General features: G+C 67.4%; 106 protein-coding genes and 1 pseudogene (1 of these 107 running past the window's edge). 53 read left to right on the top strand and 54 right to left on the bottom strand.

The window, feature by feature from the left end; all coding sequences use genetic code 11:
• The 3 genes in view from FY251_RS06840 to FY251_RS06830 are tightly spaced (at most 56 nt apart) and all read left to right on the top strand, a layout consistent with a single transcriptional unit that may run on beyond the window.
• A protein-coding gene (locus FY251_RS06840) for an MBL fold metallo-hydrolase (RefSeq protein WP_148414042.1) crosses the window boundary here: on the top strand, positions 1-437 show its 3' portion. 550 nt of this gene lie to the left of the window's left edge; only the last 437 of its 987 coding nucleotides appear in the window; its start codon lies beyond the left edge, outside the window; it ends in the stop codon at positions 435-437.
• Between the two features lie 56 nt (positions 438-493).
• Positions 494-1,648, top strand: coding sequence for an acyl-CoA dehydrogenase family protein (locus FY251_RS06835; RefSeq protein WP_148414041.1), 1,155 nt, complete (start codon positions 494-496; stop codon positions 1,646-1,648).
• A 9-nt stretch (positions 1,649-1,657) separates the two neighbouring features.
• A complete protein-coding gene (locus FY251_RS06830; protein ID WP_148414040.1) occupies positions 1,658-2,089 on the top strand; it encodes a pyridoxamine 5'-phosphate oxidase family protein in 432 nt (143 codons plus the stop codon).
• Between the two features lie 27 nt (positions 2,090-2,116).
• On the opposite strand, the gene FY251_RS06825 is transcribed toward FY251_RS06830, so the two are convergent.
• The 5 genes from FY251_RS06825 to FY251_RS06805 are packed head-to-tail and all read right to left on the bottom strand — an operon-like array spanning position 2,117 to position 4,604.
• The gene (locus FY251_RS06825) at positions 2,117-2,380 is read right to left on the bottom strand and encodes a hypothetical protein (RefSeq protein WP_187367362.1); all 264 of its coding nucleotides are present in this window, start codon (positions 2,378-2,380) and stop codon (positions 2,117-2,119) included.
• The gene (locus FY251_RS06820; protein WP_148414039.1) at positions 2,377-3,156 is read right to left on the bottom strand and encodes a Phenylacetic acid catabolic protein; all 780 of its coding nucleotides are present in this window, start codon (positions 3,154-3,156) and stop codon (positions 2,377-2,379) included. Before FY251_RS06820 ends, FY251_RS06825 begins: the two co-directional genes overlap by 4 nt.
• On the bottom strand, positions 3,153-3,314 hold the full coding sequence (locus FY251_RS06815) for a phenylacetic acid degradation PaaB family protein (RefSeq protein WP_255516603.1): 162 nt from the start codon (positions 3,312-3,314) through the stop codon (positions 3,153-3,155). The genes FY251_RS06820 and FY251_RS06815 overlap by 4 nt, the downstream gene beginning before the upstream one ends.
• 38 nt (positions 3,315-3,352) lie before the next feature.
• Entirely contained in the window at positions 3,353-3,727 is a 375-nt protein-coding gene (locus FY251_RS06810; protein ID WP_148414037.1) for a metal-sulfur cluster assembly factor, read from the bottom strand.
• 1 nt (position 3,728) lies between these two features.
• On the bottom strand, positions 3,729-4,604 hold the full coding sequence (locus FY251_RS06805) for a Phenylacetic acid catabolic protein (protein WP_187367361.1): 876 nt from the start codon (positions 4,602-4,604) through the stop codon (positions 3,729-3,731).
• A 198-nt stretch (positions 4,605-4,802) separates the two neighbouring features.
• On the opposite strand from FY251_RS06805, the gene FY251_RS06800 reads away from it, so the two are divergent.
• The 4 genes from FY251_RS06800 to FY251_RS06785 all read left to right on the top strand — a co-directional run bounded on the left by FY251_RS06800 (position 4,803) and on the right by FY251_RS06785 (position 7,619).
• Complete coding sequence (locus FY251_RS06800) at positions 4,803-5,288, top strand: GNAT family N-acetyltransferase (protein WP_148414035.1); 486 nt, start codon at positions 4,803-4,805, stop codon at positions 5,286-5,288.
• Position 5,289: 1 nt separating this feature from the next.
• Positions 5,290-5,574, top strand: a complete 285-nt coding sequence (locus FY251_RS06795) for a 2Fe-2S iron-sulfur cluster-binding protein (protein WP_148414034.1) — start codon at positions 5,290-5,292, stop codon at positions 5,572-5,574.
• 439 nt (positions 5,575-6,013) lie between these two features.
• Positions 6,014-6,835, top strand: a complete 822-nt coding sequence (locus FY251_RS06790; RefSeq protein WP_148414033.1) for an enoyl-CoA hydratase/isomerase family protein — start codon at positions 6,014-6,016, stop codon at positions 6,833-6,835.
• A 4-nt stretch (positions 6,836-6,839) separates the two neighbouring features.
• Complete coding sequence (locus tag FY251_RS06785; RefSeq protein WP_148414032.1) at positions 6,840-7,619, top strand: SDR family NAD(P)-dependent oxidoreductase; 780 nt, start codon at positions 6,840-6,842, stop codon at positions 7,617-7,619.
• Positions 7,620-7,689: 70 nt separating this feature from the next.
• On the opposite strand, the gene FY251_RS06780 is transcribed toward FY251_RS06785, so the two are convergent.
• The 3 genes from FY251_RS06780 to FY251_RS06770 all read right to left on the bottom strand — a co-directional run bounded on the left by FY251_RS06780 (position 7,690) and on the right by FY251_RS06770 (position 10,836).
• Complete coding sequence (locus tag FY251_RS06780) at positions 7,690-9,330, bottom strand: acyl-CoA synthetase (RefSeq protein WP_187367360.1); 1,641 nt, start codon at positions 9,328-9,330, stop codon at positions 7,690-7,692.
• A 139-nt stretch (positions 9,331-9,469) separates the two neighbouring features.
• Positions 9,470-10,315, bottom strand: coding sequence for a thioesterase family protein (locus FY251_RS06775; protein WP_148414031.1), 846 nt, complete (start codon positions 10,313-10,315; stop codon positions 9,470-9,472).
• A gap of 59 nt (positions 10,316-10,374) precedes the next feature.
• Positions 10,375-10,836, bottom strand: a complete 462-nt coding sequence (locus FY251_RS06770) for a MaoC family dehydratase (RefSeq protein ID WP_148414030.1) — start codon at positions 10,834-10,836, stop codon at positions 10,375-10,377.
• A gap of 193 nt (positions 10,837-11,029) precedes the next feature.
• On the opposite strand from FY251_RS06770, the gene FY251_RS06765 reads away from it, so the two are divergent.
• The 3 genes from FY251_RS06765 to FY251_RS06755 all read left to right on the top strand — a co-directional run bounded on the left by FY251_RS06765 (position 11,030) and on the right by FY251_RS06755 (position 14,284).
• Positions 11,030-12,313, top strand: a complete 1,284-nt coding sequence (locus tag FY251_RS06765) for an ABC transporter substrate-binding protein (protein WP_148414029.1) — start codon at positions 11,030-11,032, stop codon at positions 12,311-12,313.
• An 88-nt stretch (positions 12,314-12,401) separates the two neighbouring features.
• Positions 12,402-13,262 (top strand): branched-chain amino acid ABC transporter permease, encoded by an 861-nt coding sequence (locus FY251_RS06760; RefSeq protein ID WP_148414028.1) that lies wholly within the window; start codon positions 12,402-12,404, stop codon positions 13,260-13,262.
• Positions 13,259-14,284, top strand: a complete 1,026-nt coding sequence (locus tag FY251_RS06755) for a branched-chain amino acid ABC transporter permease (protein WP_148414027.1) — start codon at positions 13,259-13,261, stop codon at positions 14,282-14,284. Before FY251_RS06760 ends, FY251_RS06755 begins: the two co-directional genes overlap by 4 nt.
• Positions 14,285-14,494: 210 nt before the next feature.
• On the opposite strand, the gene FY251_RS06750 is transcribed toward FY251_RS06755, so the two are convergent.
• Both FY251_RS06750 and FY251_RS06745 read right to left on the bottom strand, forming a co-directional pair.
• Positions 14,495-15,187 (bottom strand): ABC transporter ATP-binding protein, encoded by a 693-nt coding sequence (locus FY251_RS06750; protein WP_148414026.1) that lies wholly within the window; start codon positions 15,185-15,187, stop codon positions 14,495-14,497.
• A complete protein-coding gene (locus FY251_RS06745; protein ID WP_148414025.1) occupies positions 15,184-15,909 on the bottom strand; it encodes an ABC transporter ATP-binding protein in 726 nt (241 codons plus the stop codon). The genes FY251_RS06750 and FY251_RS06745 overlap by 4 nt, the downstream gene beginning before the upstream one ends.
• Positions 15,910-16,120: 211 nt before the next feature.
• On the opposite strand from FY251_RS06745, the gene FY251_RS06740 reads away from it, so the two are divergent.
• Positions 16,121-17,350: an FAD-dependent monooxygenase gene (locus tag FY251_RS06740; protein WP_148414024.1), complete on the top strand. Its 1,230-nt coding sequence runs from the start codon at positions 16,121-16,123 to the stop codon at positions 17,348-17,350.
• On the opposite strand, the gene FY251_RS06735 is transcribed toward FY251_RS06740, so the two are convergent.
• A complete protein-coding gene (locus tag FY251_RS06735) occupies positions 17,344-17,685 on the bottom strand; it encodes a hypothetical protein (RefSeq protein ID WP_148414023.1) in 342 nt (113 codons plus the stop codon). The genes FY251_RS06740 and FY251_RS06735 overlap by 7 nt on opposite strands.
• 430 nt (positions 17,686-18,115) lie before the next feature.
• Here FY251_RS06735 and FY251_RS06730 point away from each other — a divergent pair, with 430 nt between their 5' ends.
• From FY251_RS06730 to FY251_RS06720, 4 genes are all read left to right on the top strand, one after another.
• Positions 18,116-19,099 (top strand): alpha/beta hydrolase, encoded by a 984-nt coding sequence (locus tag FY251_RS06730; RefSeq protein WP_148414022.1) that lies wholly within the window; start codon positions 18,116-18,118, stop codon positions 19,097-19,099.
• Positions 19,100-19,935: 836 nt separating this feature from the next.
• Positions 19,936-20,109, top strand: a complete 174-nt coding sequence (locus FY251_RS22505; protein WP_187367359.1) for a hypothetical protein — start codon at positions 19,936-19,938, stop codon at positions 20,107-20,109.
• Positions 20,110-20,346: 237 nt separating this feature from the next.
• A complete protein-coding gene (locus FY251_RS06725) occupies positions 20,347-21,111 on the top strand; it encodes an SDR family oxidoreductase (protein WP_148414021.1) in 765 nt (254 codons plus the stop codon).
• An 809-nt stretch (positions 21,112-21,920) separates the two neighbouring features.
• Entirely contained in the window at positions 21,921-22,610 is a 690-nt protein-coding gene (locus FY251_RS06720) for a hypothetical protein (protein WP_255516602.1), read from the top strand.
• Between the two features lie 37 nt (positions 22,611-22,647).
• Here FY251_RS06720 and FY251_RS06715 read toward each other — a convergent pair whose 3' ends face one another.
• Positions 22,648-22,869: a hypothetical protein gene (locus FY251_RS06715; protein WP_148414020.1), complete on the bottom strand. Its 222-nt coding sequence runs from the start codon at positions 22,867-22,869 to the stop codon at positions 22,648-22,650.
• 205 nt (positions 22,870-23,074) lie between these two features.
• Here FY251_RS06715 and FY251_RS06710 point away from each other — a divergent pair, with 205 nt between their 5' ends.
• Together FY251_RS06710 and FY251_RS23050 are read left to right on the top strand one after the other, a co-directional pair.
• Entirely contained in the window at positions 23,075-23,827 is a 753-nt protein-coding gene (locus FY251_RS06710; RefSeq protein ID WP_148414019.1) for a pirin family protein, read from the top strand.
• Positions 23,823-23,930 (top strand): annotated as a pseudogene (locus tag FY251_RS23050) (phospholipase); the annotation flags it as partial. The gene FY251_RS06710 and the pseudogene FY251_RS23050, both read left to right, overlap by 5 nt.
• Positions 23,931-24,016: 86 nt before the next feature.
• Here the strand turns inward: FY251_RS23050 and FY251_RS06700 are convergent.
• The 4 genes from FY251_RS06700 to FY251_RS06685 form a co-directional block, all read right to left on the bottom strand.
• A complete protein-coding gene (locus tag FY251_RS06700) occupies positions 24,017-24,601 on the bottom strand; it encodes an NAD(P)/FAD-dependent oxidoreductase (protein ID WP_148414018.1) in 585 nt (194 codons plus the stop codon).
• Between the two features lie 187 nt (positions 24,602-24,788).
• Entirely contained in the window at positions 24,789-24,971 is a 183-nt protein-coding gene (locus tag FY251_RS06695) for a hypothetical protein (RefSeq protein WP_042665527.1), read from the bottom strand.
• A 222-nt stretch (positions 24,972-25,193) separates the two neighbouring features.
• Positions 25,194-25,796 (bottom strand): superoxide dismutase, encoded by a 603-nt coding sequence (gene sod / locus FY251_RS06690; protein WP_148414017.1) that lies wholly within the window; start codon positions 25,794-25,796, stop codon positions 25,194-25,196.
• A gap of 116 nt (positions 25,797-25,912) precedes the next feature.
• Entirely contained in the window at positions 25,913-26,908 is a 996-nt protein-coding gene (locus FY251_RS06685; RefSeq protein WP_148414016.1) for a halo transducer protein, read from the bottom strand.
• Between the two features lie 185 nt (positions 26,909-27,093).
• Here FY251_RS06685 and FY251_RS06680 point away from each other — a divergent pair, with 185 nt between their 5' ends.
• From FY251_RS06680 to FY251_RS06660, 5 genes are all read left to right on the top strand, one after another.
• Positions 27,094-28,287 carry a substrate-binding domain-containing protein gene (locus FY251_RS06680; protein ID WP_148414015.1) on the top strand — a complete coding sequence of 398 codons (1,194 nt, stop codon included), beginning with the start codon at positions 27,094-27,096 and terminating at the stop codon, positions 28,285-28,287.
• Positions 28,288-28,349: 62 nt separating this feature from the next.
• Positions 28,350-29,483: a phosphate ABC transporter permease subunit PstC gene (gene pstC / locus FY251_RS06675; protein ID WP_148414014.1), complete on the top strand. Its 1,134-nt coding sequence runs from the start codon at positions 28,350-28,352 to the stop codon at positions 29,481-29,483.
• Entirely contained in the window at positions 29,483-31,105 is a 1,623-nt protein-coding gene (pstA, locus tag FY251_RS06670) for a phosphate ABC transporter permease PstA (RefSeq protein ID WP_148414013.1), read from the top strand. The genes pstC and pstA overlap by 1 nt, the downstream gene beginning before the upstream one ends.
• A 2-nt stretch (positions 31,106-31,107) precedes the next feature.
• Positions 31,108-32,076, top strand: coding sequence for a phosphate ABC transporter ATP-binding protein PstB (gene pstB, locus FY251_RS06665; protein WP_148414012.1), 969 nt, complete (start codon positions 31,108-31,110; stop codon positions 32,074-32,076).
• Between the two features lie 238 nt (positions 32,077-32,314).
• Positions 32,315-33,418, top strand: a complete 1,104-nt coding sequence (locus tag FY251_RS06660) for a phosphate uptake regulator PhoU (RefSeq protein WP_148414011.1) — start codon at positions 32,315-32,317, stop codon at positions 33,416-33,418.
• 130 nt (positions 33,419-33,548) lie between these two features.
• Here FY251_RS06660 and FY251_RS06655 read toward each other — a convergent pair whose 3' ends face one another.
• Positions 33,549-34,604, bottom strand: a complete 1,056-nt coding sequence (locus FY251_RS06655) for a TrmB family transcriptional regulator sugar-binding domain-containing protein (protein WP_187367358.1) — start codon at positions 34,602-34,604, stop codon at positions 33,549-33,551.
• A gap of 267 nt (positions 34,605-34,871) precedes the next feature.
• Between FY251_RS06655 and FY251_RS06650 the strand changes: the two genes are divergently transcribed.
• Positions 34,872-37,565: a glycoside hydrolase family 3 C-terminal domain-containing protein gene (locus tag FY251_RS06650; protein ID WP_187367357.1), complete on the top strand. Its 2,694-nt coding sequence runs from the start codon at positions 34,872-34,874 to the stop codon at positions 37,563-37,565.
• Between the two features lie 107 nt (positions 37,566-37,672).
• Here the strand turns inward: FY251_RS06650 and FY251_RS06645 are convergent, their stop codons facing one another.
• Entirely contained in the window at positions 37,673-38,272 is a 600-nt protein-coding gene (locus FY251_RS06645) for a hypothetical protein (RefSeq protein WP_148414008.1), read from the bottom strand.
• A 59-nt stretch (positions 38,273-38,331) separates the two neighbouring features.
• A complete protein-coding gene (locus FY251_RS06640) occupies positions 38,332-39,378 on the bottom strand; it encodes an alanine--glyoxylate aminotransferase family protein (RefSeq protein ID WP_148414007.1) in 1,047 nt (348 codons plus the stop codon).
• Positions 39,379-39,556: 178 nt separating this feature from the next.
• Between FY251_RS06640 and FY251_RS06635 the strand changes: the two genes are divergently transcribed.
• The 3 genes from FY251_RS06635 to FY251_RS06625 all read left to right on the top strand — a co-directional run bounded on the left by FY251_RS06635 (position 39,557) and on the right by FY251_RS06625 (position 42,874).
• Positions 39,557-40,570, top strand: a complete 1,014-nt coding sequence (locus FY251_RS06635) for an AIR synthase family protein (RefSeq protein ID WP_148414235.1) — start codon at positions 39,557-39,559, stop codon at positions 40,568-40,570.
• Between the two features lie 159 nt (positions 40,571-40,729).
• A complete protein-coding gene (locus FY251_RS06630) occupies positions 40,730-42,073 on the top strand; it encodes a cobyrinic acid a,c-diamide synthase (protein ID WP_148414006.1) in 1,344 nt (447 codons plus the stop codon).
• 72 nt (positions 42,074-42,145) lie between these two features.
• Complete coding sequence (locus FY251_RS06625) at positions 42,146-42,874, top strand: cob(I)yrinic acid a,c-diamide adenosyltransferase (protein WP_148414005.1); 729 nt, start codon at positions 42,146-42,148, stop codon at positions 42,872-42,874.
• Between the two features lie 71 nt (positions 42,875-42,945).
• Here the strand turns inward: FY251_RS06625 and FY251_RS06620 are convergent, their stop codons facing one another.
• Positions 42,946-43,818, bottom strand: coding sequence for a universal stress protein (locus tag FY251_RS06620; protein ID WP_148414004.1), 873 nt, complete (start codon positions 43,816-43,818; stop codon positions 42,946-42,948).
• A gap of 126 nt (positions 43,819-43,944) precedes the next feature.
• Here FY251_RS06620 and FY251_RS06615 point away from each other — a divergent pair, with 126 nt between their 5' ends.
• The 3 genes from FY251_RS06615 to FY251_RS06605 all read left to right on the top strand — a co-directional run bounded on the left by FY251_RS06615 (position 43,945) and on the right by FY251_RS06605 (position 46,753).
• The gene (locus FY251_RS06615; protein WP_148414003.1) at positions 43,945-44,628 is read left to right on the top strand and encodes a hypothetical protein; all 684 of its coding nucleotides are present in this window, start codon (positions 43,945-43,947) and stop codon (positions 44,626-44,628) included.
• 125 nt (positions 44,629-44,753) lie between these two features.
• A complete protein-coding gene (locus FY251_RS06610; RefSeq protein ID WP_148414002.1) occupies positions 44,754-45,893 on the top strand; it encodes a hypothetical protein in 1,140 nt (379 codons plus the stop codon).
• A gap of 83 nt (positions 45,894-45,976) precedes the next feature.
• Entirely contained in the window at positions 45,977-46,753 is a 777-nt protein-coding gene (locus FY251_RS06605) for a hypothetical protein (RefSeq protein WP_148414001.1), read from the top strand.
• 54 nt (positions 46,754-46,807) lie between these two features.
• Here FY251_RS06605 and FY251_RS06600 read toward each other — a convergent pair whose 3' ends face one another.
• Positions 46,808-47,275 carry a peptidylprolyl isomerase gene (locus FY251_RS06600; RefSeq protein ID WP_089780878.1) on the bottom strand — a complete coding sequence of 156 codons (468 nt, stop codon included), beginning with the start codon at positions 47,273-47,275 and terminating at the stop codon, positions 46,808-46,810.
• A 110-nt stretch (positions 47,276-47,385) separates the two neighbouring features.
• Between FY251_RS06600 and FY251_RS06595 the strand changes: the two genes are divergently transcribed.
• Positions 47,386-48,216, top strand: coding sequence for an alpha/beta fold hydrolase (locus FY251_RS06595; protein ID WP_148414000.1), 831 nt, complete (start codon positions 47,386-47,388; stop codon positions 48,214-48,216).
• Here FY251_RS06595 and FY251_RS06590 read toward each other — a convergent pair.
• Positions 48,197-48,565 carry a rhodanese-like domain-containing protein gene (locus FY251_RS06590; RefSeq protein ID WP_148413999.1) on the bottom strand — a complete coding sequence of 123 codons (369 nt, stop codon included), beginning with the start codon at positions 48,563-48,565 and terminating at the stop codon, positions 48,197-48,199. The genes FY251_RS06595 and FY251_RS06590 overlap by 20 nt on opposite strands.
• Positions 48,566-48,667: 102 nt before the next feature.
• On the opposite strand from FY251_RS06590, the gene FY251_RS06585 reads away from it, so the two are divergent.
• Positions 48,668-49,282, top strand: coding sequence for a bifunctional 2-polyprenyl-6-hydroxyphenol methylase/3-demethylubiquinol 3-O-methyltransferase UbiG (locus FY251_RS06585; RefSeq protein ID WP_148413998.1), 615 nt, complete (start codon positions 48,668-48,670; stop codon positions 49,280-49,282).
• A gap of 110 nt (positions 49,283-49,392) precedes the next feature.
• On the top strand, positions 49,393-50,322 hold the full coding sequence (locus FY251_RS06580; RefSeq protein WP_255516601.1) for a hypothetical protein: 930 nt from the start codon (positions 49,393-49,395) through the stop codon (positions 50,320-50,322).
• A gap of 102 nt (positions 50,323-50,424) precedes the next feature.
• Here the strand turns inward: FY251_RS06580 and FY251_RS06575 are convergent, their stop codons facing one another.
• The 5 genes from FY251_RS06575 to FY251_RS06555 form a co-directional block, all read right to left on the bottom strand.
• Entirely contained in the window at positions 50,425-52,032 is a 1,608-nt protein-coding gene (locus tag FY251_RS06575; protein WP_148413997.1) for a hydantoinase B/oxoprolinase family protein, read from the bottom strand.
• Positions 52,029-54,044 carry a hydantoinase/oxoprolinase family protein gene (locus FY251_RS06570; protein ID WP_148413996.1) on the bottom strand — a complete coding sequence of 672 codons (2,016 nt, stop codon included), beginning with the start codon at positions 54,042-54,044 and terminating at the stop codon, positions 52,029-52,031. Before FY251_RS06570 ends, FY251_RS06575 begins: the two co-directional genes overlap by 4 nt.
• Entirely contained in the window at positions 54,044-55,261 is a 1,218-nt protein-coding gene (locus FY251_RS06565) for an Nramp family divalent metal transporter (protein WP_148413995.1), read from the bottom strand. Before FY251_RS06565 ends, FY251_RS06570 begins: the two co-directional genes overlap by 1 nt.
• A gap of 184 nt (positions 55,262-55,445) precedes the next feature.
• Positions 55,446-55,991, bottom strand: coding sequence for a ribbon-helix-helix protein, CopG family (locus FY251_RS06560; protein WP_089780811.1), 546 nt, complete (start codon positions 55,989-55,991; stop codon positions 55,446-55,448).
• Between the two features lie 187 nt (positions 55,992-56,178).
• Positions 56,179-57,468, bottom strand: a complete 1,290-nt coding sequence (locus FY251_RS06555; protein WP_148413994.1) for an ABC transporter substrate-binding protein — start codon at positions 57,466-57,468, stop codon at positions 56,179-56,181.
• A gap of 110 nt (positions 57,469-57,578) precedes the next feature.
• Between FY251_RS06555 and FY251_RS06550 the strand changes: the two genes are divergently transcribed.
• On the top strand, positions 57,579-58,178 hold the full coding sequence (locus FY251_RS06550; protein ID WP_148413993.1) for a TetR/AcrR family transcriptional regulator: 600 nt from the start codon (positions 57,579-57,581) through the stop codon (positions 58,176-58,178).
• A gap of 63 nt (positions 58,179-58,241) precedes the next feature.
• The gene (locus FY251_RS06545) at positions 58,242-59,186 is read left to right on the top strand and encodes a DUF1028 domain-containing protein (protein ID WP_148413992.1); all 945 of its coding nucleotides are present in this window, start codon (positions 58,242-58,244) and stop codon (positions 59,184-59,186) included.
• A 118-nt stretch (positions 59,187-59,304) separates the two neighbouring features.
• Here the strand turns inward: FY251_RS06545 and FY251_RS06540 are convergent, their stop codons facing one another.
• The 4 genes from FY251_RS06540 to FY251_RS06525 form a co-directional block, all read right to left on the bottom strand.
• Entirely contained in the window at positions 59,305-59,793 is a 489-nt protein-coding gene (locus FY251_RS06540) for a DoxX family protein (RefSeq protein ID WP_148414233.1), read from the bottom strand.
• A 145-nt stretch (positions 59,794-59,938) separates the two neighbouring features.
• Positions 59,939-60,526: a nitrous oxide reductase accessory protein NosL gene (locus FY251_RS06535; protein ID WP_148413991.1), complete on the bottom strand. Its 588-nt coding sequence runs from the start codon at positions 60,524-60,526 to the stop codon at positions 59,939-59,941.
• 162 nt (positions 60,527-60,688) lie between these two features.
• Positions 60,689-63,385: a PAS domain-containing sensor histidine kinase gene (locus FY251_RS06530; protein WP_148413990.1), complete on the bottom strand. Its 2,697-nt coding sequence runs from the start codon at positions 63,383-63,385 to the stop codon at positions 60,689-60,691.
• Positions 63,386-63,500: 115 nt separating this feature from the next.
• Positions 63,501-65,117 carry a long-chain-fatty-acid--CoA ligase gene (locus tag FY251_RS06525; RefSeq protein ID WP_148413989.1) on the bottom strand — a complete coding sequence of 539 codons (1,617 nt, stop codon included), beginning with the start codon at positions 65,115-65,117 and terminating at the stop codon, positions 63,501-63,503.
• Positions 65,118-65,309: 192 nt separating this feature from the next.
• Here FY251_RS06525 and FY251_RS06520 point away from each other — a divergent pair, with 192 nt between their 5' ends.
• The gene (locus FY251_RS06520) at positions 65,310-66,836 is read left to right on the top strand and encodes a cobyric acid synthase (protein WP_148413988.1); all 1,527 of its coding nucleotides are present in this window, start codon (positions 65,310-65,312) and stop codon (positions 66,834-66,836) included.
• A 45-nt stretch (positions 66,837-66,881) separates the two neighbouring features.
• Here FY251_RS06520 and FY251_RS06515 read toward each other — a convergent pair whose 3' ends face one another.
• A complete protein-coding gene (locus FY251_RS06515) occupies positions 66,882-68,045 on the bottom strand; it encodes an MFS transporter (protein WP_148413987.1) in 1,164 nt (387 codons plus the stop codon).
• A 399-nt stretch (positions 68,046-68,444) separates the two neighbouring features.
• Between FY251_RS06515 and FY251_RS06510 the strand changes: the two genes are divergently transcribed.
• A complete protein-coding gene (locus FY251_RS06510; protein ID WP_148413986.1) occupies positions 68,445-69,101 on the top strand; it encodes a lactate utilization protein in 657 nt (218 codons plus the stop codon).
• A gap of 325 nt (positions 69,102-69,426) precedes the next feature.
• Here FY251_RS06510 and FY251_RS06505 read toward each other — a convergent pair whose 3' ends face one another.
• Positions 69,427-70,098, bottom strand: a complete 672-nt coding sequence (locus FY251_RS06505; protein WP_148413985.1) for a hypothetical protein — start codon at positions 70,096-70,098, stop codon at positions 69,427-69,429.
• Between the two features lie 580 nt (positions 70,099-70,678).
• Between FY251_RS06505 and FY251_RS22500 the strand changes: the two genes are divergently transcribed.
• Positions 70,679-70,822 carry an HVO_A0556 family zinc finger protein gene (locus tag FY251_RS22500; RefSeq protein WP_007276288.1) on the top strand — a complete coding sequence of 48 codons (144 nt, stop codon included), beginning with the start codon at positions 70,679-70,681 and terminating at the stop codon, positions 70,820-70,822.
• Between the two features lie 24 nt (positions 70,823-70,846).
• On the opposite strand, the gene FY251_RS06500 is transcribed toward FY251_RS22500, so the two are convergent.
• Positions 70,847-72,106, bottom strand: a complete 1,260-nt coding sequence (locus FY251_RS06500; protein ID WP_148413984.1) for an ABC transporter substrate-binding protein — start codon at positions 72,104-72,106, stop codon at positions 70,847-70,849.
• A 94-nt stretch (positions 72,107-72,200) separates the two neighbouring features.
• On the opposite strand from FY251_RS06500, the gene FY251_RS06495 reads away from it, so the two are divergent.
• Positions 72,201-73,436 carry an ABC transporter substrate-binding protein gene (locus tag FY251_RS06495; RefSeq protein ID WP_148413983.1) on the top strand — a complete coding sequence of 412 codons (1,236 nt, stop codon included), beginning with the start codon at positions 72,201-72,203 and terminating at the stop codon, positions 73,434-73,436.
• A gap of 45 nt (positions 73,437-73,481) precedes the next feature.
• On the opposite strand, the gene hutH is transcribed toward FY251_RS06495, so the two are convergent.
• From hutH to hutU, 4 genes are read right to left on the bottom strand one after another with little or no spacing between them, the layout of a single operon-like run.
• Positions 73,482-75,068 carry a histidine ammonia-lyase gene (hutH, locus tag FY251_RS06490; RefSeq protein WP_148413982.1) on the bottom strand — a complete coding sequence of 529 codons (1,587 nt, stop codon included), beginning with the start codon at positions 75,066-75,068 and terminating at the stop codon, positions 73,482-73,484.
• A complete protein-coding gene (hutI, locus tag FY251_RS06485; RefSeq protein WP_148413981.1) occupies positions 75,061-76,299 on the bottom strand; it encodes an imidazolonepropionase in 1,239 nt (412 codons plus the stop codon). The genes hutH and hutI overlap by 8 nt, the downstream gene beginning before the upstream one ends.
• On the bottom strand, positions 76,292-77,242 hold the full coding sequence (hutG, locus tag FY251_RS06480; protein WP_148413980.1) for a formimidoylglutamase: 951 nt from the start codon (positions 77,240-77,242) through the stop codon (positions 76,292-76,294). Before hutG ends, hutI begins: the two co-directional genes overlap by 8 nt.
• On the bottom strand, positions 77,239-79,008 hold the full coding sequence (gene hutU, locus FY251_RS06475) for a urocanate hydratase (RefSeq protein ID WP_148413979.1): 1,770 nt from the start codon (positions 79,006-79,008) through the stop codon (positions 77,239-77,241). Before hutU ends, hutG begins: the two co-directional genes overlap by 4 nt.
• 87 nt (positions 79,009-79,095) lie before the next feature.
• Here hutU and FY251_RS06470 point away from each other — a divergent pair, with 87 nt between their 5' ends.
• Positions 79,096-79,746, top strand: a complete 651-nt coding sequence (locus FY251_RS06470; protein ID WP_148413978.1) for a helix-turn-helix domain-containing protein — start codon at positions 79,096-79,098, stop codon at positions 79,744-79,746.
• Between the two features lie 3 nt (positions 79,747-79,749).
• On the opposite strand, the gene FY251_RS06465 is transcribed toward FY251_RS06470, so the two are convergent.
• Complete coding sequence (locus FY251_RS06465) at positions 79,750-80,151, bottom strand: VOC family protein (RefSeq protein ID WP_148413977.1); 402 nt, start codon at positions 80,149-80,151, stop codon at positions 79,750-79,752.
• Between the two features lie 371 nt (positions 80,152-80,522).
• On the opposite strand from FY251_RS06465, the gene FY251_RS06460 reads away from it, so the two are divergent.
• Positions 80,523-81,656 carry an MFS transporter gene (locus tag FY251_RS06460; protein ID WP_148414232.1) on the top strand — a complete coding sequence of 378 codons (1,134 nt, stop codon included), beginning with the start codon at positions 80,523-80,525 and terminating at the stop codon, positions 81,654-81,656.
• A gap of 98 nt (positions 81,657-81,754) precedes the next feature.
• On the opposite strand, the gene FY251_RS06455 is transcribed toward FY251_RS06460, so the two are convergent.
• From FY251_RS06455 to FY251_RS06420, 8 genes are all read right to left on the bottom strand, one after another.
• Positions 81,755-82,288, bottom strand: a complete 534-nt coding sequence (locus tag FY251_RS06455; protein WP_148413976.1) for a 3-isopropylmalate dehydratase small subunit — start codon at positions 82,286-82,288, stop codon at positions 81,755-81,757.
• Positions 82,285-83,598, bottom strand: a complete 1,314-nt coding sequence (locus tag FY251_RS06450) for a 3-isopropylmalate dehydratase large subunit (protein ID WP_148413975.1) — start codon at positions 83,596-83,598, stop codon at positions 82,285-82,287. Before FY251_RS06450 ends, FY251_RS06455 begins: the two co-directional genes overlap by 4 nt.
• A gap of 1 nt (position 83,599) precedes the next feature.
• Positions 83,600-84,559 carry a hydroxymethylglutaryl-CoA lyase gene (locus tag FY251_RS06445; RefSeq protein WP_148413974.1) on the bottom strand — a complete coding sequence of 320 codons (960 nt, stop codon included), beginning with the start codon at positions 84,557-84,559 and terminating at the stop codon, positions 83,600-83,602.
• Positions 84,556-85,761 carry a CaiB/BaiF CoA-transferase family protein gene (locus FY251_RS06440; RefSeq protein ID WP_148413973.1) on the bottom strand — a complete coding sequence of 402 codons (1,206 nt, stop codon included), beginning with the start codon at positions 85,759-85,761 and terminating at the stop codon, positions 84,556-84,558. The genes FY251_RS06445 and FY251_RS06440 overlap by 4 nt, the downstream gene beginning before the upstream one ends.
• A gap of 227 nt (positions 85,762-85,988) precedes the next feature.
• On the bottom strand, positions 85,989-87,389 hold the full coding sequence (locus FY251_RS06435; RefSeq protein ID WP_148413972.1) for a dihydroorotase family protein: 1,401 nt from the start codon (positions 87,387-87,389) through the stop codon (positions 85,989-85,991).
• Positions 87,386-88,045 carry an isochorismatase family protein gene (locus FY251_RS06430; RefSeq protein WP_148413971.1) on the bottom strand — a complete coding sequence of 220 codons (660 nt, stop codon included), beginning with the start codon at positions 88,043-88,045 and terminating at the stop codon, positions 87,386-87,388. The genes FY251_RS06435 and FY251_RS06430 overlap by 4 nt, the downstream gene beginning before the upstream one ends.
• A 66-nt stretch (positions 88,046-88,111) precedes the next feature.
• Complete coding sequence (locus FY251_RS06425; protein ID WP_148413970.1) at positions 88,112-89,089, bottom strand: LLM class flavin-dependent oxidoreductase; 978 nt, start codon at positions 89,087-89,089, stop codon at positions 88,112-88,114.
• Complete coding sequence (locus tag FY251_RS06420; RefSeq protein ID WP_148413969.1) at positions 89,086-89,487, bottom strand: nuclear transport factor 2 family protein; 402 nt, start codon at positions 89,485-89,487, stop codon at positions 89,086-89,088. The genes FY251_RS06425 and FY251_RS06420 overlap by 4 nt, the downstream gene beginning before the upstream one ends.
• A 279-nt stretch (positions 89,488-89,766) precedes the next feature.
• Here FY251_RS06420 and FY251_RS06415 point away from each other — a divergent pair, with 279 nt between their 5' ends.
• The 9 genes from FY251_RS06415 (at position 89,767) to FY251_RS06375 (ending at position 99,897) form a co-directional block, all read left to right on the top strand.
• Complete coding sequence (locus FY251_RS06415) at positions 89,767-91,200, top strand: FAD-dependent oxidoreductase (protein ID WP_148413968.1); 1,434 nt, start codon at positions 89,767-89,769, stop codon at positions 91,198-91,200.
• Positions 91,201-91,382: 182 nt separating this feature from the next.
• Complete coding sequence (locus FY251_RS06410) at positions 91,383-92,708, top strand: ABC transporter substrate-binding protein (RefSeq protein WP_148413967.1); 1,326 nt, start codon at positions 91,383-91,385, stop codon at positions 92,706-92,708.
• Positions 92,709-92,801: 93 nt separating this feature from the next.
• Positions 92,802-93,767, top strand: a complete 966-nt coding sequence (locus FY251_RS06405; RefSeq protein ID WP_148413966.1) for a branched-chain amino acid ABC transporter permease — start codon at positions 92,802-92,804, stop codon at positions 93,765-93,767.
• Positions 93,764-94,840: a branched-chain amino acid ABC transporter permease gene (locus FY251_RS06400; RefSeq protein ID WP_148413965.1), complete on the top strand. Its 1,077-nt coding sequence runs from the start codon at positions 93,764-93,766 to the stop codon at positions 94,838-94,840. The genes FY251_RS06405 and FY251_RS06400 overlap by 4 nt, the downstream gene beginning before the upstream one ends.
• The gene (locus FY251_RS06395; RefSeq protein ID WP_148413964.1) at positions 94,840-95,631 is read left to right on the top strand and encodes an ABC transporter ATP-binding protein; all 792 of its coding nucleotides are present in this window, start codon (positions 94,840-94,842) and stop codon (positions 95,629-95,631) included. The genes FY251_RS06400 and FY251_RS06395 overlap by 1 nt, the downstream gene beginning before the upstream one ends.
• The gene (locus tag FY251_RS06390) at positions 95,624-96,328 is read left to right on the top strand and encodes an ABC transporter ATP-binding protein (protein WP_148413963.1); all 705 of its coding nucleotides are present in this window, start codon (positions 95,624-95,626) and stop codon (positions 96,326-96,328) included. The genes FY251_RS06395 and FY251_RS06390 overlap by 8 nt, the downstream gene beginning before the upstream one ends.
• Before the next feature lies 1 nt (position 96,329).
• On the top strand, positions 96,330-97,658 hold the full coding sequence (locus tag FY251_RS06385; RefSeq protein ID WP_148413962.1) for an MmgE/PrpD family protein: 1,329 nt from the start codon (positions 96,330-96,332) through the stop codon (positions 97,656-97,658).
• 25 nt (positions 97,659-97,683) lie between these two features.
• Complete coding sequence (locus FY251_RS06380) at positions 97,684-99,057, top strand: MmgE/PrpD family protein (RefSeq protein WP_148413961.1); 1,374 nt, start codon at positions 97,684-97,686, stop codon at positions 99,055-99,057.
• 69 nt (positions 99,058-99,126) lie between these two features.
• Positions 99,127-99,897 carry an IclR family transcriptional regulator gene (locus tag FY251_RS06375; protein ID WP_148413960.1) on the top strand — a complete coding sequence of 257 codons (771 nt, stop codon included), beginning with the start codon at positions 99,127-99,129 and terminating at the stop codon, positions 99,895-99,897.
• Positions 99,898-100,657: 760 nt separating this feature from the next.
• On the opposite strand, the gene FY251_RS06370 is transcribed toward FY251_RS06375, so the two are convergent.
• Positions 100,658-101,746, bottom strand: coding sequence for a guanosine monophosphate reductase (locus FY251_RS06370; protein WP_148413959.1), 1,089 nt, complete (start codon positions 101,744-101,746; stop codon positions 100,658-100,660).
• A gap of 418 nt (positions 101,747-102,164) precedes the next feature.
• Between FY251_RS06370 and glmU the strand changes: the two genes are divergently transcribed.
• The 3 genes from glmU to FY251_RS06355 all read left to right on the top strand — a co-directional run bounded on the left by glmU (position 102,165) and on the right by FY251_RS06355 (position 105,658).
• Positions 102,165-103,439 carry a bifunctional sugar-1-phosphate nucleotidylyltransferase/acetyltransferase gene (gene glmU, locus FY251_RS06365; RefSeq protein ID WP_148413958.1) on the top strand — a complete coding sequence of 425 codons (1,275 nt, stop codon included), beginning with the start codon at positions 102,165-102,167 and terminating at the stop codon, positions 103,437-103,439.
• Between the two features lie 94 nt (positions 103,440-103,533).
• The gene (locus tag FY251_RS06360; protein WP_148413957.1) at positions 103,534-104,916 is read left to right on the top strand and encodes a PAS domain S-box protein; all 1,383 of its coding nucleotides are present in this window, start codon (positions 103,534-103,536) and stop codon (positions 104,914-104,916) included.
• 298 nt (positions 104,917-105,214) lie between these two features.
• Complete coding sequence (locus FY251_RS06355; protein ID WP_089781255.1) at positions 105,215-105,658, top strand: Rrf2 family transcriptional regulator; 444 nt, start codon at positions 105,215-105,217, stop codon at positions 105,656-105,658.
• A gap of 21 nt (positions 105,659-105,679) precedes the next feature.
• Here the strand turns inward: FY251_RS06355 and FY251_RS06350 are convergent, their stop codons facing one another.
• The 3 genes from FY251_RS06350 to FY251_RS06340 all read right to left on the bottom strand — a co-directional run bounded on the left by FY251_RS06350 (position 105,680) and on the right by FY251_RS06340 (position 107,410).
• Positions 105,680-106,057 carry a helix-turn-helix domain-containing protein gene (locus tag FY251_RS06350; protein WP_148413956.1) on the bottom strand — a complete coding sequence of 126 codons (378 nt, stop codon included), beginning with the start codon at positions 106,055-106,057 and terminating at the stop codon, positions 105,680-105,682.
• A gap of 126 nt (positions 106,058-106,183) precedes the next feature.
• Complete coding sequence (locus FY251_RS06345; protein WP_148413955.1) at positions 106,184-106,540, bottom strand: hypothetical protein; 357 nt, start codon at positions 106,538-106,540, stop codon at positions 106,184-106,186.
• Positions 106,541-106,630: 90 nt separating this feature from the next.
• Positions 106,631-107,410 carry a DICT sensory domain-containing protein gene (locus tag FY251_RS06340; RefSeq protein WP_148413954.1) on the bottom strand — a complete coding sequence of 260 codons (780 nt, stop codon included), beginning with the start codon at positions 107,408-107,410 and terminating at the stop codon, positions 106,631-106,633.
• 163 nt (positions 107,411-107,573) lie between these two features.
• Here FY251_RS06340 and FY251_RS06335 point away from each other — a divergent pair, with 163 nt between their 5' ends.
• Positions 107,574-107,807 (top strand): harpin-binding protein, encoded by a 234-nt coding sequence (locus FY251_RS06335; RefSeq protein ID WP_148413953.1) that lies wholly within the window; start codon positions 107,574-107,576, stop codon positions 107,805-107,807.
• Between the two features lie 45 nt (positions 107,808-107,852).
• Here FY251_RS06335 and FY251_RS06330 read toward each other — a convergent pair whose 3' ends face one another.
• From FY251_RS06330 to FY251_RS06320, 3 genes are all read right to left on the bottom strand, one after another.
• A complete protein-coding gene (locus FY251_RS06330; RefSeq protein WP_148413952.1) occupies positions 107,853-108,410 on the bottom strand; it encodes a helix-turn-helix domain-containing protein in 558 nt (185 codons plus the stop codon).
• A gap of 188 nt (positions 108,411-108,598) precedes the next feature.
• Positions 108,599-110,416 (bottom strand): glutamine--fructose-6-phosphate transaminase (isomerizing), encoded by a 1,818-nt coding sequence (gene glmS / locus FY251_RS06325; protein WP_148413951.1) that lies wholly within the window; start codon positions 110,414-110,416, stop codon positions 108,599-108,601.
• Complete coding sequence (locus FY251_RS06320; RefSeq protein ID WP_148413950.1) at positions 110,416-111,585, bottom strand: sugar phosphate nucleotidyltransferase; 1,170 nt, start codon at positions 111,583-111,585, stop codon at positions 110,416-110,418. The genes glmS and FY251_RS06320 overlap by 1 nt, the downstream gene beginning before the upstream one ends.
• Positions 111,586-111,911 lie beyond the last annotated feature (326 nt).

The following is a 111,911-nucleotide window of genomic DNA, read 5'->3' as shown; positions in this document are numbered from 1 at the left end:
CGACGTACACGCCGAACGTCGGCGGGACCGACACCAGACTGACCGACGCGCTCGCGACGTACCTCGACACGCTCGACCGCGTTCGCGAGCGCGCCAGCGTGGCCGACGCCCCGCCGGTCGGGTTCCCCGGCCACGGCTCGTCAGTCGAGCTCGTCGACCGAATCGACGCGATTCGCGCCCATCACACCGAACGCGTCCGCAACGCCGTCGCGGCGCTTCCGAATCGGGACGGCGATGGCGGCGACGGTGTTACCCCGTGGGCCGTCGCGCGCTCGCTGTTCGGCGAGATGCGCGGCATCCACGCGAAGATGGGGACCGGCGAGGCCGCCGCGCATCTGGCGTTCGCCGCCGACCGCGGGCTGGCCGAACGAGTCGGTGTCGGGCCGGACAGATACGTCGGTGGGGACGCTCGGTCGTTCGACGGCGTCGACTGCTGACCGAGCGGTCGCCGTTTCGCGTTACAGATAAGGTCCTCGACACACGAGGGGAGGGTATGACGTTACTGGAGCGTGCTCTCTCCGAGGAGCACCACGACGTGCTGGACCGCGCGGAATCGTTTGCGACGGAGTCGCTCGCCCCTCGCGCCGAGGAAATCGAGCGAAGTCGGGAGTTCCCCCGTGACGTCGTCGAGGCCGCCGGCGACGCCGGGCTGTTGGGGATTCTCGTTCCCGAGGAGTACGGCGGCCTCGGCGGCGACTTCCTCTCGTACTGCCTCGCGATAGAGCGCATCGCCGAGGAGAGCGGCGCGGTGGCGGAGACGATTCAGGGCCACACGTTCGCGATGCTCCCCGTGTTGAACTTCGGCACCGACGCACAGCGCGAGCGACTGCTTCCCGACATGGTCGCCGGCGACGCCGTCGGGTCGATGCTGTTGACCGAGCCCGGCGCGGGGTCGTCGCCGACGGAACTCGGGACGGTCGCCGAGGCGACCGACACCGGCTACCGAATCTCCGGAGAGAAGTCGTTCGGGACGAACGCGGGCGTCGCCGACGTCCACCTCGTCGTCGCTCGGAAACGGCCGCAGCCCGAGGACTCCCACGGCGTGAGCGTCTTCCTCGTCCCCAGCCCCGACGAGGTCGACGGGTTCTCGTTCGAGCGAGGGGAGTATCTCGGAATGCACGGGCACGTCACCGGCGATTCGACGTTCGATGACGTCGCGGTCGACGCGGACGCGCTCTTGGGAGCCGTCGGTCAGGGCTTCCGCATCGCGATGGGCACCATCGACATGGCCCGGACGGGACTCGGGGCCATCGGCTGTGGAATCGGCCGGGCCGCGTTCGACGAGGCGGTCAAGTACGCCGGCGACAGGAGACAGGGCGGTCAGGCCGTCGGCGAGTATCAGGCCGTGCAGGTGCTCGTCGCGGAGATGGACTCCCGACTCGAATCGGCCCGCAGTCTCGTCTACGACTCCGCCGTCCGCATCGCCGACGGTGAGGGCGACACCCGCGTGTCGTCGCGGGCGAAGTTCACGGCGAGCGAGGCCGCGGAGCTCTGTGCACGAAACGCCATGCAGGTGTACGGCGGGAAGGGCTATCGGACGGACTACCCCCTCGAACGGTACTACCGCGACGCCCGCATCCTCTCGATTATCGGCGGCACCAGCGAGATTCAAAAGACCACGGTGGCGAGCGCGGCGCTGGGGCTCTGAGCGCCGCCCATGGCTCGGAACTACGACAGAATCGCCCTCTCTCGGGCGGAGCAGGTAGCGCTCATCGAGGAGGCCCCGGTCGCCCGCGTCGCCACCGTCGGCCCGGACGGCCTGCCGCACGTCGTGCCGGTCGCCGCGGCGGTCGTCGACGGCCGCCTCTGTTTCGAGACCGACGCGGACTCGGTCAAGGTCGAAAACATCAGGTCGACCGGCGTCGCAGCGGCGGTCGTCGACGCCGGAGAATCGGAATACGCCGAGCACCGCGGCGTCCAGTGGCGCGGCCCGGCCGCCGTCGTTGGCGACCCAGAACGGGTGGCGGACATCGAGCGCGCGCTGTTCGGCACCGTGAAGTCCATCCCGGACGCGAGCGGTCACGAGCGCGTCAAAATCGCGGTGACGCCCGAGCGAACCGTCTCGTGGGACTTTCGAAAACTCGGATAGGACGAAGGCGAACGGGCGCGTTCCGGTTCAGCGCGTGCCGTCTCGGTCGCGGCCGGTCGACGGAATCGCGCCGTCGTATTTGATGCGCTCGAAGACGGTTCGACAGCCGTTGCAGTAGTACTGGCTCTTCGAGACCTCACCGCCGAATCTCGATTCGCGTTCCGTGTCGCCGGAGCCGCAGAACGGACAGACCGCCTCGGGTTCGTTGCCATCCCCGTCGCCGTCGTCCGTGTCGATGCTGTGGTCCGACGTGGCCCCGTTCCCGTCGCCGAACGACTCGGTGGAACTCATTCGATGACGTACTCCCTGTTCGTGACGCCCTGCAGTTGGTCGGCGACGCCCCGGCCGATGTGACCGTCGCCGCTCCGGCGTCGCTTCTCGTCCCACTCGTCGGGGTCCGGCACGTCGTCGGTCAGTGCGGGGACGGTGACGTCGGTCCCCGCGAACAGGTCCACGTAGTGCTCGCGGAACGCGCCGCGAATCTCGGCGACCGCGCGGTCGGTGAACCCCGCTTCCACGAGCGGGTCCTCGCCCGCGTCGTGGGTCGCGGGACCGATGAACGCGAGGATGCCCGGGAAGTAGCGTTCGAGAGCGGCTTCGACCGCCTCGGGCTGGTCGACCGCCAGCGTTTCGAGGCGGGCGTCGTGGTGTTCGAGATGGAAGTACTCGTCTTCGCCCATCTTCTGGACCATGCCGGTGAAGTCCTCGTGTTGGATGGCGTCGAGCAGGAGCCACGCGGCGCGGTCCGAGAGCGCGACCTGAACCATGAACGTCGGCCACGCTTCCGCCTCCTCGTCCAGCGGTTGCGCGTTGGCGTACTCCGCCGGCTCGCGGTCGGTTTCGAGCCAGTCGCGGTCGACGCCCTGCTGTTCGAGCAGGCGGAACAGCTGTCGAACCTGCCCGATTTCGTCCTGCCCGTTGGACGCGCCGGAGATGTCGTCTTCGAGGTTCGGACCCTTCAGCATCCACTCCCCGTAGCGCTGTCCGAGGAGCAACTTCGTGTCGGCGATGGCCTGCACGTAGTCGCGGGCGACCTCGGGCCAGCGACTCTCGGCGTCTGCGCTCATGCGACACCCCGACTGCTGATGGGTTCTTCGTCGACTTCGAGCAGGTCCTCCTCGCGGACGACGCCCATGAAGTCCCAGTCCTCCTCGTCGTACGTTCGGTGGGCGTAGATTCGCGCGAGGCGGTCCGAATCCGCCTGAACGGTTCCTGCGTGTATCATGTCGTCTCCGGATCTGTTGCGGGTGAATACGTGGTACTTCATAGGCCGATTCCTGCGTCTCGCAGTTCTTCGCGCGCGTGGTCAGTGAGCATGTCTTTCGACCAGACGGGGTCCCACGTCACCTCGATGGCGACGTCGGTGACGCCGCGGACGGTCCGAAGGACGGCGCGGACGTCGTCTTGAATCATGTCGTAGGCCGGACAGCCCATACAGGGGTAGGTCATCGTGACGGTGACCTCGCCGGCGTCGACCTCGATGTCGTAAATCATCGCCATGTCGACCAGACTGACCGGGATGTGCGGGTCGGGGACCTCGTCGACGGTCGCCCAGAGCTCCTGTTCGAACTCGTCGGCGTCCTCTTCGGGTCCGATGCTGAATCCGGCCGTCCCGATACCTGCGGTGTTCGCGCTCATGCTACACTTCCACCTCTAACGTGCCGGATTGGAGCATGTTGACGTACTTCTCGTTGGCGGGGCCGCGCGAGCGCCACCGGTCGAGGACGTCGTCCCAGCCGATGGGCTCGTCGAAGCGCCATTCCTTGTTGTCGGCGTCGAACGCGACCGGCATGTCGTATTCGAGGACGTATTCCTCGGTCTCGTCGTCGAAGTGCGCGGGCACGTCGAGGCCCAGTTCGTTCGCGAGGGGAACGGTGTGGCTCATCCACTCCTGTCGGAGCTCGTCGTTGGTCTTCCCCTTGATGCGGTAGTCGAGTTGGTCCGTGTTGTGCTTTTTGCCGTCCGGCATGCCGAACCACTCGATTCCCATCGGGAACATCCAGTCGACCGCGTCCTGCACGCGCCGTTTCGTCTTCTCGGAGTTGTTGACCAGCCGGCGCATCCACGTTTCGCCGTGACGGAGGTGGAACTGCTCTTCCTTTCCGACCTTCCGGAGCGCGCGTTTCCACGGTGCGTACGAGGTGTTCGCCTCGATGTCGCTCAGGAGCACCATCCCGGCGCGGTCGAAGAGCCCGTGCCCGCAGACGAGTTCCGCGAACGTTTCGAGGTGCTGGTCGAAGCCGTAGGTGTTGCGGAACTCGTGCGGCTCGCGCTCGTAGATGAGCTCTTCGCGGTCCTCGCCGAGGTCTTCGAGCAGTCGGTAGGCGATGTGGCCGTGCCCGAGTTCGTCTTGGATGACGCTGATGCACGACGCACGCGAGTCGAGCGTCGGCGCGTTCATCGACATCTCGTAGTACGCGGGCGCACTCATGAGTTCGGTGTCCGCCGAGACCTTGAGGGTCGCCTTCAGCGCCTTCTTGTACCCCTCGGTCATCTCCGACTCGTCTTCGATCATGCGACCGTTCTGTAGCTGGTTCTTAAATTGTTTTTCCGTTGGCATGGCTTATCTAATCGAACTCATCAAACCATTAGAGTCGAACGTTATGAATGTTTCTCTGCCCCGTCCCCGACGCGGGCGACGCGCCGGCCGTAATGTAACTCGACATATAGTTCGATACGAATATTTTAGGCAGTCGGCTCCAGTATCGGTTGTATGGGTATTCAGACACGTCACGCTGAAAAGGAAGATGGAAGCGATATACTGGAGCTCTGGCACGGGTTCACGAACCACCTCTCGCGGTTAGACGACCGATACGGGCACAGCGACCAGGCCGACGAACGCTGGCTCCGCTACTTCGAGAACCAGCTCGTCGATTCGAAGTACGGCACCGTGCTCTTGGCCGAGGTCGACGGCGAGGACGAACCGGTCGGCGTGCTCGAAGCTCGCGTGATGGGCGACCACCCGATTTTTCGACTCGCGAACCACGGCTACGTCCACGGCCTCTTCGTACGCGAGGAACACCGCGGCGCGGGCGTCGCCGGCGAGTTACTCGACGCTGCGGCCGTGTGGTTCAAAGAAGAACCGCGGGCGGTCGATTACTACCGAATCGACGTGTTGGCCGACGACGACGCCGCCGCGAACATGCTGGAGTCCCACGGGCTGGACCCCGTCGAACTCGTCTACGAAGAACGCCTCTAACATGGTCGAATACTACGAAGTCGAGTTCGTCGACGAAGGGCGCACCATCCAAGTTCCCGACGACAGACCGGTGTTGGAGGCCGCCGAAGAGGCCGGAGTCGACCTTCCGTACCAGTGCCGAATGGGCGTCTGCGGCGTCTGTTCGGCCCTCCGGGTCGTCGAGGGTGAGGTCGACCAAGTGGAGGCGATGTTCCTCTCGGAGTCCGAAAAAGACGAGGGCTACGTCCTGACCTGCGTCGCAAAAGCGCGGTCGGACCTGAAGCTTCGGTCGAACTGCGGCCCCTGAAACCCACCTTTTCGTCCGTTTTTGGCCGGCGATACCGACCTTCGAGCAGTCGCTTCTCGAACACCACGACGAAATCACCGTGCCAACGAGTCCCCCAGTGCGGTGCTCGAACAACGGATGTGTATACGTATATGTATACAGGGCCGGGGCGGTATTCATCACGGTCGTTCCAGAAAGTATCCGCGAAGAGTATTACAACCATATGACTGTAATTTACTCATTCTCGATGTCGTGCGAACCCGAATCGGTCGGATTCGACGACGGTCTCCAGCAAAGTACATTACACTCATACGTCTGTAATAATTAGGCCGCCTCAGCCGGATTCACACGATGTGACACGACGACCGACGAATCGTATACGGTTCTGTATACGGACCGGCTGTGACGGCGGAAACGAGCGTCGTTAAGTATTAATAGCCCGCTAGGGAAATGACAGTCGATGTCAGACACCGACTTCGAGACCATCGACTGGTCGTTCGACGAGGAGACCGGACTGGGGCGTATCACGCTCGACCGCCCGAAGGCGATGAACGCGATTAACATCCAGATGCAACACGACCTCATCGACGCCTTCGACGCCTTCCAAGCGCTGGACGACGAGGCCGACGGCATCGCAGTCAGGGCCGTCATCGTCGATTCCGCGGGCGACAAGGCGTTCTGTTCGGGACTCGACGTCGGTGAGATGAGCGACTTCTCGACGTATCACCAGAAAAAGCGCGTTCCCGACCTCTTCTGTGAGATGTGTGCGGCCTTCGAGGAGTACGATGCGCCCGTCGTCGCCGCCGTCGACGGACTCTGTCTCGGCGGCGGGTTCGAAATCGTCATGTCGTCGGACTTCCGGTTCGCCGTCGAGGACGCCTCGTTCGGTCAGCCCGAGGTCAACTTCGGCGTTCTCCCCGGCGGTGCCGCGGCACAACGGCTGACCACGATGGTCGGTGCCAGCCGAGCCAAGGAAATCACCATGACCGGCGACCAACTCAGCGCCGCCGAAGCCGCCGACAGCGGCATCCTGACGGACGTCGTCGCCGACACCGACGAGCTCGACGAACGCGTCGACGAACTGGTGTCGAAACTCGCGAGCAAACCGCCGCTCGCGGTCCGCTCTATCAAACAGGCGGTCAACATCACGCGCAACGTCGGCTACGACGCCGGGATCGAGTACGCCAGCCACGCGTGGCCCGCCCTCGCGCAGTCCGACGACTACGCGAAGGCAATCGACGCCTTCGGAAGCGACGAGCAACCGGAATTCGAGGGGAAGTAAAGCCGTGACCGTCGACTCGCCGGACATCAGAGACGGCTTCGACTTCGAGGGGCGAACCGCCTGCGTGACCGGCGCCGCACAGGGCATCGGCGAGGCCGTCGCCGAGGCCTTCGCCGCCCTCGGAGCGAACGTCGTCGTCGCCGACATCGACGGCGCGGGCGCAGCGGCCGTCGCGGAGCGAATCGCCGACGCCCACGACGTCCGAGCGGTCGGCCTCGAAACCGACGTCTCGGAGTACGACGCGGCGGTGGCGATGGTCGAAGCGACCGTCGAGGAGTTCGGCTCGCTCGACGTCCTCGTCAACAACGCCGGGGTGGCGGGCGTCGAGAAGTTCCTCGACTCCGAGCCGGCCGACTGGGACGAAAAGCTCGGCGTCTCGCTGTACGGGACGCTCAACTGCACGCACGCGGCCCTCCCCGGGATGGTCGAGCGCGGCGACGGCGTCGTCGTCAACTACGCGAGTTCGTCCTACCGGGGGAACGACCCCGGACTGGCGGTGTACGGCGCGGCGAAGGCCGCGAACCGCTCGTTCACGAAGACGATGTCCAAGGAGGTCGGCGGGTCCGGCGTCCGCGTCAACTGCGTCTGTCCGGGCACCGTCGAGACGCCGTCCACCAAGGCGTTCGTCGAGAAGTACCGCGAGAAACTGGGGCAGTCGTACGCGCTCGAACGGGTCGGCCGCCCCCAAGAGGTCGCCAACGCGGTGGTGTTCCTCGCCAGCGACGCCGCGAGTTGGATCACCGGCGAGACGGTTCACGTCGACGGCGGCTACGTCCGGCGGTAGTCGTTCGACTGCGACCGCGTTCTTCCGGGGCGAAACAGCTCCGACACCACATCGTCTTACCGCCCGATTCTCAGGCTTCCTGCCGCTGGCGCTCGCGCTCGCGGAGTTTCACGCGCTGAATCTTGCCGGTCTCGGTCCGCGGAAGCTCGTCGACGTACTCGACGCGACGCGGATACTTGTACGGCGCGAGCGTGTTCTTGACGTGATTCTGGAGCGAGTCGGTCAGCTCGTCGCTCGCTTCGAACCCGTCTGCGAGGATGACGAACGCCTTTACCACCTGTCCGCGTTCCTCGTCGGGCGCGCCGACGACGGCAACCTCGGAGACCTCGTCGAGCTCCTGTAGCACTGCCTCGACTTCCGGACCGGGGATGTTGTAGCCGCTGGAGATGATGAGGTCGTCCTCTCGGGCCTTGTATTCGAGCCGGCCGTCCTCGCGGTGAATGTAGATGTCGCCGGGGAGGCTCCAGCCGTCGACGAGCGCGTTCTCCTGTTTCTCCGGGCGGTTCCAGTACGAGATGCCGGTCGGCCCGCGAACCGCGAGCAGACCCGCCTCGCCGCGCGGAAGCTCGTCGCCGGTGTCGGGGTCGATGACCTTACACTCGTAGCCGGGGACCGGGTAGCCCGTCGCTCCGGGGTCGATGTCCTGGCCCTCCCGGTGGCTCACGAAGATGTGGAGCATCTCCGTGGTGCCGATGCCGTCGTAAATCTCCACGCCGTAGCTGTCTTTGAACTTGTCGAACGTGCTCGGCGTCAGAGGTTCGCCGGCGCTGATTGCCATCCGAAGCGACGAGGCGTCGTACTCCTCGGGACCGTCGGGGTACTTCTGAAGAATCTGGTTGTACGCGGTCGGTATCGAGCAGATAACCGTGATTCCGTGGTCTTCGATGGCCTGAAGCAGGTCGCCGGGAGACGCGTTCTCGACGAGGCTCGTGGTCGCGCCGAACCGGAGCGGCATCGTCACCAAGTCGCCGTAGCCGTAGGCGAAGGGGAGCGGCGGATTCCCGCCGAAGACGTCGTCTTCGGTGGGGTTGAGACAGTACCGGGCGTAGCTGTCCGCGGTCGCCAGCACCTGTCTGTGCGTGTGTGTTGCCCCCTTGGGTTCGCCCGTCGTCCCGGAGGTGTAGAGCATGAGCGCGAGGTCGTCGCGGGTCGTCTGGTACGCGTCGAGGTCGTCGTCGGCCGCGGCGGTCAGCTCGTCGTAGTCCGTGTGGTCGTGTTCGACGCCGTTCCGCTCGACGACGACGACGTTCTCGACCGTGTCGGTTCGCGGAAGCGCCTCGTCGATCTCGTCGAGGAGGTCGTCGTAGACGACGACCGTCGAGGCCTCGGCGTTGTTGATGATGTGGACGAGTTCGGCCGCGCGGAGCAGCTTCATCGAGGGGAGCGCCACCGCACCGATCTTCTGGACGGCGAGACAGGAGACGATTGCCTCGGGGCGGTTCGTGAACCGAACGACCACGCGGTCGCCGGGCTCGACGCCGATATTTACGAGGCCGTTCCCGAGGCGGTTGACCTGTCGTTGCAGTTCTGCGTACGTCAGCTCCTCGTCTTCGAACCGGATGGCGACGTTGTCCCCTCGTCCCTCCGAAACGTGTCGGTCGACCAGTTCGGTAACCACGTTGACGTGCTCCGGGTAGTGGAGCTCCGGCAACGCGTGAACGAGCTTCGGTCCCACGTCTGGTAGGTACGACTCGGGTATCTTCTCTTGCATGGGCTGGCTGTATAATCAATATTAATCACGAAATATCTTGCGGTGTGTTCAGTAATAACCACCTGTATGCTGAGGGGGCCAACCGTCGGGGCGATAGACGCGAAGATACCGACGAGCGGCACAGAGACGGGTGATTTCGCTAGCCTTCGAATGGAGTCAGCATATCGGGAGTGAACGTCGTGGGATTCCCCGCTCGGTCGAAACACCCGTACTCGGTGACGCCGGATATCCGAACGCTCCCCTCGGTTCGGAACGTGTGTTCGACTCGAATCGCGTCGTCGTCGACCGCCCGAACGTCGCTTTCGACCGCGAGCTCCGAGTTGAATCGGACGGGCGATTTGAACTCCCAGTGCCAGTCGCGGATGCGGTACGGCTGTCGGTCACCCGATATCGCGGCCAAACTCACCCCGTCCGCCGCGAGAAACGACTCCAGCGCGACGTCGGCGAACCGCGGGTACTCCTCGAAGTACGCGAGTTCGGACGACTCGATGTGCGGCGCGTTCACGCTGAACGACTCCTCGAACGTGGGAAACCGACTCGGGTCGCTCTCGGGGTCGTCACCGGGGCCGGCGTCGACCGTCCGGTCGACCCGGTGGTCGGCCAGCGTTTGTTTGACGTCTGCCGGGAGCGAGAGCGCACCCCCTTCGGGGGCGATCGTCACGTGGGTCATCCGCGCCGTCGAGAGCGGTTCGCCGTCGCCGTCGGTCGCCTCGTACACCAGTTCGAGACTGGAGTCGCCGACGTGGGTCGCCTCGACGTCGACCGAGACCGTCTCGCCGAAGGCGGGATACCGATAGACGGTCGTATCGACGCCGACGGGCGCGTAGGGAATCGCGTCGTCTGCGACCAGGTCCTCGAACGAGTAGCCGACCTCGCGGGCGAACACCTGCGTCGAGATCAGTTGCCAGTCGAAGAACTTCGCCCCGTGGACGAGCGGGCCGGCCATCTCGCCGAAGCGGAGTTGGTGGCTGTCAATAACTCGCATGAGATGTGATTTACTATCGGTGTACAATAGGGTTCAGATGTCGGCAAGGGCGTGGCGTATCATCGGGGGGCGTCGGCCGGCTTCGTCAGGAAGATGTTCGTCGCCCGCCAGTAGATGACCTCCTCGTCGGCCTCGTTCGTCGCTTCGACTTCGGTCGTGATGTACCCCCTGTCGTCGCGGCTGGTCGACTCGGTCTTCTCCAGTATTCGGGCCTCCACGCGGATGGTGTCGCCCGGGTACACGGGGGTTTCCCAACGGAGTTCTTCGAGTCCGAACGACCCCAGCGTCGCCGTCTCCGCGAGGAACCCGTCTACCAGCAAGCGCATGCACGACCCCGCGGTGTGCCAGCCGCTGGCGATGATGCCGCCGTACATCGTCTCCGCGGCGGCGTCCGGGTCGGCGTGAATCGGCTGTGGGTCGTAGCGCTCGGCGAATCGAAGGAGTTCCGCTCGGTCGGCCGTATACGTGCCGAGGTCCCGAACGTCTCCGACCGGGATGTCTTCGTAGTAGCGTTGTGACATCGAACAGTAAGTCACTCAAACGGAGTAATAAGTGCTCGTGTCCGACGCCTCGCTCTCGCGTGGGCGCGCGGTCAGCCACGTTGACCGCCAAACCCGCCGTTCGCTGGCGGGGGACCGCAGAGGTGTCAGCCAGTCTAGTCGGACGACAACACACCACAAAGTTATTTAACCCCACTAATCGATGATGATATTCATGGCCGGGAAGAACCCAATTCGCAGACGGAACTTCGTGAAACTGAGCGGTGTTGCAGGCGTCGGACTGCTCGCGGGATGCGCCGGTGGCGGGTCCGGCACGGAAGACGGGACGGGGACGACCGAGGGCGAAACCGGAGGCGGCGGAACGACGGGGCAGACCGACAGTTCCGGGGGCGGCTCCGGGGAGTCCATCGTCATCGGCTCGCTCCAGCCGCTTTCGGGGTCGTTCACCCCGTGGGGGAACGCCCACCGCGCCGGGCTCGCGTTCGCCGTTCAGGAGGTCAACGAGGACGGCGGCGTCTTGGGCCGGCAGTTGGAAATCGTCGAGTCGGACACACAGAGCGACGCCGGACAGGCCGACACCATCTTCCGCCGGTTCGTCGAACAGGAGAACGCTGTTGCGACGGTCGGTCCCGTCTCGTCAGACGTCGGCATCCGAACCGCACGCACCGCACAGGAACTCGAAGTCCCGATGCTCCTCCACATGTCCGGGACGAATCAGGCAATCACCCCGGAGACGACCTACACGTTCCGGGTCGGGTTGCTTCCGGCGGCCACGACGATGCAGGCGCAGGCGAGCCTCGTCGCCGAGGCCGGCTACTCGAACGTCGGCGCGATCATCGGTGACTACGCGTGGGGCCGCTCCGTCGAGGCGGGGATTCAACAACACTTCGACGTGGACGTGAACGTGCAGGCCGCGCCGGTCGGCGCGAGCGACTTCAGATCGTTCATCCGGAGATATCCGCAGGACTTGGAGATGATGGTCGCGACGGGCCACCCGCCGGGGTCGCTCAGCATCGCGGGCCAGCTGAACGAACTCGGGTACTCGCCGGAGGTCGTCACCGGCCCGAGTTTCCCGCCGAGCGTCATCGCGGGCGCGCTCGGCGACCTCGCCTTCGAAGGCGGGTTCACTCACGTCCACAACACCGACGTGTACAGCGACGAGTTCGCGGAGGTGGCGCGGCGCTTCGGCGAGGCGACGGGGAACCAGTTCGACACCCACACCGCGTACGGCTACGTCTCGGGGAAGATGCTGGCGCAGGCCATCGAAGACGCCGGTTCGACGGACTCGACGGCCATCGCCGACGCCATTCGGAACATCAGGTTCGACACCCTGTTCGCGAACCCCATCGAGTACACGGAGAACGGCGAGCTGAAAAATCAGGTGCAGATATACAGCCAACTGACGTCGGAAGCGCCGTCGTACTTCCCCGAGGGGAACTTCGGCTTCGAAGAGCAGTTCCGGACCGACGCGCTGCCCGCACTCCCCGCTGACCAATGATGGCGCGATTCGGTCGGGGTACCGCCGTCGCCCGGTTCGCCGCTCGGAGCGGCGCGGCGACGACGACTCGGGACAGGGGGTGTCCGGTATGGTGACGGCGAGTACGTTACTGGGCGTCGCCATGGACGGCCTCGCCTTCGGCGTGTTCCTCGCCCTGCTCGGCGTGGGCATCACCCTCGTGTTCGGCCTCGGCGAGGTGCTCAACCTCGCTATCGGCACGTTCGCCGTCCTCGCGGTGCTCGTCGCGACGCTCGCCGTCAACAGCGGCATGGGGCTCGTCGTCGCCGGCGCGGTCGCACTCGTCGCGGTCGCGCTGTTCGGGCTGGTCGTCGACCGGACGATTCTCTCGCTCGTCTACCGGTCGGACGGCGAGGAACGCATCCTCCTCGGCATCTTCACGACGCTCGGGTTGACCGTCTTCCTCGACGGCGTCCTCATCAACTACTTCCCGTCGCGGTACACGCTCCCGCTGGACGTGGGCACCGTCTCCGTCGGCGGCGCGGCGCTCACCGGGAGTTCGCTCATCATCGTCGCCATCGGCACCGTCGTCCTCGCGGTCCTGTTCGGATTCTTACGCGGCACGTTCCTCGGGAAAGCCACCCGGACCGTGTTTCAGGACGAACGCGGCGCGCGTCTCGTCGGGGTCAACCCGCGGCGCATTCGGACGCTCATCTTCGTCCTCTCGGCCGCGGTGGCCGGACTCGGCGGGCTGGTGTTCGCCGCCGGCTCCGCGGTCGCGGTGTCGAACGGGTTCGAGTTCACGACGTTCGCGCTCATCATCTCCATCGTCGGCGGCGTCCGGAGCCTCGTCGGCGCGATCAGCGCCGGCGTCTTCCTCGGGCTCGTCAACCAGTTCGCCAACTTCTTCGTCGGGTCGTACGTCGCGACCATCATCCTGTTCGCGACCGCCATCGTCGTGCTTCTCTTCCGGCCGGAGGCGATATCATGAGTTCCAGACCGTCGCTCGGGACCGAGGTTCGAAACGTCGCCATCGTGGCGGTCGTGTTCGCGCTCGCACCGCTCGCGGTCCTCGGGAGCAGTTACTACGAGAGCGTCCTCGCCCACCTCCTGCTCATCGCGCTGTTCGCGGTCGCGCTCAACATCGTCTTCGGACACACCGACCAACTGTTCCTGTTCATGGGCGGGCTGGCGGGGTTCGGAGCCTACACGACGGCGATTCTGGCCGACGCGTTGGCCATCTCCGCGTGGGTCACGCTCCCCGTGGCGGCGCTGGCGTGCGGCCTCGTCGGCCTCCTCGTCAGTTACGTCTCCGCCAAGCGCAACTTCACCGTCGTCCTCATCTCCATTCTCACGCTGAACCTCCAACTCGTGTTCAGCGAGATATTCGTCGGCGCTCGGAGCATCACCGGCGGGTCGACCGGGTTCCCGTACGAGTACTTCGGACTCGACGTCGTCGCCGACGCGGTCGGCATCGAGACGAAGCTCGTCCTCTACTACCTCGTGTTGCTCCTGCTCGTGGCGACGCTCGGGTTTTACCTCCGACTCGTCCACTCGAAGTACGGCATCGCGTTCGACGCCATCAGGGAAGACGAGGTCGCGGCCGAATCCATCGGCATCGACGTCGTCCGATACAAGACCATCGCGGGGTTCGTCGCCGCCTTCCTCATCGGCTTGGTCGGCGCGTTCTTCGCCCGCGAGTCGGGGTACATCCTCCCGGGTGGCTTCACGTTCATCGCCGTCGACGTCATCGTCCTCATCGTCCTCGTCGTCGGGGGCCTGCGGACCACGATGGGGCCCATCGTCGGCGCGACCATCATCGTCGGTATCGAGGAGTTCCTGAGTTCGGCCCAGAGCCTCCAGACCTGGCGGTCCGCCATCTTCGGCGCGCTCCTCATCGTGCTGTTCCTCTACTTCCGACAGGGCGTCGTTCGCTCCGCCCGAGACGTGCTGAGCGACCTCGGTCTCACTGACGAACCGGAGGGGGGTGGCACGGACGTCGAAAGCCGCTGACCCGGGTGGTTCGGATTCGAACGTCTCCTTCCTGTTTTCAGTCCTACGCGGACCATCGTTTTCACGCCACGACGCGAGTCTTCCGGACGGGCGAGCCTCGATGTGCTCGTGTGGTATACAGCGACGGCTCACCGCCCCAACGACCGAGAGTGGCAGCCCGACAGCCCGCAGAAAAGCGACCGTCCCGTGAGAATCAGAACCGCGTCGGCGCTACAGGTACGCCTCTTTGATGTGGTCCGACTCCAACAGCGACGGCCCCGTGTCTTCCGTGATTATCTCGCCGTTCTCTAAGAGGTACGCCCGGTCGGCCAGTCCCAGCGCTTTGTGGACGTGCTGTTCGACGAGGAGTACGGTCACGTTATCGCTGATCTCCTCGATTTTCTCGAACACCCGGTTCGTTATCTTCGGCGCGAGCCCCTCCGAGGGTTCGTCGAGCGCCAGAATCTTCGGCCTCGCCATCAGTCCGCGACCGATAGCGAGCATCTGCTGTTGGCCCCCGCTCATCGAGGCCGCGCGTTGGTCCTGTCGCTCTTCGAGAATCGGGAAGAGTTCGAACACCTCCCGCATCGTCTCGTCGAGCGACCCCCGCTGGGTGTACGCGCCCATCTCCAGGTTCTCGCGGACGCTCATGTCGCCGAACAGGTTCCGCTCCTCGGAGACGTGGACGAACCCGCGCTTGACGATATCGGAGGGCTCCATGCCCGCCACATCGTCGCCCCACGCGGTCACGCGGCCGTCGTCGACCGGGTGGAGGCCCGACATGACCCGAAGGAGCGTCGATTTACCCGCGCCGTTCGGTCCGACGATGGACACGACGCGGTCGTCTTCGGAGACGCTGAACGACAGGTCCCACAGCACCTGAATGTTGCCGTAGGACACGTCGATCTCGTCGACTTCGATCATGCTTCGTCCCCCAGGTAGGCCTCGACGACGGCCTGGTTGTCCCTGATTTCGGCGGGCGTCCCCTCCGCGAGCTTCCGCCCGCTGTTCAGGACGATAATGCGGTCCGCGACGCCCATGATGGCGTCCATGATGTGTTCGATCCAGAAGACGGAGATGCCGCGTTCGTCGCGGAGTCGCCGTATCGTGTCGGTGAGGTCGGCTATCTCGCCGGGCGTGAGCCCGCTCGCGATTTCGTCTAAGAGCAGTAAGTTCGGCCGAGAGGCGAGCGCGCGCGCCAGTTCCAGCTGCTTTTTCTGTGCAATCGGGAGGTTGCCGGTCGTCAGCTCCGCTTTCTCCGCGAGGCCGATGAACGCCAGCGCGTCGCGGGCGCGTTCTTCGGCCTCTTCCTGTGAAATCGACTCGTCGGTGCCGAACAGCGCGCCAGTCATCACGTTCTCGAAGACGGTCATCTCGTCGAAGACGCGGACGATTTGGAACGTCCGAACCAGGCCTCTCCGCGCGATGTCGTGGGTCTCCAGCGCCACGATGTCGGTTCCGTCGAACGTGACCTGCGACCCGGTTTCCGGTTGGAGAACGCCCGTGATGCTGTTGAACAACGTGGTCTTACCGGCCCCGTTCGGACCGATGAGTCCGACGATTTCCCCGCGGCCGATCTCGAAGTTCACGTCGTCGACCGCGACTAGTCCACCGAATTCCTTGCGGAGATCGGCCACTGCTAACATAGTTCATTAAGATTCGGCAACCGTTATAACGTTTTCTCGTGCGTACGGACCCGCCAACGACCACGAGACGAGTCGATGACTAGTCTCGTGACGAGCGGCCCGTCGAACGCGACTCGCGACCCGGTGAGTGCACCGTCCACCCGTCAGCCCACGGGAATGACTGCGCTGACCACAACGTATATCCCAGTCGTATCGTGATATGCTATCACCGATGACGAACGATGACACGGAATCGCCGGTGTTAGTCGCGGGAGCGGGCCCCGTCGGCATGACCACGGCGCTCGCGCTACACGCCCGCGGGGTGCCCGTCACGATTGTCGAAGCCGAGTCCGAAGACCGCGACCGCTCGGGGAGTCGAGCGATTTACGTGCACGGCGCGACGCTCCGAACCCTCGAACGCGTTCATCCCGGACTCGGGACGGACCTCGTCGAAGAGGGCCTCGTCTGGCCGACTCGGCGGACGCTCTATCACGGGACGGAGGTGTTCTCGCGGACGTACGACAATCCCGGCGGGTCGGGCGACATCCCCCACTTCACGAGCATTCCGCAGGTGACGACCGAGGCGTACATGCACGAGGCGCTCGCCGAAGCCGGCATCGACATCCACTGGGACGCGGCGGTCGAGACCGTCGAGTCGAGTCCCGACGGCGTCCGCGTCGAGACGGCGGACGGACGGACGTGGGAGACGCCGTATCTCGTCGGAGCCGACGGCGGGGGGTCGACCGTCCGGTCGGAAATCGACGCACGGTTCGAAGGCGACCAGTCGGAGAACTCCTTTATCATCGCCGACGTCGACGAGGTCGAAGACGACCCGATTCCGTTCGAACGGCTGTTTCACTACGCGGACCCGGCCGTCGGCGACCGGAACGTCCTCCTCGTCCCGTTTACCGGCGGCTGGCGGCTCGACATCCAGTGCATCGAGGGAGACGACCCCGAAGAACTCACCAGCGACGAGCGGATGCGGGAATTCGTCGCGGCAGTCATGGGTGAGGAGTACGTGGACAACATCGAGTGGGTGTCCACGTATCGGTTCCTGCAGGTGATGGCCGACAGCTTCGTCGACGAACATCGCCGCGTCCTCTTGGTGGGCGAGGCGGCGCACCTGCTCGCACCGTTCGGCGCTCGGGGGATGAACTCCGGGGTCGCCGACGCGGACGAGGCGGCGTCCGCCGTCGCGGTCGGTTACCGGGCGCACAGCGACGCGGTCGCCCGCGACGAGGTGGAGCTATTCGCCGCTCGCCGAGAGAAGGCGGCAGAGTACAACCTCGACGCCGCGGGTCAGGCCCTCGACTATCTGCAGGGCGACGACCCGGTGACGGTGCTCCGAAAAGAGGCCGCGGCGTCGCTCGCCGCGTACTTCGAACCGGCCGGCGAGTACCTCGACGACGCGCCGTACGGTCCTCACACGCCGCCGCCGATTGTCACGACCGGGAACTACTGACTCGACGGCGATTCGTCGAGTCCGAGTTGGTCGGCGACCCAGTGGTCGCGGACCGCGAACACCATCTCTCTTTCATCGTCGAACACCGTCGTCTCGGCGACGAACTCGTCCCACGTCCCGTCCGGAACCAACGACAGGTCGTCGGCGGAGGTCACATCCGACGGACTGGCCTCGACCATCTCGTCGAAGCTATCGAAGTCGGTATAGGCGGTCATGAACGCCGAATCGAACAGTTCTCGAATCGGAATCTCATCGCGGTCCTGTAAGACGTCCTCCGCATCGGGGAGGTCGTCTGCAGTCTCGGCAGTCGCTTCAAGGTCGGATTCGAACGACATACCGAACGACTCGTTCCAGAGCTACCTAAAACCACCCGCTCGTACGCGTTCGCGCGCGAGTGTGGCCCGAGTGTGAGTTCGGTTCGGCAACACGACACCTCGAAGATTCGGTAGTCCGCGGTGCCCCCGTAGCTCGCCGTTTCGAACAGATTGTGAATGATATTTCGCTATACATAGTTGCAGAGGCTTGCAACTTCCCGGTCGCGCTGGGGTACAAAGACAGGTCAGCACGCTCTGAGCGCCGATGATGGCCGCCGCGCATCTGGCGCTGATTCCGACAGTCGCGCCGTTCGTCTCGATGCAATAGTCCCACGTCCCACGTCCGCGGGTTCGTCCTCAGCGGCCTGAAGGGGTAGACCCCCACCCTCGATCGAGGGGAATCGAGCGTACACACCTTTTTGTAGTCGCCCCGACCTCACTCGTGACAGACATGAACGACGTCACCGTCTACGAGGGAGTCACCTACGCGGAGCGCCCCGAGGGAGCGATGAAGCTCGACCTCTACGTCCCGGAGCGCGAGGACCCCCCGCTCGTCGTCAACGTCCACGGCGGCGGGTGGGTAGCGGAGACGCGCGCGAACGTCCCGACGCCGGAGCGGTACGCCGCCGAGTGGGACTGCGCTATCGCCAGCGTGAGTTACCGGCTCCAAGCGATTCCCGACGGGTCGAACCTCGAAGGGATGTACGACCCGGCGAATCCGACGCCGAGAGGGAGTTTCCCCGACCACTTCGTGGACGTGAAAGCCGGGATTCGGTGGCTCCGGGCCCACGCTGGCGAGTACGGATACGACGCCGAGCGCGTCGCCGCGTGGGGGTCGTCGGCCGGGGGGCACCTCGCGCTCCTCACGGGCGTCGTCGACGACGTCACCGACCTCGGAGACGCGTTCGCCGACGAGGTCGAAAAGGCCGTCGCCCCCGAGGAGTCGGGGGCCGTACAGGCGGTTGTCAGCTGGTACGGCGTCGCCGACTTCGCGCTCCCCGAAGACGACGTGGACGGCATTATCCCGCTGTTGATGGGCGGTTCCCGGTCCGAACGGCCGGAGAGATACGCACAGGCCAGTCCCGTTACTCACGTCACGCCCGAGGCCCCGCCGACGCTGTTGATGCACGGCCGCGAGGACGAGGTGGTCGACGTCGAACAGAGTCGCCGCTTTTTCGACGCGCTGGACGACGCCGGGGTGAACGCCGTCAGATACGAGCTACACGGCCTCAATCACGTCTGGGCGGAGAGCGTCGAGGACATCGAGTCCGAACGCGTGGCGATGGACCTGCTCGCGGCGGAGCCGAGTCACGCGCAGTCCGTGTACGAGGCGACGCACGCGGCGGCCGGCGAGTCGCCGGAGTCGCTTCTCGCGGACCTGCCGCCCGCCGGTCCGGAGGCAATCCGCCAGTTCCTCGACCGGACGGTTCGGTAGCAGACGGCCGCGTTAGCGGACCGACTGAACCGTGTTCCGCGTGTGCCACGAGGAAACTCGGTGGTCGCTCAGCGAGACGGCAGTCACCTGTGCCTCTCCCGTTGGCGCGCTCGGCGAACTATTCGGCAGAGTGGTATCAGTAAAGTTGTTATTCACGCCCCAACGAACGTGGATGGGCTTCGTCGCCGTCGGTGGGGAGACCTGTCGAGAGAGGTGCCAGATAGTATTGTGTTTTTCATTCGAAACTAGTTCGGCGTGAAGTGAGTCCACACGGACGGATTGTTCAAACGAGGGGCGGACTCGCCCCACCAGTCCACCATAGGGGGCAGTCGGTTTTGGGGATTTAACTCCGATTTAAGAACGAATTCTCGGCAGGCGGTCGGTTGAGGTCGCGTCGATCTCGGTGACGATGTCGTGAGCCGAGAGACCGTCAGCCGGCATTAGATATGTCGTTTTTACACAAGTATATAACTCCGGAAATTTCGTCTTTCGCTCACCGTGAACGCTGGGGACAGCGATTGTAACTCGGCCGTATCTCACCGATGTATCCGTGACCAGATATCTCTCGCTCGATTCGCGAGAGCCTGTTGCGGCACCACCGATGACGAAAGTCCGAACACGCGGCACTCGGTTGCGAGTCTCCGGGCGAGCGGACCACTTAACCATGCTTTTCGTATAGCATTGCAACCATACCGCTCGGAGTCCTCGATACGAGTATGTCAGCAGGGTGCCGATGTGTTCGAGACGGACGGGTCGTTAGTCCGCCGTCGAAATCAGTCACGGACGGCGAGGCGACACCGACGCGAACCACAGCGCGAGCGTCGGCGTGGCGACGGATGACCTACGAGGCAAGCGGCCTACTGGGCGTCGTCGGGGTCGTCTGGGCGGTACTACCACGGACACATCCGCTCCAGATGATGGTCGCAGTGAGCGCGGTGTACGGGCTACCGTTTCTCTGTGTGTCGGCCGTCCTGTGGACCCGAAACTATCTCGACGCTGCCGAACAGTGACGCTCCGCTGACGAGCGCCGTACGGCACCGAGGCGGTCGGTTTTAGCCCTTCTGCGAGACGCGACCGCAACCCGATTCGTACCGACCGCGGGAGCCGAGTTTTCTGGTCCGAGTCACCGTACCGCCACCGCGGGTATCGCCGGGAGACGGGGCGCTCGAGAACGGGGGGAGAGGATACTTAAACACCCATTCCAGATAGCATAACTGGGAAGCCAGTAAGGTGACTACTAACAGGTGATGACAGAAGAATTCGGTTCGGAACTGGACGGGCAGGTCGCAATCGTCACCGGCGCCTCGTCGGGTATCGGCAGCGCGACCGCCAAATCCCTCGCCTCGCGCGGTGCCAGCGTCGTCGTCGCCGCCCGCCGCGAAGGCGAACTCGAAGAGCTCGCCGCAACCATCGAAGACGACGGCGGAGACGCCCTCGTCGTCCCGACAGACGTCACGGTCGACGACGACATCGACAACCTCGTCGAGGCGACCCTCGACGAGTACGGTCGCATCGACATCCTCGTCAACAACGCCGGTCTGATGCCGCTGGCGCACATCGGCGAGGCGGACCGCGAGACGCTCCAGACGACCATCGACGTGAACCTGACCGGCCTCATCACGCTCACGCACGCGGTCGTCCCGACGATGATGGAACAGGAAAGCGGCCACATCGTCAACCTCTCGTCGGTCGTCGGCCGGTTCCTGCAGGCGAACAGTTCGCACTACAACGCCGCGAAGGCGGGCGTCAAGATGTTCAGCGACTCCCTGCGTCTCGACGTCGCCGAGGCCGGAATCCACGTCTCGTCGATCGAGCCCGGCGCGGTCGATACAGAACTGCTCGACCACATCCCGGACGACGAGGTCCAAAAGAACGTCAAAGACTACGTCGGCACGATGGACGCGCTCGCGCCCGAGGACATCGCGCGGACGATCACGTTCGTCGTCACCCAGCCCGCGCGCGTCGATATCAACGAAGTTCTCATCCGTCCCCTCGACCAGGTCCAGCCCTAATCGGCTTCGACAGTTCCCCCTCGGGGCCGCGTTTCGACGGCGCGGCGACACTGCGGGGGTGCTCGACACGCCCGGACGTCCTTTATCGGCGGTAAATAGAGCCTTCGTTCGGTTCGAACTCGAACGCGGTGTTCGACCGGCCGCGTTAATGGCCCGCAGAGCGCCCACCACGCCGTGCGTTCGACGAACGGAGTGATACTTTCGGAACCGGGACTGGACGTCGACTACCAAAACCGGTAATAACGTCAGTATCAGTCTGAACATATGTGTGAGATTACATAGATACATCTGTAATGTGCCACAATCGGCCGGGAGACCGCCGCGTCGTCACTGCGGTCGAATCGTCGACAGCACAAACACAGAAACTGACAAATTAATAGTGTATATATAGAACAATATTATTAGCGGGGAGCTATCTCCACTCGGATATGCGCTCGGTACGGGAAATTCGGATAGAAGCGCCCATTCACTGAATTTCTGGACCTGTTGTCTGTCGAAAACCGTGTCGCTCGTCGATGACAGTGAGAGACTCTCCGTCGCGGTCGAGAGCGTTCCGCCCAGACGGTCTCTGCCGATATTCAACCGAGAAACGGCTTATTTCCTAAAATATCACGGAGTGTGAGAACCTGTTCGCGTGTGTGGAGAAGTCAGTCGACGTTTCTCAGAGCTCATCTAAAATACAATATCATACAAAGTACATCAGGAAAGCATCATTAGAACCGCGCAGAGTGCCGGACGAACTACGGTCGCGGAAGTGACACCCGGAGAGTACCACGAGAATTAAACCAGCGCGCGCAATCCGATGACGAGTGAGCGATTCCAACGAGACCGAACCCGAGATAGTGTGGACCGCGGACGTGAGCGGACTGCGGGGTCTCCCGATGCGAATCGCGTTCAACGGCGTCGACTTCGGCCGCGTGTTGTGGTGGAGCGTGTTCGCCGTTGCTCCCCTCGCGTTACTGATTTTCGGGGCGCTCGCCGGTGACCGCGGCCCGTTCGTGTACAGTATGTACTGCGCGGTGATGCTGACGGCAGTCCTCCAGAGTTCGGAGCGGTTCGTCCGCATGAGCGTCACGGTCGACGGGGACGCCGGCGAGCTCGAAAGCACCTACCACATGGGCGACCCCTCGCTGTTTCGGAGCGACGAGAGCGTGACCACGTCGCTCGCGGACGTCGAAGCCGCTCGGTTCGTGACCCTCGGGGACCGGACCGCAGTCCGACTGTCCTACGGGAAATCGGTCGTCAACAAGCCCTCGATGTTTCTCGTTCCGGACGGGGTCGAATCCCGGTTCCGCGAAACGCTCAGACGACACGACGTGTCGATTCGAGCGGACTCGACGCCGAAATCGGCCGATTGGGTGTGGGTTCGGTTCGCCGTGACCGCGCTCTTTTTCGGTGCGATTCCGCTCGGCACGGTCGTCGTCTGGCCCGCCGGTTCGGTTCCCTTCCTGCTGGCCGTGTTCGGGCACGCCGCCTTCGTGCTTCGACAGGGGTGGTAACGGCGTGGGGCGCTCAGGGCCGCTCGGGAGGGCGAGCTCAGGGCAGAAGCGACAGTAAATCGAGGAGCACCTGTTTCACCCGCTCGTTGGAGACCGCGTAGCCGACCGCGAACATGAGACTGACCACGCCACCGACCGCCACCGACGCGGGGACGCCAGCGTCGGCCGGGCCGAATAGGGAGACGATTCCCGTCGCGACGATACCGCTCAGCACGACGAACAGCCAGCTTTGCCGCGGCGTCCACCGACTCGTCTCCATTCAGCTATCCTGTCGGCTGTCGGAACAAAACGTTTGCCACCGGGTGGTCGAGCCGGAACCAGACTGTCGACGCCGGTGGCCGTCCGCCACTCGCGACCGTCACTCGTCAGCGGTTCCGAGACCCGTCACCGGTGACACCGACGTCACCTGCTTTCGGTCACGTCGCCGAGAAGGTATATAGAGTCGACGCGTAGGTGCGCACGTAATGAAAGTCGGCTCCGAGACGAAACTCTACAAGGCGGAGCGAACCGACGTCTCCCAGAATCAGGGGAAGTTCCGGACCTACTTCAACTTCCCCGGCCGCGCCCTCCCGGACCACGCGGACCACGGCTACGGTCCGCTCGCGACCATCGTCGAGTCGTTCATGGACCCCGAGACGCACATCTCGATGCATCCCCACCGCGACGAGGAAATCATCTCGTGGGTGCCCGCGGGCGTGATGCGCCACGGCGACCAAGACGGCAACGACCTCGTCACCGACGCCGACCACCTGATGGTGATGAACGCGGGCGAGACGTTCTGGCACGAGGAGTTCACCCGCGCGGACGACCCGCCGCTGCGGATGCTCCAGATGTTCGTCCGGCCCCACAGTCTCGGGCTGGAGCCGAACGTCCAACACGAACCCATCGACGCCCCCGTCGAGGGCGAGTGGCGGCACCTGTTCGGCCCCGAGGGCTCCGACGCGCCGCTTTTCGTCCGCAACGAGGTCGACCTCTTCGACCTCCGCCTCGACGCCGGGTCGAGCGCCGACCTCCCCGAAATCGAGGGCCGGGACGCGTACTTCTACGTGTTCGACGGCGCGGTCGAGGCCGCGGGCACGCGCTTCGGGAAGACCGAAAGCGGCCTGCTCGTCGACGACGCCGGCGTGACGCTCACCGCCGACGAGGACGCCACCGTCGTTGCCTTCCTCGTCGACCCCGACGCGCCCGTCACCCGACAGGGGACCATCGGTCGCTGACCGCGGTCCCGACGCGACGAGTCGGCTGTACGAGGGACTGGGCCACGCCATCAACGACGACGAAATCCGGGTTACCAACTCGTTCATCGAGCGACTCGACTGACTGGACAGACGGGTCTCGGGGGGTCGGCGAAGAAAAACGAGCGTGCGTGGCCGCGGTCAAAACGCGACCGCGGGGTGCGATGAGACCTAGACCTCGTCGACGAGGGAGCCGAAGGTGGACTCGGCGTCGGCGGGCACGTCGAAGTCGTGGTAGTGTTCGCCCTTTTCGTTCGAGAGGATGTTGAGGGCGGCGGCCGCGCCGTCGCCGGCGGAGATGACGGCCTGCCACTCCTCGGCACGGACCATCGCGCCCGTGGCGTAGGCGCCCTCGACGCTCGTCTCCATCGTCACGTCCACGTCGACGAGGTCGTCGTCGAACGCGCAACCGAGGGACTCCGCGAGGTCGCGGTTCGCGCCCGTGGCGAGCACGACGTAGTCGGCCTCGTACTCGTCGTCGTCGGTCGCGACCACGAAGCCGCCGTCGCTCTCGCTCACGTCGGTGACTTCCTCGCCCTGATGGCGGTCGGCGTCGAAGTGGTCGACCTGCGTGCGGAGCGTCTCCATGAAGTCCGTCCCGTCGATGGAGCCGATTCCGGGGTAGTTGAACAGATGCGCCTTGTGCATCCACGTCTCGTCGGTGTCGAAGACCGTCGTGGAGAGCCCGTTCTTCGCGGCGAAGAGGGCGGTTGTCAGACCAGCGGGACCGCCGCCGATGACGATTACGTCTGCCATGCCCCATGCACTAGCGCACTCGATAAAGAACCTCGGTAAAGCGGATATTTTGTGTTCCTCTCGGTTACGTTCTACCCCGGGCGTGCGTCTCGGCGCAGCCCTCGGCGTCCTCCTCGTGAACACGGACCGGCGGGGCGATTCGCCGCGTCGACCGAGCCCGGAACCGACCGACGCGACGCTTCGACGTCTACTCCTCCAGTTGCGACTCGGCGAACGAGACGGCGAACTGGTCGCGCATCTCGCGGCGAAGCATCTCGCTCATCACCTCGTAGACGACCGGCTGCGGGTATTCCTCCAGTAGCGCGGCGAGTTCGGCGGCACAGTCGGACTTCAGCGCGGCGAATTCGGCGGTCCACGGTGGGTTGCTCATTACCCGCACATCCGCTCCCGCGTAGTTATGAATTTTGATTGAAACAAAGTGAGTTCCGAGCGCGCCCGGTCGCGCCGCTTGCCGGGAGAGACGCCGGACGTTCGGCAGAAGGGTGCCGGTCTGGCGGGGCGAATTCGCCGCGCCGGATACCCTCGGTCGGGCACCCTCTCACGGTAACCTGTGGTGGTCGCGCGGGAAGCGCGCCGGGTCGGCGATGCGACGTTACTCGAAGAGTTCGACGGCCTGGTCGTAGCGGGCCGACGGTTCGTCCCAGTCGACGACCTCGAAGAACGCGCTCACGAAGTCGCCGCGGGCCGGGCCGTAATCGTGGTAGTACGAGTGCTCCCAGACGTCCAGCGCGAGGATGGGGTGGCTACCCCAGAGCGCGCCCTGGTCGTGCTTGTCGACGACGACGTTCCGAAGCTGGTTCGAGAACGAGTCGTACACTAAGAGCGCCCAGCCGCCGGCCGCGCCGGCCGCCGCTTCGAATTCGCCCTTCCACGCCTCGTAGGAGCCGAAGTCCTCCGCGATGCGCTCTGCGAGCGCGCCCGAGGGCTCGTCGCCGCCTTCCGGCGACATGTTCTGCCAGAACAGGTCGTGCAGAATGTGTCCCGAGCCGTTGTGGGTGACGTTGCGAAGCGCGCCGGCGGACGAGCCGAACTCGCCTGCGTCGCGGTTCTCGGCGAGAGTTTCTTCGGCCGCGTTCCAGCCGTTGACGTAGCCCTGGTGGTGGGTGTCGTGATGCCACGTCAGCACCTGCTCGGAGATGTGCGGTTCAAGCGCGTCGTACTCGTACGGGAGGGGGTCAAGTTCGTAGTCTGACATTGGTGTTCGCAGTTAGACCGAGGGACCGAACACATATGTACGTTCGCTGAACGCGATTTACGTAGTGGATATGATATGTGTGTTCGCGGAGCAGTTCGGCGCGGTCGGCGCTCGGGTCACTCGTCGTCGCCGACCCGCGCGTCGTCGAGTTCGGCCTGCACCTCCCCCCACGACACCGGTGGCTCGAACGCGGCCAGCGTCGCCTCGAACGACTCGATTCGCGCCCCGTACTCGTCGGTCCACGACGGTCGGGCGAGGTCGTCAAGGCGCTCGCGGAGGCGCTGTACGCGGGCGTCGAGGTCGGCGAGAGCAGCGGCGGCCTCGTCGAGACCGTCGGTCTCCGCGTCCGACTCGGGAGCCAGTTCCCAGAGGTCGGCGAGTTCGGCCCGGGTGTCCTCGACCAACAGGGCGGAGACGCGGGCGCGGAGCGCGGCGTTGCACCACTCGGTCGCGCGGTCGTCGTCAGCGTCCTCGGCGGCGTCGGCGCTGTCTTCGGAACCCTCCGCGTCGGCGACGGCCGCGACCCGGTCTTCGAGTCCGTCGAGCGACTGTTCGAGCGCCGCCACGTCGCCGTTGACCCCGCGCACGCGAACGTCGCGGTTCGAGAGCCAGCGCTCGAACTCCTCGATGTCGAGTTGTACGTCGTCCGCGTGCGCGGTGAGCGCCTGCGACTCGGACGCGACCTCCCGGAGTCCGAGCACGACGTCGTAGACGGACCGGGGGTCGTCGCGCCAGTCGGAGAGCCCCCGTAGCTTCTCGCCGAGCGACTCGACCCGGTCGTTCGCGTTTTCGACCGTCGCCTCGAACACGTCGAGGCGGGACCGCACGGCACCGACGGCCGCATCGTCGCCGGCGGCCTCGCGGGCGCCGTCGAGGTCGATAGCGGCGAGTTCGACGCGGGTCTCCGCGGTCGACAGAATCATCGACGTGTCCGTGACCGCCGAATCGACGCCGTCGGCCGTCACCGCACCGTCTTCGGTCACGTGACTGAGTACCGCCCGAACGGTGTCGGGGTCTCGGGAGTCGTCAGCGGCGACGACGCGGTCGACCGCCTCGGATTTCGACAGACCGACGATACGTCCGGGGGTCGTGTCTCCGTCTTTCTGGGCCATCGTGCGTACGTATTCTGGGACCCGTTATATTTTCTGTCGTCTCGATTACGTTCGAGTATATAGTTCTCTGTACTAATGTGTGCGCTAATATCGAACTATTTCGTCTCTTAGTGTTACGTTGAACTCTGATAGAACTAAAGTGGTATTATAAACGCATTTTATTTAAAACCGGGTCTGACCACGTGATGGCGCAAGATTCCAAGAAGTTGGCAGGCAGCGTATCACGTCGGCAGTTCCTCGTCGCATCGAGCGCGGCGGGCGTCGCGGGGCTCGCCGGTTGTTCGGGGCAGTCCAGCCCCGAGACCGACGCGCCGGCGACCGAAGCAGAGGAGACCGACGCGCCGGAGACCACGACCTCGACCCCCGAGGAGACGAGCGAATCGAGCGCGCCGCAGATGCTCACCGCCGAGGGCTCCTCGACGGTGTACCCCATCGCGAACAAGGGGAGCTCCTACTGGAACTCCAACGCGCCGCCGAGCGACGGCGAGTACTGGGGTTCGAGCGACGAATCTACCGTCCCCGGCTGGGACGAACTCGGCGCACCGGACATGCGTCTGGCCGACTACTTCGCGTCCCTCTACGGCTTCGAGCCGACCGAGACGCAGGCGAACCCCGCGTTCGCAACGTCCATCGGCCTGAGCCACTCCGGGACGGGTTGTAAGTCCGTCCGCGACGGTCTCGTCGACATCGGTAACTCGTCGGGTCCGATCACGGCCGAACTCGGCATCAGCGAAGAAGAGCGCGACGCGAACTACGTGGACCACGTCCTCGGCCGCGACGGCCAGCCCGTCGTCGTCTCGAAGGACGTTCACGACGCGGGCGTCACGGAGCTCACCGGCGAAGAAGTCCGCCAGATCTACCAGGACGAGATCACCAACTGGAGCGAAGTCGGCGGCCACGACCAGGAAATCTACGTGGTCGGCCGCGCGGAAGGCTCCGGGACGGACACCTCGTTCCGGCTCAACATGCTCGGCAGCGCCGACGCCTCGATGGGGGGCGTCGACACCCGTAAGGGCCAGAACCAGCAGGTCGCGACCGTCGTCCAGCAGAACGACGGTGCCATCGCGTACATGGCACTCGCGTTCACCGGTCCGGAGGTCATCCCTGTCGGTATCGACTTCGAGGGCACGCTCTACGCGCCGGACAAGAGCGCGGAGCACACCATCTTCGACAGCGACTACCCGTTGAACCGCGACCTCCACCAGTACACGACCATCACGGAGGACACCCCGAGCGGGACGGACATGCGCGAGGCCGCGTTCATGAACATGTTCCTGACCACGTTCGGTCAGAAGCTGTTCGTCGAGGACAACAACTACATCCCGCTGCCTGACAAGGACCTCCAGTCCGAGAAGGACAAGCTCCCGAGCCAAGCGTAACGCGGCCCGGACGCGGTCGCGGTTCCTGAACCTCGTTCTTTCCATTCATCGACGCTCCAATCATGAACGTACTTCCAGACTCCGACGGTGCCGGCCTCAGAGCGACGGCTCGGCGAGGGCTCCGGCGCGGTCGCGACTTCGTCGACGAGACGCCGCCCGACGCGCTCGTCACGGTCACGGTCGCGGCGGTGTCGCTCCTCGCGGCGTTCGCGGGCTTTCTGGCCGTCTCGTCGCTGACGGCCGTCCCGTTCGCGGTGTTCCTCGTCGTGACGGGTTACGGCTGGCTTAGACACCAAGAATTGACAGCGCGCGTGCTCACGCTGACGACGACGGTCTCGACCATCCTCGTCCTCGGGCTCATCCTCGTCTTCATCTTCGCGGAGGCGTGGCCGACCGTGCAGTACGCGACCGTGAACGTCTTCGGTATTCCGATTCCGGGTCTGCGTCTCTTCGTCGAGACGCGCTGGAGTCCGGTGACGCCGCCGATTCGGTACTCGCTCGTCCCGATGATTCACGGGACGGTGCTCGTCACCGTCATCGCGACGGCCGTCGCCGCCCCGCTGGGCGTGGCCGCCGCGCTCTTCCTCAGCGAAATCGCCCCGCGGACCGTCCGCGAGGTCGTCAAGCCGGGCGTCGAGATTCTGGCTGGCATCCCCTCCATCGTCTACGGCTTCATCGGCTTCACCATCCTCAGCCCGTGGGCGGCCGACCAGTTCGACATCGTCGGGCAGGGCACGTACCTCTTCGTCGGTATCGTCGTCGGACTGATGGCGCTGCCGACGGTCGTCTCGGTCGCCGAAGACGCGCTCAACAGCGTCCCCGAGTCGATGAAAAGCGGCTCGCTCGCCCTCGGCACGACCGACTGGCAGACGATGACCTCCATCACCCTGCCGGCGGCCTTTTCGGGCGTCTCGGCCGCGGTCCTCCTCGGCGTGGGCCGCGCCATCGGCGAGACGATGGCCGCGACCGTGATGCTCCGCGGCAGTCCGGGGCTCACCGAACCCCTGTACAACGTCTTCTACGGTAACGACACGCTCACGTCGCTCATCGCGGCGAACTACGGCGACGCCGACGGCCTCCAGCTCTCGGCGCTGTTCGTCGCGGGCGTCATCCTGTTCGTGACGGTGCTGTTCCTCAGCATCGGGTCGCAGTACATCGAGGCGCGCATGCGCCGGAAGCTCGGAGGTGTCGAATAATGGCGGGCGCGACCGACACCGCGCTCGTCAGCGAGGACACCTCCGAGACAGAAGCGGTCGCCGCCGCCGCGGTGGGGCTGGCGGCGGTGCTGTTCGCCCTCTCGCTCGGGGCGCTGTTCGAGTTCGTGACCGTCACCGACCCCGTCGCGGGCGTGCCGATGGTCGCGCTCCTCGGCGGGCTGTTGGTCCTCCTCGGGCTCGCCGTCGTCGGCTTCGGCGTCGGCTCCCGACTCGGCTACGTCGCCACCAACCCCAGACCGACCGCCGGACTGGTCGCCTCGGGCGCGTTCGCGCTCATCTGGTTCGTCGTCGGCGGACTGGTCGGCTCGCAGACGCTCGGACTCGGGACGGCCGGGTGGGTCGCTGCGTCGCTCCTCAGCGGCGGGGTCGCGTTCGCGGTGAGCGCGCTCCCCCGCGAGGACATCGGCTCGACGCTCCCCGCCGGCGCGCTCGCCGCGTTCGCCGGCGTCGTCTTCCTCACCGGCGTCATCGGCCCGTCGTGGGCGTGGGACCTCGGGTGGGAACAGCAGGCGTCGTTCAACGCCGAATTCACGATTCCGGTCCTGACGGCGTTCTGTTCCCTGCTCGTCGGCTGGGCCGCCGCGAAGGCCTACGGCGGGTTCGGCGCGCGCGGCCGCCACGTCGGCGCGTACGTCCTCGTCTACCTGAACGCCCTCTCCATCATCGCGCTGTTGTTCCTCCTCGTCGCGTTCACGGTCCTGAAGGGCCTACCGGGGCTGTTCAAGGGCCTCGCGCTCGGCGCGGGTGCGGGCCCCGAAGTGACGCTCGTCGGCGTGACGTTCTCGCTGCCCGTCTCGTGGCCGTTCGTGATGAACGGCGTCGCGCTCCTCAACGACGTGAACGGCGTCCTCCCGGCTATCGCGGGCACGATTTGGCTCGTCGTCGGCGCGGTGCTGTTCGCCGTCCCGCTGGGCGTCGGCGCGGCCGTCTTCATCACCGAGTACGCCGACCGCGGGCGATTCACGCAGGTCGTCGAAGTCGCCACCAACGGGCTGTGGAGCACGCCCAGCATCGTCTTCGGGCTGTTCGGACTGGCGTTCCTCGTCCCGCGGCTCGGCAACCAGAAGTCGCTTCTCGCGGGGATGCTCACGCTCGGCTTCATGCTCCTCCCGCTCGTCGTCATCACGAGTCGGGAGTCGATGCTGGCGGTCCCCGACGAGTACCGCGACGCGAGCGCCGCCCTCGGCGTCACGAAGTGGCAGACCATTCGGAGCATCGTCCTCCCGGCGTCGCTCCCGGGTATCGTCACGGGCATCATCCTCGGCGTCGGTCGCATCGCCGGCGAGACCGCCCCGATCCTCCTGACGATGTCGGGGAGCGTCGCTCCGCCGGGGAGCCAGACGGTCGACGTAGTCGGCGGCTTCCAGTTCTCGCTTTCGCCGCCGTTCGTGACCAACCCCGAACTGATGCGGGCGACCTCGGCGCTCCCGTATCAGCTCTACTCGCTTATCACCGCGGGCGTCGGGGAGTCGTCGAACATCGGCGCCATCGACGAGTTCCGGTGGGCGACGGCGCTCATCCTGCTCGTGGTCGTCTTGGGCTTCTACGCGGTCGGCATCGCGACGCGGTACTACTTCCGGAGTAAACTTCAGCACGACTAACCATGAGCGAAACCAGACAGACGACGGACGACGCACAGGCGACGGCGGACGACGCACAGACCGCGGACGGCGAACTCGCCGGCGGCGCGAGCGCCGGCACCGACCAACCGCTCGAAGTCACGAGCGGCGAGACGCGCGAGCGCACCCGCGAGGAGTGGGTCGAACACGAGTTCGAGGGCGACGCGAAGCTCTCGGTCTCCGACCTCGACGTGTACTACGGCGACGACCACGCGCTGAAGGGCGTCTCCATGGAGATTCCCGAGAACAGCGTCACGGCGCTCATCGGCCCCTCGGGCTGTGGGAAATCGACGTTCCTCCGGTGTCTCAACCGGATGAACGACCGCATCAAGGCCGCGAGCATCGACGGCTCGGTCCGGCTCGAAGGCGAGGAGGTCTACCAGGAGGGCGTCAACCTCGTGGAACTGCGCAAGCGCGTCGGCATGGTGTTCCAGTCGCCGAACCCGTTCCCGAAGAGCATCGCGGACAACATCTCCTACGGGCCGCGGAAGCACGGCGACCTCGACACCGGCCTGCTCGCCAACCTGCTCGGCCGGAGCGACGACGACGCGGTCGACGAACTCGTCGAGCGCTCCCTGCGGCAGGCGGCGCTGTGGGACGAGGTGCGGGACCGACTCGACGACAACGCCCTCGGGCTCTCCGGCGGCCAGCAACAGCGGCTCTGCATCGCCCGCGCGCTGGCGACCGACCCCGAAGTGCTTCTCATGGACGAGCCGGCGTCGGCGCTCGACCCCATCGCGACCTCGAAAATCGAGGACCTCGTCCACGACCTCGCCGAGGAGTACACGGTCGTCATCGTCACCCACAACATGCAGCAGGCGGCGCGCATCTCGGACCAGACCGCCGTCTTCCTCACCGGCGGCGAACTCGTCGAGTACGGCGACACCGACCAGGTGTTCGAGGACCCACAGAGCCAGCGCGTCGAGGACTACATCAGCGGCAAGTTCGGGTAACGGTCGGATTCGACCCCGACCCGACCCGAGCCGACCCGACCCGCGCCGAGCGTCCCCGCGCTGACGACGCCGACTTCGACTTCCCGACGTGACGACGGTTCTCGACGACCTGCGGCCGTCGAAGCCGGACAGTCGGCGGCGACGCTCGCTTTTCGTCAGTCGAATCACTCCCTGCGGCGGGGTCGGCGTCACCGCGGAACTGGCACGCAGACAACACGGTTTCAGACACGCCAACACAATGGAGACACGCAAGATACAGCAGGTCAGCAACGGGACGTTCACCGTCTCGCTCCCCCGAGAGTGGGCGGACGGCGAGGGCATCACCGCCGGCACCGTCGTCAACCTCCACACGCACATCGACGGGGTGCTGGTCGTACAGGCACCCGAGCGCGAGGACGACTCGTCGATGCAGTTCACGGTGACCGTCGGCGGTGACGCGGGCGGCGGGGGTGACGCGGGCGGCGGGCGCGACTCCGCCGCCGGCGACTTCCTCGAACAGACGCTCCGGGCGGCCTACGCCGCCGGGTCGAAGCAGGTCGTCGTCGAGGCCGACGGGACGTTCGACGCCGAACAGCGACAGGCCGTCAGGCGGGTCGCCCGGAACCTCGTCGGCGTGACCATCACGGAGGAGTCGGACGCGTCGGTCACGGTGCGGAACGTCCTCGACGCGAACGAGGTCTCCATCCGCCAGTCGGTCCGACAGCTCCAGTTCGTCGCCGTCTCGATGCACCGCGACGCGACCGCCGCGCTCACGGGTGCCGCCCCGCTCGACGGCTTCGCGGAGCGCGACGACCGCGCCGACCGGCTGTTTGCGATGGTCGACCGGCACTTCACCCGCGGGCTCGACCGCCTCGACGAGATAGACGCCCTCGGCGAGACGCGCCCGGAGCTGTTCCGCCTCCACACCGCGGCCCGCGAGTTAGAGCGCGTCGCCGACCACGCCGAGCGAATCGCGGCCGTCGCGTCGGCGGTTCCCGCCTCCCTACCCCAGGGGGTCGCCGACGAGGTGTCCGAACTCGCCGAACTCGTCCCCGAGGCGCTCGAAGCCGCGGTACAGGTCGCGTTCGACGGCGAGAACCCCGACGCGGCGCGGGAGGCGCTTTCGGCGCGCGACCGAGTCCGCGAGGGCGTCGAAGAGGTCGAACGACGGCTGTTCGAGGAGCGTGACGCCGAGGTCGACTACCGGTTCGCACACGCCCTCCACGCGCTCGAACGGACGGCCGAACACGTCGGCAACGTCGCCGAGGTCGGTCTTCGGACGGCGGTCCGAACTCGCAACATGGACGAGCGGCCCGTCGGCGAGGGGGGCCGCGAGTCAGCGGAACACACCCAGAGCGCCTGAGCGACTTCAGAACGTCCGAACGACTCTAGAGCGCCTGACCGGATCGTCCGTGGAGGTGCGCTCCCGAAGTGAGCAGCGACTGCGAGCTTTGCGAGAACGCTGTCGAATACGGGGCGGTTGGGAACGACGATTACGTGTCGGCGTACAGAAGCAGACTCGTGGCCTCGTAATCCTCCATGAACGCGCCGACACCGCCGATACTCACGCGTCGATTCCCGACGTCGACCTCGAAGGCGTTTTCGAATATCAGCTCGCTGTTCGTGGGAGCGATCAAGCTCTGCCGAATCTCGGTTATCGGTCCCTCTATCGTCTCGGTCTCGTCGTCGACTCCCGTTGGGCGGACCGTCGCACGCAGGTGGAGTGACCGCCCGCGGCGTCGCGCCAGCTCTGCGTCGTAGACGGCCGGTCGAATACCGGAGTATCGCCGGGGAAGCGTGTTCGGGCGGAGAAGCATGACCGTCGTCGAAGACTGATACAGACCGAAGAACGCGACGGAGACGACACCCGTCACGGTCGGGTTGGTGAATTCGATCGCTTCCTCTGGACCGTGTTCCCACGCGAGGACCGACAGCGGTGCGATGAGTCCGCGAGCATCGTCGATTGCGACGTAAGCGGGTAACTGTGCATCGATCCGGTTGACGACGGTTGCGACGTCTTCAACGGCTCCTGACCGGGCTTCGTAGTCGGATTCACTGAGCACGAGGACGACGAAGACACCGTCTTCGACTGCGGACTTGAGCGACGCTTCGACTTCGGAGAGAAACGCAAAGGGCAGAGAAAGTCGGATTTCCGAGTCCGCCTGTGAGATCAGCTCGCGGAGTCGACTCGCAAACGTCGGTCGGGACTGAATGACGCCGAGCGACATCGGCTCCGCTCGTGGCTGCTGATATCGCTCTTCGACGGCGTCCTCGATTCGGTCGAGTCTCGCAGATAACGTCTGAAACGCCTTATCGGGCCGTCGAGCGTGGACGACCGTCGGCGACTGATGCTCCTCGATTCGAACGAGGTTTCTCGAATCGAGCTGGGTCACGACCTCGTAAATGTAGCTCGTCGAAACGCCGGCGTCCGATGCGAGCGTCTTCGGTTCGGCGCTGCCTCGCTCTACGAGCGAGAGATACACGTCGATTTCTTTCTCGGAGAAACCGAACCGCCGTAAGTCGTCGCGGAGCGCGTCGGGATTAGACATCTGTACCAAGTTAGGCATCGATAGTTTACTCGTCGGCGGATAAATGTTATCCTAAGCGGTGTTCCGATATCGGAACAATCCGATATTCGGCACGTGTATCGCGTCTGTCGCAGTTTCTCTGAAACTATATCCGGGGGTCGTCAGTTCATTCATCGCCGTTCACTGAGAATAAAAAATATCTATCCGATATTAAAATAAAACTCTCAACGAGTACTACCTCAGATATCATGTACATTTATTTTAATGTGGTTAGTTTGCCCGTTTGCGATGTCAGAGGAGAACACAGACACGGCAGACGAAACGGGGCTAGACAGACGGAGTTTTCTGCGGGGGAGTGCGGCGAGTGTCGCGGCGCTCACGTTCGGGTTGTCGGCGACGGAGACCGGCGCCGCACAGACGTCGGACCGCGTCGAATCGCTCATCGACGAGATGACACTCGAAGAGAAGGTGGCACAGGTCACCGGACAGGACGCGTTCCTCGAAGACACCGGTTATCTCCCGCCGAACGAGCGTCTCGGAATCGACGAAGTCCGGATGAGCGACGGGCCGCTGGGGCTTCGACGGGGACAGCAGACGGCGTTCCCGGCGACGATTTCGGCGGCGTCGACGTTCGACCAGCGCCTCGTCGAGACGGAGGGGACGGCCATCGCTCGCGAAGCCGTCGCCAACAATCAGGACGTCCACCTCGCACCGGCGCTGAACATCGTTCGGGTGCCGCAACTGGGGCGAGCCTTCGAGTACTTCGGTGAGGACCCGGCGGTGACCGGCGAACTGGCGACGGCGTTCATCGACGGCATTCAATCCGAGGGAATCATCGCGACGGCGAAACACTACGTCGCCAACAATCAGGAGACGAACCGCGGTGGGCCGTCGCAGGACCTGCCCGGTGTGAGCGCGGAAGTGAGCGAGCGCGCGCTTCGCGAGATATACCTGCCCGGTTTCCGGCAGGCCGTCGAAGACGGCGACGTCGGCGCAGTCATGGCGGCGTACAACCGTATCAACGGGACGTACGCCACCGAACACGCGAAACTGCTTGACGAGATTCTCAAAGAGGAATGGGGCTTCGACGGCCTCGTCATGTCCGACTGGGGAGCGGTCCATTCGACGGTCGCCTCGGCGAACAACGGCCTCGACGTCGAGACGCCGGGAGAGAACCCCGCGTTCGACCTCAACTGGCCGGCCTACTGGGGCGACGACCTGCTGGAGGCCGTCAACGACGGCTACGTCAACGAGGCGGAAATCGACGACAAAGTACGACGGCTGCTCGGGCAGTTGGCGCGGTTCGACCGCTTGGAGACACGGGATGCGCCCGACGTCTCGGTGGACAGGCGGGCACAGCGCCGAGTCGCGCGGGACGTGGCGGAACGCGGGGCGGTCCTCCTCAAAAACGAGGGCGACGTGCTCCCGTTCGAGACGGACGAGCTAGACGAACTCGCGGTCATCGGACAAACGCCGTCGCGCTTCCGAATCGGCGGTGGCGGGAGTTCCGACGTGGTGCCGGAACGCCGCGTCGGCCCGCTCGAAGGTATCGAGTCGTTCGTCGGCGACGACGTCACGGTCACGCCGGTCGAAGCGTCCGAACACCAGCCACTCGACGTCTCGACGGTCGCACACCCGGAGACGGGGGACGCGGGCTTCCGGGCGGCGTACTTCGACAACACGTCGTTCGACGGTGAGCCGGTCACGACGCGGTCGATGCGGTCGAACTCCCTGTTTGCCGAGGATATCGAGACCGTCAGCGGCGTCGAGCCGAGCGAGTTCTCCGCGCGGTTGACCGGCGAATGGACCGCCCCGGTGTCCGGTACGGTCTCGTTCGAAGTCGCCAGTTCGAGCGCGAGCAGGCTCCTGATTGACGGCGAGCAGGTGGTCGAAAATCAGGGCGGTACGCTCGGAGGGAGCGCATCGACGACCGGGGACGTCTCGGTCGAAGGCGGCGAGGCGTACGACGTCACTATCGAAGTCGCGGGCACCCAGTACACCGACGAACCGTATCTCCGCGTCCGCATCGCCCGACCGGACGAAAACCCCCTCGACCTCGCGACGGAGGCCGCGGCGAGCGCCGACGGTGCGGTGGTGATCGCGAAGGGGTCTTCAGAGGAGGGCGAAGACCGCGAGGACTTGCGTCTCGGCGGGAATCAGAACGAACTCGTGGAGGCCGTCGCCGAGGCCAACGACGCGACCGCCGTCGTTCTCAACACCGGCGGTCCCGTGGTGATGCCCTGGATCGACGCCGTCCCGACGGTTCTCCAGATGTGGTTCCCCGGCCAAGAGGGCGGTGGGGCACTCGCGAACCTCCTCTTCGGCGACGCGAACCCCGCCGGCAGGTTGCCGGTCACGTTCGGCGCTGACCTCTACGACTACCCCGCGAACGAGCCGGATTCCGACCGGCGCTTCCCCGGGGAGAACAACCACGTCTACTACGACGAGGGGATTTACGTCGGGTACCGACACTTCGACGACGAGGCCATCGAACCCCTGTTCCCCTTCGGCGCCGGCGAGTCGTACACGTCGTTCGCGTACCGGAGGGCCACGCTCAGCCCCGGAGCGGTCGGGGACGGCCAGACCGCCTCGCTCTCCGTCGACGTCGCCAACACGGGAGACGTCGCCGGGACGGAGACGGTCCAAGTGTACGCCAGAGACGTGCAGGCCAGCGTCGACCGTCCGCCGAAGGAACTCGTCGCCTTCCAGACGGTCTCGCTCGACCCCGGCGAACGGACCACCGTCTCGCTCGAAGTGACGCCCGACGACCTCGCGTTTTTCCACCCCGACGACGAGGCGTGGGTCACCGAACCCGGGCGGTTCGAACTGCTCGTCGGCCACTCGTCGCGAGATATCCGCCAAACCGTCACGCTGAACGTGATCGACAGGCCCGACGTCGCGAACAGTGCGGGTAACGGTCGCAGCGGAAACAGTGCGGGTAACGGTGATAACGGCAACGACAGGGGTGGCGCAGGAAACTAGGCGCGGTCGAATCCGCGGCCGCGCCTCCGGCGTCGTCGCTTCTGTTTCGAGCGCGTCGAACGCGATTCCGCCCAGCACCGCTATCGAACGCGCGGGACCGAACGGGCCTACTCGGCCACCGAGTCCTCCCGCAGCGGAACGAGATTCGTCAGGGCGCGGTCGCCGAACAGGACGACGAGCGCCGCGCCGACGAGGTTAAACAGGAGGTCGAGCGCGGTGTCGGTTCGGCCGTAGGAGACGAGCACGGGGTCGATGCCGAGCGCGTCGGCCCCGCGATGGATGGCGTACTCCGCGAGTTCCCAGAGCACGCCGGTGCAGGCGACGACCGCGAGCACGCGGGTCGAGGGGTCGCGGCCGCGGCGGCGCGAGAGCACGTGGACGACCCCGCCGAGAATCGTCGCCGAGTGGGCGTGAGTCAGGTGGTCCCACCACCACACGTCGTCGTAGGGGCCGAGCATCCCGGCCGCGTGGGTCAGCATGGCCGACTCGACGTAGACGCGTTGCCACGGGCGGAACTCGACGCCGACCAGTCGCTCGAAGGCGTCGGGGAGGTACGTGCCGGCGAGCGCGAACGCGGCGTTCACCATCGCGGCCGGGTTGCGACGGCGGAGTCCCGTCAGGAAGACGACGACGATAGCGAACCTGATTCCGTCGTCCGGTCGCCGCCGCCCCGTCGAATCGCTCGTCTCGGTCACGGTCGTTCTCATCGGGACTGTCGTCGGCTTCGGGTAAAAACGTTGACAGCCAGTGGAGTCGGCCCGCGGCCTCAGGCGACGGCCGACAGCGCGTCCATCACGCGGTCGACCTTCTCCACGTCGGCGTTGTAGCCCATGTGGCCGACGCGGAGAATGTCGTCGGCGAGGTCGGCGAGGCCGGTCGCGAGGACGATGTCGTGTTCGGCTTCGAGCTCCGCTTGGGCGCGTTTCGCCTCGCCGGGGAGGTGGAACGCCGTCACCGTCGGAGCGCTCCGCTCTGCGTCGGCGTAGAGGTCGAGGCCGAGGTCGGCCCCGCGCTCGCGGCAGTGGGCGGCGGCCTCCTCGTGGCGCTCGTAGACGGCGTCGAGCCCCTCTTCGAGGAGCATCGACAGCGACTCGTCGAGGGCGGCGACGTTCGCGCCGAGGTGGGTGTACGGGAAGCCCTCGCTCGTGTCGCGCCACGGGAGGAGGTTCGTGTAGAGCGAATCGGGGTCACGTTCCTCGACGACCTCCCACGCGCGGTCGCTGACGGCGGCCGTCGTGAGGCCCGGCGGCGAGCTAAACGCCTTCTGGGACGCGCCGAGGTTGATGTCGATGTGCTCGCTCGGGACGGGCGTCCCGCCGAGCGAGGAGACGGCGTCGACGACGGTCAGCACGCCGCGGTCGGAGAGCAGTTCGAGCACCGGCGCGATGTCGTTGAGCGTCCCCGTCGGGGTCTCACAGTGAACCATCGTGGCGACCTCGAACTCGCCGTCGTCGAGCGCGGCTTCGACGCCAGCGAGGTCGAGCGGGTCGGTGTAGTCGGCACCGACGAGCGTCGGGTCGCCGCCGTAGCTCTCGACGAAGTCGGCGAAGCCGTCGCCGTAGAGCCCGTTCGAGACGCAGAGCACGTCGTCGCCGGGGGCGACCGTCGAGGCGATGGCGGCTTCGAGGCCGAGGATGCCCTCGCCGCCCATGACGACCGTGTCGTCGTCGGTGTCGTAGACGCGCCCGAGTTTCTCGCAGACCTCGTCGTAGGTGTCGAAGAAGGACTGCTCGATGTCTGGGTTCGGCATCGGGTCGCTCAGTCGGTCGCGGACCCGCGGCGGGACGGCCGTGGGGCCGGGTGTCATCAGCATGGCTCCCCGTTGCAAACAGAGCGTCTTAGCAGTACGGCATCCGCGGCGGGCGTTCGGCCGCCTCGGCGACGCCGACCGGTCGTGGTCGGCGGGGCGCGGGGGCGACCGGCGGGTCGCGGGCGTCCGCGCCGACGACGGACGGGAAGGCACAAAAGCGCCCTCGCCGTCACCCTCGTGTATGAGCAAGCTCTCACCTGCGGACCTCGACCGCTACGTCTTCTCGCGGACGGGGGCACCCAACGACGACCTGCTCGTCGGGGCCGGCTACGGCGAGGACGCCGCCGCCGTCGCCACCGGCGAGGGGACGATGGTCGTCAGCACCGACCCCATCTCGCTCGCCGCCGAGCGCATCGGCACCCTCGGCGTCGCCATCGCCAGCAACGACGTGGCCGCCTGCGGGGGCGTCCCCGAGTGGCTCGTGAGCACCGTCCTCCTGCCCGAGCCGGACGTGGACCTCCTCGACGACATCACCGCCCAACTCGACGCGGAGGCCCGACGACTCGGCATCAGCATCGTCGGCGGCCACACCGAGACGGTCGCCGGGCTCTCGCGGCCGCTCCTCTCGCTCACCTGCATGGGACCGACCGACCGGTACGTCCCGACGAGCGGCGCGGAACCCGGCGACGCGGTGATTCTCACCAAGGGTGCTGGAATCGAGGGCACCGCCGTCCTCGCCACCGACTTCCGCGCCGACCTCGATGCCGCCGGCGTCGACGCCGAGACGGTCGACCGCGCCGCGGGCTTCTTCGACGATATCAGCGTCCTCCCCGAGTCCGCCGTGCTCGCGCCCGCCGCGACCGCGATGCACGACCCGACCGAGGGCGGCGTCCTCAACGGACTGGTCGAACTCGCCTGCGCCTCCGGCGTCCGAATCGAGGTCGACGGCGACGACGTGCCCGTCCGCCCCGAGACGCGGGCGCTCTGCGACGCGATGGGCGTCGACCCGATGCGGATTCTCGGCTCCGGCGCGCTCCTCGCGGCGGTCCCCGGCGACGAGACCGACACGGCTCTCGCCGCGCTCGACGACGAGGGAATCGAGGCGACGGTCGTCGGAACCGTCGAAGCGGCGGGCGACGACGCGAACGCGGGCGCTGACGCGGAGACAGCACCGGTCGCGGACCCCGGCGTCGTCTACGACGGGACGCACTACGCCGACGGCGTCGAAGACGAGATGTACGAACTCTGGGACTGAGCCGAACGCGAGCCGCCGACCGACGCCGCCCCCGGCGACCCGACCCAACACAACTTTGACTACTGAAATTCCACTTGGAGATATGACTGCCGAACCCCCGTCTCGCCCCGCGAGCGACCCGCCGGAAGTCCCGACCGCGCTCGGGACCGCGGTGGTCGGATGAGAGGCGTCGTCGTCGCCGGCACGGCCTCCGGCGTCGGGAAGACGGTCACGACGCTCGCGGTGTGCCGCGCGCTCGAACGCGAGGGCTACGCGGTCCAACCGGCCAAGGCCGGCCCCGACTTCATCGACCCCTCGCACCACGCCGCAGTCGTCGGGAAACCCTCGCGGAGTCTCGACCCGTGGCTCGAAGGCGAGGACGGGATGCGCCGGACCTACGCCCGCGGCGAGGGCGACATCTGCGTCGTCGAAGGCATGATGGGCCTCTACGACGGCGACACCTCGACGGCTCGGGTCGCCGCCCTCCTCGACCTCCCCGTGGTGCTCGTCGCGGACGCGAGAGCCGGGATGCAGAGCGTCGCGGCGACCGCCTACGGCTTCCGGACCTACGCGGACCGGATGGGCATCGACGCCGACGTGGCCGGCGTCATCGCCTCTCGGGCCCACGGCGGCCGCCACGCCGAGGGCATCCGCGACGCGCTCCCCGAGGAACTGCCGTATCTCGGCCGCGTCCCGCCGAGCGACGACCTCGAAATCCCGGAGCGACACCTCGGCCTCCACCTCGGCGACGAGGCCCCGCTGTCCGACGAGGCGCTCGACGCCGCGGCCGACGGGATTCGGGCCGACGCGCTCGCGGAAGTGGCTCGGGAACCCGACTGGGACACCGAGGCGTTCGAAGCGAGCGCTCGCGTCGGGTCGGCCCGGGCCCAGACACAGACTGCGACGGGCTCCGACGGTCCCACGGTCGCCGTCGCCCGCGACGAGGCGTTCTGTTTCGTCTATCCATCGACCCTCGACAGACTGGAATCGCTCGGGACCGTCTCGTACTTCTCGCCGGTCGCCGGCGACGACCTCCCGGACTGCGACGGCGTCTACCTCCCCGGCGGCTACCCCGAGCGGTTCGCCGCGGAGCTCGCGTCGTCCCCGACGCTCCCCGCGCTTTCCGACCGCGCCGCCGACGGCCTCCCGGTGTTCGGCGAGTGCGGCGGCCTGATGGCGCTTTCCGAGTCGCTGACGACGACCGACGGCGACGCCCACGAGATGGCCGGTATCCTCCCCGCGGACGTGACGATGCGGGAGCGCTATCAGGCGCTCGACCACGTCGAACTCCGCGCGACCGACGGGACGCTGACCGCCGACGCGGGCGAGACGCTCCGCGGCCACGAGTTCCACTACTCCTCGGCGGACCCGGCGACCGACGCCCGATTCGCCTTCGACGTGGAACGCGGGACCGGTATCGACGGCCGCGAGGGGCTCACCGAGTACCGAACCCTCGGAACCTACGCGCACGTCCACCCCGAGAGCGGGGCGTTCGACCGCTTCGTCTCCCGACTGGCGGACTGACTGCGGCGAGCACCGACCGACGACCGACACCCGATTTCGAGACGACACCGACATCCGACTTCGAACCCAACGATGACCGACGCATCCGACACACCCGACGGAACCCCCGAGACAGACGACGAGACTACCCCCGACTCGGTCCGGGCGAACACGCCCGGCCGCGGCGTCCGCCCCGAGGCGGCCGCCATCGAACCCGCCGCGCCCGACGACTTCGGCCTCGTGCAGGTGTGGTGGGGCGACGGCAAGGGGAAGACCACGGCCGCGATGGGCATGGGCTTTCGCGCCGCCGGCCACGGCTACCGCGTCCACATGCTCCAGTTCCTGAAGGGCGGCGCGGACTCCGTCGAGGCCGTCCGCGGCGAGTACAACGCCATCGGCGCGATGCCCGGCTTCTCCTTCGAGAACCTCGGCCACTACGGCTGGGCCGGGATGGCCGACGGGAGCGACGACGCGGACCACGAGGCGCAGGTCGCCGCCGGCCTCGACCGGGCGCGCGAAGTCGTCGACGCCGCGGCCGACACCGACCTCTCGGCACCGCTCGACCTCGACGGCCCGCCAGAAGCGGGCGTTCATCTCCTCATCATCGACGAGATGCTCTACGCCGTGGCGATGGGACTGCTCGACGAGGCCGACGTGCTCGACCTCGTGGAGCGAAAGCCCGAGCACCTCGAACTCGTGTTGACCGGGAGCCACGAAGAGCCGACCTACCTCGTCGACGCCGCGGACCTCGTGACCAACGTCCGAAAGGAGAAACACCCCATCGACGCCGGCCAGCGCGCGAGAAAGGGGACCGAGTACTGACCGACTGAGCGCCCGCGACCACGAGCAACCGACTGCGACCGCGAGAATCGACCGCGACCGCGATGCCGTTGCTACTCCTCGTCCGGCGACACCGTGATGACGGGAACCGGAACGCTCCGGACCGTCTCCTCGGCGACGCTCCCGAGGAGGATGCGGTCGACGCCGCTCCGCCCGGTCGTCCCCATGACGACGGCGTGGATGTCGTTGTCCGCGACGTACTCCCGAATCGCCTCGCTCGGCGAGCCGTGTTCGATGGTCTCGGCGAGCTTCGTGACGCCGCGTTCGTTCGCCTCCTCGACGACCTGCGAAATCGCCTCGTTCGCGCCGCGCTCGCTCTCCTCGCCGGAGAGCATCGACCGCACGTCGAACCCGAGCGCGGAGTCGTCGACCACCGAGAGGACGTGGACCGTCGCGTCGAGTTCGGCGGCGAGCGCGAGGCCGTGGCTCGTCGCCCGCTTCGCGGAGCGACTGCCGTCGGTCGGGATGAGGATGCGCTCGTAGGGGAACGTCAGCTCCTCGTCGGGCTTCATGCGGGCGGTGAGGACCGGTCGGTCCGACAGGCGGACGACCTTCTCCGTGACGCTCCCGCGGAGCTGTCGGGAGATGCCCTCCCGTCCGTGGGTCGGCATCACGATGAGGTCGTAGTCGTACTCCTCGGCGTACTCGACGATGGTGGGCGCGGGGTTGCCCTGCACCACGTCCGTCGAGTAGCCGACGCCGAGGTTCTGGAGCGTCTGCGCCGCCTCCTCGACGACGCTCTCGCCCTCCCGTTCGAGCGCGTCGACCACGTCGTTCCCGACCACGGTGACGCTGTCGCGGGTGGTGTCGGCGACGAAGAGCAGTCGAATCTCCGCGTCGTCCCAGTGGGCGAGTTCGCTGGCGTGGTGGAGGACCGCGCTCGACGACGTGCTCTCGTCGACCGGCAGGAGGATGCGCTCGTACATGGCTTGTCATACACCCGGTCGCCGGTAAGTCCTTTCGCCGGACGGCGTCCGCAGACCCCCGTCCCCGGTGTCGCTGACCCCAACCGGGCCACACAGTTATCATCGGACAGTCACAACCGAACGGCCATGGCACCGACGGACGAGTCTCCGCACGAAAGCGGCACGCGGCCGCGACGCAACCGACGGCAGCGACGCCAGCGACGCGACGACGACGGGACCGGCATCGACGCGTGGCTCGACGCGACGGTGTACTTCGGGCTCGGACAGCACCTGCTCCTCGCGCTGCCGATGCTCTGGGTCGCCTTCATGGCCGTCTCGACGCCCGTGGCGGTCACGACCGCGGCCGTCGCCTCGCTGGCTGCCGCCTGCCTCGCTATCGGCGCGCTCCGGTTGGACGCCGTCCCCCTCGGCGCGCCGTGGCACCGCATCGAGGACAGCGAACTCGGTCTCGGGCCCGACGCTGGCTACGGAGCCCTCGTCCGGCGGGCGGCCTACCTGAACGCGACGCTCGGCCTCGGGACGTTCCTCGGCGCGCGCGCCGACCTCGCCGGCGCGGGACTCGTCGGCTCTGTCGTCGTCGCCGGCGGCGTCGCGCTCTGTGCGATGCTCGCGCTCCCACGACTGCGCGCCGCGCCGGCCCGCACGTCGGCCGCGGCCGCCGGAGCTTACTACGCCGTTTCGCTCCTCGTCGTCGCCGCGTTCCCGGGCACGGTCGACCTGTTTTCCCTCGCGCCGTCGGTCGCGCTCTGCGTGCTCGCGGTCGCGGTTGCCGCCGCGTTCGACGTGATGAGCGGTCGAGACCGTCGCTGACGGCCTCTCGGCTCCGCGGCCGTCCCGCCGCCGTCCGCGGGCATCAAGTTTTCAACCCTCGCGCACCGACTCGTCGGGCATGACACCGATTCCGCGACCGGGACGCCCGCCCGAGGTGCCGCGGCGTGGCTGACGCCGCGCTCGCCGACGACCCCGTGACGGCGCTCCGCACGGCGGCCGACACCCTCCGCGACCGGCGCGAGGCGGTCGACGACGTCGGCCGCGAGGAGCTTCGAACGCTCGCGTCGGCCGTCCGCGACGTGACGGGGATTCTCGACCGACACGAGGAGCAGGCGACCGACGACCTCGAAGGCTACGTCGCGTTCCGCGAGGCGCTGTCGAACCGGCTGGAGGAGGTCCCCGCCGACGTGCGCCACAGCGACGCCTTCATCGACGCCAACGAGTCGCTCACGACCGGCATCACCTCGTCGCTGTCGGCGTCCGACTTCGAGCAGGCCAGACGCGAGTTGGCCCCCGCCCGCGAGGAGGCCGCCCTCCTCGACGAACTGGACGAGGCGAGAGAGGACTACCGGAGCGCCCGCCGGCGGCTGCGGGAGCGCGCGGACGAACTCGACGCGCGAATCGACCGCCTCGAACGCGTGCGGGAACTCGGCGAGGCCGACATCGACGCGCCGGTGGACGAACTCCGCGACCCCATCGAGCGGTACGACGACGCCGTCACCGAGGCGTTCGAGCGGTTCCGCGCCGAGTCGTCGGCCGGCGACGTGCTCGCGTGGCTGGCGGCCGCCGAGTCGTACCCGCTGGTCGGGACGCCCAGTCCCCCCGAGCGACTGCGCGAGTACCTCGACACCGCCGCCATCGGCGACGAGCCGATTCCCACGCTCGTCGAGTACGCCGGCTACTCGCGGTCGAAACTCGACCACTACGTCGACGACCCGAAGCGGTTCTCCGCGGCCGTCGGGACGAACAAACGGTTTCTGGAGACGCTCGACGCCGACCCGCTGACCGTGTCGTGGCCGCCGGCGTCCGCCTCGGAACTCCGCTGGCGGACGAAGGAACTCGTCGCCGTCGTGAGCCGGTTCGCCGACGACGAGACGGTCGCCCGCGCCCGAGAGGTCCACGAACTGACGTACGAGGAGTCGTACGACCGCCTCCGCGACGCCGCGGTCGCCCGCGCGGAACTCACAGAAGACCAGCGCGACCGCCTCCGGCGGGGCGTCGTTGCCGACGAGTTGGCCGCGGCCCGCGAGGAGCGCGAGCGGGTTCGAGACTGCCTCGACGCGAACCCGCCGCTGGACGACTGAGCGTCGCCCGGTGACCGCGGCGGCGAGACCGGACGCCCGACAGCGACAAAAAGCACTTACCCGACTCGGCGGAACTCCCGGTAATGCGCCTCCGGAAACTCGCCCTCCTTCTCGCGGTGGTCGGTCTCGTCTGTCTCCCCGCGCCGGTGTACCTGCCCGCGCTGGCGGACGCGACGTCGCCACCGCCGAAAGTCTCGCAGTCGTACCGGGCCGAGACGGTGTCGCTCGCGAACGAATCGGACGTCGAGACCATCGTCGACCGCCACGGTCGGGCGGTCTCGATTTCGGTGCATCAGGTCAGCCACCGGTACTCGGCCGGCGAGTACCGCGCGCCGAACGAGACCCGCGAGACGCTGGAGGCGGCGATGCGGAACGGGACCGCCCGAACGACGGCGGCCGGCGCGCGAGCCGACCTCCGCGCCATCGCGCGGAACAACACGTACGTCCACGACGCCTACGGCGAGCGCGACCAGTACTACCGGTTCAGCGTGCGCGAAAACGGCTCGGTCGTCACCGCACGGAACGCAACGCTCCGGCGCGTCGCCGACGCCACCGTCGAGCGGGGCGCGTACAGCTACGCGAACCTCTCGCCGGCGGCCAGAGAGACGGTCGACAGGGTCCTCCGGAACTCCTCGGACGAAGACTTCGGCTACCGACCGCGGGTGAACGACGCCTTCGTGGACCGGCTCCCGGCGCTCGTCGAGAAAGAGGGAACCCTCCACAGCATCACCGTCTACGGTCACGTCGACGACTTCGGCTTCGGGGGCGCGCTCGTCGTCGGCCTCGGCGTCGCCGGGGTCGGCGCGGTCCTGATTCTCGTCGGGGGCGCGGTGTACGCTATCGCGTGGTGGCGCGAGTAGCGAGAGAAAAAACGCACCGAGCCGCGAGATTGCGGCTCAGTTCGGTTCAGCGGTTCAGTTGGCGTCGAGGATTTCGACGTCGAAGACGAGCGTCTCGCCCGCGAGTTCGTGGTTGAAGTCGATGCGGACCACGTCGTCGTCGGCGTGGACGATTTCGCCGAGGCCGCCCTGCTGGGTCTGGACGTACAGGCCCTCCTCGGGCTCGTCGCCGAGCACCTCGCGGAGCTGTTCGGTTTCGTGCTCGCGGACGAGGTCCTCGTCGTACTCGCCGTAGGCCTTCTCCGGCGGGATTTCGATGCTCTCCTCGTCGCCGACGGACATGCCGACGAGCGCCTCGTCGAGCCCCTCGATGACGGTTCCCGCGCCGACCTCGACCGCGAGCGGCTCGTAGTCGCGGTCGGGCTGGGCCTCCGCGAGACCCTCGGCCTCGGCCACGTCCTGACGCGACGTGTCGAAAATCGTGCCGTCCGGGAGCTGTCCGACGTATTCGAGCGAAACGGAGTCGCCGGTTTCAATCGTCATACCGCGTACTCTCTGCCGGAGACGGATAAGTGGCCGTACTATCGCCGAGAGTGTGAGTGAACTGTCACATCGAGGCGCGCGCTCATGCTCTCGGCGCGCCACTAGGTCGCGTGGCGTTCGCCCGAACGAACGGTATCGACACCTACTACGAGCGGCGAGGCGAGGGGACGCCGGTGGTCTTCGTCCACGGGGCGGTTCTCGACCACGGTCAGTGGGACCGCCAGACGGAGGTGCTGTGCGACGGCTACACCACCGTCTCGTACGACGTTCGAGGACACGGCCGAACCGGCGGGTCCGACTTGGCGACGTACTCGATGGAGCTGTTCGCCGACGACCTCGCCGCGCTCGTCTCGGAATTGGGTCTCGACAGACCCGTGGTCTGCGGGCTCTCGACCGGCGGCTGTATCGCGCAAGCGTACGCGATGCGGTACCCCGACGGGCTCTCGGGGCTCGTCCTCGCGGACACGTTCTCCCCGGTCGTCTTCGACCGCCTCGAACGGTTCCAGCGACTCGTCGTCCCCCGGTTGGCGATTCCGTTCGTTCGACTCGTCGGCTACGAGCGCGTCGAGAAAATCATGGTCTGGTTCCAAGAGCGGCTGTCGGGAACGACCGCGGGCGGCGACTACGGAAACGTCGAGCGTCTTCGGGAGGACGGCCCGCCGATGGCGACCGACGAGTTCGCGAAAGTGATTCGGGCGGTCAGTCGGTTCACCGACTCGTCGGTCGTCCTCGGCGACATCGACGTGCCGACGCTGGTCCTGTACGGCGAGAACGAACTCCCGTTCGTGCGCAGGCACGCCGCGGCGTTCGGCGATGGGATTCCGACCGTCACGGTCCGCGCGGTTCCCGACGCGGGCCACGCGTCGAACCTCGACAACCCCGCGTTCTTCGAGGACGCCCTCCGTGAGTTCCTCGACGGCCTCAGAACAGTCGCCAGATGAGCGATCGGAGTCTGTAGCCAAGCGACCCGCGCTGGTAGCCGTTCCACCCGCTCATGCCGCCCGCGAGCGTCGCCGCGTCGTACCCCTCCTCGCGGAGGAGCCCCGTCGCCCGCTTTGCGACGATACCCATCTTACAGACGACGACCACGTCGCGGTCCCGCGGTATCTCGTCCAGTTGACTCCGAAGCGAGGCGTCGTCGCCCGACCGGAGGTCGTCGTAGACGGGGACGTTTCGGCTCCCGTCGATTGCGCCGCGTCGGTAGTTCGACTCCGGGCGGACGTCGAGGACGAGCGGGCCGTCCCCGTCGGCGAGGCGGGCGTCGAGCTCGTCGGGGCGAATCGAGGGCACGGATACCACCACGTCGCTGCCGCGGAAAGCGCTGGCGCTTCCGCGTCCCGCCCGCCGGGAGCGACGCCGTAGCTTGAACACGGCGGTCCGCGTAGCGCCCGTATGGAGTGGGACGAACGCTACCGGACCGGAACGTACCCGACCGACCCGGAGCCGTCGCCGGTGCTCCGGGCGTACCTCGACGAACTGCCCGACGGCCGCGCGCTCGACGTGGCGGCCGGCAACGGCCGCAACGCGCTGTTTCTCGCCGCGAACGGCTACCGGGTGGACGCGCTCGACCAGTCGAGCGAGGGGCTGAGCATCGTCGACGAGCGCGCGCAGTCCCGCGGGTTCGCCGACCGCGTGGAGACGATTCGGGCCGACGCGACGACCCACGACTTCCCCGAGTCGACGTACGACCTCGTCACCATCAGCTACTTCCGGACGCTGGACCGCCTCGCCGACATCAAGGCGGCGCTGAAGCCCGGCGGCGTCCTGTTCTACCAACACCACCTGCGGGCCGACCCGCCGGCGACGGTGGGGCCGAGCACCGACAGATACCGCTTCGATTCGAACGAACTGCTCCGCGCCTGTCTCGACCTCACGGTGCTCTACTACGACGAATCGACCGAATCGCGCGACGACCGGCAGTCCGCGACGGCGACGGTTATCGCGCGGAACACGCGGGGCGGGGCGCAGTCGTATCCGCGACGCAAGCTGACTGGACAGGAGGTGTGACGGCGCGGCGTGACCGTCCCGCCCGTTCGACCCGGCGCTCAGCCGTGAGTACACCATTCTGTTCTCTAACCTGAGAAACACATATCACACGTCGAACTCGAACGAACCGTATGTCAACGGATTGGTTCACCCAGTCGGGGGCGACGGGGACGGTGACCGTCGAGAAACGCGACGGCGCGTGGTTTCTCCAGTCACCCGAAACCGATTCCGACGTGAAATGTATCTTCGATGACGGCGACGAACCCGCGGATTCGTCGGGTCCGACGCGAGTGAATATCACCGTCTCGAACTACATGGCGGGACGCGGCAGCGACGTGGACTACCTCTTCGCCTCCGTCGGGGGAGACCAGTCGGGTTCGGGGTCCGACGGCCCGGAATCGACGGCGAAATCGGCGGCGGAGTCGGAGTCAGAGTCAGAGTCGGCGTCGAACGACACGGGCCGCGAGAAGTCGACTCGAACGCTCTCGGAACTCACCGGGAGCGGGGCGTACGTGACCGTGGAGGCGACGGTCGAGTCGGTCGACTGGGTCAACAAGAACGACCCCGGCACGCCGGATATCATCGGCCACCTCACCGACGAGAGCGCGCCGGACGGCGTCGTGTTCGTCGTCCCCGACGGCGTGAGCCACCCGTACCTCGGCGAAGGCGCGCGGTTCGAGTTCGCCGGCGCGAAGGACCACCACTACCGCGCGAAAGACCAGGTACAGTTGCTGATAACCGACGCGACGCGGTTCACACAGCGCTCGCCGCCGGACGACGACCGCAACGCCAGCGGGTCGGGACGCCGGGGCGGTCGGGGGCGGGAGCGGAGTCAGTCGCCGAGCGACCGCGAGCGCCTCGGGGAACTTCGAGACATCGCCGAGAGCGCCATCGGCGACGAGACGTTCGTGGAGTCCCAGTCGAGCGACGACTCGCTCGTCGGCGCGGCGAAGCGCCGGGCGCGAAAGCAACACCGAGACCCGGCCATCGACCCGCGGATGCAGGCGTTCGACGACGAGGAAGAAGACGAAGCGGCGTCGTCGGACCGTGACGACGACTGAGCGGCGGGCCTGACCAATCGCGTGACGCACGGCCGACGACCGTTCGATCGGTTTACAAATTTTACAAATTGTGGACCGTGTAGACCGAGATGACGGTCGACGCTACTCCGCCTTGCCGTCCTCGCGGTCCAGTCGGGCGGCGTCGGCGTCGCGGTCGGCGGGGTCGCCGTAGCCGCCGCCACCCGGCGTCCGGACCGTGACGGTCGTGCCGGCGGGCACGTCGCGGGTCGTCTTCGACGGGACCGCCTCGCCGTCGACGAGGTTCTGTCCGGTCGCTCCGTCCTCGCCGCCGGCGATGCCGCGGGGGGCGACCCGCCGGCGTTCGGTGAGAAGCGAGACGGTCGCGTCGGCCTCGACGGTGACCGACCGGACGATGCCGAGGCCGCCGCGGAACTCGCCGCGGCCGCCGCTTCCCTCGCGGAGGCCGTACGCCTCGACGAAAAGCGGGTACTCGGCCTCCAGCGCCTCGACCGGCGTGTTGAGCGTGTTGGTCATCCCGACCTGCACGCCGTCCATGCCGTCGCCGCCCGCGCGGCCGCCGAAGCCGCCGCCGATGGTCTCGTAGTAGGTGAAGCCGTCCGACCCGCCGACGCGACTGCCGATGGTCAGGTTGTTCATCGTCCCCTGTCCCTGCGCGGGGACGCGCTCGGGGGCCGCGTCGGCGAGCGCGGCGAACACCACGTCGGTCACGCGCTGGCTGGTCTCGACGTTGCCGCCGACGACCGCCGCGGGGGCGTCGGGGTTGAGGAGCGACCCCTCGGGAACCGCGACCGAGATGGGGTCGTAACAGCCCTGATTCGGCGGGATTTCGGGGTCGGTGACGCAGCGAACGACGAAGTACACCGCGCTCTTTGCGACCGCGAGCGGGGCGTTGACGTTGCCGGCGACCTGGTCGGCCGTGCCGTCGAAGTCGAACGCGACGGCGTCGCCGTCGACCGTCGCGGTCACCTCGATGGGGATGTCGTCGTCGGTCACGCCGTCGCCTTCGAGCACGTCGCGGGCGCGGTACTCGCCGTCGGGCAGGTCGCGCAGTTCCGCGGTGACGCGGTTCCGGGAGTAGTCCATCACGGCGTCGAACGCCGCGAGGACGCGGGCTCGACCGTGTTCCGCCACGAGGTCGGCCAGTCGCTCCTCGGCGCGCTCGTTCGCCGCGAGTTGCGCGCGGATGTCGGCGCGGCGCTCGCCGGGGTTGCGGACGTTGGCGAGGAGGAGCGACAGCACGTCGTCGTTGGTCTCGCCGCCGGCGACGAGTCTGACCGGCGGGAGTCGAAGCCCCTCCTGATAGATTTCGCGCGCGCCGGCGGGCATGCTGCCGGGCGTCATCCCGCCCACGTCGGCGTGGTGCGCCCGCGAGACGGCGTATCCGAGCACCTCGCCGTCGACCGCGAGCGGCGACACCATCGTCACGTCGGGGAGGTGCGTGCCGCCCTCGAAGGGGTCGTTGAGGACGAACACGTCGCCGGGTTCCGGGTCGTAGTCGAGGACCGTGTCGACGGCCTCGGGCATCGCGCCGAGGTGGACCGGGATGTGTTCGGCCTGCGCGACGAGGCGGCCGTCGGCGTCGAACAGCGCCGTCGAGCAGTCGCGGCGCTCCTTGATGTTCGGCGAGTACGACGAGGTGATGAGCACCTGCCCCATCTCCTCGGCGACGCTCTCGAACTGGTTGCGCATGATTTCGAGCGTCACGGGGTCGACCTCGCGGTCGCTCATTCGCCGTCACCCCCGCTGGTGAGGACGAGCGTCCCGTCGGCCCCGACCGTCCCGCCCCACGCCGGCGGCACGACGACGGTGCTCTCGTGCTGTTCGAGGATGGCCGGCCCCTCGACGGTCGCCCCGGCTCCGAGGCCGTCGCGGTCGTAGACGGGCGTCTCGCGGAACGCGCCGTCGAAGAACGCCTCGCGGGTGCCCTTGCGAGCGTCGCCGCCGCCGCGGTAGGTCACGTCGAGGGAGTCGCGCTCGACCACGGCGGTCGCCCGGACGTTGACGAGTTCGACCGGGTCGTCGAGGCGGTAGCCGTAGGCGCTCTCGTGTGCCTCGTGGAACCGCGCCTCGACCGCCTCGGCGTCGAACGCCTCGCCGACGGGGACGGTCAGTTCGAAGCTCTGGCCGACGTACCTGAGGTCGGCGGCGCGTCGGACCGTCGCCTCGTCGGGGTCGGCCACGTCGTCGAGCGTGTCGGCTTCGAGGTCGGCGTAGGCGGCGTCGACTGACTCGGCGTCGAGGCCGGAAAGCGGGCGGCGGAGCGTCCGCACCGAGTCGTGTTGCTGGTCGGCCGCGAGCAGGCCGTACGCCGAGAGGACGCCGCAGGCCCGCGGGACCACCACGGTCTCGATGTCGAGGCCCTCGGCGAGGGCGGCGGCGTGCATCGGACCGGCACCGCCGAAGGCGACGAGGCCGAACTGCCGCGGGTCGTGACCGCGCTCGACGGTCACGGCGCGAATCGCCCGCGTCATGTTGGCGTTGGCGACGCGGTAGACGCCGCGGGCGGCCGCGAGCGCGTCGTCCAGACCGGCGTCGTCGGCGAGTCGGGAGAGCGCGTCGCGGGCGGCGTCCACGTCGAGCGAGAGTTCGCCGCCGAGAGCGGAACTGCCGCCGATGTAGCCGAGGACGACGTTCGCGTCGGTCACGGTCGGGTCGGTCCCGCCGCGGCCGTAGCAGGCCGGGCCGGGGTTCGCGCCCGACGAGCGCGGCCCGACCCGGAGCGCGTCGCCCGAGTCGACCCACGCGATAGAACCGCCGCCCGCGCCGACGGTGTTCACGTCCACCATCGGCGTCTTGATGGGCCGGCCGTTGATTTCGGCGTCGGTGGTCCGCTCGACCTCGCCGTCGCGGACGAGGCTCACGTCGCTGGAGGTGCCGCCCATGTCGAAGGTGACGAGGCCGGCGAGGTCGTCGCCGGACCCGGTCGCGGTCTCCGCCGCGCCGACGACGCCCGCGGCCGGCCCGGACATCGTGGTCGTCACGGCGTGCTCGCGCACCGTCGAGGCCGGGGCGATGCCGCCGTTGGCCTGCATGATGTTGGGGACCGGGACGCCGAGGTCCGCGGCCCGCGATTCGAGGCGGCCGAGGTAGCTGTCGATTGCGGGCGTCACGTAGGCGTCGACCGCGGTGGTCGAGGTGCGCTCGAACTCGCGGAACTCGGCGAGCACCTCGTGGGACGCCGACACCGGCGCGTCGAGCTCCTCGCGGAGCACGTCGGCGACGACGCGCTCGTTTTCGGGGTGCTGGTAGGCGTGCAGGAGCGAGACGGCGACGCTCTCCGCGCCGGCGTCGCGGATGTCGTCGGCGAGTTCGCGGACCGCCGACTCGTCGACTTCGGTCTGAATGCCCTCGACGGTCGCCCGCTCTGTCACCTCGAACCGGCGGCGGCGCGGGACGAGCGGGTCGGGCTTGTCGGCGGTCACGTCGTAGAGGTCGGGGCGGGCCTGTCGGCCGATTTCGAGCACGTCGCGGAACCCCTCGGTGGTGACGAGCGCGGTCGTCGCGCCGTCGTCTTCGAGGAGCGCGTTGACCGAGACGGTCATCGCGTGGGTGAACGCGTCCACCTCGGCGGGGTCGATGCCGGCGTCGTCGCAGGCCTTCTCGATGCCGCGGACGACGCCGACGCTCTGGTCGTCCGTGCTCGGGACCTTCGCGGTGACGAGCCGTCCCTCGGGGGTCAAAAGCGCCACGTCGGTGAAGGTGCCGCCGACGTCGACGCCGATGCGGGTTTCTGCGTCCATCAGAACACCCCCATATCGGCGGCGACCGTATAGAGGGTTCGGAGACCGAGCCAGACGACGACGAGCGTCACCAGCCCGCCGACGACGTTCTGAAGCGTGGAGTTGGCGTACGACCCGAGGATGTCGCGGTCGTTCATCACGTAGATGAGGAAGACGGCGACGATGGGAAGCAGGACGCCGTTTGCGACCTGCGCGAAGACAATGGCCTGCACGGGGCTGTAGCCGACCGCGGAGAAGACGATGCCGACGAGCAGAATCGAGCCCCAGACGGCGCGGAACTTCGTGGACTGGAGGTCGGTGTCCCAGCCGAGCGCCCCCGCCGTCGCGTACGCGCCGGCCAGCGGGGCGGTCGTCGCGCTGGTGAAGCCCGCGGCGAACAGCCCGATGCCGAAGAACACCTTCGCCTGCGTGCCGACGAGGGGTTCGAGCTGTTCGGCCATCGTGCTCACGTTCCGGATGTTCGTCCCGACGGGGAACGCCGCCGCGGCGGTGACGAGAATCGAGATGGTGATGAAGCCGCCGAGGACGATAGACAGGACCGTGTCGGCCCGCGACTCGTTCAACTCCTCGGGGCCGGCCCACCGCTCTTGGACGCTCCCGGCGTGGAGAAAGAGGTTGTAGCCGACGACGGTCGTCCCGATGAGGCCGGTGATGAGGAACGCCGACCCCTCCGGAACGCTCGGGACGAACCCGCGGGCGAGCGCGCCGAGGTCGGGGCCGATGAGGACGGCGTCGATGAGGAAGGAGACGGCCATGACGGAGACGAGGCCGACGAGCGCTTTCTCGATGAGTTCGTACTTGCCGGACCACAGGAGGACGCCGGCGATGAGCCCCATCGCGGGCCCCCAGAGGTTGGCGCTGATTCCGGTCAGGCCCTCCAACCCGGCCGCGCCGCCGAGGATGTTCCCGGTCTCGTAGGCGGCCGTGCCGATGCCGATGGCGCTCACGACGAGGGCGATGCTCAGCCCCGACAGCGCGGGGCTGTCGAACTGCTCGCGGAGCGCCTCGCCGAGCCCCTCGCGGGAGACGAGGCCGAGTCGGGCGCTCATCTCCTGTAAGACGATAGTGGCGACTATCGAGAAGGCGATAGTCCAGACGAGCGCGTAGCCGAATCGCGCGCCCGTCACGCTCGCGGTCGTGACCGTTCCGGGGCCGATGAACGCGGCGGCGACCATCGCGCCCGGGCCGATAGATTTCAGACGTTCGATGAAGTTCATGGTTCTCCCTGTGAGGTGAATTGACGTATCAAACTCTGGTTGATAAATCCCGGTTGAGAACGCCGTGTACGGCGGGGAGAGCGCGTATGAAGGAGTATGAACGTGTGTGAATCAGCGGCGGGTCCGGACCGGCGACTGGTTCGGGAGACCGGCGTCCGGTTCGGGTCCGCGCCGGACGCGACCCTCACCGAACCTCGGTGAGAAGCACCTTCGAGACGCCCGCTTCGACCTCGATGTCGAACGGGGATTGCTCGGTGCTCAGCGCGATGAATCGCGACATGAACCACTTGACAGACTCGGTGGGGAAGACGACGTGGAAGGTGTCGCCCTCGGAGGCGCGGACCGTGAGAAAGCCGCAGAACGACAGCCAGTCGAGGAGTTCCCCCAGCGACTCGAACCGGTCGCGGTACTCGTGGGCGTGGAACGCCGCGACCCGGTCGACGGCGTCGAGGAACTCCGGGTCCGGGTCGCCGTCGGCGTCCTCCACGTAGTCGAGAAACGTGTGCAGGAAGTCCACGTCGAGGAGGACGTGCTCGCCGCTCGACAGCATCTGGTGGTAGGCTTCGAGGTTCGGGCCGGCGTCGGTCGTCGCCGCCTCGAAGTTGGCCGCGTAGAAGACGAGCGCCTCGCGGACGAGTTCGCTCTGCGCCTTGTCGGTCCGACCGGCGAGGCCGTCGAGCGCCGACTGGGCGTCCTCGTCGAGCGACACCGTGATGCGATTCGTAACCATGAGTGTCTAACTCTCGGAGGCGTTCTTAAGCGATGTGCAGACGGTCGCCGCGAGCCCCGAACGGGTTACGAACCGGGAACGGTCGTCCACAAAGTGTGAAATGTGTAGAAATTGTAAGCGGTGCGGGCGTCAGTCGTCGCTTCGCTGTCGCCGGGCGGACGGGCCGTAGCCGTCGCTCGGCCGACGGTCAGAACTCGCCGGCGACGATGTCGGCGACGCGGTCGCGGTCGAACAGCCGTTCGCCCGCCGGAATCTCGGGGTACGCTTCGCCATCGCCGTAGCCGGGCCACGCGCCGAACCGGTCGGGGAAGAGCTGTTTGGCGGTCATCTCTAACTGGAACAGGTTCATAATCGGCCCCTGCATCCCGTTTCCGGACGGGAAGTACCGGCCGTCGCGGAACGCGGGCACCTCGTCCGCAAGTGGGTTCGAAAGCACCTCCTCGCGGTTCGAGCGGAACGAGTCGCCGAGCGCGGTCCCCCAGTACCGGAGGACGACGTCGGGCGCGGTCTCGACCATCGCCTCGTAGTCGTACGACCCGCCCGACCCGGTCTCGGCGTCGGTGGCCGCGAAGGCGTTCCGCATCCCGAACGGGCGGAGGTGCGCCCAGAGGTAGCCGTCCTGCGTGAAGTCGTACGGCCAGAACGTCCCGCCGGTGTCGGCGACGACCGCGAGCGACGGCCGCTCGGACGCCGGCGGGAGGTCCGCCCGTATCCGGGCGACGAGGTCGTCCCGGAGCGACTTGAACGCCCGGTAGCGCGCTTCCTCCCGGAACACCGCCGCGATGTAACCGAGATACTCCCAGAGTGTGTAGTGCTCGTAGCGGTCGCGGTAGGGCTCCGGCGGTTCGGCGTTCGTCCGGCTGTAGTAGTTGCCGAACCACGGACCCACGTCGGTCGCGATTGACGCCACTTCGTCTTCGGACCAATCGAAGGAGGCACTCCGGAGGAGAGCCGGGTCGAGGAAGTGAACGTCGCTATCCAGTTCGTAGAACAGCTCTCTGTCGAGGGCGTCCGGGTTCGACGCCGGGGTGACGCGGCCGAGGACCTCCCACTCGAAGTCCACGCCGTCGAGCGCGTCGTAGTAGTAGTCGACCGTGTTGCCGAACAGTTCCTTGTCGTAGCCGATACCGGTGATAGCGTCGCCGTGGCCGAAGGCGACCGCCGCGTCGGCCGAGACCGGGTAGTAGGTCAGGGCGCGTTCCGGCACGGCGTCGAACTCGACCCCACCGACTGGGGCCATCGACACCGAATACGGACTATCGGTCGCCCCGTCTCCGGTTTCCGACTCGGTTTCCGCGGTCGATACCGCAGCCTCGGTCGCGGTCGAACCCACCGAGTCGCCTCCGAGTTCGGTCGCCGTCGAATCCGGCGAATCAGTCATGCAACCGGCGAGTAGTCCGCCGGCGGCGACCGCGCCACCGTGCTTGAGATACCGCCGCCGCGTCGGTTCGGGTCCGTGACTGTCGTCGTCTGCCATATTTTTAGGCTACCCTAAAAACGTAAAGGTGCTTCGGACGCTCGACTGTCACGGATCGCCGCCCGCGACGACCCGAAAGCGACACTTCCGTCCAACGAGAACCCCCTAGCATGACGCGGGACGGGCGCGCCGAGGAGTTGGAGCCGGCGAAGCGGCGAATCATGGAGGCGACGTACAGGGCGTTACAGAAACGCGGCTACGGCAACCTGACGACGCAGGACATCGCCGACGAGTTCGAGAACAGCAAGGCGCTCCTGTACTACCACTACGACGGGAAAGACGAGCTACTGGTCGACTTCCTCGACTACGTCCTCGCGGAGTTCCTCGACGGCCTCCCGCGGGGGGACCGAACACCGAGAGAGGAGCTCGAAGCGCTGGTCGACGCGCTCCTGCCCGAGACGCTCTCCGAGGAGGCCTATCGGCTCCAACTGTCGATGTTCGAACTGCGGATGAACGCCCGGCACGACGAGGACTACCGCGAGGAGTACCGCCACATCGACGCCGAACTGACGGCGCACCTTCGGGACATCCTCGTCCGCGGAATCGAGGCCGGCGAGTTCGAGGCGGTCGACCCCGACGCCGAGGCCGAACTGTTCCTCTCGATTCTGACCGGGACGCGCGCCCGCCGGGTGACGGTGTTCGAGCCCGACGAGTCAATCGAGTCGCTCCGGGCGGCAATCGACTCGCACATCGACCGTATCTCGGCGTGACCGAGCGGGCGCTCCGCCCGGTCACCTGAACCCTTATTCGCCCGGCGTCCGTCGGTTCCGACCATGACACCGCGACCGTCGACCTTCTCCGTCGTCGCCCGCGACCCCGAACAGGACGCCGTCGGCGTGGCCGTCCAGTCGAAGTTCGTGAGCGTCGGCTCCGTCGTCCCGTTCGTCAGCGCGGACGCCGGCGCAATCGCCACCCAGAGCTTCGCGAACGTCGCCTACGGTCCCGACGGATTAGACCTCCTGCGCGAGGGACGCTCGGCCGAGGAAGTCGTCGCCCAACTGACCGACGCCGACGACGAGGCCCCGAGCAGGCAGGTCGGCGTCGTGGGGGCCGACGGGAGCGTCGCGGCCTTCACCGGCGACGACTGTTTCGACGTGGCCGGCGACATCCAAGGGGAGCACTACACCGTCCAGGGGAACATCCTCGAAAACGAGGCGACGCTCGACGCGATGGCCGAGGCGTTCGAGACGACCGACGGCGGGCTCCCGGAACGCCTGCTCGCGGCGCTCCACGCCGGCAACGACGCCGGCGGCGACAAGCGCGGCGAGCAGTCCGCGGCGATGTACATCGCCAAGCCCGAGGGGGGCTACGACGGCGGCAACGACCGCTGGGTCGACGTGCGCGTCGACGACCACGACCGCCCGATAGACGAGCTCGAACGCGTGTTCAAGCTGTACGACATCACGCTCTTGGAGCGCGAATCGCCCGCGGAGACTCGGTCGCTGTCGGGCGAGACGGCCGAGGCGGTGCTCGAAACGCTCTCCGAACTCGGCTTCTACGACGGGACGCCGAGCGACGAGTTCGACGACGAGGCCGCGGAGGCGCTCGAATCGTTCCGAGGCATGAACAACTTCGAGAACCACTCGCGTTCCGTCCTCGAAGACGCCATCGCCCGCGGCTGGGACGACGCTGATGGCGACTCGACGGGCGAACTCGACGGAGAAGCGCGACTCACCGAGGCGATTTGGCGGGGGCTCAGCAGACTCGATAGGAAGTAATCGGAGAAAATCAGTCTCGTCGTTCGCCGTGTTCGTTCGCCGAAGCGCGCCGGGTGCGGTGGCGTTGGTGGGTCACCGCGGCGCACCGACAGGGCCGCGCGGGGGAAGGATGTCCCGCTCAGCCGAGGAGGTACTTGAGCGCGGGGCGCTGTCGGACGAACTCCATCTTCTCGATGATGGCGTCGAGGCCGAGGATGCGGCCCGCCGCGAGCGTCCCGACGATGGCGAACATCATCAGGCCGAACAGGTCGCCGTTGACCACGCCGTGGGCCCAGTCGGCGTTCCCGAGGTAGAAGAACACCATCAGGATACCGCCGAAGAAGGCGGCGAGCCGGACGAGTGCACCCACGAGGAGTCCGAGACCGATGAGGGTCTCACCCCACGGAATCATGAAGTTCGTGAGGTCGAGGAGCCACGGGGTCGCGGCGGCCCACGCGAAGAAGCCCTGCAGCGGCGAGGCTGCGGGGGCGTTCGCGAGGTAGCCCGCGGCGCTGAACGGCTCGCCGACGATCTTCGTCACGCCGGCGTGGAAGAACCAGTAGCCGGTGATGAGGCGAGTCAGCACGAGCACGTAGCCCGTGACGCCCTGCGAGTAGTCGAAGTCCATTCTGTTCCCCAGCATCTCGATTTGTGAGTTAGCGGCCATTGTCTTTCACCTAACAAGTGAACCGACGACCGCCGAGAGCATATAAAGGGGGCGTGATTTCCGAATCTAAGGAATCGAGAACGACCGAAAAAGGGAGTCTGAGCCCTCAGCGCCGGGCGATGAGGTCGCGAGATATCTCGTCGCGCTCGTAGACAGTTCCGTCGTGCGCGTCGGCGAAGGCCTCGGCGTCGCCATCGTCGGAAAACGGGACGAAGTCGCGGCCCATCGACCCGTTGACCTCGGTGCCGACGACGTAGACGAGATCGTCCATCGGCGCGAACGCGTCGGCGTCGAGGTGCGCGGAGATGAACGTCTTCCCGCCGTCGTCGAACAGGTCGTACTCGACGGAACTGTAGTCCGTGAGGTAGCCGCCGGCGCGATTCCAGCCGTCGTCCTCGCGGTCCAGCGCGTAGGAAAGCGTCTCCCAAGCGCTACCGAACCGCGCCGGATTGTCGTGGCCCTCGGGGCTGTGGTCGGCGTAGAACAGTTGCCCGGCGGGGCCGGGGTGCTGGTCGATGACCATCCCGCAGGCGTCGCACTGTTCGCCGCCGGTCAACGCGATGGCCTCGGGAACGTCGCCGCCGCCGTCGGTTCCGCTGCCGCCCAGACACCCCGCCGTGGCGGCGACGCCAGCGGCACCGACAGCGGACAACACGGTCCGACGAGCGACGGTTCGGTCGCAGTCGTGGCACATACGCCAAGCTAGTCGGGGGGCGCTCAAATGGTGATTGGTGCGGAAAGCGAACCGAGCGCGGCATCGTGCGGCCGAGTCGTCACTTTCCGGCCGAATCGAGAGCGCCGTGACTCGGCACGGCCGGTATCGGGGACGCGCCCTCGGTGACAGATACCGTGTGTGTCACTCGTCGGTCTCCGCCGACCCGGTCGCCGCCCGCCCGGGTTGGGTCACGAACTCGAACCGCGCGCCGCCCTCGGCCGACTCGCCGAGCGAGACGGACCAGCCGTGGGCGTCGGCGATGTCGTCGACGATGGCGAGGCCGTAGCCGGTTCCCCGCGGCGTCGTGGTGTAGCCGTGGTCGAACACCCGCTCGCGGATGTTCTCGGGGATTCCGACGCCGTTGTCCGCGACGTAGAAGCCGGTGCGGTCGTCGAGCGAGCCGACGCGGACGGTGAGCGGTTCGTCGGGGGGCGTGCCGTGTTCTACGGCGTCGTCGGGAGAATCCCGACTGCCCGTGGAACCGTGTTCCACGGCGTCACCGGGAGAGTCCCGTCGGTCTGTAGAACCATGTTCTACAGCATTCCGAAACAGGTTCTCGAAGAGCCTGAGCAGGCGGCCGTCGTCGCCGTCGACGACGAACAGTTCCTCGCGGACGAGCGTCGCGTCCCCGGTGTCGACGAAGCGCCACGCGTGGTCGACGACGCGCGCGAGGTCGACGGGCGTGGCGTCGAGCACGGGCGTCCGCTGGCGGGCGAGGTCGAGGACCTCCTCGACCAGTTTGGACATCCGGTCGACGGCGTTGGCGGCGCGTTCGAGGTGTTCTCGGTCGCCGGACTCCATCCCGAGGTCGAGGTAGCCGGTGGCGACAGCGAGCGGGTTACGGAGGTCGTGGGCGACGATGGAGACGAAGTCGTCGAGCCGCTCGTTGGCCGCCGCGAGGTCCGCCTCGCGGTTGCGAAGCTCCTGTTCGCGGACGGTTCCCGAGAGCGCGGAGGTGACCGTCGACCCGAGGAGTTCGAGCAGGTCCTCGTCGACGTCGAGGAACGCGTCGGCGGTCGAGACGACGAGGAGGCCGTGGCTCCCGAGCGGGACGCGCAGGACCGCCGCCGCGTCGGATTCGGGGGGAAGAAGCCGGTCGTCGACCGCCGCCGCGTCGACCCGGGTGACGGTCTCGGACTCGAAGCCGCCCGGAGACGTCTCGATTCGCGCCTCCGAGTCGAACTGGCCCGCGGTCGAGGCGGCCGGCGACAGGGAGCCGCGGTCGTCGGCGAGCCAGATGGCGGCCTCGGCGTCGGTCACGAGTTCGGGGACGGCGTCGGCCGCGAGCGCCGCGACCTCCTCGACGCTCTCGGTGAGGATGAAGTCCTGCGTGACCGCTTGCAGGGACCGGAGGCCGTCTTCGAGCCGCGCGCGGTTGGTGACGTCGATGGCGACGCCGAGGAGCTCCGACACCTCGCCGTCGTCGTCGAAGACGGGGCGGTACCAGGCGTCGTAAATCGCGCCGCGGTACTCGATTCTGGTGTCGACCGCCTCGCCCGACAGGCCGCGGGCGATGGCGTCGGTGGCCGCGGGCGTGTCGTCGTACAGGTCGAAGGCGGACTGGCCGACCACCTCGCCGGGGTCGCGGCCGAGCGACGCCAGCCCCGCGCCCTCCGACATGGTGAACACGCCCTCGGCGTCGAACGCCGAGAGGATGACCGGCAGGTTCTGCAACACCGTTTCGAGGCGCTGGTTGGTCGATTCGAGCGCCTGAAGGTAGCGCTTCCGCGTCGTCACGTCGCGGAAGTAGACCGACAGTCCCGACGGCGAGGGGTACGCCCGGACCTCGAACCAGCCGTCGTACGGTTCGGAGAAAATCTCGAACGTCACCGGCTCCTGGGTCCGCATCGCCTCGTGGTACTTCTCGTACAGTACGGTGTCGTCGGGCGACGGGAGCAGGTCCCAGATGCGCTCGCCGAGGTCGGGCTCTCGCACCTCGCCGAAGACGTCTCGCGCGCGGTCGTTGAGGTAGACGAACCGCCAGTCGGTGTCCAGGGCGAAGAAGGCGTCCGTCATGCGTTCGAGCAGTTCGCCGCGCTGGGTGGTGGCGACCTCGCGGTCGGTCACGTCCCGCGGGATGCCGACGACGCCGGTCACTCGCTCGCCGTCGCCGGCCGGAGACAGCGAGAGTTCGAACAGCCGCGGGTCGCCGTCGGCGTCGACGAACCGAACGTCGAGGCGCTCGGTGACGCCCGCCGAGAGCACACGCGAGACGGCGTCGCGGTAGCGCTCGTACTCGTCGGCGGGGAACAGGCCGGCGTCGACGAGCGACTCGAACTGCTCGCCGCGGAGCGCCTCGGAGGCGCGCCCCGTTATCTCCTCGATTCGTGGGTTCACGTACTCGACGCGGCGGTCCTCGTCGAGGACGAACGCGCCGTCTTCCATCGCCTCGACGACGACGCGGTAGCTTTTGGTCTCGGGGCGGCGGCCGATTTCGTCCCGGTCGGAGAGCGACCGGACCGACTCGACGAGCGCCGCGTGGGAGTCGTCGGCGTCGTCGCGGACCAGATAGTCGTCGACGCCGACCGAGGCCGCACGAGCGGCGAACGCCTCGTTTCCGGCGGCGGCGTAGACGACCACCGGGAACCCGGCGGGGGAGTCGTCCGGCGAGGCGAGCGCGTCGAGTTCGAGACCGTCGGGGAGGTCCGCGGCGGCGACGAGACAAGAGACGGACCGGTCGGCGAGCGCCGCGCGCGCGGCGGCGGCGCTCTCGGCGCGCTCGACCGGACGCTCGAAGGCGTCCCGGAGCGCCGAGACGACCGGATCGGAGACAACGCCGTCGGCCGCGACGTAGAGAATCGCGCCGGCGGCGGTGCCCCCTGAACTCGGGGGAGACATGTTAGATTGGAGATATTCAGAGAGCCAATAATATCTTGCGGGCGAACGGTCGGGGTTTCGAGGGACGGGAGTCGAAGACGGCCGGGCGAGCGAGTGGTCGGCGTGCCGTCGCGGGCTACCCCTGTCCGACCATTCGCTCTTCGTCGTCCCACTCGCGCTTGCGGAGTTCGTACTTCTGAATCTTGCCGGTCGCGGTCTTGGGGATTTCCTCGACGAACTCGAACTCGCGGATGGCCTTGTAGCCGGCGAGGCGGTCGCGGGTGTACTCGGTCAGTTCCTCGGCGGTGACGCCGGGGTTCTCCACGTCGCCGTTGGCGGGGACGACGAACGCCTTGGGCGTCTCGCCCCACTTCTCGGACGGCGCGGGGATGACCGCCACGTCGCCGACGGCGTCGTGGTCGAACAGCGCGTCCTCCAGTTCGACCGAGGAGATGTTCTCGCCGCCCGAGATGATGATGTCCTTCTTGCGGTCCTGAATCGCTATCATCCCGTCCTCGTTGACGACCGCGAGGTCGCCGGTGTGGTACCAGCCTTCGAGGCGGTCGTTGAACGCGTCGTGGGTCTCGTCGGGCTTGTTCCAGTACTTCTCCATCACCTGGTTGCCGCGGACGACCACCTCGCCGATGGTGGCGTCGTCGCGCGGGACCGGTTCGCCGTCGTCGTCGACGACGCGTAGGTCGGTCCCGAGCGGGGCGACGCCCTGCCGCTGTTTGAGCGAGAAGCGCAGGCCGCCCTCGTCGGGGATGAGCCGGTTCGCGTCCGAGGTGGCGATGAGCGGGCCGGTCTCGGTCGCGCCGTACAGTTGGGTGAACTCCCAGCCGAACTCCGATTCGGTGTGGCGAATCGTCGCGCTCGGGGCGGCGCTCCCGGCGGCGGTCACGCGGACCGGGTTGTCGCCGGCGTACGCCGGGTCGTGTGCCTCGGCGTACTCCCGGAGGATGGACAGCACGGTCGGCGCGCAGCAGAAAAAGGACACGTCCTCGGTGGCGATGGCGTCGAACACCCGCTCGGCGTCGACCCCGCGGGTGCAGACGTGCTTCGCGCCGCGGCCGGTGACGGCGTAGATGTGGCCCCAGCCGTTGACGTGGAACATCGGGAGCGTCCACAGATACACGTCGTCGTCGGCGATGTGGTGGTGAATCGTCACCAGTTGGGCGTGGAGCGACTCGGTGCGGTGGGTGCGGCAGACGCCCTTCGGGTCGCCGGTCGTCCCCGAGGTGTAGTTGATGGTGATGAGTTCGTCCTCGGACATCTCGGGGCGCTCGTAGCCGTCGGCGTCGGCCTCGTCGAGGAACGCCTCGAAGTCGAGCCAGTCGCCGTCGACGGCGGCGGGGTCGTTCGTCACGAACACCTCTGCGGGCACGTCGTCGCGGACGGCCTCGATTTTCCCCGCGAACTGGTAGTCGGCGTACACCACGGTCGCGCCGGAGTCAGAAAGCAGGTACTCGTAGTCCTCGGTCGTGAGCCGGTAGTTCAGCGGGACGTGGAGCGCGCCGCACTGCATCGCGCCGAAGGCCGCTTCGAGGTGACAGTGCGTGTTCGGGTCGAGCACCGCGACCCGGTCGCCCTTCTCGACGCCGCGGGATTGGAGCGCCGCCGAAAACCGGTCCACCCGCTCGCCGAACTCCGCGTAGGTGAAGCGCTCGCCGTCGACGCCGACGACGGCCTCGTAATCGCCGTAGTACGTCCGGGCCCGGTCGAGGAAGTCCGTCACGAGTAACTGTTTCTTCATTCATGATAGACCGAGCGGGCGAGCGAACTAAACGCACCACTTCCGGCAACATTTCACAGAATCGACGTGATCACCACAGTATGGCGGGGAAGGTCGTGGAGGGGGTCGAACGCGCCGCCGGACGCGGCGGGGCCGCGCCCGCCCGACGCCGAAACGAACACCTTTGAACCGCGCGGCCCTGACTCCCGGCAGATGACGACGCCGACCCTCCTCGTCGCCGGGACCGCGAGCCACGTTGGCAAGAGCACTGTCGCGGCCGGGCTCTGTCGCCTGTTCGCCGACCGCGGCCTCTCGGTCGCGCCGTTCAAGGCGCAGAACATGAGCAACAACGCCCGCGCGGTGGCGACCGTCGACGGCGACGATTTCGGCGAAATCGGCGTCTCGCAGTACGTACAGGCCCGCGCCGCGCGGGTCGCGCCGACGACCGACCACAACCCGGTGCTTCTCAAGCCCCACGGGGACGGCACCTCGCAACTGGTCGTCCACGGTCGGGCGGTCGGCCTCAACGCCGCGGGTGACTACTACGCGACCCACTGGGAGGACGCCCGCAAGGCGGCGGTCGAATCACACCGCCGACTGGCGAGCGAGGCGGACGTGGTCGTCGCCGAGGGAGCCGGCTCCATCGCCGAGATAAACCTCCACGACCGCGATTTGGCGAACGTCGAGACCGCCCGCTTCGCCGACGCCGACATCCTCCTCGCGGCCGATATCGAGCGCGGCGGCGTCTTCGCCAGCCTGCTGGGGACGCTCGAACTCCTCCCCGAGGACGTGCGCGACCGCGTCGTCGGCGCGGTCATCACGAAGTTCCGCGGCGACCCGAGCCTCCTCGAACCGGGGCTCGACGAAATCGAGGAGCGGACCGACGTGCCCGTCCTCGGCGTCCTCCCGTACGACGACCCCGGCCTCCCGGAGGAAGACAGCCTCGCGCTCCCCGCGGAAGGCGAGCGCGCCACCGTCGGCGACGACGACGGCGTCGCGGCCGAACACGCGGTCACAATCGGCGTGCCGCGACTCCCGCGCATCTCGAACGCGACGGACTTCGGCCCGCTGGCCGAGACGCCGGGCGTCCGGGTCGCCTACCTCCCGCTCGACGCGACGCTCGACGGGGTCGACGGGGTGGTCCTCCCCGGAAGCAAGAACACGGTCGACGACCTGCTCGCGCTCCGCGACGCCGGCTTCGGCGACGAACTCGCCGCCTTCGACGGCCCGGTCGTCGGCATCTGCGGCGGCTACCAACTGCTCGGCGAGACCATCGAGAACGCCGATATCGAGGGTTCGGGAGACGACGAGACGGTCGACGGGCTCGGCCTCCTGCCGGTGGTCACGCGCTTTTCCCGCGACAAGCGAGTCGAACCCGTCTCCGTCGAGTTCGACGGCGCTGGACCCTTGGCCGGCGCGGCGGGGACCGTCGAGGGATACGAGATACACATGGGCGACAGCCGCATCGTCGGCGACGCGGCCCCCATTTCGGGCGACGGCGCGGCGCTCGGGCGGGTCGCGGGCACGTACATTCACGACCTGTTCGCCAACGACTCGCCGCGGAACGCGTTCGTGGACGCCGCGTACGAGTCGGCCGGGCGCGACCGGCCGGGGACAGCGGGAGGCCCCGGAGCCGACGCGGACGTCGGCACGGCGGGCGACCCCTACGACCGCGCCGCCGCGCTCGTCGCCGACAACCTCGACGTGGCGGCGCTCTGTGACGGGCTCGGACTGGAGTGAGAGAGTCGCCGAAACGACGACGCGTGTCGTGCGTCCGCGCCTCGGTTAGTGGCCGGCGGCCGACCCGGCGTCGAGCGCGAACCGCCCGAACCGACCCACGAGGACGAGGGCACCGACGACGACGGTGAGCGCGCCGAGCAGGAACGGCACCGTCGCGCCGTAGTGCTGGCCGAGGTAGCCCGCCGTGATGGGTGCGAACGCGCCGCCGATAAAGCGGAGACTGTTGAACGCGCCCGAGGCGACCGACCGCCCGTGCGAGGAGATACCCATCGCCAGCGTCGTCAGGTTCGCGTTCAGGACGCCGCAGAAGAGTCCGCCGATGACGACAAGCGCGGCGAGCGACCCGGTGTCGCCGCCCGAGAGCCACATCAGACACAGCGTCGCCGCGAAGGCGACGAGCGCGCCGACGGTGACCTCGGGGGTGCCGAACACGCCGTTGAGACGCCCCGAGAGGACCGCGGACCCGACGATGACCAAGAGACCCCAGCCGAAGAACACGAGGCCGATTCGGAACGCGCCGAGACCGAGAACGAGCGGCGTGTACGCGAGGAGCGTGAAGAAGCCGAAGGTGTAGAGCAGTCCGACGACGGCGTTGGTCCGCACGCCCGCGTGGCGGAACGTCCCGAGCACGTCGCGGAGGCTCTGTCCGTGTTCCGACTCCGGTTCCTCGACAGTGAAGACGACGAACGCGAAGGCGACGACCATCAGGGCGCTCGCGCCCGCGAAGGGGAGCCGCCACGACTGCGCGCCCAGCACGCCGCCGAGGAGCGGGCCGCAGGCGATACCGAAGCCGAGGGCGGCCTCGTAGAGCGTAATCGCCCCTCTGGTGTTGGCGGCCACGCCGACGATGATGGCGAGCGCGGTCGTGGTGAAAAGCGCGTTACCGAGTCCCCAGAAGCCGCGGAGCACCGCGAGCGACTCGACAGTCGAGACGAGCGCGCACGCCCCCGCGAAGACGGCGACAGTAGCGAGGCCGAGGAGAAGCGTCCGTTTGCTCCCGATTCGCGTGGCGAGCGCGCCCGCAATCAGGTTCGCGAGGCCCATCACGAGCAGGTAGCTCGTAAACAGGAGTTCGACCATGAAGTGCGAGGCACCCAGTTCGCGGGCGATACTCGGAAGAATCGGATCGACGACGCCGATGCCGAGAAAGGAGACGAACGTCGCGACCGCCGTCGCGATGACGGCCGGGTGAAAATCTCGAAGACCCATACATCGTCGGAGTGCCACCCGACGGATTAAACTATCGGATATATTATAAGTATGTGTCTAACATACCGTGGTACGCTAGTCACAAACGTCACGGGCAAGACGTTGACGAAAAATCAGCCGGGAATAAAATAGTACATTATCATGACATATACGGCGACCAATCGTTCCGAAGCCATCGCGGGTGCAGAGCTATCGTCGTGGCCGGAACGCAGTCGTCGCTTCGGTGTCGGTCGAGAGACGCACGCGGGCAGCATGTATTCCCGGGTTCGATGCCGGTGTCAGCGAAGGCGGTAACACGCCCGTAACCACCTGACACCGCCGTCAGCGAGCGTTTAACACCCGACAGGCGCTACACACGTTCGTCGGAGCACCCACCGAACTCCACCACCACACTCACACATGTCTCAACAGAAATCCGACTACGCAGACGACGCCGACATCGACGCCGACCTCGACCGACTCCCCGAGGACGAGGCCGTCGAAGTGACCGTCGAGAACCTCGAAGCGAGCGGGTTCGACGTCGTCGTCGTCGACACGGCCGACGAGGCGCTCGAAACCCTGCGGTCGCACATCCCCGCCGGCGTCTCCGTGATGAACGGCCACTCGACCACGCTCGAAGAGATCGGGTTCGACGACTACCTCAGCGAGGGCGACCACGAGTGGGAGAGCCTGCCGGACCGGATTTGGAGCATCGACGACGACGCGGAGCGACAGGCCGCCCGCCGCGACTCCCAGACCGCCGACTACTTCCTCGGCGGCATCAACGCCATCTCGCAGACGGGCGACCTCGTCGCCGCGGACCTCTCGGGCAGTCGCATCGGCGCGTACCCCTTCGCCGCCAGCAACGTCGTCATCGTCAGCGGCGTCAACAAAATCGTCCCGACGCTCGACGACGCGCTCGACCGCCTCGAATCCGTCGCGTACCCCCTCGAAAACGAGCGCGCGAAGGAGGCCTACGGCGTCGAGTCGATGATTGCGAAGCAGCTCATCTTCCGACAGGAAGTCGAGGAGGGCCGCACCACCGTCGTCCTCATCCGCGAGCAACTGGGCTACTAAGTCCGACTCGCCTCCCCCCTCGACGCGTTCCCACGCTCCTCCGGGGAGCTTCCTGCGCCCGGACAATCCATCACCATCACCACCACCGCACCGGGCACACTACCACAATTCCCCCGGAATCCGCCGTTTTGCGGTCCCGCATTGTGAGCCGCGTCTGTCGCCGGCGAAGCGCCGGCTCGAACTGAATAGTTCTCGTGGCTCTGTTGAAATCCTTAGACTTTGACAGAATCCGCGTGACACAGACAGAGGGTGAGTTCAGCAATCCGCTATTCTTTGTTTCGCACAGAGATGGGTGAATAGACCGAGGATATTACGTGCGAGTTGGTCATCTGGGCGAACTGGAGGTCAGAGTGTTACCGAGAACGTATAGTGGAATTCCCAGCAGAATCCCGATAACGCCAAACGCAATGAATACGAGCGCTGCTGGACCTTGCACTCGCTCTGTCATTGGAATTGAGTTGACTAACGCAAGCACATATAACGAGAACACGAGTAGATGGGAGAGAATAATCGGCCTTCTACCACTCTGCTGAGAAATATGGCCCACAGGGAACATTGCTGCGAGTGGAAGGGACAAGTATAGCGAAATCTCGATACTATTGGAACCGAGGAGACGAAGAACTGCAGAGAATTGAAGTCCATTCGCAGCAAGGAGAGCGACCACAACTCCAACCAGCGATGCAAGCCAACATCCGATTTCAGAGAAGTATGGGTATCGCCGATGTACAAACGAAAATAATCCAAGAGTAAAGTAGACACCCCCAACTGAGAACAGCCACGGGGTTGAAGCTCTAATAAGAGGGACCAAAGAAGGATACAGTGGGTGTCCGAGGAAGTAGGCACCAATCACAAACACAGCGACACCAATTCGATTACTGTCGATACTTCGGTTTTGTAGCAACTTCCTCAGCAAGCGCTGTATGGCATAGAGAGATCCAGTAACGATAGCAACCGGAAAAACGACGAGCCAGATTAAATTAGAAAGAAGCACATCCATGAGTTAGACCACTAACAAACATTTGATAAGTTTTGTGGGAATGTCTTCCTTGATGTCTATCACTTCGTATCTCGTCAGATGAGGGTTGCCAGTAACCGACTCGCACGCTCTATTCAGCACGACCGCAGACACCTCACCAAATGCTGTCAGAAGTGTGTGACACAGACAGAGCGTGAATTCAGCACTCCATCTACATCCATTCAGAGGAAATTTCGAGGTGGGAGTCTGCACACTCTGTTCTACCAACAAACCTACAATCAAAACTGAAGTAGTGAGAATGTGCTACCGAACACCTCCGTTAAGTTGGCTCTCCTTGAAATTTCTATCTTGGTAGCAGGCGTCGATGCTGTGGTTTGGGCAAGGTATATTCTATCTTGGATACGCGATTCGAGGAACTGAAACCTCCTACACTTGGTGTGGAGAAACTGGCTATGATAACCGACTTGCGCCCTGTATTCAGCACGGCCTCAACAAACTATCAGTGACTGAGGATTTCAACAGAGCCGTTCTCGGGAGTGTCACGGACCGCGATATATCGAACCGGAGAAATGTTCTTACGACTGGAGCCGAATCGACGGGTATGCCCGAATCCGCGTACCTGCTCGATTCGTTCGACGAAGAGGACTGCACCTACTGCGACGGCGACCTCGTGACGGGGAGCTACAAAGACAACGACGCCATCGTCTGCGACGACTGCGGGACGCCCGCCGTCCAGCTCTGGTAAGGGGCCGCCGAAACGCCGGTCGCCTCACTCGCCGGTGACGATGTCGGCGACGCGCTGCCTATCGAACAGCCGTTCGTCCTCGGGAATCTCGGGATACGCGCCGCCCGCGTACTCCGGCCACCCGCCGAACTGGTCCGGATAAAGCTGTTTGGCCGTCATCTCCAACTGGAACAGGTTCATAATCGGTCCCTGCACCGGCGTCCCCGACGGGAAGACGCGGTCGTTCCGGACCGCGCTGAGTTCGCTCCCGACGGGGTGGTTTTCGAGGTCCCGTCGAATCGCCGCCACGTCGTAGTACGAGTCGATACCGTAGCTGTGGAGCAGTACGTCGGGGTCGATTTCGAGCATCGTCTCGAAGTCGTAGGAGGTCTCGAACGTCACGTCGCCGGCCGCGAAGGCGTCGGTGACGCCGAGCGGGCGAATGTGCGAGGTCGCGAAGCCGGGTGCGTCGATTTTCGTCGGGTAGAACGTCTCGTCCATGTAGATGACGACGCCGACGGTCGGCCGCTCCGACTCGGGCGGGAGGCCCGACTGAATGGTGCCGAGGAGGTCGCTGTGGACCGCTTCGAGCGCCGCGAAGCGGTCTTCCTCCCGAAAGACCTGCCCGACGTTCTCGACGATTTCCCAGAGCGTGTAGTACTCGTAGTCGGCGGCGTACGGCTCGGGCGGCTGGGCGTGCGTGCGGCTGTAAGCGTTGCCGAACCACGGGCCGACCTGCTCGCGAATCTCCTCGACGTCGAACTGGTCCCAGCCGTCGAAGCTGGCCACGAGCGCCGGGTCGACGAGGTGCAGGTCGGAGTCGAGTTCGTAGACGAGTTCCTTGTCGATGTTGACGCTCCCGGACCCCGAGTTGAGCTGCGCGAGGTCGCTCCGGTCGAACGAGACGCCGTCGAGGCGCTCGTAGTAGGCGTCGAGCGTCCGGCCACCGGCGTCGCTGTCGAAGCCGAGAGAGTTCACCGCGTCGCCGTGGCCGAAGGCGACCGCGGCGTCGGCGTAGACGAGGTTGTACACCATCACGCTCTCGGGGACCGACTCGAACGTCACGTCGCCGGCCGGCGACATCGACACCGTGTATTCGGTCGATTCGCTCCCAGACTCGGTCTCCGACGCGGGGGACGCGTCGCTCGCGGCCGTCGTTGCGGCGGTCTCGGCCGCGTCCGCCGACGATTCCGCGTCGTTCCCCCCGGCGCAGCCAGCCAGTAGACCGCCGGCGAGCAGCGCGCCGCCGCTTTTGAGATACGCGCGCCGCGTGGGTGTCGCCCGGTCGGTGAAGTCTTCGTCCATGGTTTTAGGCAACCCTAAACGGATAAATCCGTTTCGGAGTTTCGGTGAGCCTAAATCGGTACGCATATGTGTATTAGGCCGGCCTAAATATACGATGGCAGACAGCGACGAACCGACGCGCAGGAAGTTCTTGACCTACGGTGGCTCGGTCGCAGTCGGCGGACTACTCGCCGGCTGTACGGGTTCGTCCGAGTCGGACGCGACCGCGACGGACGCGACCGCGGCGGACACCGCCGCGACCGCCGAATCGACGGCGACGAGCGAGTCGACCGCGGCGTCGACGGCCGACGGCAGTTCGTACACGGTGTCGATGGCCCCGATGGGCGACGTGACGTTCGAGGGCGTCCCCGAGCGCATCTTCACGCGGCTGACCCACCACGCGGGGATGGCGTTCGCGCTCGGCCACGGCGACGCCGTCAACGCGATGCACGCCCCCGACTACTACGACGCGCTGTGGAACCAGTTCACGCCGCGACTCCCCGGCGTCGAACTCGACTGGACCGGCCTGTACTCGTCGTGGGAGCCGTCGAAAGAGCGGCTCTACGAACTCGACAGCGACGTGCACCTCGCCGACCCCGCCAGCGTCTCCGCGCTCGGCAGTTGGAACCAAGACGACCTCGACGAAATCGGGGAGAACGTCGGCCCGTGGTTCGGCAACACGTTCAGCGCGCGGCATCAAGCGCCGCCGACCGAGTGGGCCGACACCTACGAGTACTACGGCCTCTGGGAGATATTCGCCAAGGTTGCGCAGGTTCTGCAGGAAGAGGCGAAGTACGAGGCGCTCGCGGCGGTCCGCGAGGAACTGCTCGCGGCGATTTCGGCGGACCTCCCCGCGGAGGCCGACCGCCCGACCGCCGTGCTCCTCGGCCCGAGCGACCTGGAGTCCATCTACGCGTACAACCTGAGCACGCCGGGCTTTCTGACCGCCCACACCCGCCCGCTGAAGCCGGTCAGCGCGTTCGACGACGACGTGGAGTCCGGCTCGACCGTCGACTTCGAGACGCTCCTCGAAGCCGACCCCGACGTGATTCTCACGCTCGGCGGGATGCACCCGAACACGAGCATGCCCGACATCCGCGCTGGCCTCCGCGACGACCCCGTGGGTGCCGAGATTTCGGCCGTGAAGAACGACCGCGTCTACGCGCAGGCCGGCCGCTATCAGGGACCGATACTCAACCTGTTCCAGTTGGAGATGACCGCGAAACAGCTCTACCCCGACCGCTTCGGCGCGTGGCCCCAGTACAGCGAGGGACCGTATCCCGAGATTCCCGAAGAAGAACAGCTATTCGACCGGCAGCGCGTCGCCGACGTCATCAACGGAAACCTCTGAGTCGGCGACCGATGTCCGCGGCGACCGACGACACGGCGGAACCGCTCAGTCGGCGAGCCCGGCGTCCTCGATGGCCGCGCGAATCGCGCCGAACCGGACGAGGTCGGCCGCGGTCTCCAGTTCGCCGTCGAGGCGGCGGTCCTCGTCCAGCGGCGGAACCACGGACCGAATCGCGTCGCGGACGGCTCCCGTGCCGGTGCCGAGTTCGAGGCCGTCGCCGAGGAACTCCGCGGCCTGCGAGCCGCAGAGGAGTTCGACGCCGACGATGGTCGCGACGTTCTCGGCGACCGTGCGGGCGTTGAGGGCGCTCTGGCCGCTCATGCTCACGTGGTCTTCCTGCCCGCCGCTGACGGGCGTCGAGTCGATAGACGGGCGACCGAGCGACCGGCACTCGTTGAGGAGCGCCGCGGCGGTGTACTGCGCAATCATGTACCCGGAGCGGAGCCCGCTGCGTTCGGTCAGGAACGGCGGGAGGTACGACTCCTGCACGTCGGGATTGAGCATCCGGTCGGTCCGGCGCTCGGAGATGGCCGCGAGTTCGGTCAGCGCGCCGGCGGCGTAGTCGAGGCGGAGCGCCAGCGGTTCGCCGTGGAAGTTGCCGGCGGAGACGACGGCGGCCGCGTCGGTGCCGGGCGCGCGCTCGTCTACCGCGCCGGCCGGGAAGACGAGCGGGTTGTCGGTGACGCTGTTGAGTTCGACCGCGACGGCCTCGCGGAGGTGCGAGACGGCGTCTCTGACCGCGCCGTGGACCTGCGGGAGACAGCGAATCGAGTAGGCGTCCTGCACGCGCTCGCAGTCCTTGTGCGATTCGAGGACGGTCGAGCCGGCGGTGAGGCGGCGAATCGCGGCCGCGCTCTCCTGCTGGCCGGGGTGGGGGCGAACCTCGTGGATGGCGGGGTCGCAGTTCGCCGTGGTGCCCATCGTGACCTCGGTCGCGAGCGCGCCAGCGGCGTCGGCGGCCTCGACGGTTCGCTCGGCGTCGACGACGAACAGCGCGGCGAGACCGACCGTGAGTTGCGTCCCGTTGATGAGCGCGAGGCCCTCCTTGGAGGCGAGCGTCACCGGCTCCAAGCCGACCGCTCGCAGGGCCTCGTCGCCCGGGAGTCGGTCGCCGTCGACGCGGGCCTCGCCCTCGCCGATGAGGACGAGCGCCATGTGCGCGAGGGGCGCGAGGTCGCCACTCGCGCCGAGGCTCCCGCGGGAGCGGACGACCGGCTGAACCCCCTCGTTGAGCATCGAGACGAGCAGGTCGACCACCGAAGGTCGAATGCCCGAAAAGCCCTTGGCGAGCGTGTTGGCTCGGCTGACCATCATCGACCGGACCTCCTCGCGGGTGAGTTCGCGGCCCGCGCCGGCGGCGTGGCTCCGCACGAGGTTCGTCTGGAGGCGCTCGATGTCCTCGCGGTCGATGTGCGTCTCCACGAGGTGTCCGAAGCCGGTGTTGACGCCGTACACCGGTTCGCCGGAGTCGAGGACGGACTCGACGCGCTCGCGCGACTCGCGCATCCGCTCGCGCGACTCGGCGGCGACCTCGACCGGGGCGTCGTGGCGGGCGACGGCCGCCACGTCTTCCGGCGTCAGCGACGCGCCGTCGAGCGTGACCGACTCGGGGAGCGACGCGGCGTCACTCACGGGCGACCACCCCCGATTTCAGCACGGTCGAAACGGGGTTCGTGTCGAACCGATACGAGAGGTGCGACGCGGTCGGCACGTCGAGCACGACGGCGTCGGCAGGGGCTCCCGCGCGGAGCGTGCCCGTGCCGTCGTCGCGGTCGAGCGCGCCCGCGGCGGCGCTCGTGATTCCGCGAATCGCTTCGTGCGGCGTCATTCGCATCCCGACGCTGGCGAGTGTGGCGACGAATCCCATGCTTCGGGAGAAGCAGTTCGGGTTGAAATCGGTGGCGAGCGCGACCTCGTGGCCCGCGTCGAGGAAGGCGCGGGCGTCGGCGTAGTCGGCTCCGAGGCCGAACGCCGTGCCGGGGAGCATGACCGGCGTGACGCCGGCTTCGACCAGCGTCTCGCGGCCCGCGTCGTCGGTGTGAAGCAGGTGGTCCGCGCTGGCCGCGCCGACCGCGGCCGCGACGTCGGTGCCGCCGATGGCGGCGAACTCGTCGGCGTGAATCTTCGGCGCGAGGCCGTGGTCGCGGCCCGCCTCCAGAATCCGGCGGGACTGCTCGGCGGTGAACACGCCGCGCTCGCAGAACACGTCGCAGAACTCGGCGATGCCCTGTTCGGCGACCGCGGGGAGTTGGTCGGAGACGACCGACTCGGCGTACTCCTCGGCGTCCACGCCGCGGGGGACGGCGTGCGCGCCCATGAACGTCGGAATCACGTCGACCGGGTGGTCCGACCCGGCCGCGTCGACGGCCGAAAGCATCCGCAGTTCGGTCTCCGTGTCGAGGCCGTAGCCGGACTTCACCTCGACCGTGGTCGTCCCGTGGGCGAGCATCGCGTCGAGGTGTTCCGTGAGGTTCGCCACCAACTCGTCGTCGGAGGCCTCGCGGACCGCGTCGACGGTGCGGAGGATGCCGCCGCCGTCGGCGAGAATCTCCTCGTAGGTCGCGCCGCGGAGCTTCGCCACGAACTCGTCGGAGCGGTCGCCCGCAAAGAGCGCGTGGGTGTGAGGGTCGACGAAGCCCGGCAAGACCGTCTTGCCGGTCGCGTCGATGGCCGTCTCGGCGTCCGCGACGGGGGAGTCCGCGAGCACTTCGTCCGTGGGGCCGACGGCGACGACTTCGCCGTCGAGCGCGGCGAACGCGGCGTCTTCGAGGACGACGACGCCGGTCTCCTCGTCGGGGCCGACGACCAGTTCGGCCGCGCCGTGGACGACCGTGAGGCCGGCCGTAGAACTCTCGTCAGTCACGCGACGTCACCCCCGCGAGGAAGTGGGCGACCGCGCGGGCGGCCGCGGCGACGGTTCGGCCGTCCTCGTCGTCCAGCGGCGGCGCGCACTCCACGACCTCGAAGCCGACGATGCGGGGGTCGGCCGCGACGCGGCGGAGCATCGAGAACAGTTCGCGGGTGGTGACGCCGCCGGGGGTCGGTGCGCTCGCGCCCGGCGCGGCCGTCTGGTCCAGCACGTCCACGTCGAGGCTGACGAAGACGCGGTCGCAGGCGGCCAGCGCATCGAGGGCGAAGTCGGCCGTCTCGGCGGGGCCGCGACCGACCTCGTCGGCGGTGAGGATGGTCCCGCCCGAGTCGCGCAGGAAGTCGGCGTAGGCGGTCGAGGTCTCGAAGTGGCGCGCGCCGACCACGGCGAGGCGGTCGAGGCCGGCGTCGAACAGCTGTCGGTAGGGCGTCCCGCTCGTCGGGCTGTCGGCGGGTTCGCGGCAGTCGAGGTGGGCGTCGAAGCTCACGACGCCGACCGGGTCGTCACCGCCGAGAAGCGGCGTGACGTTGCCGACCGTCAGGGAGTTGTCGCCGCCGAGGAAGACCGGGAGCGCGCCGCGTTCGTAGACGGCCGCGGCCTCGTCGGCGACGACGGCCTGCACGTCCGCGACGTGGTTCTCGGGGTCGTCCGCGTCGTTGTACGCCTCGACCGGGAGGTCGCCGAGGTCGGCGACGCCGGCGACCGGCCCCTCGTCGAAGTGGTGGGTCTTGACGCCGGCGAGGGCGCGCCGAATCGCGGCCGGGGCATCGCGGGCACCGCGCCGGCCGATGACGGCCCCGTCGTAGGGTTCGCCCACGAGGACGGCGCGGAAGTCGCCCGCGTCCTCGATTTCGGTCGGGGTGACGACGCGGCCGAACTGCTCGTCGTTCGGGTCCGACGAGGTTCCTTCCCACGCGGGCGGGTCGGTGAGGCTCATTCGTCACCTCGGGCGGCGGATTCGTCGGCCGCGTCGTGGTCCCGCATCGGGATGCGGACGTTCGACCGGGTCGCCTCGTCCAGCGCGTCCTCGTAGCCGGCGTCGGCGTGGCGGACGACGCCCATGCCGGGGTCGGTCGTGAAGACGGCGCGGGCCTTCTCCGCCGCGAGGTCGGAGCCGTCGAGGACGACGTGGTTGTTCGCGTGCAGCGAGTTGCCGATGCCGACGCCGCCGCCGTCGTGGACGCTCACGATGTCCGCGCCCGCGGCGGTGTTGAGAAGCGCGTTCAGGATGGGCCAGTCGGCGACCGCGTCGGTGCCGTCGCGCATCGCCTCGGTCTCGCGGTACGGGCTGGCGACCGACCCGGCGTCGAGGTGGTCGCGGGTGACGACGACCGGCGCGGAGACCTCGCCCGAGGCGACGAGGTCGTTGATTTTCAGCGCGAATCGGGCGCGCTCCGTGAGCCCCTCGTCGTCGGTGGCGTAGCCGAGCCAGCAGACGCGCGAGGGGAGCCCCTGGAACGACACCTGCTCCTGTGCGAGGTCTATCCAGCGCATGAGCGACTCGTGTTCGGGGAACAGTTCTCGAATCGCCTCGTCGGTGCGGTGGATGTCGGCGGGGTCGCCGGAGAGCGCGGCCCACCGGAACGGCCCGCGCCCGCGGCAGAACATCGGGCGGATGTACGCCGGGACGAAGCCGGGGAAGTCGAAGGCGGTGGTCATCCCGCGGTGGTCTTGGACCTGCCCGCGGATGTTGTTGCCGTACTCGAAGGCGATTGCGCCCGCGTCCTGCAGGTCGAGGATGGCCTGCACGTGGCGCTCCATCGTGTCGAGGCTGGCGTCGACGTAGGCTTCGGGGTCGTCTTCGCGGAGTTGGTCTGCTTCATCGACGGTGTAGCCGCTCGGGTAGTAGCCTTCGAGCTCGTCGTGGGCGCTGGTCTGGTCGGTGACCACGTCGGGAATCTCGTCGCGCGCGAGCAGTGCTTCGAGCATGTCCGCGGCGTTCATCTGGACGCCCACGCTGTAGGGTTCGCCCGCGTCGATGGCCGCCTTCGCGTTTTCGAGCGCCTCGTCCAGCGAGTCGGCGAACTCCATCAGGTAGTCCGTCTCGACCCGGCGCTCGATGCGGTCGGCCTGCACCTCGGCGGCGATACAGACCCCGCGGTTCATCGTCACCGCGAGGGGCTGTGCGCCGCTCATCCCGCCGAGGCCGCCGGTGACGACGAGTTTGCCCCGCAGGTCGGCGTCGTAGTGCTGGCGGGCGAGTTCGGCCAGCGTCTCGTAGGTGCCCTGAATGATGCCCTGCGTGCCGATGTACGCCCACGACCCGGCGGTCATCTGGCCGTACATGATCTTCCCCTCGGCCTCCAGTTCGTGGAAGTGCTCCCAGTCGTCCCAGCGGCCGACGAGGTTCGAGTTGGCGATGAGGACGCGCGGGGCGCGCTCGTGGGTCGGGAACTTCCCGACCGGCTTTCCCGACTGGACGAGGAGCGTCTCGTCGTCGTCGAGGTCGCGGAGTTCGGCGAGGATGGCGTCGTAGGCGTCCCACGAGCGGGCGGCGCGACCGGTCCCGCCGTAGACGACGAGGTCTTCGGGACGCTCCGCTACCTCGGGGTCGAGGTTGTTGTTGAGCATCCGGAGCGCCGCCTCCTGTCGCCACCCCTTACACTCGATGTCCGTCCCAGTGGGTGCACCCTGGTACGCGCGCCACTCGTCGCTCGGATCGCCGAGTCGGTCCCGGGTTTCCGACGATTGCTGGTCGTGCATACCTCACACATCGGGCGCGAGACGGGTAGCGATTCCCCCACCGTGCGGTGTGGTATTTATATATCGTCGCCGGACCACGGTTCGCGTATGTACGAGGCGAGCCTCCGAATCCGGGACGACAGCGCCTACGCGGCGGCGACGGCGGGCAACGCCGCGAGCGTCGAACTGTGGTGCAACGAGCACTGCGACATGCTCCACGTGAGCGGCGAGGTCGGAAGCGACGTGCTCGACCGCGTCGGCGACACCGTCGGCGTGGCGGCGTCGGTCGAGCGCGGCGACGAGTTGGTCGTCGTCACCGCCGACTGCCTCCGGGACCACGAGATAGACCACATCGAGGGCTACGTGCAGAAACACGGTCTGCTCCTCGTGCCGCCGCTTCGCTACCGCGACGGCGCGAAGGTCTGTCGGCTGCTCGCCGTCTCCGCCGACGACCTGACGGCGTGCTTCCGCGACCTCGTGGACAGCGGCTTCGACGTGAGCGTCGAGTCCAAGCGCGCGGTGTCGTTCGCCAGCGGAAGCGGCCCGCTTTTAGCACCCGCCGACGCGATGCCCGAACTCACCGGCCGCCAGCGCGAGGCGCTGCGACTGGCCCACGCCGGCGGCTACTACGACCTCCCGCGCGGCGTCGAGACCGCGACCATCGCCGACGAGATGGGCGTCTCGCGGCGCACCGCCGAGGAACACCTGCGCCGGGCGGAGCGGAAAGTGATGGACTCGGTCGCGCAGTACGTGCTGTGAGGCTCAGCCGTCGTCGGGCGCGGCTTTCAGCTCCAGCGTGTAGCCGAACGGGTCGGTGACGTACACCGCGGGCGCGACGCCCGTCGCCCCGAGCGGTTCGAGTTGGCGGTCGATTTCGACGCCGCCGGCGTCGAGATGGTCGCGGAGTTCGTCGATGTCGTGGGCGAACTCGATGGCGACGTGGTCGAAGGCGGTCTCGGTCGGCGGTTCGAAGTTCTCGGCCGGCCGGAGGTGGATGACGCTCGCCGGGGTCAGTCGCACGGAGAAGAAGGGCTTTTCGCCCGACTCGTACAGGTCGCGGTTCTCGACGTCGAAGCCGAGCGCGTCGCGGTAGAACCCGACCGCGGCGTCGAGGCCGTCGGCGGGGATGCGGAGGTTCACGTGGTCGATTGCCGTCGCGTCCATGCCCGCCCCGTCGCGGGGGAAGATGGTAAAAATTCGTGCGGCGGCTATCGAGGATGACAGGGAGAGAACCGAGGCAAAAATAAACTCTATTGTGTTTATAATTTTACAATTTGTAGAAATTCTACAAATTGCAAAAATTGTTGTCTATAGTGGGCCTAAATTCATTTCCTAGGAGAAATACATGGCCGCGTGGAGAAATAATAAACTCTAATTAGTTTATTTTCTTTGTAACGCGCCTCGGGAGACCGCGACGCCGACAACCGGAACCGACGTTCCGCAATCGTAACCCATTGGTAGCAGGTGGGTGAACGGAGGGTGTGAACCAACAGCCGACATCCGACGAGCGCTTGCTTGCGGGCTACCCGGGTCGGATGTTAGTCACCGTGTCGCTGGCGTGGGCGGTCCTTCAGACGGGCCGGTTCCTCCTGTCGCCGCTGTTGCCGACCATCATCGAGGAGTTACAGATAACGGAGGCGACCGCCGGCATCGCGCTGGCGCTGTTTCAGGGCGTCTACGCCGTCACCCAGTACCCCGGCGGCGAGTACTCCGACCGCTGGACGCGGACGACGCTCATCGTCCCCGGACTCGGTATTCTCGTCCTCGGCTTTGCCACGTTCGGCCTCGCGGGCGGTCTCGCGGGCTTCGTCGCCGCCGCGGTCGTCACGGGACTCGGGAAGGGGCTTTTCGCCATCCCCTCGCGGGCGCTCCTGTCGGACCTGTTCGTCGAACGCCGCGGGCGGGCGCTCGGAGTCTACGCCGCCGGCACCGACCTCGGCGGCCTCGTCTCCTCGGGGCTCGCCATCCTCGCGCTGACCTACGCGACGTGGCGGACGCCGTTCCTCCCGGTGGCCGTCGTCCTCGCGGGACTCACGGTGCTCTACGCGCTCTGGTCGCGAGACGGCTACGCCGTGGGGTCGCCCGAACTCCACGTCTCGGGGACGCTTCGACGCCTCTTCGCCAGCGCGGAACAGCGCCGGACGCTCCTCGCGTTCGGGCTGTTTTACTTCATGGTCGGCGGCTTCATCAACTTCTTTCCGACCTACCTCATCGAGGCGAAGGGCTTCGACCAGCAGTTGGCGAGCGCGACGTTCGCCATCGTCTTCGCCGTCGGCATCACCATCAAACCCGTCGCCGGCGGCCTGAGCGACCGGTTCCGCCGCGAGTCAATCGCGGTCGTCGGGATGCTCGTGGCCGCGGCGGCGCTCGCCGTCCTCTCGGCCGTGGCGGCGCGCCCGCTCATCTACGTCTCCGTCGTCGCGCTCGCGGCCGGCTACAAGACGGAGTTCCCCCTCGCGGACGCCATCATCATGGACAACGCGCCCGACGCCGACCGCGGGGCCGACCTCGGGGCCGCGCGGGCGCTGTTCCTCGGCGCGAATGCGATGGGGCCGGCGTACGTCGGCATCGTCGCCACTTACGCGAGCTACGTCGCGGCGTTCGCGGGGCTGGCGGTCTGTCTCGTCGCCGCCGCCGGACTCCTCTACTGGGACGCGAGAAAGCGGTGAGAAAAGTAAAACAGCCGCCTCGGAACGACGTTCGCGGGTGCCTCTGTGTGGCTGTCGGTCGCTGCGTCGGGACGGTATGACGTGAGTCGAGTGCCCGCTCAGCCGTCGAGTTTCGCTTTCGTGTACGCTTTCAGTCCCCCCTGTTCGACGAGCGACTGGAGGAACTCGGGGAGCGCCTCCGCCTCGTACGTCTCGTCTCGCGTGTGGTTCGTCACGACGCCCGCGTCGAGGTCGACGTGAATCTCGTCGCCGTCCTCGACGGCGTCCGCGCCGGGGCAGATGAGCACCGGCAGACCGAGGTTGATGGCGTTGCGGAAGAAGATGCGCGCGAACGACCGCGCGACGACCGCCGAGACGCCCGCGCCGACGAGCGACAGCGGCGAGTGCTCCCGCGACGACCCGCTCCCGAAGTTCTCGCCGGCGACGACGAAGTCGCCGCGCTCGACCGACTCGGAGAACTCCGGTCTGAGGTCCTCGAAGGCGTGGCTGGCGAGTTCGTCGGGGTCCGACGAGACGATAAAGCGCGACGGCGTTATCTGGTCGGTGTCGACGTTGTCGCCGAAGACCCACGCGCGACCGGGTTCGGCGGGGTCGGGGCGGTCGTCGCCGGAACCGCCGGCGGCTCCCGTCATGGCAGCACCTCCGCGAACACCGTGTCGTCGTAGCGGTTCGTCTCGACCTCGCGGGGGTCGGTGATTTCGCCGTACAGCGCGCTCGCGCCGACGGTCGCCGGACTCGACAGGTAGACCGACGACTCCATCGACCCCTCGCGGCCGGGGAAGTTCCGGTTCGCCGTGGCGAGACAGACGTCGCCGTCGCCGAGGACGCCCTGATGGTAGCCCGCGCAGGGGCCGCAGCCGGCGCTCTGGATGACCGCGCCGGCGTCGGTGAGCGTCTGGAAGACGCCCGTCCCGAGCATGTGCTGGTAGACGGACTTCGAGGCGGGGACGACGACCATCCGGACGTTCGGGGCGATGGTCTCGCCTTCGAGGATGTCGGCGACGATTTTGATATCCTCGTACCGGCCGTTCGTGCAGGTGCCGACGAACAACTGGTCGATTTCGGTGCCCGCGACCTCGGTCACGTCGACCGCGTTCTCGGGGTTCGACGGCTTCGAGACCTGCGGGGCGAGGTCGGCCGCGTCGTAGCTGTGGACCGCCTCGTAGTCGGCGTCGTCGTCGGAGACGAACGCGTCGCCGAGGTCGATTTCGTTTCCGGTCTGGCGTTCGAGGTACGACTCGGTCCGCTCGTCGGGCGTGACGAGGCCGGCCTTGCCGCCCATCTCGATGGCCATGTTCGAGAGGACGAGGCGCTCGTGAATCGGCAGCGACTCGACGGCGCTCCCGGCGTACTCGGCGGCCATGTAGGTACAGCCGTCGAAGCCCACGTCGCCGATGAATCGCAGGATGAGGTCCTTCGCGTAGACGCCGTCCCGGAGGTCGCCGTCGACCTCGAAGCGGAGCGTCTTCGGGACGCGGAACCAGAGTTCGCCCGTCGCGAGCGCGGTCCCGAGATCGGTCGAGCCGACGCCGGTCCCGAACGCGCCGATGCCGCCGTAGGTCGTCGAGTGGGAGTCCGCGCCGATGACGAGGTCGCCGGGACCGACGAACCCCTCCTCGACGAGCACGGCGTGGCAGATGCCATCGCCCACGTCGAACTGGTGCGCGCCGTGTTCCGCCGCGAACTCGCGGACCGCGTTGTGGTTGTTCGCGGCCTGCACCCCGTCGGCGGGGGCGTGGTGGTCGATGGTGAAGACGGTCCGGTCGGGCGCGAACAGCTCGCCGTCGTCGCCCGTCACCTCGTCGAACGTCCGGAACGCGAGCGGCCCGGTGATGTCGTGGGCCATCGCCACGTCCACGTCGGCTTCGACGTAGTCGCCGGCGCGGGCGTCGGTGTCCGACTTCGCCGACAGCAGTTTCTCCGCGAGGGTCTTGCCGGACATCTCAGCTCTCCTCCTGATCGGCGGCGACGGTGTCGAGGACGCCCTCGACGGTGCCGCCCGCGAGGACGTGACTCGTCAGGCCGAGGCCCAGTCGGTCGGACACGTCGTGGGCGGCCGCCTCGATGCGGTCGAAGTCGACGCCGTGGCCGACGCCCATGCGTTCGAGCATCTGGACGAGGTCCTCGGTCGGCGTGTTGCCGACGCCGGACATGTCGCCCGGGAGGACGACGCCGCCGCCGAGCCCGCAGACAGAGGCGTCGAAGCGGTCGACGCCGACCGCCATCGCCGCCAGCGTGTTGGCGAGGCTCATCCCGTTGGTGTCGTGGAGGTGCAGGCCCATGTCGAGGCCGGGGTGGGCCTCGAACGCGGCGGTGAAGCGCTCCGTGATTTCGACGGGGTTCGCGAGGCCCATCGTCGTCGCCAGCGTGACCTCGTCGACGCCGGAGTCGACGACGCTGTCGACGACCGCGAGCGTCTCCGCCGGGTCGATTGCGCCCTCGTAGGGGCAGTAGAAACTCGTTCCCATCCCGGCTTCGACCTCGATGCCGTGGTCGTGGGCGAGGGCGACGACGTCGTCCATCTCCGCGAGCACCTCCTCGCGGGTGCGGTTCTGGTTTTTCCTCGTGTAGGTCTCGCTCACCGTGACGAGCGCGTTCACTTTGTCCACCTCGGCTTCGACGGCGCGCTCCATGCCCCGGAGGTTGGGGACGAGCGCCCGGTAGGTCACGCCGTCGCGGCGGGTGATTCGCGTCGCCACCTCGTCGGCGTCCCGCAGGGTCGGGACGGCCTTCGGGTGGGTGAACGAGGAGATCTCGATTTCGTCGACGCCGGTGTCCGAGAGGGCGTCGATTATCTCGACTTTCTCGTCGGTCGGGACGAACTCGTCGAGGCGCTGGAACCCGTCGCGGGGCAGCATCTCGACGACGTGGACGCGCTCCGGCAGGGAGTCGAGGAGGCTCATATCACGTCCTCCGCTTCGAGGTCCGAAAGCACCGACTCGTCGTAGCCGAGTCGGTCGCGGTAGACCGCGTCGTTGTGTTCGCCGAGCGACGGCCCGAGGTGGTCGACCCGCCCGGGCGTCTCCGAAAACTTGGGGAAGGCGTTCTGGACGACCGCCTCGCCGAGGTCGGGGTCGTCGACCGTCAGGAACGCCTCGCGCGCCGCGTAGTGCTCGTCGTTGAGGATGTCCTCGACGTTGTAGACGGGCGCGAGCGTCGCGTCGGCCGCCTCGAACGCGTCGAGCACCTCCTCGCGGCTGTGGTCGTCCATCCAGTCTTGGATGACGGCGTCGAGTTCGTCGACGTGTTCCAGTCGGTCCTCGTTGGTCTCGAACCGCGGGTCGTCTTTCAGGTCGGGGCGGTCGATGGCGTCGAACGTGCGCTCGGCGAGCGGTTGCGCGCTCGCGGAGATGGCGACCCAGCGGTCGTCACCCGTCCGGTAGACGTTCCGCGGGGCCGACGAGGTCGAGCGGTTGCCCGACCGCGACTCGATTTCGCCGAGTTGGTCGTAGCGGAGCGGCTGCGGGCCGAGCAGGCCGAAGATGGGTTCGATGAGGCTCGTGTCGATGTACTGGCCGCCGCCGCCGTGGACGTCGCGGTGGTAGAGCGCGAACATCACCGCGAACGTCGAAAACAGCGCCGCGATGTTGTCCGCGAGGCCGGTCGGCGGGAGCAACGGGGGCGAGTCGGGGAAGCCGTTGAGGTAGGCGAAGCCGGACATGGCCTCCGCGAGCGTCCCGAACCCGGGGCGCTCGGCGTACGGGCCGGTCTGTCCGAAGCCGGACATCCGGAGCATCACGAGGTCGTCGTTGACCTCGGAGAGTCGCTCCCAGCCGACGTTCCAGCGTTCGAGCGTGCCGGGCCGAAAGTTCTCGATGAGGAGGTCGGCCTCGCCCACGAGGTCTTCGAACACCGCCGCGCCCTCGTCGGTGGAGATGTTCAGGGTGATAGACTGCTTGTTCCGCGAGAGGTACTTGTGCCAGAGGCCGACGCCGTCTTTCTGTGGGCCGAAGCGGCGGATGTGGTCGCCGAACGCCGGGTGTTCGATTTTGATGACCGTCGCCCCGAAGTCGGCCAGGAAGCGGCCGACGGTCGGGCCGGATATCATCGACCCGGCTTCGAGGACGACGAGGCCGTCGAGTGGTCCGTTCGTGTCGTTCGTCATGTCGTGTGTGTCTTCTCGTTCTGTGTCGCGTGTGGTGGTCGTCAGGTGGTGCGTGTTCGCGTCCGCGTGCCCGGTCGCGGGCGGCCGGTCGTCGGCGTGAGCGGGCGAGGTCGTTGCCCGATTCCGCGTGGCCGGTCAGTCCGCGTCGGCGGCGAGTTGGGTCGGGGTCGAGGTGTTCTGATGGGGCGGGGTCGAATCGTGCTGATGGTGGCTCCGACCGCGCGACCTCACACCGGCCGGTCGATGTGGGTGCCGCGGCCCTTCGTGCCGACGATGTCGCCGTCGTCGTAGGCGAGTTCGCCCTTCACGACGGTCTGGGTCGGCCAGCCGGTGACCTCTCGGCCCTCGTAGGGGGAGTAGCCGCTGACGCTGTGTAACAGTTCCGGCGTGACCGTCTTCGTCTCGTCGAGGTCGACGACGGCGAGGTCGGCGTCGCTGCCGACCCTGACCGTCCCCTTCTTGGGGTAGAGGTTGAACGCCTTCGCCGCGTTGGTGCTCGTGACCTCGACGGCGCGTTCCAGCGAGATGCGACCCTCGTTGACGCCCTCCGAGAGGATGAGCGGGAGCATCACCGGCGTCGAGGGGAAGCCGAGCAGACTGTCGCGGATGCCCTCGCCGAACTTGTTCTCCGCGAGGTTGGCGCAGTGGTCGGTCCCGATAGTGGAGATGGTGCCGTCGGCGAGGCGCTCCCAGAGCGTCTCCTGGTCGGCTTTCGACCGGACCGGCGGGTTCACCTTCATGCGCTCGTCGCACTCCTCGGTGGTGAGCGCGAGGTAGTGGATGCACGTCTCGCCCCACGCCCGGTAGCCCGCGTCGTGGAGCGCGGCGAGTTCGTCGGCGGTCCCTCCAGCCGAGATGTGGACCGCGTAGAAGCGGTCGTCGTAGCCGTGGACCTTCGCGAGCGCGGCCCCGGCGACCATGCTCTGGGTCTCGGCGTAGCCGGGGAACTCCTCGACCATCACCTCGTAGCCCTCGTCGGCGTCGGCGTCGGTGTCGTCGGACTCGGAGGTGACGTAGACGTTGCCGCCGGCGAGCGCGTTCGTGATTTCGACGTTCTCGGAGTGGTAGCCGAGCGTCGTCGGCACGTCCTGTTCGGCGAGTTTCCGGACGAACGCGTCGCCGAAGTCGTCGTGCATGTCGCAGTCGACGCCGAACTTCTCGCGGGCGGCGTCCTTGTAGTTCATGTACCACTTGAACGTCGTGATGCCGAACTCCTCGATGATGGTCGGAATCTCCGCTACGTGCTCCATCGAGAGCAGGCCCAGCGAGAAGAAGTAATCGTGGTAGTAGTTCGGCTCCGCCTCCTCGAAGTATCCCGGCATGATGTCCTCGTAGGCCCCGGCCCGGCGGAAGTAGTTCCCGATGGTGGTCACGCCGCCGACGAGGTCGGACTTGGACTCGGACTCGGCGTCCGCCTCCAGCCCGCGGTAGATGCCGTGGTGGGTGTGCGGGTCGATCGCGCCCGGGAGGACGTGCTTGCCCGTCGCGTCGATTTCTGCCTCGCCCGAGAGCGTGCCGGGCGCGGCGATGGCGGAGATGGCCTCGCCGTCGGCCGCGACGTCGGCTTCGAAGGTGCCGTGTTCGGGGGTGACGACGGTGCCGTTCGAGATGACGAGGTCGTGGGTCATAGCGTCTCGACCCACTCCTCGACCGCCTCGGTCTCCAGCACTTCGGCGTACTTCATCCACAGGTCGAGGAGGCCGATTTTGTGCGACGCCTCGATGCGGTCGAAGATGCACTCCTGCGGCAGGACGACGCTGAGGCCGTTCTGCTTGGCGTCGACCGCGGTGGCGCGGACGCACCCGCTCGTGGAGTTGCCGACGATGATGACCGAGTCGTGGCCCCCGCGGACGAGCCGCGAGAGCAGGTCGGTCCCGTAGAACGCCGACGCGTAGGACTTGTCGACGACGGCGTCGCCCGCCGCGGGCGCGACCGGGTCGACGATGTCGAGGTCGGGGTGGTCGGGGTCGTCGTAGCTCGACGGGACGACCCGCGTGTACGTCACCGGAAGCCCCTGTTCTCGCGCGAAGTCGAGGAACGGGTCGATGTGCTCGATGGCGTCCCACGCGATGTCGCCCATCGCGGTGCGGTACTCCTCGATGGCGTCGAGGATGGGGACGTTCTCGCCGACGATGAGCCGCTGCATGTCGATGACGAGAACCATCGGGTTCTCGCCCATGCCGCGGGACTCCCACGACGAGGCGCCCTCCCTGTCGTAACCAGCCTTCGTGATGACCTGTTTATCCTGTTCGGATAGCAGGTCCTCCCAGATACGGTCTGTCATGACTCGCTTCGATTGAGATGCGGTGGCATCCAGCATAAAAGTACGGCACCGTCCGCCGGGGTCATGTTACGGGGCGAACACCTCCAGCGTTCGGGCCACCCACTCGCGGTCGACGCCGGCGGGCGCGCGGACGACCGGGAGGTCGACGCCCATCCCGCGGAGTTCGCCGAGTCGCCCCCGCACGTCGTCGGGCGCGCCGACCAGCGCCACGAGGTCGAGGAAGTCGGCCGAGAGTTCGCGCGCTCCGGCCTCGGTCGTCGGCGCGGCGCGGACCGCCGCCACCTCGTCGGCGAAGCCGGCCTGCTCGGCCGCGCGGTCGTAGTACCCCGGCACGTCCCGCAGGTAGTAGGCGACGTGTTCGGCGGCCGCCCGCCGCGCCTCGTCGGGGTCGTCGTGGACGGAAGTGAGGACGTACATCGCCACGTCCACGTCGCTCCGGTCGCGCCCGGCGCGGGACGCCCCCGTATCGAGCCACTCCAGCGCCTCCTCGAACTGCGGGCGGGGATAGAGGTTCGGGAGCCAGCCGTCGGCGACCTGCCCGGTGAGTCGGACGTTCGCCGGCCCGAGCGCGCCGTTGTAGATGGGTATCTCTTCGCGGACGGGGTCGAAGGCGTCCCAGAAACTCGTGCGCTCGGGCGAGAAGAACTCCCCGTCGAAGGAGTCGGCCTCGCCGCGGAGGTAGCGCCGGACGAGGTCGACGTACTCGTGGAGCCGCGACAGCGGGCGGTCGAAGTCGACGCCGTGGAACGCCTCGACGACGCCGGGGTGGGCCACGCCGAGGCCGAGAATCGCGCGCCCGTCGGAGTGGTCGTCGAGGGTCGCCGCGGCCGCCGCGAGCGCCGCGGGCGTCCGCGAAAAGACGTTGACGATACCGGTCGCGAGCCCGATTTCGTCGGTGTGGACGGCCCAGCGTTCGAGCTTTCCGAATGCGGTCTTTCCCTGTCCCTCGGCGGCCCACGCCGACTCGTAGCCGAGTTCCTCGGCGCGGGCGACGAGCGAGGGGTCGTCGCGGAGCGCGAAGAGGACGGCGGTTCGGTCGCTCATTCCTCCGCCGGGGTCGCGGGCGCGTCCTCGACCGGAACGACGCCGTCGACCGCGAGGTCGTTCCAGATGTCGAGGCGCTTGATGAGTCCCCGGCGGACGACGTAGATATCGACGTAGCGAACGTCGGAGAAGTCCGCGCCGTCGTTGTCGACGCCGCGGAGCGACCCGGTGCTCACGACGGTGTCGCCCGTCTCTATCCAGCGGTCGAACTCCTTTGTCGCCCACTCATATCGCGGTTCGAGATGGGCGAGGAAGTCGTAGGCGGCGGTCGGTCCCTCGAAGGTCGCCCCCGGCAGGGAGATGACGGCGTCCTCGGCGAACAGGTCGCCGACGGTCTTCCTGCGGTCGTCTTCCATGCGGTCGAAGAACTCCTCGACGATATCTCGTGGCGAGTCCATGCGGTATGGGTGTTCTCGACACACATAGTCTTTCACTCCGAGTTTCACGACTGTTCGGCGTTCCTGAACGTTCGAATCGAAGACCGGACGCGTTCGAGTCGGCGCGACCGCGGATGCGGTCGCGGGAAGTCGAAAGATGAGCGACTGGAGATTGTTTTCACGCGTGCGACCCGAAACCGACCCGAAACCGGCGGACGCGAAGGAGACGCGAGGGGGCGGAAGCGACGCCACCGCCGCTGGAGGCGGTAGTTTTACGATAGAGTCTACCTAGCAGAGTGCATGGACGAACTAGCCCGGCGGACGCCGAGCGACGGCGTCGCCGAAGTCGTCTCGGTCGACGACATCGAGTGGGACATCGACACGGACGTGCTCGTCGCGGGCGGCGGCGGCACCGGCCTCGTCGCCGCGCTCGCGGCCAGCGAGAACCCCGACGTTCGCGTGACGGTGCTGGAGAAAGCGCCCGAGTGCGGCGGCAACACCTCGCTTTCGACCGGGATGATTCCCGCGGCGGGGACGCGCCTCCAGCGCGAGGCCGGCATCGAGGAGACGCCCGCGGACATGGCTCGCGACATCTTGGAGAAGAACGACTACGAGGCCGACGAGGAGCGCGTGCGGTACCTCTGCGAGGAGAGCGCGAACCTCATCCACTGGCTCGTCGACGACTGGGACGTCACGCTCCACATCGTGGACGACTTCAAGTACCCCAAACACTCCGAGTACCGGATGCACGCGCCGGAGGGGCGAAACGGCGAGAACCTCGTCGCCGAACTGGTCGAGCGCGTCGAATCGACGCCGAACATCGAACTCCTGACGAACGCGCCCGTGAAGAACCTCGTCGCCGGCGACGGCGCGGTTCGGGGCGTCGTCGCCGGCCTCGGCCACGACGAGGCCATCGAGGCCGAGAAGGTCATCCTCGCCACCGACGGCTTCGCCGGCAACCGCGAGATGGTCACCGACTACTGCGAGGAAGACGTCGAGCGAGCGCTGTACTTCGGCGCGGACGGCAACACCGGTGACGGCGTCCGCTTCGGCGCGGAGCTCGGCGGCGAACTCGCCTGCATGGACGCCTATCAGGGCCACGCGACGGTGGCGAGCCAGACGGGGATGCTCTCGACCTACGCGGTCACGATGAACGGGGGCATCCTCGTGAACCGGGATGGAGAGCGCTTCGGCGACGAGTCCGCGGGCTACAGCGAGTTCGCCATCTCGGTGCTGAAACAGCCCGGCGAACAGGCGGTTCAGCTGTTCGACGAGCGCATCTTCGAGAAGCTCCGCGGCCAGTTCGAGGATTTCGACGAGGCCATCGCGCAGGGGACCTACCACACCGCCGACTCGGTCGCGGCCCTCGCGGAGCGACTCGGTGCAGACGGCGAGGCCGCCGCGGAGACGGTCGCCGACTACAACGAGGCCGCCGCGGCGGGCGAACCCGACGAGGTGGGCCGCGTCGACGGCGCGAATCCGCTGGAGGCGCCCTTCTACGGGGCCAAGGTCACCGGCGCGCTCTTCCACACGCAGGGCGGCCTCGTCGTCGACGAACACGGGCGCGTCCTCCGGACCGACGGGAGTGCGGTCGAGAACCTCTACGCCGGCGGCGGCACCGCCTGCGGTATCAGCGGTCACGGCGCGGGCGGCTACCTCTCCGGCAACGGGCTGACGACCGCGCTCGGCTACGGCCGCCTCGCCGGCATCCACGCCCGAGAGTCGCTCGACTGACGCGGCTACGGCTGGCGTGACTGAGGCCTCAGAGAGACCGAACGAAGCGCGCGGTCGAAACTACTCGTTTCCGACTCAATTTCCCGACCCGTACTCGATTCGTTGCGGGAATGTTCACAGAACGTGACAACACGAGTACGATAGCATTATTACAGTAGGCACCAACCTCGATACCGATTGCCATGGGTAAGACTCTCAAGTCTTCGACGAGCAACAGGCGGCGCTTCCTCAAAGCAACGGGCGCGAGCGTCGCGGCACTGACACTGGCCGGCTGTGCGAGCGACGACGCCGGAAGCGGTGGCGACTCGGGTGGGTCGGGCGACTCCGGCGGTGACTCCGGCGGGTCCGGCGGCGAGACGGGCACCACGACGGGGACGCCCGAGCAGTCCGTCGACGAGGTCATCATCGGTTCGAACCACCCGCTTTCGGGCAGTCTCGCCGCGACGGGCGTCGGGATGAGCAACGCCATCAAACTCGCCGCGATGCGGAAAAACGAGGAGGGCGGCATCGAGTCGCTCGGCGGCGCTGAGGTGACCGTCATCGAGGGCGACAACCAGGGCGCACAGGAGCTCGGCGGACAGGTCAGCGAGGAGCTGCTCAGCGAGGGCGCGCACGTCCTCACCGGCTGTTACTCCTCGCCGGTGACGACGGCGGCGACGCAGGTCGCGGAGCGACAGGGCGTCCCCTTCGTCATCTCCATCGCGGCGGCGGACAACATCCTGCAGGGCCGCGACTTCAACTACGTCTACCGGCCCCAGCCCCCGGCGCGCCGGCTGGCGAGCGACTACGCGGACCTCGTGCCATCGGTCATCCGCGACGGCGGCGGCACCATCGACACGGCGGGACTGTTCTACATCAACAACAGCTACGGGCAGGCGATTCGCGACAGCCTCCGCGAGTTCCTCCCGGGGCAGAACGTCGAAATCGTCGAGGAGACGGCCATCGAGTTCGGCGCGTCGAACGCCAACACGCAGGTGTCGCGGCTCCGGAGCGCCGACCCCGACACCATCATCGCCACGACGTACGTCGCCGGCGGCGTCCTGCTCGCACAGGCGTTGCAGGACCAGGACTACCGGCCGCCGTACCTGACCGCGTCCGCGTCCGCGACGTTCACCGACGACGACGCGGTCGGCGACATCGGCGAGTTCGCAAACGGCGTGCTGGACAACAACTACGCGCTGAACCCGACGGTCGACAAGACCGCCGAGGTGCGCTCGCAGTTCCTCGACAACTACGACCAGGAGTTCTCCGCGTCGGTCGGGATGTCCTACACCGCGGCGGAGGTCATCATCCAGGCGGTCGAGGAGGCCGGCAGCGTCGACCCCGACGACATCAACGAGGCGCTCAAGGGCCTCAGCTACGAGGACCACATCTCGGCGATGGGCGCTATCGAGTTCGACGACCAGGGCGAGAACGTCAACGCGCTCGGCCCGGTGAACCAGGTTCAGGACCTCTCGGTCAAAGTCGTCTACCCCGAGGAGTACGCGGAGGCCGAACCGCAGGTCTAACCGCTACCCCCGCGCGCCGTCACGTCAACGAACCGTCCCGAACGATAGCACCTTTTATGGGGGATGCCAACAATTCCCGAGCGTAGAAACCGCATGGGACACCTAGTCACATCGGTCGCGCCGCTGCCGCTGCAGGGCGGGGGCCTCGGCCGATTCATCGACCCGTTCGCACAGTTCCTGACAGACATCACCACTCTGGAGCCCGTCCTTCTGCAGCTGCTCGCGTTCGGCCTCCTGCTCGGGGGCGTCTACGCGCTGACGGCGCTCGGGCTGACGATGATATTCGGCGTGATGGACGTCATCAACTTCGCCCACGGCGTCTTCCTCGTCGTCGGGATGTACTCGGTGTGGTTAGTCTCCGAGACGGCGGGTATCAGCCCGTTCATCGGGATTCCCATCGCCGCCGCCGTGCTGTTCGTCCTCGGGGTGGTGGTCCATATTCTCACGGTCGAACCCATCATCGAGGCCCCCCAGCAGAACCAGCTCATCGCCACGCTGGGCGTCCTCTTTATCGTCCAGTCGGCCATCGAAATCGTGTTCACGCCCGACCCCCAGCAGGTCGAACTCTCGCTCGGGTCGGTGCAGTTCGGCGGCGTCTTCATCCCGCTCGGGCAGTTCTACGCGCTCCTCATCGCGCTCGGGACGATGCTCGCCGTGCGGGCGTTCCTGAACCGGACCGACCTCGGCCGGAAGATTCGCGGCACGGCCGACAACCGCGACGGCGCGCGCTACGTCGGCATCAACGTCCGCCGCATCAACTACCTCACCTTCGGCATCGGCGCGGCGCTGGCCGGCGTGGCCGGCGGCTCCATCGCGCTGTTCCAGCGGTTCGACCCCTTCACCGGCGAGACGTACCTCATCAACGCCTTCGTCATCGTCATCCTCGGCGGTCTCGGCTCGTTCCCCGGCGCGTTCGTCGGCGGCCTCATCGTCGGGCTGATTCAGGTGTTCGGCGGCTACTACCTCCCCGGGACCACCGCGCAGGTGCTCATCTTCCTGCTTTTCATCGGGACGCTCCTCGTCAAGCCCGAGGGCCTGTTCGGAGGTGCTGAGGCGTGAGCGCAATCGAGACGGTCCGCGACCGCTACCGGACGTTCGACGACGGGCGGTACGCGCCGCTCGTCAAGGGCGTCGCGCTGTTCGGCCTGCTCGCGGCGCTCCCGACGCTCATCGAAATCGACGTCGCCGGGATGGAACTCGCGGCGACGCTGAGCCTCCGAATGCTCATCCTCACGGTCATCTACGCCTACACGGCGCAGGCGTGGAACATCATGTCCGGCTACACCGGGCAGTTCTCGTTCGGGCACGCGGCGTTCTTCGGCGTCGGCGCGTACGCCACGCAGGCGCTCGTCGTCGACTTCGCGGTGAACCCGTGGGTCGGGATGCTCGTCGGCGGCGTGCTCGCCGCGGGGTACGGCCTCGTCATCGGCGCGCTGTCGTTCCGCTTCAACCTGCAGGGCCACTACTTCGCGCTGGCGACGCTCGCGTTCGCGGAACTGCTCCGCTTCGTCGTCACCAACATGTCCGAACTCCACGGGGCCAACGGCTACTTCAAGCCGTTCCCGCGCGACTACGGCGCTGAGTACGGCCTCGCGGCCTTCCAGTTCCAGAGCGACCTGCCGTACTACTACCTCATCGTCGGCTTCCTGCTGGTCGTGACGCTCGTCTCGTGGCTCATCAAGAACTCGTGGGTCGGGCTGTACTTCTTCGCCATCCGCGAGGACGAGCGGGCCGCGGCGAGCGTCGGCGTGCCGAGCTTCCGGTACAAGCTCATCGGCGTCGCCGTCAGCGCCTTCTTCACCGCCCTCGGCGGTGCCTACTGGTCGATGTACTTCAACACCATCCGCCCCGACACCGTGTTCGCGCTGTTCAAGAACGTCGAACTGCTCCTGCCCGCGGTCGTCGGCGGCCCGGGAACGCTTCTGGGCCCCATCGTCGGCTCGTTCATCGTCACGCCGGTCAGCGAGGTGGCGCGGACGACGTTCTCCGACATCAACGGCCTCGACCGCATCATCTACGGCGCGTTCCTCGTGGCCATCGTCATCTACTCGCCGCGCGGCGTCGTGAGCTGGCCGAGTCAGGCGCGCGCCCTTTGGAACCGCGTCCGCGGTGACGAGGAGGTGAGCGAGTGATGTCGGCGGACGAGACGACCGCGCAGAGCGTCGACGACCCGGATGCAGACATCGAGCGCGAGGGCGAGCGGATTCTGTCGGTCGAGGGCGTCGGCAAGCGCTTCTCGGGCCTGCAGGCGCTCGACGACGTGGACATGACCGTCAACCGCGGCGAGATTATCGGCCTCATCGGGCCGAACGGCGCGGGCAAGACCACGCTGTTCAACTGCATCAGCGGGGCGTTCCCGCCGACGAGCGGGACCGTCAGACTCGACGGCGAGGTCATCTCCGGCCTCCCGGCGCACAAAGTCGCGCGGGCGGGGCTGGCGCGGACGTTCCAGATCACGCGCCCGCTGGAGGAGCTGACCGTCGTCGAGAACGCGATGGTCGGCGCGCACATCCACACGCGCCGGCGGCGCGAGGCGCGCGAAATCGCCATGGAGACCCTCGAATTCGTCGGGCTCGCGGACAAGGCCGACGAGGAGGCGGGCGAACTCACCGTGGGCGCACAGAAGCGACTCGAACTCGCCCGCGCCGTCTCGACGCGCCCGGAGATTCTGCTCCTCGACGAGATTATGGCGGGGCTCACCCCGTCGGAGTCGAAGCAGATGCTCGACCTGTTCCGCCAACTCCGCGAGCGCGGGACGAGCCTGCTCATCATCGAACACGACATGAAAGCCATCATGAACATCTCGGACTACGTGAAAGTGCTGGACCAGGGGAAGGGCATCGCCTTCGGCGCGCCGGAGACGGTGGTCGAAGACGACCGCGTCATCGAGGCCTACATCGGGGGGTTCGACGTCGATGCTTGAACTGCGCGGCGTCCGCGCCGGCTACGACGACATCGAGGTGCTCCACGGCGTCGACATGCGCGTCGACGAGGGCGAAATCGTCGCGCTCATCGGCTCGAACGGCGCGGGCAAGACCACGACGATGCGCACCATCTGCGGCATCCTCTCGCCGAGCCGCGGCGAGATAACCTACCGCGACGAGGCGATTCACTCGAAGGCGTCCCACGAAATCGTCGAGCGCGGCATCGTGCAGGTCCCGGAGAACCGCGACCTGTTCACCAACATGACCGTCATCGACAACCTGCTTCTCGGCGCGCAGACCGAGGAGGCGAAGGCGGACCGCGAGGAGAACCTCGACGAGATGCTGGAGCTGTTCCCCCGGCTCGCGGAGCGCAAGAACCAGCGCGCCGGCACGATGTCCGGCGGGGAACAGCAGATGCTGACCCTCGCCCGCGCGCTCATGGGTGAACCGGACCTGCTCATCCTCGACGAGCCCTCCATCGGCCTCGCGCCGCACCTCGTCCAAGAGGTGTTCGACGTCATCGAGGACATCCACGCGCAGGGCATGACGGTCCTCATGGTCGAACAGAACGTCCAGCAGACGCTCAAACTGGCCGACCGGGGCTACGTCATGGAGAACGGCCGCATCAGCATGACCGCCGACGGCGACGAACTCCTCGAAGACGAGGGCGTCGTCGAGGCGTACCTCGGGGTGTGAGATGACCGACGAATCGCTCGCGTCGTTCGTCGCCAACCTCGACCGGGCCGACCTCCCAGCGTCGGTCGTCGCCCGCGCGTCCCTCGTCGTCGCCGACACAATCGGCGCGGTGCTGGGCGGCGCGTCGGACCCCGCGGTCGCCGCGCTGGCGCGCCGGTGGGCCGACGAGAACGGCGGCGAATCGACCATCATGGGGACCGCGGGCGAGCGGACCTCGGCGTACCGCGCCGCGTTCGTCAACGCGGCCGCCGGGAGCGTCCTCGAACTCGACGAGGGCCACCGATTCGCGGCCGGTCACCCCGCGATTCACGTCCTGCCCGCGCTCCTCGCGGACGGCGAATCGGCCTACCGCAGCGGCGACGAGTTCCTGACCGCGTTCGTCGCCGGCTACGAGGCGGCGGTCCGCGCCGCCGAGACGGTGGTCCCGCTCGCCGGCGGCCTCCACCCCCACGGCGTCTGGGGCGGCGTCGGCACCGCCGCGGCCGTCTCCCGACTCCGCGGCCTCGACGCCGAGACGACGCTCGACGCGATGCGAATCGCGGCGAACTACGCCCAGCACACCCGGTTCGAGGCGGCGACCGAGGGCGCGACCGTCAGGAACGGCTACGTCGGGATGAGCAACCTCTCGGGGCTGCTCGCGGTCGACCAAGCCGAATCCGGATTCACCGGTCTCGACGATGGCGTGGTCCGTCACCTCGAACCCGTCGCCGCGGACGGTCCCGACCGGCGCGCTCTCGCCGACGGCCTCGGCGAGCGCTGGGAAATCGAGCGCGGCTACTTCAAGGTCCACGCGGCCTGCCGCTACACCCACGCCGCCCTCGACGCCGTGGCGCTCCTCGTCGACGAGACGGGCGTCGTCGCGGCCGACGTCGAGTCGGTCACCGTCGAGACGTACCCCGCCGCGGCCGCGCTGTCGGAGCCCGCGCCCGAAAACGCCCTGCAGGCGAAGTTCTCGGTTCCCTTCGCCGTCGCCTCGGCGCTGACGACCGGCGAAACCGGCAAGGAGGCGTTCACCGACGAGGCGCTGACGAAGGCCGCCCTCGGGTTCGCCCGCCGCGTCGACGTGGTGGCGGCCGAGGAGTTCGCGGCCCGCGCCCCCGACGAGCGCGGCGCGCGCGTCACCGTCGAAACGGGCGACGGCGAGCGGTACGCCCGCGAGGTGCGCGCGGCCCGCGGCGGCGAACGCGACCCGTTCACCGAATCGGAGCTCCGAGCGAAGTTCGACCGACTCGTCGCGCCCGTCATCGGCGACGGCGGCGTCGACGGCCTCTGGACCGCGGCGACCGAGCCCGCCGCCCCCCGCGTGCTCTGTGCCCTCACTCGGGCCTGAGCCCCTTCGACCACGCATTCAGACCATGATTTCACAGGAACCAGTCCGCGACTGGGAACGACAGGTGTACGGCTTTCTGACCGACGAGATTCCCGACGACGTGCGCGCCGACGGCGAGCGAATCGTCGCGGACGTGCTCGCGGCGACCGTCGCGGGGGCCGCCGCGCCACAGCACGCGGACGTCTTCCGCGACGCGGCGCTGGCCGACGGCCCGGCGTCCGTCCTCGGGACAAACCGCCGCGTCGACCCGGCGCAGGCGGCGCTGTTGAACGCGACGGCCGCGATAACACAGGAGATAGAGGAGGGTCACAACCGCGGCGGCCACGTGGGCGCGAGCATCGTCGCGGGCGCGGTCGGCGTCGCCGAGGCCCACGACGTCGACGGCGAGGCGTTCGTGGAGGCCTGCATCCGCTCCTACGAGCTGTGCGCGCGCTTCGAGTACGCCATCTTCGCGATGAAGGCCCGGATGAACGAGGCGATTCCGTGGCTCGTCCGCGACCCGCACTCGACGTGGACGACGCTCGGACCGGCCCTGACCGCCGCCGTCTGCGCGGGACAGTCGCCCGACGGGGTGCGCGAGACGGTCCGCACCGCGCTGAACCTCGCGGTCGTCTCCATGCACGACCCCTTCGCGGAGGGCGCGCCGTCGCGGAACGTCACCGCCGGGTTCTCCGCGCAGGCCGGCGTGAGCGCCGCGACGCTGACCGCCGCCGGCCTCCGCGGGTCGCCCGCGGCGATGGAGACCGTCTACGACCCGTTCGCAACGCTCCTCGGCGACGGCGAGTTCACCGCGCTGTTCGACTCGCTCGGCGACGACTGGTGGATTTCCGAGGCCTACCAGAAGCCGTACCCGTCGTGTCGCTACACCCACGCCCCGCTCGACGCGCTTCGGGACGCCGGCGCGGCCGACCTCGCGCCCGGCGACGTGGACCGAATCGACGTGTACACCTACCGCAACGGCGTCGATATGAGTCACGCGCGGCCCGAGACGCTCACCGCGGCGAAGTTCTCGACGCCGTACGTCCTCGCCCGCTGGGTCGCCGACGGGAGCGTCGAACTCGACGACTTCCTCGACGATGCGCTCGGCGACGAGGACGTGCAGGCGCTCACGGAGCGCGTCCACCTCCACGCGGACGAGGCGTTCGAGCGGGCCTTCCCCGACGACTGGGGGGCGCGCGTCGAGGTGACCGCCCGCGACGGGAGCCGCTACGTCGGCGAGCGCGAGTACCCCCGCGGCGACTACCGCGACCCGCTCTCGGCGACTGACCTCGATGCGCGCAACCGCGAGTTGCTCGCGTTCGGTCTCGGCGACGCCGCCGCGGACGCGGCGCTCGACGCGCTCTCGACGGTCGGTTCGAGACCAGTCCGCGAGACCGTCGCCGCGCTGACGCGGGACTGACGCGAACGCTCGTTCGCCCCGTCCGAACGAGACGACAACAATTATTACCTCACTCTCTCAGTGATAACTATGAACACGGACGGGAACGAGACGGCCGGGACAATCGGCGCTACGAAAACCTCGTTCGGCATCGTCGAACACATCAGAGACCACGACGCGAGCGGGGTGTCGGAGATAGCGAACGACCTCGGTATCTCGAAGAGCACGGCCCACAACCACCTCAAGACGCTCGCGGGACTCGGCTACGTCGTCAGGCAGGGCGACGAGTACGCGCTGGGCCTGAAGTTCCTCGACCTCGGCGACCACGCCCGGACGCGACACGCGCTGTATCACGCCTCCATCGGCGAGATGGACGACCTCGTCGAGGCCGTCGGCGAGCGCGGACAGGTGATGGTCGAGGAGAACGGCCGGGGCGTCTACATCTATCAGGTGAAGTCCGAGCAGGGCCTCCAGACCGACTCGCACATCGGCACGACCGTGGACCTCCACACCACGTCGGTCGGCAAGTCGTACCTCGCCTTCTGCGACGAAAAGCGCCGAAAGGAGATTCTCGACGGCGAACTGACGCGGCTGACGACGAAAACGATAGACGACCGCGACGCCCTCGAAGCCGAGTTGGCGACGATCCGCGAGCGCGGCTACGCCTTCAACGACGAAGAGCGCATCACCGGTATGCGGGCGGTCGGCGCGCCGATTCTCTCCGACGACGAGACCATCCTCGGCGCGATCAGCGTCTCCGGGCCGACGACCCGGATGAAAGGCGAGTGGTACCACACGGAAGTCCCCGAGATGGTGACGCAGGCCGCCCGCGTCATCGGCATCCGCGCGACCTACTCGTAGGGTCCAGTGATACGGAACGAACGTTCGTCACAGGTGCATCTCGGGCGATAATTGTCGGCCCGCGGTCCGTCCCCGAAGCCGTTCGAATCCGAACCGAAAAACGCCGCACTAGAATTACAAAATTACGATTGTAACGATGAGGCGGACCGAACCATGCGACCCGCGACGCCGGGGCGGTCGTCCCCGCGAGACTGTCGGCTCCGGAGGAGAATTGTCGGCGAACATATCACAAATTCATATGCACCAAGTATTCTGATAGGTATGCGCAACCTAAAACGCGAGCGGCAGTGCGAGTCGCGTTCGGAGGGTGGATATCGACGGGTCGGGACTCGCGTCGACCGGTGTCGATTCGACATTTTGGACGAAGTTTTCGCGCTATTCACGCGGTGATTCGGACGAAATGCAGACGCCTGCTGCGGCGTGAGTGACCGATGATTCCGCGTGGGACGAGTCTAACCGCGGAGTTGTTCGCTTCAGTTCGGAGCAGTACGTAGACTTCGCATAACTACCAGAAGAAAAAATTGTCGGGGAAATAGTTTCGAATTTGAAATAGTTAGGACGCGACATCGCCGCCCGCGGCAGGGCCGGCGACGCCGCTAGGCGACAGCGCGGTCACGCCGGATCGAACGCGTCGCTGCGGGCCGCGTTATGTCGCGTCGTGATTCACCGCATCTCGCGGCGCACCGAATCGAGGCGCACTGAGGCGCACCGAGGCGCATCGAAGCGTACCGCGGCGCGGGTCGGTTCCCGACGCCCAGCGTCAGTCGGCCATCGGGGCCTGTAACTCGCGTTCGGCCTCCTCGTCGACCTCGACGGGTCCCTCGGCGAAGACGACGCCGTGTGCGCCCTCGCGCTCCTTCGCGCTCGCCGCGACGCGGACGAACGAGGCCTTCTCGCGGGCGTCCGCGAGCGTGTGGCCGCCGCAGTAGCTCACGCCGGAGCGAATCCCGCCGAGGAACTCCTCGACGAGCGGTTCGACCGGGCCCTTGTAGGGCGTGAGCGCCTCGACGCCCTCGCCGGCGTCCACGTCGCTCTGTTTGTCCTCGCGGTCGTCTGCGGCCTCCGTGGAGGCCATGCCGCGGGAGCGCTTGTACGTCTCGCCGTCGACCTCGACGACGCGGCCCGGTGCCTCGTCGGTCCCGGCGAAGAAACTGCCCATCATGACGGTGTCAGCGCCGGCCATGAGCGCCTTCGCGGCGTCGCCGGAGGTCCGAATCCCCCCGTCGGCCATGACGTGGATACCGAGGTCGTGCGCCCGCTCGGCGCACTCCGAGACGGCCGTGAGCTGCGGGTAGCCCGCGCCCGCGACCTCGCGGGTCGTACAGTGTGATCCCGGCCCGACGCCGACTTTCACGCAGTCCGCGCCGACCTCCCAGAGGTCTTCGACGGCCGCCGGCGTGACGACGTTGCCCGCGACGATTTCGGGGTCGAACTCGTCGCGAATCCGCTCGACGGCGTCGAGACACCGCTCCATGTGGCCGTGGGCGATGTCCATCACAATCGCGTCCGCGCCGGCGTCGAGGAGCGCCTCGGTCCGGTCGAGGTAGTCCTCGTTGATGCCGACCGCGCCCGAGACGGTCCCGCCGGCCTCGGCGACGCGGCGGACCTGTTCGGCCTGCTCGTCCACGTCGAGGAAGCGGTGGACGACGCCGAGGCCGCCGAGGCCCGAGAGCGTCGCCGCGAGTTCGGCTTCGGTGACGGTGTCCATGGCCGCGCTGACGAGCGGCGTGTCGAGACGCAAACCCGGCGTCACGTTGGTCGAGAGGTCCACGTCGCTCCGGCTGTCGACCGGCGAGCGCCGTGGAACCAGCAATACGTCTCCGTACGAGAGTCCTGTGCGAATCTCCATCGTAACCCTCCACAGCCGAAGGGTGCGAGGGTCATAACGTCCACGAACGCGGTTCGCCTCGCCGCGGAACGAAACTATTACCCGCCGGCGTTCGTCCGTTCACTAACACACGGCGCCGCGTCTCGTGCGAATCTCCAACCCATCGTAACCCCAACGTATTCGCCGTTCGCGGGCCGTGTGGTTCGAACCGTCCCGGAGCGACCGCGCCGCGCGACGGCGGAGTTTCGGACCCGAATCCGAAACCGAGTTCGTAAACGTTTTCGAATATTAAGATTGACAGGCAGTTGCCGTACCGACCGAACCACCTCGGGTCGGCGACGGTAGGTGGATCAGAGGCAACCCATATCGCCGCGATTGGCCCCCGCCTCTACATCGTCCGGACCGAAGGAATTTCTTCCGCGCAGCCCCTTAGGGAGGTATGCAGACTGTCATTCTCGCCGCCGGCCGCGGCACCCGGATGCGTCCGCTCACGGACCGCCGACCGAAGCCCATGCTCCCCGTGGCCGACCGGCCGCTCGTCGCGCACACCGCCGACGCGGCCGTCGAGGCCGGCGCGACGGACATCACCCTCGTCGTCGGCTACGAGGCCGCTGACGTGCGCGACTACTTCGGCGACGAGCGCGGCGGCGTCCCCGTCGAGTTCGCCGTCCAGTCGGAACAGCGCGGGACGGCCGACGCCGTCCGCGCCGCGGCCCCCCACCTCGACCCCGACGAGCCGTTCGTCGTCTGCAACGGCGACGCGCTGTACGACGTGCCGTCGCTGTCGACGCTGTACGAGGGCACGCCCGCGGTCGGGTCGTTCCGCGTCGCCGACCCGAGTTCCTACGGCGTCCTCGACACCGACGACGAGGGATTCGTCACCGGCGTCGTCGAGAAGCCCGCGGACCCGCCGTCGGACCTCGTCAACGCCGGCGCGTACGTCTTCCCGGCCGAGGCCCACGGCTGGCTCGACGTGGACGAGAGCGACCGCGGCGAACTCGAACTGACCGACGTGCTCACGGCGACCTGCGAGGCCTACGACGTGCGCGGCGTCGCCTTCGACCGCTGGCTCGACGTGGGGCGACCGTGGGAACTCCTCGAAGCCAACGAGTGGAAACTCGGCGAACTCGAACCGCGAATCGACGGCGACGTGTCCGAGCGGGCCGAACTCGACGGACCGGTCGTCGTCGAGTCGGGCGCGACAGTCCGCTCCGGCGTGGTCATCGAGGGGCCGGTGCTCGTCCGCAGCGGGGCCACCGTCGGGCCGAACGCCTACGTCCGGGGGCGCACGCTCGTCGGCGAGAACGCCAAGGTCGGCCACGCCGTCGAGGTGAAAAACAGCGTCCTGATGGCGGGCGCGACGGTCGGCCACCTCTCGTACGTCGGCGACAGCATCCTCGGCCGCGACGTGAACTTCGGCGCGGGGACCAAAGTGGCGAACCTCCGCCACGACGGCGAACCCGTCCGGCAGATGCTCAAGGGCGAACTCGTCTCCTCGGGCCGCCGGAAGTACGGCGTCGTCCTCGGCGACGGGGTGAAAACCGGCATCAACGCCTCGCTGAACGCGGGCGTCAGAATCCCGACCGGCGGGACGGTCAAACCCGGCGAGTCCGTCCTCTACGACCGCGTGGACGACGACGCAGACGACGAGACGGACGGTGAGACGGCCGAGCATGCGGCGACCGGCGACGAGGCGACTCCCGGCGAGGACTGACGCGAATCCGCCTCGAATCAGACAGCGATCACGATGTTAGTAGGTGAGTCGCCAAACAGTTATCAGACACAACGGCGAATCGGCACGACAGGACATGGACGTGACCGAGGGGGGATCGGCGACGAGGCGCGTGCTCTACGTCGACGACGACGAGGGGCTGTTGGCGCTGACGAAGCGGTTTCTCGAATCGTCTGGCGACGGAATCGAGGTCGTGACGACCGGCTCGCCGCGGCGGGCGCTGGCACTGCTCGCGTCGGAGTCGTTCGACGCGGTCGTCTCCGACTACCAGATGCCCGAGATGTCCGGGCTGGAACTGCTGTCGGTGCTCCGAGAGGAGCGCGGCTCCGACGTGCCCTTCGTCATCTTCACCGGGCGGAGCCGCGAGGAAGTCGCCATCGAGGCGCTGAACCTCGGCGCGGACAGCTACCTCCAGAAGGGCGGCGACCCGACGGCGCAGTACGGCGTCCTCCGGCAGACGCTCGTCCGCATCACGGACCACCGGCGCGCGGAACAGCGACTCCGAGAGCGCGAGGCGTACCTCCGCGTCACCCTCGACTCCATCGCCGAGGGCGTCGTCGCCACCGACGCCGACGGGACGGTCGTCCAACTGAACCGGACCGCCGAGGAGATAACCGGCTACGACGCCGACGACGCCGTCGGCGAACCGCTGTCGGACGTGCTCTCGCTCGCCGACGGCGAGACCGGCGAGCCCGTCGACCCGATGCGGCGCGTCGCCGAGGCGGGGGAGGCGGTCGAAGTCGCCGCGGGAACGAAGCTCGCGACGAGCGACGGCGACGAGCGCTACATCGAAGACAGCATGTCGCCCATCAGGACCGACGACGGGGAAGTCGAGGGCGTCGTCGCCGTCTTCCGCGACGTGACCGAAGCCTACCGCGAGCGGGAGCGACGCGAGCGCCAACAGCGGGCGCTCGTCGACCTCGCGACCGACGAGGCGGTCATCGGGGGCTCGTTCGAGGAGGCGCTGCCGCGAATCACCGAGACGATGGCGACGGTGCTGAACGTCGAGCGGGCGAGCGTCTGGCTGTTCGACGACGCCGAGACGCTCCGCTGTGTCGACCAGTACGACCGGTCGTCGGACCAGCACAACGCCGAGACGACGCTGACCGCGTCGAACTACCCGTCGTACTTCGAGGCGCTGGCGGCGAATCGGTCGCTCGGCGTCGACGACGTTCAGACCGACCCCGCGACCGCGGAGCTTCGGGACGGCTACCTCGAACAGAAGGGCATCGCGTCGATGCTCGACGCGACGGTCAGGTCGGGCGGCGAGGTCGTCGGCGTCGTCTGTCACGAACACGTCGGCGAGCCGCGACAGTGGCGGACCGACGAACGCAGGTTCGCCGCGGAGGTCGCCGACAACGTGGTCATCGCGCTCATGCGGGCGACCGACGTCGAGGCGCTCCCGGCGAGCGCCGGCGGGAGCGAGCCGACCGAGACCGAAGCGGGCGAGACGGGGTGAGGCGAACGCGGAGCCGAGACGCGAGCGGGCGAGGAAAAACGGGGAGGCTGCGCGAAGCCGCGGGCGGCGCGAAACGAGGAGTGAGTCGGCCGTCGCGTGGACAACTCGTCCGGACCGTTCGCTCGTGGGTCTACTTTTCGACCGTTCGGAGCCGCATCCGGTCGATTCTTGCCGACTGATTCGAACATCGAACCCCCGTTCCGGACTGGGGGTTAAAAAACGTCAGTTCCGCGGCGAATCCGGCGAAATCAGCGCAGCACCGTGAAATCTAAAATGCCCGTAGCACCAAAGAACGTATATGTCGAACAGCAGCCGATTCGTCGTCGCGACGCACGTGCTGACTAACTTGGCGGTGCGGAGCGACGAGCGGCTGTCTTCCGACCGTCTCGCGTGGAGCGTCAACACGAACCCGGTGGTCATCCGTCAGCTCCTGTGTTCGCTCCGCGAGGCGGACCTCGTCGATTCCAAGCGCGGCCCGACCGGCGGCTTCACGCTGGCGCGCGAGCCGGACGCCATCACGCTTCGCGACATCTACGAGGCGGTGGAAGACGCCGAGCCGTTCTGTTTCCACACGAACGAACCGAACGACGAGTGCACTATCGGCGAACACATCCAGCCGGTGCTCGGCGAACTGCTCGAACCGGCGATTCAGGCGATGCTCGACGAACTCGACGCGGTCACCGTCGCGGACGTCCACGCGGAAATCGTCGCGACGGCGGGCGGCGACCCGCTCGAAGCGTAGCGCGGAGCGTCGTCGCGCCGTTCAGACCGTCGACTGAACCGTCTCGGCCTCGGCCGACCCCTCCTCGCCCTCGCGTTCGGCGTCGAGCCACTCGGTGGCCCACTCCTGTATCTCGTCGAACACCGGACACAGCGAGACGCCCTTGTCGGTCAGCGAGTAGTACGTCGCGACCGGCGCGTCCTCCTCCATCCGGCGGTCGACGAAGCCGTGTTCCTGCAGGTCGTCGAGGACGCGAGAGAGCGTCCGCGAACTCGCGCCGGTCGAGCGCTTCAGCTCGTTGAACCGCTTTTCACCGTCTTGGAGGTCGTGGAGGACGATGAGACGCCACTGCGACCCGATCTGCTTCAGCGAGTCGATGATGGGACAGGGGGCGTCGTCGAGGTTCATATCCGTGGCCATATCCCCACGTCGGGTCCGACCCTCTTTAGCGGTTCGGTTAGTACACCTGCTTTCGAAACGTTACCTGATTCGGCTTCGGACCGACAGACTGACCGGCTGACCGGTTCGACCGGAGCGCCGGTCGGCTCAGGCGAGCAGACGCGAGAGGAGGAGGAACACGCGCTTGAGGTTCTTCGAGAGACTCGTCTGGTTCTCCGAGAAGAGCGTCACGCCGTCGTCCGGCCCGTGAATCTGTAGACAGCGGCCCCGGTCCGAGAGGTCCTTCAGTTCGATGCCCCGGACCGAGTCGAGGGGGACGACGAGATAGCGGTACTCCTCGTCTTGGATGTCGGCGTTACAGTGGTCGCCGTAGACGTGGATACTCCGTTCCGTGACCGCGAGTTCGTAGCCGATGTAGCTCATCCCGGCGATTTCGGCCCCGGCGCGACCGCCCTTGACCTTGCCTTTCAGGTGCGAGGCGTCGAGGAGGATTCCGTCAACCATACCGCCCGGTTCCGGGCGGGCGGTCCTAAGTATTCGCGCCCAGTTCTCCGAATTGATTCTGCGAACGGGGCTCGCACCGGAGCGGTCGGGTCAGCGCCGGGGCTTCGGTCGGGCGGTCATCTGCCGACGGTCGTCAGCGCCGTCGCCCGAGCCGTCGGATTCGATAATCGAGTACGACGAGACGAGGTGATTGACGATGTAGTCGACCGTCGAGGGGTCGTACGTCCAGAAGCCGGTGAAGCCGAACCCCGGTTCGGTCTCCTCGGCGACGAGCGCGCACTTGTAGTCGCCGACGCCGTTGCCGTCGTAGGCGACGAACCAGGAGTTCCGAATCTCGTCGGTGCGCGCGAGGTGGAGTTGGAACCGGTCCGCCTGCGGGACCTCGCCGTTCGGGTAGATGTACGCGTGGACCGAGAGGTCGTCGCGGCCGCCGAGACGGCGGTAGGTGTCGAGTTGCGGGCGGAGGTTGCCGCCCGACTGGAAGCCCGAGTGAAGTTCGCCCGCGCCGACGCGCCACGCGCGGTCCTCGATTTCGCGGGTGGCGCTGAGCATCTGCTGGCGGTCGTACGAGGTAAACAGCGTCTCGTCGAGATGGTCGAGAATCGGCGCGTACGAGTCGCGTTCGAAGCCCGGTTCGACGTTCTCGGGGGGTCTGAGGAGGTCGTCGACCGAGACGGCCGTGTGGAATTTGTCGCCGGTCCCCAGCACGGCGTAGTTCGAGGGGCCCTCGTCGGAACTCGCGGACTCCACCGAGACGTTTCGGTCCGAAAAATGCTCGGCGAGTCGCTCGGCGACGCCGGGGGCCGGATTGAACACCGTCAGAGTTCGCTCCGCGGCGGCGACGCCGGAGATGAGTTCGCTGAGAGACATACCGGTCCAAGGAACGCTACAACAGGTTATGATTCTTTGCAATAATGTGGCATGAGAGACTCAATGAGAGAGTACGCGAAACCGAGTGACTCCCGGCGGGTTACGAGGCCATTACCGGGGCGCACAGATTCCTAACTATCCCCCGCGAGCGTGTACATTCAGTATGATTTCCGACGCGCCCCGCTCTCGGTCGTCCGCGGAAGTCGGCGACGGACCCGGCACGGACGTCGACTCGTGGTTCACGACCGAGGTGCCCAACATCGTCGACGGACTCGCGTCCTCGCAGTCCATCGGCCCGCTCACCGCCGCGGCCGCCCGCGAACTCATCGCGGTCGGCCGAGCGAAGGACGCGCTCGCGCTCGTCCTCGGCGAAGTCGACGGGTCGTGGCGGCGGTGAGACGGTGCGGCGAACGGACCTGAACTCGAATCGGCGGTCGGCGGACTACTTCTCGCGCGAACTCGTGTCTCTGACGTACAGTTCCACGAGCGAGTCGAGCAGGTGCGGGGCCAGTCGGAACCGAACGTCCACGCTGTTTTGCTCGCGGTCGTACGCGAGCTGTTGGACGTCGATGGCGGTCAGAAGCGTGCGCATCGCGTCGACGACGTAGTTGCTCGGTCCCGCCTCGACGCGGAGGCTGTCGCCGAGGTGAATCGAGAGGCCGTCGACGACCGTCTCGTAGCACGTCTTGCTCGGCGCGTCGACTCGCTGGGTCCGTTCGACCAGCCCGAGGCCCGAAAGCGTTTCGAGCCGACGGTAGATGGTCGATTCGGAGACCTCGCAGCTCTCGGCGAGTTCCTCCGCGGTCATCGGCGCGCGGTTGCACGCCAACAGCACGCCCCGGGAGACGTCGTCTCCGAGCGCGTCGAGGAGGTCGTCGTCGGACGACTCCGGGGGGATGTCGGTCTCGTCCGTCGCGGCGGCGGCGCTCTCGTCAGTCAGCGGTCCGGGGGGCTCGTCCGAGGCCGAAAGAACGTCGTCCACGAGGTCGCGTCTGGTCATCGCGTGTTACCTGACGCGGGCGGGTAATATGTAATCGGTGCCTACAGTCGAGGTAATCTCCGCTTATCTCCGGACGGTCTCGAATAGCTGAAAATAGCTGAGGGGCCGCCGAAATCGAACGTCGGCGGCGGATTAATGGGAGTGAAACGCGGGCGCGCGTCGGCACCCGCCGCACCGCCCGCCGACGCTCACTCGACGGTGACGCACTTGGCGAGGTTGCGCGGCTTGTCGATGGGTCGTTCGAGCAGGTCCGCCGCGTGGTACGCGACGAGCTGGAGCTGGACGTTGGCGAGGACGCCGGCGATGTCGGGATGCGTGTCCGGGATGTGGAGCACGTGGTCTGCGAACTCGGTCACCTCGCCCGAGCGGTCGCTCGTGATGGCGATGACCGGCGCGCCGCGGGCCTGCACCTCTTTGACGTTGCTCAGCGTCGCCTCGTCTTCGTGGCCGGTGAAGATGGCGAACACCGGCGACAGCGGCGTGACGAGCGCCAGCGGGCCGTGTTTGAGCTCCGAGGCGGCGAAGCCCTCGGCGTGCTCGTAGGATATCTCCTTGAACTTCAGCGCGCCTTCGAGGGCGACGGGGTGGGCGACCCCGCGGCCGATGAAGAAGTACGCGTCGCTGCCCTCGTACTCGATGGCTATCTCGCGGGCCATCGAGGTGTCGAGCACCTCCTGTACGTCGCCCGGGAGCCGCGACAGCGCCTCCATCAGGTTACGCGCTTCGGGCGACTTCGCGCCGGTCACGTCCTCGACGATGCGCTCGGTGAGGAGCGTCAGCGCCGTCACCTGCGACGAGAACGTCTTGGTGGCCGCGACGCCGATCTCCGGGCCGGCGCGGATGAGCAGTTCGTCGTCGCACTCGCGGGTTATCGACGAGCCGACGACGTTCGTGACCGCGAGGGTCCGCGCGCCGGCGGCGCGAGCGCGGCGCACGGCGTCGAGGGTGTCGGCTGTCTCCCCCGACTGGCTGACCGCGACGACGAGCGTGTCGGACGTCACCGGCGGCTTGATGACCGAGTACTCGCCGGCCATGAACGCGTAGGCGGGGATGCCGCGGGAGTTGAGCAGCGAGGCCGCGTACATCCCGGCGTGGTGCGAGGTGCCCATCGCGAGGAGGTGGACCTGCGACACGTCGGCGAACGACTCCGGCGGGAACTCCTCTAGTTCGACGCCGCCGGCGTGGGTGTTCAGCCGGCTCTGGGTGGTCCGCCGGAGCGCGCCGGGCTGTTCGTGAATCTCCTTGTACATGTAGTGCTCGTAGCCGCCCTTCGTCGCCGTCTCGGGGTCCCACTCGACGTGTTCGACGGGGCGGTCGACGGCGCGGCCGGCCGAGTCGGTGATGTCGTAGCCGTCCGAGCGAGTGACGACGAAGTCGCCGTCGTGGAGGTAGACGACGCGCGCCGTGTGCTGGATGAACGCGGGCACGTCGCTGGCGAGGTAGTACTCGCCGTCGCCGACGCCGAGGACCAACGGGGAGCCGGAGCGAGTCGCGAAGATTGCTTCCTCGTCGCCGATAATGGCCGCGATGGCGTAACTCCCCGAGAGGCTGCCGACCGCGGCGCGGAACGCCTCCTCGGGGGTCGCGCCGTCGCGGAGGTTCTCCTCGATGAGGTGCGGGACGACCTCGGTGTCGGTCTCGCTGCTGAAGACGTGGCCGCGGGCTTCGAGGTCGCTCCGGAGCGACTGGAAGTTCGAGATGATGCCGTTGTGGACGACGGCGATGCGGCCCGACTCGTCGGTGTGCGGGTGGGCGTTGCCGTCGGTGACGCCGCCGTGGGTCGCCCAGCGGGTGTGGCCGATGCCGTAGTCGCCGGCGATGGGGTTCCGCTCGACGGCCGCGACGAGTTCGGAGACCTCGCCGACGCGCTTCGTCAGCGAGATGCCCGAGCCGTTTTTCACGGCGATACCGGCCGAGTCGTAGCCGCGGTACTCCAGCCGCTGGAGCCCGTCGACGAGCGAGTCCACGGAGTTGTCCGCACCGATGCAGGCGGTGATTCCGCACATCAGTGAGTCACCTCCACGCGCTCGCGGACGTCGCCGTGTAAGACCGTGCCGGCCCCGACGACGGCCTCCGCGCCGACGCGACTGCCCGCCGTGAGCGTCACGTTCGCGCCCACCTCGGCGCGGTCGCCGATGATGCTCCCGAGGCGGCGGTCGGTGTAGAGCCGGCCTTCGAGGATGACGTCGGCGCGGCCGCCGGGCGAGACGACGCCGTCGCCGACGGTCGCGCCGGGGCCGACGACGGAGTCGCGGAGGACGACCCCCGCGCCGACCCGCGCGTCGGTCGAGAGGATGGAGCGCTCGATGACGCTGTTCGCGCCGACCGAGACGTTGTTCTGGAGGCACGACCCGGCGCTGATGACCGCGCCCGGACCCACGTCGCAGTCGTCGCCGACGACCACGTGGTCGCCGACGAGCGCGCGCTCGTGGACCCGCGCCGACTCGGCGACCGCGGAGTCGTGTCTGCGCGCGAGGAGCGTCTCCGTCACGGAGAGGAGTCCCCACGGGTGCGAGGGGTCGAGCCAGCCGCCGTTGACGAGGACGGACGTGACGTTCCCGTCGAGGTAGTGAATCACGTCGGGGAGCCGCGTCTCGCCGTCGTGCGGCGGGATGCGCCGGAGCGCCTCGAAGACGGCGTCGTCGAAGACGTAGACGCCCGCGTTGACGAGGTAGCCCTCGCTGTCGACGGCGTGTTCGTCGATGTCGGCGATGCGGCCGTTGTCCTCGACGACGACGCCGTACTCCTCGGGCGTGTCCGACTCGGCGACCGCGACTGTCGCCACCGAGTCCGTCGTCGAGAAGCGTTCGAGCACCTTCGAGATGATGTCGGCGTCGACGACGTTGTCGCCGTTGCAGACGACGAAGGGGCCGGAGACGTGCTCCTCGGCGAGGAGGAGCGCGTGCCCGCTTCCGAGCCGGGTGTCCTGGTGGACGAACTCGATGTTCGCGTCGGGGTACGTCGCAGAGAGGTGCGACTGGATGCGGTCGGCGCGGTGGCCGACGACGACGACGACGCGCTCGACGCCCGACTCGAACAGCGCGTCGAGGACGTACTCGACGACCGGCCGGTTGGCGACCGGGAGCATCGGCTTCGGCTGGAAGGTGGTGAGCGGGCGGAGCCGTCGCCCCTCGCCGGCCGCGAGGACGACCGCCTCGGTGAGACGGTCGTTCATGCGCGCCCTCCCGCGAGCGGCAGGCGTTCGGAACGTGACCGTGACGGTGGGTGAGTCATGAAGGAAACAGGGAGAGCGACGGGGATTGTTATACAGCGCGTTCCCCGAACCGCTCGCGCGTTAGGGTCGCGTGTGAGACAGTTGCATGCGAGGAACGCCGTCCGAAATCGGCGGGAAAGACGGTTCGGACGCGCCTAATCGAGGGTCGGTCTCACCGGATGTCCCGCGGGCCGCGAAGCCGCCGCGTCGGTCGCACTGACTGCGAGCCGGACCCGCGAGTTGGGAACTGACAGGAGAGGAGAGGGGGATGGGATTAGTGGGGGAGC

The sequence above is a fragment of the Haloferax sp. KTX1 genome (assembly GCF_902410085.1).
GTDB classification, from domain to species: Archaea; Halobacteriota; Halobacteria; order Halobacteriales; family Haloferacaceae; genus Haloferax; species Haloferax massiliensis.
The sequence above is the reverse complement of the archived record's forward strand: the minus strand, read 5'-3'. Positions and strand labels throughout refer to the sequence as shown.

Bases quoted from the DNA above. Each gene is read 5' to 3' on its own strand.
- FY251_RS06415 (WP_148413968.1), top strand. From the start codon at position 89,767: ATGGACGAACTAGCCCGGCGGACGCCGAGCGACGGCGTCGCCGAAGTC.
- FY251_RS06335 (WP_148413953.1), top strand. From the start codon at position 107,574: ATGATTTCCGACGCGCCCCGCTCTCGGTCGTCCGCGGAAGTCGGCGAC.
- FY251_RS06660 (WP_148414011.1), top strand. From the start codon at position 32,315: ATGGAGACACGCAAGATACAGCAGGTCAGCAACGGGACGTTCACCGTC.
- FY251_RS06385 (WP_148413962.1), top strand. From the start codon at position 96,330: ATGACCGACGAATCGCTCGCGTCGTTCGTCGCCAACCTCGACCGGGCC.
- FY251_RS06680 (WP_148414015.1), top strand. From the start codon at position 27,094: ATGGCGCAAGATTCCAAGAAGTTGGCAGGCAGCGTATCACGTCGGCAG.
- FY251_RS06495 (WP_148413983.1), top strand. From the start codon at position 72,201: ATGGCAGACAGCGACGAACCGACGCGCAGGAAGTTCTTGACCTACGGT.
- FY251_RS06825 (WP_187367362.1), bottom strand. From the start codon at position 2,380: ATGAGTTCCACCGAGTCGTTCGGCGACGGGAACGGGGCCACGTCGGAC.
- FY251_RS06725 (WP_148414021.1), top strand. From the start codon at position 20,347: ATGACAGAAGAATTCGGTTCGGAACTGGACGGGCAGGTCGCAATCGTC.
- FY251_RS06835 (WP_148414041.1), top strand. From the start codon at position 494: ATGACGTTACTGGAGCGTGCTCTCTCCGAGGAGCACCACGACGTGCTG.
- FY251_RS06810 (WP_148414037.1), bottom strand. From the start codon at position 3,727: ATGAGCGCGAACACCGCAGGTATCGGGACGGCCGGATTCAGCATCGGA.
- FY251_RS06455 (WP_148413976.1), bottom strand. From the start codon at position 82,288: ATGACGGGAGCCGCCGGCGGTTCCGGCGACGACCGCCCCGACCCCGCC.
- FY251_RS06765 (WP_148414029.1), top strand. From the start codon at position 11,030: ATGGCCGGGAAGAACCCAATTCGCAGACGGAACTTCGTGAAACTGAGC.
- FY251_RS06710 (WP_148414019.1), top strand. From the start codon at position 23,075: ATGAAAGTCGGCTCCGAGACGAAACTCTACAAGGCGGAGCGAACCGAC.
- FY251_RS06790 (WP_148414033.1), top strand. From the start codon at position 6,014: ATGTCAGACACCGACTTCGAGACCATCGACTGGTCGTTCGACGAGGAG.
- FY251_RS06605 (WP_148414001.1), top strand. From the start codon at position 45,977: ATGCGCCTCCGGAAACTCGCCCTCCTTCTCGCGGTGGTCGGTCTCGTC.
- FY251_RS06650 (WP_187367357.1), top strand. From the start codon at position 34,872: ATGTCAGAGGAGAACACAGACACGGCAGACGAAACGGGGCTAGACAGA.
- FY251_RS06800 (WP_148414035.1), top strand. From the start codon at position 4,803: ATGGGTATTCAGACACGTCACGCTGAAAAGGAAGATGGAAGCGATATA.
- FY251_RS06755 (WP_148414027.1), top strand. From the start codon at position 13,259: ATGAGTTCCAGACCGTCGCTCGGGACCGAGGTTCGAAACGTCGCCATC.
- FY251_RS06345 (WP_148413955.1), bottom strand. From the start codon at position 106,540: ATGGTTGACGGAATCCTCCTCGACGCCTCGCACCTGAAAGGCAAGGTC.
- FY251_RS06380 (WP_148413961.1), top strand. From the start codon at position 97,684: ATGATTTCACAGGAACCAGTCCGCGACTGGGAACGACAGGTGTACGGC.
- hutU (WP_148413979.1), bottom strand. From the start codon at position 79,008: ATGCACGACCAGCAATCGTCGGAAACCCGGGACCGACTCGGCGATCCG.
- FY251_RS06370 (WP_148413959.1), bottom strand. From the start codon at position 101,746: ATGGAGATTCGCACAGGACTCTCGTACGGAGACGTATTGCTGGTTCCA.
- FY251_RS06570 (WP_148413996.1), bottom strand. From the start codon at position 54,044: ATGGACGCAGAAACCCGCATCGGCGTCGACGTCGGCGGCACCTTCACC.
- FY251_RS06780 (WP_187367360.1), bottom strand. From the start codon at position 9,330: ATGCAAGAGAAGATACCCGAGTCGTACCTACCAGACGTGGGACCGAAG.
- FY251_RS06465 (WP_148413977.1), bottom strand. From the start codon at position 80,151: ATGGACGCGACGGCAATCGACCACGTGAACCTCCGCATCCCCGCCGAC.
- FY251_RS22505 (WP_187367359.1), top strand. From the start codon at position 19,936: ATGACCTACGAGGCAAGCGGCCTACTGGGCGTCGTCGGGGTCGTCTGG.
- FY251_RS06500 (WP_148413984.1), bottom strand. From the start codon at position 72,106: ATGGACGAAGACTTCACCGACCGGGCGACACCCACGCGGCGCGCGTAT.
- glmS (WP_148413951.1), bottom strand. From the start codon at position 110,416: ATGTGCGGAATCACCGCCTGCATCGGTGCGGACAACTCCGTGGACTCG.
- FY251_RS06535 (WP_148413991.1), bottom strand. From the start codon at position 60,526: ATGTGCCACGACTGCGACCGAACCGTCGCTCGTCGGACCGTGTTGTCC.
- FY251_RS06630 (WP_148414006.1), top strand. From the start codon at position 40,730: ATGAGAGGCGTCGTCGTCGCCGGCACGGCCTCCGGCGTCGGGAAGACG.
- FY251_RS06340 (WP_148413954.1), bottom strand. From the start codon at position 107,410: ATGTCTCTCAGCGAACTCATCTCCGGCGTCGCCGCCGCGGAGCGAACT.
- sod (WP_148414017.1), bottom strand. From the start codon at position 25,796: ATGTCAGACTACGAACTTGACCCCCTCCCGTACGAGTACGACGCGCTT.
- FY251_RS06515 (WP_148413987.1), bottom strand. From the start codon at position 68,045: ATGGGTCTTCGAGATTTTCACCCGGCCGTCATCGCGACGGCGGTCGCG.
- FY251_RS06775 (WP_148414031.1), bottom strand. From the start codon at position 10,315: ATGCGAGTTATTGACAGCCACCAACTCCGCTTCGGCGAGATGGCCGGC.
- FY251_RS06620 (WP_148414004.1), bottom strand. From the start codon at position 43,818: ATGTACGAGCGCATCCTCCTGCCGGTCGACGAGAGCACGTCGTCGAGC.
- FY251_RS06805 (WP_187367361.1), bottom strand. From the start codon at position 4,604: ATGATCGAAGACGAGTCGGAGATGACCGAGGGGTACAAGAAGGCGCTG.
- FY251_RS06575 (WP_148413997.1), bottom strand. From the start codon at position 52,032: ATGAGCGACCGCGAGGTCGACCCCGTGACGCTCGAAATCATGCGCAAC.
- FY251_RS06405 (WP_148413966.1), top strand. From the start codon at position 92,802: ATGGGACACCTAGTCACATCGGTCGCGCCGCTGCCGCTGCAGGGCGGG.
- FY251_RS06750 (WP_148414026.1), bottom strand. From the start codon at position 15,187: ATGATCGAAGTCGACGAGATCGACGTGTCCTACGGCAACATTCAGGTG.
- FY251_RS06470 (WP_148413978.1), top strand. From the start codon at position 79,096: ATGTACGAGGCGAGCCTCCGAATCCGGGACGACAGCGCCTACGCGGCG.
- FY251_RS06360 (WP_148413957.1), top strand. From the start codon at position 103,534: ATGGACGTGACCGAGGGGGGATCGGCGACGAGGCGCGTGCTCTACGTC.
- FY251_RS06350 (WP_148413956.1), bottom strand. From the start codon at position 106,057: ATGGCCACGGATATGAACCTCGACGACGCCCCCTGTCCCATCATCGAC.
- FY251_RS06815 (WP_255516603.1), bottom strand. From the start codon at position 3,314: ATGATACACGCAGGAACCGTTCAGGCGGATTCGGACCGCCTCGCGCGA.
- FY251_RS06440 (WP_148413973.1), bottom strand. From the start codon at position 85,761: ATGACGAACGACACGAACGGACCACTCGACGGCCTCGTCGTCCTCGAA.
- FY251_RS06560 (WP_089780811.1), bottom strand. From the start codon at position 55,991: ATGGTTACGAATCGCATCACGGTGTCGCTCGACGAGGACGCCCAGTCG.
- FY251_RS06525 (WP_148413989.1), bottom strand. From the start codon at position 65,117: ATGAAGAAACAGTTACTCGTGACGGACTTCCTCGACCGGGCCCGGACG.
- FY251_RS06550 (WP_148413993.1), top strand. From the start codon at position 57,579: ATGACGCGGGACGGGCGCGCCGAGGAGTTGGAGCCGGCGAAGCGGCGA.
- FY251_RS06820 (WP_148414039.1), bottom strand. From the start codon at position 3,156: ATGAGCGCAGACGCCGAGAGTCGCTGGCCCGAGGTCGCCCGCGACTAC.
- pstB (WP_148414012.1), top strand. From the start codon at position 31,108: ATGAGCGAAACCAGACAGACGACGGACGACGCACAGGCGACGGCGGAC.
- FY251_RS06635 (WP_148414235.1), top strand. From the start codon at position 39,557: ATGAGCAAGCTCTCACCTGCGGACCTCGACCGCTACGTCTTCTCGCGG.
- FY251_RS06580 (WP_255516601.1), top strand. From the start codon at position 49,393: ATGTCAACGGATTGGTTCACCCAGTCGGGGGCGACGGGGACGGTGACC.
- FY251_RS06585 (WP_148413998.1), top strand. From the start codon at position 48,668: ATGGAGTGGGACGAACGCTACCGGACCGGAACGTACCCGACCGACCCG.
- FY251_RS06740 (WP_148414024.1), top strand. From the start codon at position 16,121: ATGACGAACGATGACACGGAATCGCCGGTGTTAGTCGCGGGAGCGGGC.
- FY251_RS06435 (WP_148413972.1), bottom strand. From the start codon at position 87,389: ATGACCCACGACCTCGTCATCTCGAACGGCACCGTCGTCACCCCCGAA.
- FY251_RS06625 (WP_148414005.1), top strand. From the start codon at position 42,146: ATGACCGACGCATCCGACACACCCGACGGAACCCCCGAGACAGACGAC.
- FY251_RS06330 (WP_148413952.1), bottom strand. From the start codon at position 108,410: ATGACCAGACGCGACCTCGTGGACGACGTTCTTTCGGCCTCGGACGAG.
- FY251_RS06460 (WP_148414232.1), top strand. From the start codon at position 80,523: ATGTTAGTCACCGTGTCGCTGGCGTGGGCGGTCCTTCAGACGGGCCGG.
- FY251_RS06430 (WP_148413971.1), bottom strand. From the start codon at position 88,045: ATGACAGACCGTATCTGGGAGGACCTGCTATCCGAACAGGATAAACAG.
- FY251_RS06395 (WP_148413964.1), top strand. From the start codon at position 94,840: ATGTCGGCGGACGAGACGACCGCGCAGAGCGTCGACGACCCGGATGCA.
- FY251_RS06655 (WP_187367358.1), bottom strand. From the start codon at position 34,604: ATGTCTAATCCCGACGCGCTCCGCGACGACTTACGGCGGTTCGGTTTC.
- FY251_RS06375 (WP_148413960.1), top strand. From the start codon at position 99,127: ATGAACACGGACGGGAACGAGACGGCCGGGACAATCGGCGCTACGAAA.
- FY251_RS06795 (WP_148414034.1), top strand. From the start codon at position 5,290: ATGGTCGAATACTACGAAGTCGAGTTCGTCGACGAAGGGCGCACCATC.
- FY251_RS06390 (WP_148413963.1), top strand. From the start codon at position 95,624: ATGCTTGAACTGCGCGGCGTCCGCGCCGGCTACGACGACATCGAGGTG.
- FY251_RS06615 (WP_148414003.1), top strand. From the start codon at position 43,945: ATGGCACCGACGGACGAGTCTCCGCACGAAAGCGGCACGCGGCCGCGA.
- hutG (WP_148413980.1), bottom strand. From the start codon at position 77,242: ATGAGCCTCACCGACCCGCCCGCGTGGGAAGGAACCTCGTCGGACCCG.
- FY251_RS06445 (WP_148413974.1), bottom strand. From the start codon at position 84,559: ATGAGCCTCCTCGACTCCCTGCCGGAGCGCGTCCACGTCGTCGAGATG.
- FY251_RS22500 (WP_007276288.1), top strand. From the start codon at position 70,679: ATGCCCGAATCCGCGTACCTGCTCGATTCGTTCGACGAAGAGGACTGC.
- FY251_RS06760 (WP_148414028.1), top strand. From the start codon at position 12,402: ATGGTGACGGCGAGTACGTTACTGGGCGTCGCCATGGACGGCCTCGCC.
- FY251_RS06685 (WP_148414016.1), bottom strand. From the start codon at position 26,908: ATGGCCCAGAAAGACGGAGACACGACCCCCGGACGTATCGTCGGTCTG.
- FY251_RS06530 (WP_148413990.1), bottom strand. From the start codon at position 63,385: ATGTCTCCCCCGAGTTCAGGGGGCACCGCCGCCGGCGCGATTCTCTAC.
- FY251_RS06425 (WP_148413970.1), bottom strand. From the start codon at position 89,089: ATGAGCGACCGAACCGCCGTCCTCTTCGCGCTCCGCGACGACCCCTCG.
- FY251_RS06565 (WP_148413995.1), bottom strand. From the start codon at position 55,261: ATGAACTTCATCGAACGTCTGAAATCTATCGGCCCGGGCGCGATGGTC.
- FY251_RS06830 (WP_148414040.1), top strand. From the start codon at position 1,658: ATGGCTCGGAACTACGACAGAATCGCCCTCTCTCGGGCGGAGCAGGTA.
- FY251_RS06700 (WP_148414018.1), bottom strand. From the start codon at position 24,601: ATGGCAGACGTAATCGTCATCGGCGGCGGTCCCGCTGGTCTGACAACC.
- pstA (WP_148414013.1), top strand. From the start codon at position 29,483: ATGGCGGGCGCGACCGACACCGCGCTCGTCAGCGAGGACACCTCCGAG.
- FY251_RS06715 (WP_148414020.1), bottom strand. From the start codon at position 22,869: ATGGAGACGAGTCGGTGGACGCCGCGGCAAAGCTGGCTGTTCGTCGTG.
- FY251_RS06645 (WP_148414008.1), bottom strand. From the start codon at position 38,272: ATGAGAACGACCGTGACCGAGACGAGCGATTCGACGGGGCGGCGGCGA.
- FY251_RS06730 (WP_148414022.1), top strand. From the start codon at position 18,116: ATGAACGACGTCACCGTCTACGAGGGAGTCACCTACGCGGAGCGCCCC.
- FY251_RS06640 (WP_148414007.1), bottom strand. From the start codon at position 39,378: ATGCTGATGACACCCGGCCCCACGGCCGTCCCGCCGCGGGTCCGCGAC.
- FY251_RS06555 (WP_148413994.1), bottom strand. From the start codon at position 57,468: ATGGCAGACGACGACAGTCACGGACCCGAACCGACGCGGCGGCGGTAT.
- FY251_RS06320 (WP_148413950.1), bottom strand. From the start codon at position 111,585: ATGAACGACCGTCTCACCGAGGCGGTCGTCCTCGCGGCCGGCGAGGGG.
- FY251_RS06600 (WP_089780878.1), bottom strand. From the start codon at position 47,275: ATGACGATTGAAACCGGCGACTCCGTTTCGCTCGAATACGTCGGACAG.
- FY251_RS06520 (WP_148413988.1), top strand. From the start codon at position 65,310: ATGACGACGCCGACCCTCCTCGTCGCCGGGACCGCGAGCCACGTTGGC.
- FY251_RS06420 (WP_148413969.1), bottom strand. From the start codon at position 89,487: ATGGACTCGCCACGAGATATCGTCGAGGAGTTCTTCGACCGCATGGAA.
- FY251_RS06505 (WP_148413985.1), bottom strand. From the start codon at position 70,098: ATGGATGTGCTTCTTTCTAATTTAATCTGGCTCGTCGTTTTTCCGGTT.
- glmU (WP_148413958.1), top strand. From the start codon at position 102,165: ATGCAGACTGTCATTCTCGCCGCCGGCCGCGGCACCCGGATGCGTCCG.
- FY251_RS06695 (WP_042665527.1), bottom strand. From the start codon at position 24,971: ATGAGCAACCCACCGTGGACCGCCGAATTCGCCGCGCTGAAGTCCGAC.
- FY251_RS06450 (WP_148413975.1), bottom strand. From the start codon at position 83,598: ATGTCCGGCAAGACCCTCGCGGAGAAACTGCTGTCGGCGAAGTCGGAC.
- FY251_RS06355 (WP_089781255.1), top strand. From the start codon at position 105,215: ATGTCGAACAGCAGCCGATTCGTCGTCGCGACGCACGTGCTGACTAAC.
- FY251_RS06735 (WP_148414023.1), bottom strand. From the start codon at position 17,685: ATGTCGTTCGAATCCGACCTTGAAGCGACTGCCGAGACTGCAGACGAC.
- FY251_RS06745 (WP_148414025.1), bottom strand. From the start codon at position 15,909: ATGTTAGCAGTGGCCGATCTCCGCAAGGAATTCGGTGGACTAGTCGCG.
- pstC (WP_148414014.1), top strand. From the start codon at position 28,350: ATGAACGTACTTCCAGACTCCGACGGTGCCGGCCTCAGAGCGACGGCT.
- FY251_RS06540 (WP_148414233.1), bottom strand. From the start codon at position 59,793: ATGGACTTCGACTACTCGCAGGGCGTCACGGGCTACGTGCTCGTGCTG.
- FY251_RS06770 (WP_148414030.1), bottom strand. From the start codon at position 10,836: ATGTCACAACGCTACTACGAAGACATCCCGGTCGGAGACGTTCGGGAC.
- FY251_RS06410 (WP_148413967.1), top strand. From the start codon at position 91,383: ATGGGTAAGACTCTCAAGTCTTCGACGAGCAACAGGCGGCGCTTCCTC.
- FY251_RS06545 (WP_148413992.1), top strand. From the start codon at position 58,242: ATGACACCGCGACCGTCGACCTTCTCCGTCGTCGCCCGCGACCCCGAA.
- FY251_RS06510 (WP_148413986.1), top strand. From the start codon at position 68,445: ATGTCTCAACAGAAATCCGACTACGCAGACGACGCCGACATCGACGCC.